This window comes from Emticicia sp. W12TSBA100-4 (assembly GCF_040253585.1).
Classification (GTDB): domain Bacteria; phylum Bacteroidota; class Bacteroidia; order Cytophagales; family Spirosomataceae; genus Emticicia.
Map to the genome: position 1 here is coordinate 115,343 of NZ_JBELAU010000002.1, position 115,343 is coordinate 230,685.

Sequence of the window (115,343 nt, forward strand, 5' to 3'; positions counted from 1 at the left end):
GTCAAATCTGCAAAAGGTAATTCGCTGATATACTGGCTGTTACGAGTTTTCAATTGTTCTTTCAAAAACCAATCAGTTCGGAAACTTTCTGGTAGATTTGGCTCGTGCAGAAACTCACCATTTGATACTGCAAGAGCATATTCCAAATATTTTTTTAGCAATTTCGGCCCTTCATTTTGGGCGTTTTCAACATTGAGTTGGACTGGCAAAATACTACACACTACATAGATTTTTTCTCTCGCACGAGTAACCGCCACATTGAGTCGATTTTCTCCCCCATTTTGATTCAAACTACCAAAATTCATCAATAATCGACCATTGGCATCGGAAGCATATCCCACCGAAAAAATCACAATATCAAATTCATCTCCTTGTATATTTTCAATGTTTTTTACAGAAATCTGAGCATTTGCATTCTTAATTCTTAATTCAAACGTTTCGGCGTACCGATTCTCAATCAATTCTGCTTGTTTATGATTGAAAGTCACAACGCCAATGCTTTTTTCGGGGGAAGTTCGTTGTAGTTCAGTCACCAACTCTACCACTTTTTGAGCTTCACGCTCGTTAGTATTTTTCTCCCAAATGCCTTCCACTTTTATATAATTTATGGCAGGTTGATTAAGGCTAATTTGCTCATAATGAGGCAATAAACGCAAAGAGTTTTTATAGAAAAACTGATTAGAAAAACCAATCAAATCAAGCGATTGACTGCGATAATGACCCATCAATGAAGCCTGTGGCAAATATTGAGCAGCGAAATCGAGCAGCGAATCTATCTCCAGAATCGGTTCTTCGTCAGTCAAATCTTCTTCGTAGCGAATCTGGTATAAATCATTGGGTTGAAGCTGCTTCGAATCGCCCGCTACCACAATCTGTTTTCCTCTATAAATGGCAGGAATACCGTACTCGGCAAAGCACTGAGAAGCCTCATCGAAAATCACCAAATCGAATAAGCCTTCTTTCATTTCAAACATCGCTGAAACCGATTCGGGCGAAGCCATCCAGCATGGAATGAGTTTAAAAAGCTCATCAGAATACGCCTCCAAAACTTTTCTAACCGACCATAATTTTCGTTTTTTAGTAGTTTGATGATGCAGCTCTCGGTAAGTAACTACGTTTTGTAAGCGATTGATTAGTAAGCCTTTATAAGTTTGTTCACGCAATTTAAGCAGCACAATTTCTTGACTCAAAGCCTGTTTTTGTAAAACACTTTCTTGCAATTCGTCCTCCATTTGCTGCATTTTGAGCGAACTCACACTTCGCAAAATCGGGTAAATTGTCTCAATGTGCTGAATCCAAGCCAAACGCAAAGAATTCTGAAAAACTTCGGTCGCATTATCGGGGTTTCCTATCAGTTTTTCGATAATCACCAGTTCGGTATGGCTGAAAGAGTTTTTAAGACTATCAGCTTCTTGCAGGTAGTCGAAGAGTTCGCTTAAACCATTCTCCGAGTAGTTTATGATGGTGTTTATCTGCCAATCACTCAGAAACACCTTCCATTGAGGCAGTTTTTGCTTTACTTCTTTGATGATTTGTTTTAAATCTGCGTAATATCTTAGAGAAAAGTCGTCGTTTTGAAGAAAATTATTGGCCGTATAAAGAGCAAAAGCATCATTGGCGAGAATATAACTTTTCAAAGTTTGTAAGATTGATTCGGCATCTTCTTTTGCATCAATATAAATCTCTTTTTTTGCCAGTTTATCTTTCAAGTTCTCGAAGGTAATTCTATTATTTATTTTATCGATAAGCAACTCTAAATCAGCACTTTGCAATGATAGCCGATTCTGAAAAAGCAGTTGTTCAACCTCTTTCTTATCTTTAGAAAATAACTTCCAAGTAAACCAACTTAAACCCGATTTACTGGCCGTCCATGCTTGCTCAACTTGGCTTTTTCTGTGTAAAAGAAGCTCCGTTGGCAAGGTAGTTTCTATCCAATTTTGGTTGGTCAGATGGTTTATTTCGGCACTGATTTTCTTTAGGTCAAATTGTCGGTTTACTAAATACTTTTTCTCATTTTTTATTGCTTTAAAAATCTCTGTAACTTCTTCGCTGACAAACAATTCGGAGAATTGTTGTACGATACTTTCATCAAGCTTATTTAGTTCGGTAATTGAAAAACGAGTAAAGTTTTTTGTCTGAAAATCGGCTACTTCGGCAATGACATTTTTGATTTTTGGGACATCGGCAAAAGTAAAATTAGCAAACAAAACTCGGTTTTTCCAAAACTCGTATCCATCGCTCGATTGTAGCTTTTGCTCATACTGAAAATAACGTTTCAATCGACTCTCAAAATCGGCTAAATCATTGAAAGTAAAAACTTTATACTTATCTCCAAGTTCAATGTATGGCTTTTCAATACTACTTGTCAGATACAATTCTTTGACTGAAATTCCACAAATTGATTCATCAAAAAGGGCATTTTTGAAGGCTTGCAACTCTTCCGAAAGTTTATCAATTCGGCGGCTGGTTTGTGTAAAATTTCTCTCCAGAAAAATCGCATCAAGGCTTTTATTTTTCTTTTGATATTCCTCCACTCGCTCAATCTGATTCGTAATTTTCTCAAAAAATGCCTTTCTATCATTCTTGAAATCATGAATCAACGCCACAAAATCGGTCATTTGGGCGTTTTCCAATCGCTGATAAACAGTATCGAGTGCTACACGTTTTTGACAAACGACCAAAACTTTCTTGCCTCTTGAAGTAAAATCTGCCACCAAATTGGCAATCAACTGAGATTTTCCAGTCCCTGGCGGGCCTTGTACAACCAACGAACCTCCTGACTTAACTTGCTGAATAGCAAGCTCTTGCGAAGCATCGATGAAAAAAGGGAGGAAGGAGTTTTCTTCACGCAAATTCCCTTTTAGTTTCCCCTCCTTTTGAAGGAGGGGAGGCAAAATTCTGACAACGTCGAATTTTGACGGGGTGGTTGGTTCCAACTGTTCATGCCTTAAAACATTTATAGACCCAGAACCACCCCGTCCGACTTCGTCAGGACACCCCTCCTTGAAAAAAGGAGGGGAAATGTTAGAACCTCTCGCTCCTCCCCCATCGGGGGCGGGGGGGGCTATAAGTTGCTCATAATCAGGCACCAAATAAGAACCCGCCTGCGGGAAAATACCCAAAACTGCTTGCGGAAAAAGTTTGAGTTCGCCGTTGCGTTCGAGTTGTTCTAAATCTGATTTTGTAAACTTCTGAAAATCAATGAGTTGTTCCGTAAAATTATCTTGATTAAAATTAATTTCAACGGGGCTATTTTTCAATAATTCATACAATTGAGTTCTGAAAACAAGGCTTTCTTTACTAAAATCATCAAATGAGGTTTCGAGCAAATCATCGTTGATTTTTATCTGATTAAAGTGTGAATAAGCCAGCAAAAAACTACGATTTAAGCTAATACTTTCTTCACGTCTTTCGAGTAACCATTTTTTACCATCGCCACTATTTTTGAGTGTTACAGGAAAAAACAACAGCGGACAACGCACCACCGTGCCATCTGAAAGCTTTCCTTTCACAAACGGATAACCCACATACAAATCTTCCGACCCACGTTCTTGCTCGATAAATGCTTCGGTTCGAGCTATTTTTCTAAGAATTTTACTCGCTTCGTTTACTTTTTCTAAACGACTATCCATCACATCACAAAGCGGAATTTGCGATTTTTGAGCAATAAGTTGGTTGATAACCTCAAACGAAGGCTTATTATCCAGAAAATCGAGTTGGTGTAAATCAAGAAATTGTTCTTGGGGTAAATTAAGCAACAATAACGAACGATTCCGTGAAGTAAGATTAGTAAGCCGACGAAGATATGTTTTGAAGAGTTTTTGCATGTAACAAAGTTATAAAAAAACTGTTTGGTCTGGGCGTGAACTATCCCTTTCTCTTTTCATCCATAGCGTCGGGTTTGCAAACCCGACGCTATGGATGAGGGACAATGTATTTCTATTTTGGATATACCCCTTTTATCCACCATAAACGCTTTTTAACATTTTTTATTTGTAATTGACCATTCTAACTATTTTCTTCGTTATATAATGCAGGTTAGTAGTTTTTTTACTCCTCGCCTATTATTTACACAATTAATCCAACAAAAAATTATGTTAAACTATTACCGAAACCTGAACCTCAAGCAGTTCATCATGATGATGCTTGTGGGTATTTTCTTGATTGGTGGCGATGCGTTCGCTCAAAAGAAAGAGAAAAAAAAGAGAAAAAAGAAACAAAAAACAGCACTTGTTGAAGAAAAAGCTCCAATTCCTGCACCTGTAAAAGTTACTTCGGTTGAGGGCATCACCGAATATTTGCTTGGCAATGGTCTTCGAGTTTTACTTTTTCCCGACCCATCGAAGCAAACGGCTACCGTAAACATCACGTATTTGGTTGGTTCTCGCCACGAAGGTTATGGCGAAACGGGTATGGCTCACTTGCTCGAACACATGGTGTTTAAAGGTACACCCAAACACCCGAATATTCCGCAAGAATTGACCGACCACGGTGCAAGACCAAACGGTACTACATGGCTCGACCGTACCAATTATTTCGAGACTTTTGCCTCAACTGAAGAAAATCTTCGTTGGGCCTTAGACCTCGAATCTGACCGCATGATAAATTCATTTATCAAGAAAGAAGACCTCGAAAAGGAGTTTTCGGTAGTAAGAAATGAATTTGAATCGGGTGAAAACGACCCCGAAAGTGTGTTAAGTGAAAGAGTAATTTCAACTGCATATCTGTGGCATAACTACGGAAACTCAACGATTGGTTCACGTGAAGACATCGAACGAGTGCCGATTGATAATTTGCAGGCTTTCTACAAAAAATATTATCAGCCAGACAACGCTATTTTGTTGGTTGCAGGAAAGTTTGATGAAGCCAAAGTGCTTAAAATGATCAATGAGGAATATTTTGGTGGAATTCCTCGCCCAACTCGCAAGCTACAACCAACTTACACAGTTGAGCCAGTGCAAGATGGCGAGCGTTCGGTTACGCTTCGTCGTGTGGGCGATGTGCAAGCCATTGGTGTTGCTTATCATATTTGTTCAAATAGCCACCCAGATTACCCAGCTTTAGATGTTTTGCAGGGGATTTTAACAAGCCAACCTGGTGGAAAACTCTACAAAGCATTAGTTGAAACCAAACTCGCTTCGAGCCTTTATGCCTATTCATTCACGAATAAAGACCCAACTTTCTTCTATTTCGGACTAAGTGTTTTGAAAGAAAAGAATTTAGATGAAACAAAAAAAGCATTGCTGACGATGCTCGATGGCGTAGGCTCAATGGAATTTACGAAAGAAGACGTTGAGCGTGCGAAAAACGAAGCCCTCAAAGGCTTAGAACTCACGCTTCGCAACAGTGAGCGTGTAGGATTACAAATGAGCGAGTATATGGGTGCGGGCGACTGGCGTTTGATTTTTATCTACCGTGATGCCCTCGAAAAAATTACGGTTGATGATGTAAAACGTGTGGCAAAATATTATTTCAAGCCATCGAACCGCACTATTGGGGTATTTATTCCAGAAGAAAACCCAGACCGTGTGAAAGTACCAGAGTCGCCAGATGTTGATGCTTTAGTGAAAAACTACAAAGGTCGTGCAGTTGTGGCACAAGGCGAAGCCTTTGACCCATCGCCAGCCAATATCGAAAGTCGCACGAAGCGTGGACAAGAGCCAAATGGTTTGGAATATGCTTTGTTACCAAAATCGACTCGTGGAAACTCAGTACGAGCAAATATCACGCTACGCATGGGCGATGAGCAAAGCCTCCAAAACAAAGCTACGATTTCACAATACACAGCCTCGATGTTGAACAAAGGCACCAAAACATTGAGCCGCCAACAATTGAAAGACACGCTCGATAAACTAAAATCACAAGTAAACATCGGTGGTGGTGGCAACAATGTTGGTATAAGCATTGAGTCAACAAAAGATAATTTGCCAAAAGTTTTGGCGATTGTTAATGACATTTTGAAAAATCCTGTTTTTGATGAGAAAGAATTTGAAACCATGAAACAAGAAATTTTGGCTCAAGTTGAATCTCAGAAAAGCGACCCACAGGCTTTGGCATTCACGGCGTTCCAACGCATGATGAATCCTTATCCGAAATCTGACGTACGTTATGTACCAACGATTGAAGAAAGCATCGAAAGCAACAAAAACGTAAAACTCGAAGACGTTAAGAAATTCTACACTGATTTCTACGGTGCTTCGGCCGCTACGATGTCGGTTGTTGGAGATTTTGATGAAGCAGCTGTGCGTAAAAGCATCAGCACCAACTTCGGAACTTGGAAATCACCAGCACCATTCAAACGCATTCAAGCGGTTTTCCAAGAGATTTCGCCATCGAATAGTGCCATCAAAACTCCTGATAAGGCCAATGCACTTTTCTTAGCTGGTCAGAATCTTCCATTACAAGAAACCGATGCCGATTATCCTGCCTTATTGTTGGGTAACTATATGCTCGGTGGTGGATTTTTGAGTTCACGTTTGGCCGTTAGAATACGTCAGAAAGAAGGTATTAGCTACGGTGTTGGTTCAAATCTTTCGGGAAGCCCGTTCGATAAATCAGGTAGCTTCATGACTTATGCTATCTATGCTCCAGAAAATGCCGAAAAACTCGAAAAAGCTTTCTACGAAGAAATCGAAAAAGTAGTAAATGAAGGTTTCACGGCCGATGAGTTAAAAGCCGCCAAGTCGGGTTGGTTGCAAAGCCGTAGCGTTTCTCGCTCGCAAGATAACGAACTTTCAAGTCGCTTAAACAACTACTTGTACTACGACCGTACGCTCGCATTCGATGCTGACTTTGAGAAAAAAGTCGAGGCTCTTACACCTGAGCAAGTAAACGGAGCTATCAAGAAATTTATTGACCCTAAGAAGATTTCAATCGTAAAAGCAGGCGATTTTGATAAAAAACCTGCTACGGGTACTCCTGCTGCTGGCGGGGTGAGTGGAAGCGGAAAGAATTAAAAGTTCTCTCCCATCACAATATTGTTGAATTAAAAGTTTGATTGAAGCGGACGTCGCACGGATTAAAGGTTGAGAATTGCTGATTTTTGATGGTTCGATGTAAAAGAACAATTCTACAATCATCAATTACTTAATTTTTAATCTTCAATTTTTCTCATATCAGCGATATTGTGATGGGATAAATTTATAGTTTCGTACCTTTGTGGTCTAAATTTTCAGTAAATGGACACTAAATTTTTACGTCATATTGCCATTTCGTTGGCCGTAACGGCTTTGGTAGTTTATATTATTTATCACAGCATTGGTTCAGGAGCATACTTGATGATGTCGGCATTGGCAATTTCAAGTTTTCTAATTGGCTATTTAGAGCCGCACCGTGGCTGGATATTGGCACTCACGCAAGTAGCAATCCTATTAAGTGTCTATTTCTTAAAACTTTTCACGCCTGTAAGTGCAGATATGGCCATGTTTGGCACATTTGCTGGCTGCGGAATCTCGTTGGTTTTTAGCTTTGTAGCTGGGCGTTTGGCGAGGTTATTTGAGAAGTAATTTTGTAGGACAACCGCATCGGCGAACCGATTTTCCAACTTGTTTCTTGTACAGCACATTCTTACCCAACTGACAACTTACAAAGCTGTCCTACAAAACAATTTAGAAAATCGTTCTACTTCTTGGCATTGAGTTTTCTCAGTTCGTCACGAATATCAATCAATAAATCATCGACTTGTGGTTTAGCTTCGGTACTTTGACCAAGGGCTTTCAGAAAAAAGTATAGAATCGTACCAACCACCACAAAATCAAAAGTTGATTGTAGGGCTTCTCCCCAACCAATCTTTACAGTCAAAATCTCGGTATATCTATCTTTCAAGTTTACTCCTCCAATCAGTACACCTACCAACGGCATAAAGATTTTATCAATCATTGCCGAAATGATTTTCTGAAAAGCCGTACCGATAACCACCCCCGTAGCAAGGTCGATGATATTGCTACGCATCAAAAATAATTTGATTTTTTTCACCATAATATCGTTTAATTTTTATTTTCTTTTGTCCATTCCTTAATCATATTTCCACCCGTCGGAATCCAATCGGAAACTTTTGAGATAACGGTCGGAGCTACTTTTTTCATGACTGGATAAGTCAAAGATTCTTTTGTGAGTTTTTCGGGAAGATTTATATCAATGCTCGACATCAACCACAAAAATGTACTGATTCCGAAAAGCCAAGTAAAAACTCCCACCAAAGCCCCTGCAAAGCCATCAATCGTACCCAAAATCGTAAAACGCAAAGCACGACGAAGCATCCAACCCATTTTGTTTATCAAAAAAATTGTCGGAAAAAAAATAACCGTAAAACTCAAATAAGGTAAAAAACGATTGGCCAAACTTTCACCAATAACGGGGGCAATGAGATTCATTCCATAACCCAAAAATTTAAAGCCAATCACAATCGCAACGATGAAGGCGGCAACCCCGATAATTTCAATAAAAAGCCCTTTTTGGTAGCCACGGTAAGCCCCATAAAGTAGTGGAAGGATAAAAATAAGGTCAAGCACGTTCATTTCTATAAATTTTGAACAAAGATAAAAGATTTAAAGGTGTCTTACAAAAGATTAAATATTCTTACACAATAAATTAATTTCATTATTTGTGAAAATAATTTGTTTTTAATAAAATTATTTTTATATTTGTGTACCCATTAATCAAATCATGAAAAAAATGAAAAACTTAGAAAAAAAACCAAAAATAAACCCCGCAAATATTTATAAGAAATGGGAAATTCCGAAAAGTATTATCTGACTATCATCAAACAATTATTGGGAACAGAATTAGACGTTAGAAGTCAGTTACTGAGTAACAAATTGTCGAAAGAAGATAGAAAAAAGTTGTTGGAAGTTTTAAAAAACATTGAAAAAGCCAAAGAGTCCATCGCTAAAGAAGAGGGAAAAAGTTATAAAGAACTAATGAAAAAATCGGGTGAAGTTGCCAGTTGGCTTTACAAGATTGTTAGAATGATGGAGTTCTTGGCATAAACCAAAAGTGTATCATGCACATCGGAAAAATAATCAAAGAAGCAAGACTTGAAAAAGGTTATAGCCAGTCAGAACTTGCTCAAAAAACAGGTATTTCTAATTCATATTTATCTCAAATTGAGTCCGAAAAACAAGACCCGAGTCTTGAAACGATGGAGCAATTGAGTGCGGCTTTAGATGTGCCTACTTATATTTTATTCTTCAAAGCAATGCAAGAAGAAAACATACAAAATCCTGACAATAAGCGTTTTGTACGTGAGATTAAAAGAGCTATGCAAGGAATTGTAGATGAACTCTACTCAGAAAAGGCATAAAAAAAGGCGATTTTGATGAATCGCCTCAAAACTCAATCGGAATACCTTCAAGAGCGGTTTCTTCGTCGGGTAAAATTTCGTTATTGTCCCAAATGCCAGTCAGTAACGTTTCAGAATATGAAAACGGCAAACCGTTTTCGAGCATGAGCTGATTTGCTTCAAAAGATTCGTATTCGTAATTGTGAAATTTATACGAAAACTGTCCATCGGCATCGTCTAAAATCAAATACCAAACTCTTGCTGTGCCATCGTTGGCGGGCATTCCGATAACGCCAGCATTGAGCCAATATTTTCCGTCTTGCACATCAGCGAAAGGCAGTCCGCAATGTCCTGCTAAAATAACGTCGGCATCTGTTTGGTCAAAATTATGTTTTTTTATTGCCCAATCACTTGATTTAAAGATAAATTCAGAGATATTATCGTAAGAACCATGAATAACATCAATTTTTTTATCGGCATATTCAAAACTAATTTTTTCAGGTAATTGCCCTAAAAAAGCCATATTTCGTTCGGTCATTCGCACCATTGCATACGGAAACCATTGTTTCGAGAAAATATCACAACGACTTCCTTCTTCAAAATTACAGCCGCAATCGTCTGTTCCATTAATAAGATTCTGCTCGACATTCCCTTGAATCCCGTGGATTTTCCAATCTTCTATAAAATCCAAACACTCGCTTGGGGCTGCACAATAACCCACTATATCGCCCGTAGAAATAATATTGCCGGGTTTTATTCCTTCGGCTTGGGCAATTCGATATAGTTCTTCCAAAGATTGGTAATTGGAATAAACTCCGCCAAAAACCAGAACTTTTCCGCTTAATCGACCAATATTTTTAGTTAGTTGACTCAATTTTTTTCTTGAATAAAATCGGTAGTAAAAAAACAACAAAACAAGCAATCGTACCAAAGAGATTGATGCTCAATAAATCAGCATATTTGCCTTCTGATAAAAGCATAAAGGTTGGTACTGGATAAAAAACTAACCAAAATCCAAACACCACGCCCAAAATTACTGAAGCGAAATAAGATATTTTTGGAGCATCCAAATTCCAAAATACAAATATAGGAGCTAAACCCATCACCATAGTGCCGCTGATGGTGGTAGCTGATAAAATTTCGGGATTAAAGAAAATCGGTATTGTACCAAAAACAGCAATCGCAATCATAGTGAGGCGGGCTTTTGAAACGCTGATACCTTTTTCGTTGAGTAAATCTATATGTACCAATTTGGCGGTTGAAGTAAACGTAGAATCAATAGTAGCTGCCGCCGATGTGAGCATGATAGTATTCATAACCAAGAGCAAAATCGTGCCGAAAAACTTGGCTACGCCAATGGTTGCAGGTGCATCTAAACCTCTCATTTTGGCAAAAATTCCTACAAAACTAAATAAGATAATACAACTCGCCCCGATAACCGTTGCCCAAAGATAGGATTTGAGCGTAGTTTTCGGACTCGAAATAAAACCTCGGTCGGTAAGAATGGGGTCGTGGAAAGGATAACTTAAAACTTGAATCAATGCCACCAAAAGTAGGTTAACTCCTTGAGCCATCGACCAGTCGCCACTTTGAACGAATGTCTTTACGCCTCCATCGGTTTCTGGAATAATAATACCCAAAATCATGACCATCAACAACACAAAAAATGCCATTTGTATAAGGTCAGTAATGATAGAAGTTCGCATTCCGCCTTTGAGCGTGTAGGCGAGTGTGAGTAAAGTAAAAACTGTGAGCGAAGCAAAATAAGGCACACTACCTTTTTCGCCAAAATAGCTTCCGACAATCATGGTATTCGACCAAATTTCGTTGAGTAATCGAAACCCAATCAATATCGTGAAAAGAATAATTGCCCCTTTTCCGTATTTGGTCTGTAAGAAATGATGAATGCTTTTGTATTGCCCTTTGGTTCGCATTCGGTAAATGATAACACCCGCCACCAAAAACGACAAATAATAACCAGCGTAGGCCACCCCGCCCACAATGCCAAACTGATAGCCTAAATCGGCGGCATTGGTAATGGATTTGGCAAATAACCAACAGATAACCAAGCTACTCGTGAGCAAAAAGGCACTCGGTGGCGTGTCGTTGTGGCTTCCTCTAAAAAAATCATTGACTTTATTCGACCACGGAGATACCCAAAACAGCACGACGTTGACCGCTATCAAGATTATCCATTGCCACGTAAGTGTACTCATAAAGTTTATATTTAACGGTGTGTTTTGAAATAGTGTACTTCGAAAAATACTTTCGCAAACTCATAGCACGCTGATGACACGGATGTTCCAACGCTGATTTACACTGATTTGTTCTAATTTTTCAATTATCCCACCAAACTGGAGAATTGATGCTGTTTTTGTTGGTTTTCTCGGCTGCTGCCTTGAAGTTTGCGTTGTTTAGGGCATCTTCGGTGGTTGGGTATGGCATACGAACAGGAATCAAGTTTTGATTCAAACTTGCTGAAATAGTTTTAAGTTTCGGGAAACCAGTGCGGCGGTATTCATTCCAGCCCTCGTATCCGTTAATAACATTGGCAATCCATTTTTGCGTAATTATCTGCTCAATTGGGTTGGCATTGGCTACTTTGTATGCCGCAGGGCCAGTTTTTAAGTAATTTTCTGGCAAAACCGAATACCAATAATCGAAGGCTTGTTTTACGCCTGTTTCGTAGAAAGTTTTGGCATCGGCACTGATGAAGCCTTTTTCGGCAGCTTCGGCCAGCAAGAAATTCATTTCAAAACTTGTCAAGAAATTGGCCTTCAAACGCCCTGCATCTTCTCTGAAAATTCTTCCTGAAAAAGAATAGTTTCCAACCGAGATAGAAAGTTTTGAAGCATCTGGCCCATTTAATAAGCCTTTATAAACATTGGCGTTATTAGCCGTTGGGCGGAATAAAACTTGCTTACGTGGGTCGTCGAGTTTGGTCAGAATTTCGTCCATTGTTTCTGACATGATGAACAAATTGAAGTCACCAATACGAGCTGTTGCCATTCTAAAATTATTGGGTTGCGAAGCCGTAAAGGCATAAACCGCATTTTGAGTAGCATCTTTGATATAGTCTCCGCCAGCAAAAATTTGTTTCAACTGCTCTGCCACATTTTCTTTGCCTGATGCACGCATCAAATATTTGAATTTCAACGAATTAGCAAATCTTCTCCATTTAGTCAAGTCACCGTTGAAGATGATATCTCCTTGCAAACGTGTTGCTCCTTTATAATTCGTAATAGCCGTAATTGCTGAATTTAGGTTATCAATGATTCCATCTTTTCCTAAATAAATGTCTCTTTGAGCATCGTATTTTGGCGTTACGTTTCCACTTTTTCCTTTCAAGGCTTCTGAGTAAGGCACATCGCCATAAAGGTCGGTCAACACTCCTGTCAAATACGCCTTATAAATTAAGGCTGGGCCTTCATAGACACCAAAAGCTGCATTTGCTCTTGATTTTGCCAACAAAATTTCATTATCACGCAGGTTTTCGTATAAAAACGGCCATGGATTTCCGCCGTATTGTGGTTCGGTCAAGCTGTGGCGGTCGAATAAATTAAAGTCGATAGCCGTAAATTGTTGCCCCAATAAATTTCCCGCCACAAAGCCTTCGTACGACATTTGGTCGGCGAAGTCGAACAGCACTTTGCGAAGCAAAAGCTCTGGCTGTACATCAACAGGAGCAGTTGGATTAATGTTGAGTTTCTCGAAATCTTGCGTACAGCTCAAACTGCTCACAAACAAGATAGCAATGATATATTTATTAAATTTCTTCATGTCTTTAATGATTTGAAAACCTTAGAATGTTATGCCCAATTTCACACCAAAACTACGAGTAGTTGGGTAGCTCATGTCTTCTACACCCGACATCAATTTTTGTCCTTGGAAACCAAACTGCTCAGGGTCGAAGTGCGGTATTTTGCTGAAAGCGTAAAGATTACGGCCAATCAACGAAACATTGATGGTCTCAATTCGGTTTTTGAACCAACCTTTTGGCAATTCGTAGCCAATCAGCACCTCACGGAGTTTCAAATATGAAGCATCGTAAGTGTTATTTTCTTCGTGGTTGCGGTCGTAGTACATTCTGTAATACGTTTCGGCACTTACAGCAGTAGTATTTGGTTGGTAATTAGGGTTTTCGGCCGTTCCCATGTTTACTACACCTTTGGCAATAATACCTGCTTCGGGGCGGTCTTCGGTTTCGATAAGTTGTCCACCAACTGCGGCCAATGCTAAAGTACGAGAAACAACCTTTCCGCCTTGACGCCAATCGAACAAGAAACTCATTTGGAAGTTTTTGTAGCTTAGAGTATTATTAAATCCTACCATAAAATCAGGCGTATAATTGCCCAACTTTCTGAGGTTATTATCAACAATGTATCGACCATCTTTTCCAATGATAAACTCACCTTTATCGTTTTTCAAATAGCCCGTTCCGTACATATCGCCCATGCGGCCACCTTCCTTTACTTGATACCAAACCGTTTGATTAACGTTATCATAAATTCTGTTGTAGGCCAAAGTGATAGTTTGCCCAGGAATCGGCAATTTCTCTACGATATTCTGATAAGTCGAGAAATTGAAAGTACTTCTCCAAGAAAAAACATTCGTGCGGATTGGCGTTAAATCAAGAACCACTTCAACACCCTTGCTTCTAACTGCTCCACCATTGATACTTTGCTGTCCATAACCCGAAGAAACGGCAATAGGCAATGAAATAATCTGATTTTTATTCAAAGCATTGAAATACGTTACGTCGAGTTTGATTTTATCATTCAAGAATCTCACATCGGCACCAAATTCGGTCGAACTAATGCTTTCGGGCTTCAAGTTGGCATTTGAAATTTGGTTTTGGTCGGTGAAAGTCGGTAAACCACCTACGGGCGTACGTGCCACGAATGTTCCGATGGTTTGGAATGGATTGGTGTCATTTCCGACTTGTGCATAACTCGCACGAAGTTTCAAGAAAGAAATAGCCGTTGGTAATTTAACCAAATTTGAAACCACTAAACCTGCCGAAACTGACGGATAAAAGAACGATGTATTGGCCGAAGAAGTGGCAGTAGCTAAAGCACTCGACCAGTCGTTACGGCCAGTAATATCTACAAACAAGAAATCTTTAAAGCCGAATTTAGCAATACCATATAAACTATTGATGCGTTTGGTACCAGCCGCTTGGAAATACTCCAAAGGTGAAGCTGCATTCGACAAAGCATAAACGCCAGGTTGTGCCAATGAAAGTGTTTGAACTTGTTCGTTAGCCACTCTTTGGTCCATTCTATTACCACCAGCCGAGACATCTACGCTCAAATTGCCCAAGTTTTTGGTGTAATTCAGCAAAAAGTCGGAATTGATTTCACGATAAAAAACGTTTTGCTCGGCATAAGCACCAGTTTTGAAACGGTTTGAACTGTATGCACGACGGAAAGTACGGTCTTCGTTTTGGTAGTCCATACCCGTACGAACCGAAAGCGATAATTCGGGCGTAAATTCATAACGAGCCGAGAGATTGCCAAAAACACGGTCACGATTGAAGGCGTTGCGGTTTTCGTAAAGCGTAAAATAAGGATTATCAAAAAATGTGTAGTTATATGAAAACTGTTGCACATTTTCTAAACCTGGCTGCCAGTAATCTTTCAGTGGCTCAATATTATTTGAGCGTCCAAACCAACCTACTAAAGCATAGTTGATATTTTCAGAACCATATTTTGTAGCAGGACGATTACTACTTCCCGAATTAATATAACTAATATTTGAGGTAATTTTTAGCTTAGAAATTGGCATAAAATTGAGAGCCGTAGAAACCGTGCGACGCTTCAAATCTACTCCTGGAATGTACGATTGGCTATTCAAATCGGTCATTGAAAGGCGGAAATTGCCTTTTTCGTTGCCTGCCGAAATGGCTAAATTATTGATTGAAGTGCGGCCAGTTCCGTAGAAATCTTTGAGGTTATTCGGGTAAGCCACAAAAGGCGTTGGCGTGATTGGCAAGCCTCCGTGAATGGCCACATCGCCCGCTCTTACAGTTTGTCCGTTTGGCAAAGTTACGGGGCTATCATATTGCGGAATCGAAAGTCCAGCGTTTAATTTTGGTCCAAAACTATAAGTGATATTATCGTTGATACCTCCACCGAGGCCGTCTTTGTAGGCATATTGCCCGCTATTTCCTAAACCATAAGAATTCTGAAAAACAGGTAATTGAAAAGGAGTTTCGAGATAATTTGAAGTATTAAATGATACTCCCAAACCTTTAGATTTTGCTCCTGATTTTGTCTTAATAATCAAAACTCCATTCGAGGCACGAGTTCCGTAAAGTGCTGCCGCCGATGGGCCTTTTAGTACCGTAACCGATTCAATATCATCGGGGTTTACTTCCATTGCACCATTCCCGAAATCAACTTCCATGAAACCGTTGGCATCATCGTTTACATTATTTACTACTGTATTATTATTAATAGGAATACCATCAACCACAAAAAGTGGATTGGCATTCGTGAAAGATGATTCGCCTCTTATGCTTATACGTGTGGTTGAGCCTACGCCCGTTGACCCGCCCGTAATGGTTACGCCCGCCACTCGACCAGCCAAATTATCCAAGAAATTAGTTGATTTTACTCGACTCACTTCCTTGGCATCAATCTGCTGCACGGCATAACCCAAGTTTTTTGACTGACGCTCCAAACCTAAGGCTGTGACTACGACTTCGTTTAAAACTTCACCGCTTTGCAAGGAAATCATCAGTTGTGTTTGGCCATTCAATGCTATCGTTTGGCTTTTATAACCAACCGATGAAATAGTAATTTGTTGCGTTTTTTCGGGAAGTGCTAATGAGAAATTACCTTTTTCGTCCGAAATAGTTCCGATAGTTTTTTTGCCATCGTTGGCACTGATGCTCGCTCCGATTACACCTTGATTGGTTTCGGCATCAAGGATTTGCCCCGTTATTTTTAGGGTTTGCTGTGCGAAAGTCGAAACCGAAAACATCAGTCCGATGAGCCATAGAAAGCCACACCCTTTCGTAAATATTTTTTTCATAAAATCTTATAAAAGTAGATTGATAAAATTTGAGCAAAACAATTCTTAGCCTTCTTAAATGAATGCCATTTGAAGGGTTTTATTAAGAATTATTCGATTTTGGATTACGTTTTAGGCAACTTCGCCTCCGCACGAACTACCCGCTCCTGCCGTGCAGCCATAACAATGCTGATTGACAATAATTGAACGGTTGCTTAGTTCGTCGTAATCAAACTCGCTGATGTGCTTTGCTTTTGCCGCTACTTTTAGTTCGAGCATTTGATTAAAATCACAGTCATAGAGATAGCCATCCCAGCCAATTGAAAGTGTATTTCGGCACATAACATTGCTGGCAGCCACTGGATTATAAGCCGCTACGAGTTTTTCCATATAAGCAGCGTAGTTACCACTTACCAACAAATAATCAAGATAACGACTAATTGGAATATTGGTAATAGCAAAAAGAGAATTGAATTCAATGTTGAATTTTGATTTTAAAACTCGTTTAAATTCTTTTTCCAAACCAGCCTGACCAGCAGGCAAAAATGCACCAGCAGGATTATAAACTAAATTGAGGTTTAGTCCTGTTCCTTCCATTCCGTAACCAACAGCATTGAGCATTTGAAGTGCCTTGATTGAATCTTCAAAAACACCATCGCCACGTTGCGAATCGGTACGAGAAGCACTCGTAGCAGGCAATGAAGAAACCACTTCAATATTATTTTTCTTGAAAAAATCTGGTAAATCGTGATATTTTGGATTGGCCAGAATAATGGTCAGATTACAACGTACAATTATCTTGATGTCGGTATCAACTTTACGGATTTCTTCAATAAACCATCTGAAATTGTTGTTCATTTCGGGAGCTCCGCCAGTCAAATCAAGGGTTGTGAACTTATATTTTGCAATGATGTCAACGCATTGTTGCATGGTTTCACGGGTCATTATTTCCTTGCGGTCAGGGCCTGCGTCAACGTGGCAATGCTTACACACTTGATTACACATTTTCCCTACGTTTATCTGAAAAATTTCGAGTTTGGTAGGTTTCAGTGGAAACAAGTTTATATCCTCTAATTTATCTCGAAACAAAGGTACGTTGCCGCCTAAAAGTTCTTTATCGTTAAGTACTTTTAGTTGGAAAGCTGATTCTCCTAATTGGCTTTTCTGAGCCTTTAAACTCTTGACTGGATTTGACATTTATTTATTCTAATGTTGAATGAGTGAATGAGAGAATGAATGAGTCTGATTTTTTATTCTATCATTCACTCATCCAATCACTCAAAATTATATTTTACATCATTAATTCTTTGGCTTTGTTTATCATCTGTACGCTGTGTACGAGTTTTACGCCCGCTGCCATTGCTGCTGATACGTGTACTGCTTCCATCATCTCATCTTCGGTACAGCCTTTTGCCAATGTATCGGCTGTGTAAGCATCAATACAATACGGGCATTGCATGGTGTGAGCCACTGCCAAGGCAATTAATGATTTTTCACGCTCGGTCAATGCTCCATCTTTGAAAGTTTCGCCGTAATAATCAAAGAATTTCTTGGCTAAATCTTGTCCACCAAATTCTCCGATTTTACCAAACTTTGAGAGGTCATCGGGGTTATAATATGTTTTCATATAGTATGTGTTTTGAAAAGAAAATACAGCGTTATATAGCGGACTTAAAAAGTTCGTTTATAACTAAATTTAAATAATAAATGAGTGTTTTCAGACGAATGGTGGGGCTCGTAGAGATAATGAGCGAATTGAGCGATTTTCTACAAAAAAGCAGTAAAAACTCTGAATCCTTGCAGTAATTTGCTCAATGAGGCGAATTAAAAAGGCAATAAAATACCTCGATATTGTGTAGGTTTGTAGTTCTTGGAAAGTATGAATATCTGATAAAGTTTCGAGCAGTAATACAACTTTGTTAGCGTATTGCCCTATAAAACTTTCCAGCATTTTTTCACTCTGCCAAGCAAGGTTTTCGAAAACTTCCGCTTTAAAACCTTTGCTGGAAATACCAATTAAATAAGCTCCTCCACGATTATCAGGACCAACAACTGTATCAACCGTTTGAAGTTTTTCTACCGCTGCTAAAATTCGATTTTCATTGAGTGCGGGGCAGTCATTACCAATACAAATTACCTTTTCAAATCCCCGCTCAAAAACTACTTGAATAGCTGCCGAAAGTTGTTTCCCAAAACTATTGTTGTTTGGCTTGGTTAATTGATTTGAATAAAAAACTCGTAGATTTTCGGCTTTAGAAGCAGCTGCCGTAGCCTTACGCTCGACGAAATGATTCAACTTGTCAAATACCAATCGGTTGACTCCTTGATTCTTCGAGGGAGTCAGCATTTTACGAGTAGCTTCTTTCGATGCTTCTTGCGTAAAAATCAATATGGCAGTAGATGTTGACAAGGTTTTTCTAATCTTTTCTTATAGTCATTTAAACTACATACGTGAATAATTGTTCGTTGGATTTCAGATATGTTCCAAAAAGTTACCGCAAGGATACAAAACATTCATTTATGTATCTTGCGGTATCAGAGTTTTGAAGTTTCAACAAGTTTTATTTACTATATTTAGCTATATGTTCTTTGATTTTGGCAATACGATTTTCAGGGCTTGGATGCGAACTCATGAATTCGTCACGTTGCTGACCTCCACTGGCTTCGGCCAGAATCTCCATGACTTCAATCATGGCGTTGGGGTTATAACCTGCTTTAATCAAATATTTTACGCCAAATTCATCCGATTGAAGTTCATCATTACGGCCAAATTTCATTTGTTGAATTTGGGCTACGTACTGAGCGATTTGTCCACCACCCATACCTGTTCCATCAGAAGTTGCGGTAGCGACTGCTCCAACCAAACCATTATAAAAATCAGATTTAGCCATTTGTTGTGCCGAATGGCGGTGAATCACGTGGCCAATTTCGTGACCCAATACACCTGCCAACTGATCTTCTGACTTTAATCTTTTCAGAAGTCCAACCGTAATAAACATTTGTCCGCCAGGTAGTGCAAAAGCATTAACGGTTTGGTCATCGGCCAGTACATGAAAATCGAATTGATAAGGTACTGTTGCTCCTTTACTTTTTACTTCATCTACAACTTGTTTGACGAGTTTATAACCAACCGACTTGATTTGTTGTTGTACTTCATTATCATTATATAGTCCGCCATATTCTTGAGCCATTTGTGAGGCCGACTGCAAACCCATTGCCACTTCTTGCTCGGGTGTAAGGTCAATATGTTGTTTTTCGCCAGTTATAGGGTTTACTTGATTTTTACTATAATAGCTTATCAAGGCCACAATTGCCATGACTATGCCTATGATAAATCTGAATTTTAAACCAGATGATTGCATGATTGATTGAATTTATGTGTTGCTTGATATTTTTCGGTTTAGACTACGCTTTGATTGTAAAGAAACAGTTTTCTGAGTAATAATTTTACAATATTTCCGTAGAAAGACAAAAGTTTACAATTATAGTATTTTTAATCGAAAAGTACTTAGAAGAGAGAGATTTCTCTTGAAGTCAATTTCATATGTTTGTAAATTAAATTCTTCAAATCATGACAAAAATATGAACTTTTTTTTCAAAAAAAATACTTAATTGACTATCAAGTCTTTAGAAAAAAAGTTGAAATTATCGAAAACATTCATTGCTAACAAACAATTATGTAAGTATATTTGGGTTATGATTCTGCTCTTATGCAGTCCCAAATTTGAAAATGTAAATACTTGGCGGAGTACCGCCTACCAATAAACTCCAAAAACTACAAACCAATGACCGACGCTGAACTATTACAAGTTGAACCCCTTCTTATTGAAGACAAAACTCGTTTTGTTCTTTTCCCCATCAAACATAACGATATTTGGGAATTTTATAAAAAACACGAAGCCTCTTTCTGGACTGCCGAAGAGATAGACCTCTCGCCAGATTTGCAAGATTGGGCAAAACTAAATGATGGCGAACGTCATTTTATTTCGCACGTATTGGCGTTCTTTGCTGCCTCTGATGGTATCGTGAATGAAAATTTGGCGGTAAACTTCATTTCTCGTATTCAGTTTGCCGAGGCAAAATGTTTCTACGGTTTCCAGATTATGATGGAAAACATTCACTCAGAAACTTACTCGTTGTTGATTGATACGTATATCAAAGATGCCGTTGAACGTGATAAAATGCTCAATGCCATTGACCACATTCCGTGCGTGAAGAAAAAAGCCGATTGGGCTTTGAAATGGATTGACAACGGTAATTTTATTGACCGCTTACTGGCATTTGCGGTGGTTGAAGGTATTTTCTTCTCAGGCTCGTTCTGCTCAATATTTTGGATGAAAAAACGTGGTTTGATGCCAGGTTTGACTTTCTCGAACGAGCTAATTTCTCGTGATGAAGGCTTGCACCGTGATTTTGCTTGTTTGCTTTACACGAAATACATTATAAATAAATATCCAGCCGAAAAAGTATATAATTTGGTGCGTGATGCCGTTGAAATTGAGAAAGAATTCGTAACCGATGCCTTGCCAGTTTCGTTGATTGGTATGAATGCCGAATTGATGTGCCAATACATCGAGTTCGTAGCCGACCACTTGCTCGAATCTCTTGGTTTGGCAAAAACTTACAACGCAACCAATCCATTCGACTTTATGGATATGATTTCGCTACAAGGAAAAACCAATTTCTTCGAGAAACGTGTGGGTGAATACCAAAAAGCAGGTGTGATGTCGCAAAAGACAGACATGGCGTTTTCGATGGATGAAGATTTCTGATTTCTCCTACATACCGAACGAACTTCCCAGTTCGTTCGACAAATACAAAAAGGGCTGCAAATCAAACTTGCAGCCCTTTTTTGTGGAGCGAATCTTCTGATTCGCATATATATTTTTTACTACTAACGAACTGGGAAGTTCGTTTCACGATTATTTCTCAAATTTCACTTTCTTATAAATTTCCTTCACCGCAATATCTTTGCCGTCAATTTGCATTACATCGGTTTCATTATAAAAGTCTTGATTGAGCCAAATATTTGGGTTTTCTGAACGTAAATAACTCATAACTCCAACTTTTTTCTGATTAATGAAAATGATTTGTTGCAGACTTCCCAAATGTTTGTATTCGTGTAGTTTGTCCGATAAGTCAAAAGTTTCGGTTGCTTTCGATAAAACTTCAATAACGATATATGGGTTTGTAATAATTGCCGTAGAGTTTGCTTTAAAAATAGGCTCTCCTTTCACTACCAGTACATCGGGCATATAGTAACCACCTTCAAACTTCGGAATCTGAACGCCTGAGTTACTACCCAAAACATAATGTTCGTCACTGTCTGAAAATAGATTTTTTAACATCCAAATCATATTTCCAATAATAGTTTCGTGCCAAAAAGATGCTAATCCCATAGTAATTATTTCGCTGTTGTGGTACTCTACTTTGAACGGTAATTTACTTGCTAAATCTAAGTAATCTGCCTCCGATGCAGGAATACAAACAATCTCTTTGGTTTTCAATTCCTCCAGAATAGTTTCTTTGATGCTCTTTGCGGCTACCATAATCGTTGTTTTTTTATCAAATATATAAAAAATTCATACCACAGACAACCCCTCGGCGTTTTTCTGCATATATACTTTTGAAAGCAATCCAACCAAGATTTCATGCTCGAAGCTCAACTAATCACAGAACTGAAAAAGCAAAATCCTTTCGTACAGAAGCGTGTCTATGATACGTTTGTGAAGCGGATGTTTCGGTTGTGCGTGCGTTATGTACGAGTAGAGGAAGATGCCCAAGAATTGCTGATGAATGGCTTTTTGAAATTCTTTCGGTCGATAGAAAAGATTGAGTATCGAGGCGAAAATTCGGTAGAACCGTATCTCAAGAAAATAATGGTTAATGAGTGCTTGATGGCAATTCGGCAAAAGCAATTCAGCACAATTTCGATAGATGAAATTGTTGATAATGAGCCGATTAAAGATTTTTCTACCTACGAAAATATTGACGAAGAAGAAATTTATGCCTTGATTTTGAAGCTACCTGATGGTTACCGAACGGTTTTCAATCTTTTTGCGATAGAAGGATTTAGTCACCCCGAAATTGCCGAAAAACTCAAAATCAGCGAAAACACTTCAAAAACGCAATTGCACAAAGCTCGACAGATTTTACAGGCTGAATTACAAAAACGAGGATACGATTATGGAGCAAAATATAGATGATTTTTTCAAGCGAAAAATCGAAAATATACAAGATACCTTGCCCGAAACTTCCACTTTCGATGAAGCGGCACTTTGGGGAAATATTCAGCAAGATTTACATCAACCAAAACGCTCAATTTGGTATTGGCTTGTACCTGTGGCGGCCTGTTTGGTCGCGGCTGTGAGTTGGTGGGTTTTACCCCTTGATAGAAAGGGTTTAGTTTCCTCTCCCGTTGCGATTATACATGAAAAAAAGGTAGAAAAACCAATGGTCATAAAAGAAACGATCAAATTAAAAAAGGATAAAAAAATACCCATTTTAAAGAAAAAGAAAGCAGCAATTTCAGAAAGGTTAGATTTTCAAATAGCGAGTATTTCGGTAAAAAATAGCGATTTTTCTAATAAAAACATCAATAATTTACCTGATTCGCTCAATTTTCAATCAAAGATTGTTTTTGAGAAAAAGCCTAAAGTAAATCTCAAAACTGTTCATATCAACGAAATTTCAAAACAGGGAGATATGCCTTTTCAGCAGCCAAGATTTAAAGTGCAATTTGCAGGAAAATTGTTTGAGAAGAACGAAAATAACTCAAAAGAAACCATACAAACACCTTCTATCAGAATACAATGATTAGTCGATAGTCCATTGACGACAGACGACAGTTGTTAAATCTTAAAACAAATACTTATGAAAAAACTATGTGTAATTTCGATGCTCGTTTTGAGCATTGTGGGTAATGCTTTTTGCCAAAAAACGAAAGCAAAATATGATACCATGACGGTTTTGGAGGGCATCCGACCTCCAATTATGGTCAATGATTTTGCTCGAAAATCGGATATTTATTTCAATGAGGAAGTAAAGAAAAATCTCAATAATTTGGTCATTGATTTTGGCGATAAGAATCGCTTATTGATTGATTATCAAGGAATTAGTAAGTTTAACCTAAAGCACAATGTAGATTCTTTATTACGTAATTTCTGGCAAGATTATTCGCTGATTCGTGATACTTTGAAACAAAATACGGTAAAGAAAATAACGTATTATGCTAAAAATAAAAATGTCAATCGAAAATCGGTGATTGATATTCAGTATTTTCCACAAAAAGAAGCTTTTCAGTTCGGAAAAGAAGTTGAACTCGTGCGTCTGCAACAAGATACTTTAGTGTTGATTAATTTTGATGATAAAGCCACGGCTGAACTGGTAAAAACTGCCAATCGGATTTTCAAAACTTACCAAAGCCAAAGTTTTTTGTTCAATCTCAATACCATTGATGACGTAGAAGACATTCTCGATAATAACATCAATCAAGCAATAATCGAAGCATCAGAAAGAGTTGAAAATGAGCGAAAAACCGTAAAACCGTGGAAAATACTTGGCGTAGTAAACGATTTAGCAAGCCAACGAATCAGAAGTAAAGTGAAAGGAAATGCGTTGTTTGATTTTATTAATTTTCATGCCGATTTGGGAATTGGAATGATTAAAGGGCAAGCTCAAGGCTCAACCACTCTCGCTTTTGACATCGCATCAAGTAGTTATCACAAAAAAGGAATTGCTTTGGGTATTCAAACTTCTTTTATGTTTATAGAAAAGACCGAAAGAACAAATAATTCTCTACTTTCATTAATTGTTCCTACATATTTTACAGGGATTACCTTTTACCAAAGAAAAAACAGCCAAACTCAATTTAAAGGAGGCGTATTTTTAGGATATAGTAGGTTCAGAGACCCCAAGAGTAATGCACCAACTGCCAATGTCAAAATTTTCGGGTGGTATCAATTAACTCCATTAATTAGAATTCAGCCTGAAATCGGATTATTTACCTATGATGTTATTGATAGAAAAATAAAGCCCGCCAGCAGCACTATTGGACTTCGGTTATCTTTTGGTTTTTAGAATCGGAACTCATATCTCCACCACAAACTGCTTACCGCTTTGTTGCGGAATAAAAGCCTCAACGCCTGCTTTTATTTCATCGGCAAGTACTTCGAGTAGCTTTGTTTTTACAAAATGGCGGTACGTAACCAAACTTATTTCACGCACAGGTACGGGAGCTTTAAATTCTCGTATCTGCTTTTTTTGTTTTTCGCTGAAATTAATCACCGCCAATTCTGGCACTACCGTGATTCCATTATTCATTTCTACGATTTTTAGTAGTGATTCTATACTTCCAGCTTCGTATTCGAGATTTCCGAAATCGGTATTTTTCTTACGTAATTCACACAAATTCATCATTTGCGAGCGAAGACAATGCCCTTCTTCCAACAACCAAAGGCGATTCACATCAATTTCTTCGGGCAAAATAAACTTTTTCTTGAGCGTAGTTTCTTTATCTGATACAAAAACCACGAGTTTTTCGTAGAAAAGAGGATATTCTTTCAAGCCCTCAACATTGATAGGCGTTGCCAAAATCCCGACATCAAGATGGTCTTTTTCGAGTTGTTCCACAATCTGGTCGGTGTTCAGTTCGCTAACTTTTACTTTTAGTTGTGGATTGTTTTTTAGCAGATTATACAAAAACAGCGGCAACAAATACGGTGCAAGTGTCGGAATAATTCCGATTCTGATTTGTCCTTTTACTTCGGCTTTCGTATCATTGGCGAGTTGTTTTAAGTGGGAAGTTTCTTTCAGAATAACCTTTGCTTGTGTGATAATTCCTTTACCTGTTTCAGTCGGAACAACGGGCTGTTTGCTTCTATCAAAAAGAATCACCTCCAATTCTTCTTCAAGTTTTTTTATCATCATACTCAGTGTTGCTTGCGTAACGCAACATTCGTCGGCCGCTCGCTGAAAATGACGGTGTTTATCAACCGCTACTATATATTCTAATTGTTGGATGTTCATTTCAAGCTTATTAGATTTTATCTATACAAAGATAAGAAACATAAGTTTTACTTAATAGGTTAATCTTTGAGCTTTATAAATGACTTAAAAATCAACTTCAAGAAAAAAAACTTTATTTTTACTGTAACCTTTCCTTTTTCACTCAGTTTCCACATTCAAATAACCAAAACTAAAAACTTTTTCAGCGTTTGGAAGCTCTGACCGACAATCATTTAATGCTCAAAGTAAAAGCGGGCGATTTAGACAAGATGGGATTGCTCTTTGAGCGTTATCATCGAGCATTGTTTGCTTTTCTTTATCATTCAACGGGGCAAGCGGCACACAGCGAAGATTTGGTTCAGACGGTTTTTTATCGAATGTTAAAATATCGCCACACCTTTACCGAAGTCGGCGAATACCGCACTTGGATGTATCATTTGGCAAGAAATGTGTTGATTGATGCCGCCAAGAAAAACCAACGGATGGTCTATCAGGCAGATGTAACGGCCATGAGCGAAAAAATAATTTCAGAGCCAGCAGCCGATATTCAGCTCGAAAAAAAACAAGAGTCCGAAAACCTCCATGCTGCTTTGGCAAAGTTGAGTCCTGAGTATCGAGAAGTATTAGTTTTGAGTCGTTTTCAAGAATTATCATACCAAGAAATTGCCGATATTCTCGGCACATCCGAAGGAAACATCAAGGTTCGAGTACACCGAGCCATGAAAGAATTAAAGAGTATTTATTTAAGTGATAGAGCGATATGAACGAAGAATTTGATGAAATAGAAAAGCAACTTTGGGAACAACTCGGCAAATTACCAACACCCGACCCAAGCCAAGCCATGAAACCTCGTTTTCATGCCATGCTTGATACTTACAAAGCCGAAGTCGAAGAGAAAAAAGCAAGTAGTTTGGGTCTGTTTTTTGCTAAAATAAAAGAAGTTTTCGTTTACAAACCTTCTTACAACTGGGCCTATGCAATGGTACTGATTCTGATGAGCGGAGCAATTGGATATTTTGCAGGAAAGCCTACTAATCAGGCAGTTGCCGACCAAAACGATGTAAAGCAGTTATCGTCTGAAGTGCAAGAAATGAAAGAAATGATGATGCTTTCAATGCTCGAAAACCCGACTGCCACCGAACGCCTTAAAGCCGTAAGTTATACACAAGAACTCAACAAAGTTGATGATAAAGTGATTGATGCTTTGCTCACAACCCTCAACTCCGACCCTAACGAGAACGTACGACTCGTTACGCTCGAAGCCTTAGTACAGCTTGGAAATTACCCAAAAGTGCGTGAAGGGTTGGTGCAGTCGCTCATGAAACAAGAATCGCCGTTGGTGCAAGTGGCCTTGGCCGACGCCATGGTGAAATTACAAGAAAAACGCTCCGTGAAAGAGTTTAAGCAATTACTTCAAAAAGAAAACCTCAACAAAGCCGTAAAAGGCAAAATTGAAAAAACGATTCAAGTACTTTCGTAGAACACAAAACAAACACAAAATTATGAAAAAACTAATTATTCCGATTTTGTCGGGAGTGGTATTGTCATGCACAAACGCTCCCGCACAAGACCTAAAATTTACCGAAACCATTAAAAAAGAGTTTGTGGTTTCACCCAGCAGCGTGTTGGCCGTTTATAACATTGATGGCTTTATAAAAGTCGAAGGTTATGATGGAAACAAGGTTTTAATTGAAGTCGAGAAAACTATTTCGGGCAAAAGCAACGAAATTGTAGAAGAAGGAAAACAAGAGTTTAAACTCGAATTTGAACAAAAAGCCGATAGTCTGATTGCTTACATTATCGAACCATTCGACTCTCGACCGAACCGAAATCGAGATAGATGGAATAAAAACGAATACCGCAAAATTCAGTATCGGTATAACCTAAATTATACGATAAAAGTACCCAAAAGTATGAATTTGGTGGTTTCAACAATAAATAACGGAGATATTTCAGTAGTTGATGTATCAGGCTTTATGAAAGTAAATAACATTAATGGCAAAATAACGGTAAAAAATGCCCATAAGGCCAATGAAATACGCACCATCAATGGCGATGTAAACATCAATTATACAACTGTGCCGCCAGATAATGCCCAGTATTATACACTCAACGGAAATTTAAACATTGTGTATCCAACAAATTTTTCGGCCGATTGTGAGTTTAAAACTTTTCAAGGAGATTTTTACACCGATTTTGAGGACGTAGAAAAACTACCCGCTCGTGTCACGAAAACCATCAGCGAAACCGACAAAGGCACCACCCACAAGCTTAGTAAAGGAAGCATTATAAGAATTGGTTCGGGTGGAAAAAACTTAAAATTCGAGACTTTCAACGGAAATATTTATATCAAAAAATCGTAAAGCAATTTTCTGAATTGCTCTGTTTAAAACAAAAGTTACATTAAAAAATCTAAAAAAATGAAATCGCAAAAGACAATATTCGTAGCATTGGTGCTTATTTTATTAGCATCGTTTTATGCCCAAAGTCAAGACCGTGAACAGCTCACCGTTCCAGTATCAGACCCCACAAAAGAGATAAAACTTAACGCCAATCTCATTTCTGGCTCAATCAAAGTCATCGGCTACGATGGAAAAGATATTATCATTGATGCTATTGCACCAGTTTCGGAGAAAAAGCAAAACCGTGAACGTGCCGACGGCATGAAGAAAATCTCGACCAACGATGGTTTTGAGATAGTGGCCCGTGAACAAAACAACACGGTTAATGTAAGCACCGACCGAGTGAATATGAAAGTAAACCTCAGCATAAAAGTGCCGCACAAAGCTTCGCTTAAACTAAAAACCATCAACGATGGTGATATTTATGTAGAAAATGTGAATGGAAACCACGAAATTTCAAACATCAATGGCGAAATCAAGATGAAAAATGTGGCTGGTTCGGTAGTGGCCAATACCATCAACGAAGACATCATCATCAACTTTACGAGTATCACACCTAATACTCCGATGGCCTTCACGACTCTCAACGGTAATGTTGATGTAACGTTTCCTGCCACTGTAAAAGCCAACGTAAAACTAAAATCGGACATGGGCGAAGTACTGACCGACTTTGATATTGATGTAGATAAAACAGCCGCCAAAATCAAACAAACTGCCGATAAAGAAAAAGGGCTGTATAAAATCCAAAAAGACGAATGGACTTACGGTAAAATCAACGGTGGTGGCCCAGAAATCATGATGAAAACCATGCACGGCGATGTGCTGATTCGTAAGATAAAGTAACAAAAAACACCCAGTCGAAATTCGGCTGGGTGCATACGTTTCAGTTTAGGGTAGGTATCAAAAATCTTTTTTGGGCTTAGGGCTGAACAATTTCGCTGTAATATTAAATTTTTTATTGAATAAATACAAATTTAAAGAAATGTAATTTATAAAACTACCTACATTTTCATTTAGATACTCTTTATTTTACGAGTAACAATTGGCCAGTAAAACCGTTATTATATTGAAAATATACTCGTTGTACAATGCCAAAGTCTTTACTAAAATATAAAAACTACGATGTCCACGCCATTACAACCGTGCATGAACGAAACCACAATGCCAATATTGCAACGTGGGTTATCCAAACGGCGATGGGTGGAAAAACAGTCTGTGTGGCTCTTTATAAAATTGATTACACTATCGAACTTGTGAGAGCATCTAAGGTACTAAATATCAATCTATTACACACAGGACAAACAAACCTGATTACTAAACTTGGGCGACGTAGCGGAAAAGATAGTGATAAATTTAAAAACTTAAAGCATGATTTTGATTCAAGAGGCTGCCCGTTTCTGACCGAAGCGATTGGGTATATTCAATGTAAAGTTTTACATTCAACTGATGCAGGCGACCACGAGCTTTTTGTTTGTGAAGTACTCAAACAAGTAGTTTTAAACCCCGAAAAAGAAGTAATGACAAATAATTTTCTTCGAGAAAATGGTTTAGTACGTGGATAAAAAAAGTGCCATTCGAGGAACCTCAAATGGCACTTTTTGATAATAAAAACTCTTATTTACAGTCATACAAGTAAGTAGCACTTCCTTCGTATCTATCAGTACCATCAACTTGAATATAAGTCTTCTTTGATGGAAGATTATCTTTGGTATATTCGTACTTATAAGTAGTAGTTGCAATTTCTGTACTAAAAGCTCCTAAGGTTTTATCTGACAACACATTGTTTGTATTCATAAAGTATGTTAGATTTTCACCAAAAAATGCTCCAAAAATTACTAACGGAATTTCTGTTTTCTTTAACCCAGCATTAGCAAAAGCATTTGATTTATCATCAAACGTTACGTTTTCCACCAATGTTGCTTTTTTACCGTCGGCACTTATTATTATTTTCTTTATGTTATCTTTTGCATCATATTCCAGCAAAAAATCTACATTTCCGTCCTCAGTAACCGCTTCAACCTTTGCGATCTGCCCATTCGAACTTGTAGTGATTTTATATTCAGTGATAAATATATTATATGGAGTATCTTTGGCCGTGTACTTTATCGTAGTGATGTTACCTTTTGAATCATAGCTATAACTATAGGTCTCGGTAGCAGCCCCATCTCTGATTATTTGTTTACTGACTCTCCCACTACCATCATACTCATAACTTGTAATAGCACCATCGTTATCCATTCTTTCAAGGATATTTTTGGTATTGTACGTGAGCTTAGTTGTATATTTTTCTCCGTCTTCCACTTCTACGACCTCCTTAAGATAGCACTTAGGCGTTGTAGTACCTGTATTTGAACCAGCTGAAGGGTTAGTGGTTGTACTCCCCGTATTATTACTTGCTCCAGTGATAAGATTTTCTTCTTCACAAGAGTTAAGCGAAAATAACAGGGCAGTTGAGATAATCAACAGTAGTAAAGGTTTCTTCATTTGTGTATTGGAGTTTTAGTTTTGTTATACAAAATTACAAAAAAACTATCAATTATCACATCCTTGTATTTTTGCAATAAAAACACTTCCCGCAACAATACTAAAACCTGGCAAAAACTCTACACTTTTTGCTGCTTGATAAATAACTTTTGATGAACCTGATACAACGTTTGTTGCTGTAATTGTATTTGCGGCCTTTAGTGTAAGATTGGCATCGTTATAATTTTCGCTTGTCGCCAAGTTTATTATTGATGCACACGGCGTATAAACCAAAACTATTGATTTACTTACAGCTCGATTATTAGCTTGGTCTTTGGCTTGAACGGTTATGGTGTAAGTTCCCTCTCTCAAAACTGGCAATAAATAGCTTAGGTTAGTTGTACTATCAATTATTTGCCCATCGACAACTATTTCATATTTAAGATTTGGGTCGATGGTATCCGTCAAAGCTCCCCACGATAGTTGGTAATTATTTGGAACAGGAGCTATAGCCACTAAATCGGCTGGTGTAGTTGGAAGAGTAATATAACTGTTAGTTTTTAACAATTGTAGTTTGGCATCAGCCCAATCTCCATGGTCGCAGTAGTTATTATCTCCTGCTTTATCAGTAACTAATTTTAGTTGACTTGTATTGCTTATATCAATATCTACGTCAATAGTGGCCGATGATGGATACATAATCGGACTGGTATATGCTAAACTATCATCTTTAAAAATCTTAAATATTACACTTCCACAATTTCCATCGGGAACTTCGTCATCAATACCAATCTTGGCCGTAAATTTATTATATTCGTTGGGTGTTAGGTTATAAATAATTTCAGCATCTGCGTGAGTTCCCAAACCTTTAGTAAAGGAAATACCATTGAGCGTAAGATTACTGCCATCTCCAATTGCCCCTTCTCCATTACTTTTATCAATCTCAACTGGTCCAAAACCATTTGTTGCAGAAACAGATAAAAGGTCTGAAAGATATGCCTGTACATGATTACCAGAACCCACTTTGGCAATAAAATTAAGTTTTGAACTTAAAGTAGTATTTCCTGATAAATCAATTGCTTTTATATAACACTGAAAAGGCTGATTAATAATACTTATTTGTGAAATATATTGATAAACAAGCGTTTGGGAGCTTAATACCCCTTTTGACACCCCATTTACGAATACTTCATACGAACCAACACCAACGTTATCAGACACACTATTCCATGACAAATAAAAACCATTGGCATTGAGATTATAAAGTTTTACCAGCGGTTCGTCAGGAGGAGTTGTATCTTGTTCACCACAACTTGGATAAATACCCTTTGTAAAAGTGGTAGAGAGGCCATAAGAATCTGTGACTCGCAATGTAATTCTGTAAAAATACAAATGTCCGTCACACGGAACTACTTCAAGATTCACCTGCGAAGTCTGTCTTGTTACATCTAATGCAGGGTGTGAATGTTCGTCATGATGTAGTCGTACTGTCCAACGATAAGTGAGTTGACTACTGACTTCTTCACTATCAGTAGTTTCGGCTGATAAGTAAATAATATCAGCCCCATTGTTATTGAAAATGTTAATATTGTCAATACTTGTAGAGGTAATTACGGGTGGTGTATTATTAAGCGAAATAATGGTCGAAGTAGTATCACTTAAACCTCCTTCATCAGTAACTGTTAGCTTTACCAAAAAGGCCTGCGGAGCTGATGAACCATTATCGAATGTGTGCGAAGGGTTTATACCGCTTCCAGTCTGCCCATCACCGAAATCCCAAGAATAAGTAAGAGAACTTGTATTTTCGTAATCGCTTGATGTTGACGCATCAAAAGTAATATTTAGGGGCGAAATTCCATTTTTAGTACTCGTTAAAAATCGTGCAGTAGGAGCTATATTTGTTCCGACAGCATAAGAAATTTTACGAACTTCAACGGGGTCACCTTCATTAAAACCCAATTTTATGTAGTAAATCGACTCGTCAACGGGGTTATAAGCCAACGAGACTGCTCCTAAAGCCGAGTTATGCAAATCTCGAAAAGAAGTCGGATTTTGAGAAGTATCAAATGAAAAACTCTTAATCCAACCAGGTGCGAAATCGGCAAATATATACGAATTCCTGTATTCTTCAGGAAAGGTTGTTCCGGTGTACCAAACTCCACCAATTGCACATGTTCCAGTGAAATTATTCCCAGGAAACTCCTCCGACCCTACTGTATGAGCTACTTCATGAATGATAACTCTGGCAGAGAGATCTTCTTGCCAACCATCGTGTATCCATTCAACAGTTGGTTTTTGATAGCTTGAAGGTATATAGGCTGGGTTAGTCCAAACAGTAGTTTTATCATTACCTTCGTAGATGGGCCAACCAAAATTTCGACCACTTGTTGTGATAATGTTTAGTTCTTCTCTATGGCTCCAACCTACATCGCCTACATAAACTGCACCAGGAAAGCCTGAATTGGGTCTAACAGAAAGTCTAAATGGATTTCGGAAACCCAATGCCCATACCCGTGAGCGAGCCGAACGAGGATCATTTGAATCAAAATATGGATTATCGGCAAAGCCATCGCCGTTAAGAGCATTGATTCTTATTACTTTTCCATTAAGCGAATTTATCATCTGACAACGATAAACCCTATCTTCCACACTTTCGGCTTCTGAAATAATTCCATCTGCCAATGCTTCACCATTATAATCTATTCCGAGCCCACCATCGCCAGTTCCGATCAATAACGAACCATCATTGCCAAAAGCCATACCTCCACCTGCATGATTAGTTCCTGTAATAGGCACACCTGTCGATTTTGTTTCTCCTAAAAGCACCAGTCTTGAACCATAATCAACCGTAGTTGGCGTTTGGGGAGTAGGTGTAGTATATCTTGTTACACGGGCAATAGTTGCCCCTTCAAGAGTTATTCCAGGGCTATAACTTTCAGTGCCATAGTTCAATAAATAATGTCTATCAACTATGTAGTATAGATAAACATGTCCATTATTGAGAAAATTAGGGTCTAATACAAAACCTAAAATGCCATAATCACCGTAATTTGCTACTTCCTCTGATATATCAAGAAATAAGGTTTTTACATTATTTTCAACGACATATACTTTTCCATCTTTTTCCCAGACATACATTTTCCCATTTGTATCAAATGTAAGCCCTGTCGGGTTTTGCCAATTATCCGAATGGACTTGGTCAACAAAACCATTTGGTAATTGAGCTTTAGTGATAAAAGTTATAAATGTGAATAAAGTAGTAATCAAACGTTTGGTTGTACTCATAAATACTAAATTCTTGTAAGCTTCGATTAGATAGCTATATGACGAAGGTTTAAAAAGATAAGTTGCTTTTAGCTCATTTTCCTTTAAATAAGGGCTTACGTTTTTGCAAAAAAGCCATTACTCCTTCAGCAAAATCATGTGTTTTGCCCAAACTATCTTGATTCTCTGCTTCTTGTTCCAGTATTTCCTCGACAGTGCTACTAAATGATTGACTCAAAACCCTTTTCATCAATCCGATTGACTTGGTGGGGGCAGTTTTATAATATTCTTTTAGTTCATTTACAGCTTCGTCAAGAACCTCATAAGGCACTATTTTTGTTACTAAACCTAAACTCAGTGCCTCTTCCATGTAAACTTTTCGCCCGGTGCTACATAATTCAAATGCTTTTTGCATCCCCACAATTCTCGGCAAAAAATACATCGAACCAGCATCAGGCATTAGGCCGATTCCTACAAAAAGTTCGCTCATATATGCATCTTTATTGGCAATAATCAAATCACAAGCCAAAGCCAACGACATTCCCGCTCCTGCGGCTATACCATTCATGCGGCAAATAACTGGCTTTTCGGCATTTCTGATTGCCCGAACCATTGGGTTGTAATTTTTGCGAAGCGAATCGCCCAGTGAAGTGAGGCCACTATCCATTCCAGCTTTCAAATCTGCACCCGAACAAAAGGCTTTATCACCCACTCCCGTAATGACGATCACACGTACCGAAGTGTCGGCGGAAGAAACTTCAACTGCTTGCGTTATTTCGTTGATGAGGGCCGTACTAAGAGCATTATACACTTGTGGACGGTTGAGTGTGATGGTAGAAACACCATCAGAGATTTCTAAGATTATGTTTTCGTACATAGTTGACTATCAATTATTTGGTTTTGTTGTAAATTGTAATTTTTGAAGTAATGCATGAAATGGCATTAAATAACTTTGCAAAGTTGGGAATGAAAGTGGCTTCACAAAACATTTTTATTTAAAATTTCTTTGAATTGCTCACGAAACTCTATATTTGCAAACTTTTTTTTACAAATAATCAATAATTGAAGTGAGTCAAATTGACAATGAGCATAGTAATAGCCATCACCATCTCGATAAAGTATCTGCTGCTGGACTACTAATTGCTCTCGGAATAGTTTTTGGGGATATTGGAACATCTCCACTCTATGTTTTAAAAGCAATTGCTGGAAATGAAATTATTAGTGAAGAAATTATTTTTGGAGCACTGTCATGTGTGTTTTGGACGCTAACTCTCCAAACTACTGCTAAATACGTAATCTTAATTTTAAGAGCAGATAATAGAGGCGAAGGGGGGATTTTTGCATTATATACTCTCGTAAGAAGACACGCCCGTTGGCTCACGATTCCTGCTATTATTGGAGGAAGTACAATGATTGCCGACAGTATTATTACTCCTCCTATTTCGGTTTCATCTGCAGTTGAAGGTCTTCTTATTTTATACCCAAATATTCAAGTAGTACCGATTGTTATTGCCATCATTTCTGGTTTATTTTTCGTACAAATCTTAGGCACAAATGCAGTAGGAAAAGCCTTTGGACCTATTATGACCGTTTGGTTTGTGATGCTCGGTACTTTCGGAGCAATACAGGTTTTTCAAGATTTTTCGGTCTTCAAGGCTCTCAATCCTTACTATGCTTACCGACTATTGACGCACCATCCAGGCGGATTCTTTTTATTAGGGTCGGTTTTTTTGTGTACTACTGGTGCTGAGGCTCTTTACTCTGATATGGGTCACGTTGGGCGTGGCAATATTCGTATCAGTTGGATTTTGGTTAAGGTTTGTTTGTTGCTCAATTATTTTGGGCAGGGGGTTTATGTAATGAATCTTAGTGGGCAGAAACTCGGCAGTCGTAGCCCGTTTTATGATATTATGCCCGAATGGTTTCTACCCATCGGCATTGTCATTGCAGCAATGGCCACTATCATTGCCAGCCAAGCCATGCTTACTGGGGTTTTTACGCTCGTTTCGGAAGCTATTCGTTTAAATTTTTGGCCGAAAATTAAAATCAATTTTCCTTCTGACCAAAAAGGACAAATTTATATTCCGAGTGTAAATATCATGCTCTATATCGGCTGTATTGGTGTTATTACTTATTTCAGTCGAGTAGCTGATGAAATGACGATTAAAGAAGGACATAAGGTATTAGTTTCGACCGCAATGGAGGCCGCTTACGGCTTGGCTATTGTCCTGACAATGCTCATGAACACTTTTTTGTTTAGCTATTACCTCTATGCAAAAAAATCAAGATTTGCATGGGTAGTTATTTATTTTTGTATTTTCTTTTTCATAGAATGTTGCTTCTTGATTGCTAACCTCCAAAAATTCATGCATGGTGGTTGGGTTTCGATGCTGATTGCCCTCGCAATGATTGGCGTCATGTATATTTGGTTGAGTGCCTCAAAAATCAAAGCAAGGTTGACCGAATATGAGAAACTAAGCAAATATACAGACTCATTGAAAGAATTAAGTTCCGACATTACCGTACCAAAATACGCCACTCACTTAGTATTTTTGAGTAATGCAGGGCGTGCTTCAGAAATTGAAAATAAGATTATCTACTCTATTTTTCAGAAACGACCCAAACGTGCCGATGTATATTGGTTTGTACATATCGATACCGTTGATGACCCTTATACAATGGAGTATAAAGTCATGACCGTAGCTGATGATGATGTTTATAAAGTAAATTTCCGTTTGGGTTTCCGAGTGCCAAACAAGATAAATCTTTATTTCAGAAGAGTTTTGGAAGATATGGTGAAAAATGGTGAAGTTGATATTCGTAGTCGTTATGAATCATTGAACCGCCATAATGTGATCGGAGATTTTAGATTTGTAGTTCTCGAAAAATTCTTGTCTTATGATAATCAACTTTCCTTCTACGAAAATCTTATCATGAAAGCCTACTTCTTTATCAAAGGTTTTACGCCTTCTGAAGATAAATGGTTTGGACTTGATAGTAGTGCAGTAAAAGTTGAAAAAGTGCCATTAGTAATTCGTCCAACCGAAAACATCAATCTAAAACGTATTCCGTGGACTGTGAACGGAAATTCTAATGGTGGGCATTGATTGAAGATTAAATTTAGTTAATCATAGAAAATTGTCCAATGAAAATACAATTTGATGAACGAAATAATCTTTCTCAAACCGAGGATAAAATAGTTAACTTGGAATTTTTGAAACAAAATTTCGATAATCAATTTCAAGAAAGCCAAACAAGGGAATTAATTTATGAAGGCTTAGTGAAGTTTTTAACTAACTTTTATAACTTTACTAAAACTTCTTTTGAAATTTGGATAGATGGCAGTTTTATTACAAAAAAAGTCAACCCCAATGATATTGATATTGTTTTGATTATAGATGCTCATATTCTAAAACAGAAAGGAGCGGAAATTGAGAATTTATTCAAGTCAAAGGAAGCAAAATTAAGTTATAAAGTTGATGCTTATACCATTGCTGAATATGATATTGATAGTCCACAATATCCACTTTTTCAAATAGAAAAAGCTTATTGGGCAAACTGGTTTGGCTACACTCGAAGAAATCGCCAAGGAAAACGTTTTCTAAAAGGTTTCATAAAACTAACTTTCAATGGATATGAATATTAATGATGATAAATTAGCTCGAATAACTGACCTTTTAGAGCAAATTCAAGAAACTGAGTCGATTATTCTATCTCATAAAAAACTCAATGGAATTCAAACTCAGATAGACCAATACGAAACTATTTGCGAAAATTTAGTGAATGAACTTTCTGAACTAATGAATGAATTTCACTTCAAAATACAGTATCAAAAAGAGGCTGCATAGTCTTATCAACCAATAAAATTTAAGAATTTTTCCCTTCAGGAAAATCAATCGTTTATGAAAATACTTATCACAGGCGGAGCAGGGTTTGTGGGTTCGGCCTTAGCTCTTTCGTTGAAAGCAAATTATCCATCTTACGAAATTTATTGTCTCGATAATCTTCGTCGTAAAGGTTCAGAATTAAACGTATCTCGCCTCGGAAAAGCAGGAATCACATTCGTACACGGAGATATTCGTAGCAAAGAAGATTTTGATGCTCTTCCGATTGTTGACACTGTAATTGAGGCTTCGGCCGAGCCTTCGGTTTTGGCAGGCATCAATGGTGGAACGCCCGATTATTTGATTAATACCAACCTTTTCGGAACGGTTAATTGCTTAAATTATGCCGTAAAATGCAACGCAAAGTTCATTTTCCTTTCTACGAGCCGAGTTTATCCAATCAAAACCATCGAAACCTTAGATTTTGAAGAAAAAGAAACTCGTTTTGTATTGACTGATAATCAACCAGTTAAAGGCGTTTCTGCCAAAGGTATTGCCGAAGATTTTCCTTTGGATGGTGTTCGTTCACTTTATGGAACAACCAAACTGGCTTCTGAATTAATCATTCAAGAATATAACGAATTTTATAAATTACCGACCGTTATCAACCGTTGTGGCGTGCTTACTGGCCCGTGGCAAATGGGTAAAGTTGACCAAGGCGTAATGGTGCTTTGGATTGCCAAACACTTCTTTGAGCAGCAACTTGCCTACATCGGTTATGGTGGCGAAGGAAAACAAACCCGTGATATTCTGCACGTGGCTGACCTTTATCGCTTGATTGATTGGCAATTACACAATTTTGATAAAGTAAACGGCGAAATTCTAAATGCAGGTGGTGGTGTTGATGTAAGTGTTTCATTGCAGGAATTGACCGAAATTTGCCAAAGAGTAACAGGCAAAACGATTCCGATTAATAAAATCAAAGAAAATCGCCCTGCGGATATTCGTTTGTACGTAACCGATAACTCAAAAGTAACTTCCCTAACGGGTTGGAAACCAGAAATTGGTGTAGAAGAAATCGTGAAAGATATTACGCAATGGTTATCAGATAATCGTGCCGATTTAGAGCCGATTTTGAAATAAAGAAAGTTTCCGTGGCACGCTATGCGTGTCACGGATAGTAGTTTCGACTCCTCTCAACCACCAAAAAAACAAACGTGGCACACCTTGTTATCAGCGATAAACAGGTGTGCCACATTTTTATGTCTTCGACTCCGCTCAGGCAGCATTGCATCGCCCGAGCGGAGTCGAGGGCTACTTCAACTTCTCCTCAAATAACTTCAAAATACGCTTATATTCATCCATCCAAGAAGTTGGCTCTACAAAACCGTGGTCTTCCATCGGATAGCTGGCCATTTCCCAGTTTTCTTTCTTGAGTTCAATAAGGCGTTGCACCAAACGATACGAATCTTGAATATGCACATTCACATCAACCATACCGTGGCAAATCAATAAATGCCCTTTCAAACCCGCTGCGTGGTAAATTGGCGAACTTTTACGATAAGCCAAACTATCGGTTTGTGGTTCGTTCAAAATATTAGCAGTATAACCATGATTATAAGCTGCCCAGTCGGTCACAGGGCGAAGTGCCGCACCTGCCGCAAAAACATCAGGCGTCGTAAACATGGCCATTAAAGTAATAAAACCACCATAAGAGCCACCATAAACACCTATTTTCTTAGGGTCAATGCCATATTTTGAAACCAACAATTTTGCTCCATCAACGTTATCTTCCAAATCTTTTCCGCCCATAAAGCGATAGATTCCTGTACGGTGGTCACGACCGTAGCCCGCACTCGCACGATAGTCAATATCCAAAACTGTATAACCTTTATCAACCAATAAATTATGAAACATATACTCTCTCGAATATTGGCTCCACCACTTATGAGCATTTTGTAAATAGCCTGCTCCGTGGACAAATACAACCGCTTTTTTGTTCTTTAATTTAGCTGTTGGCTCATAAATTCGGGCAAAAACCTCTACGCCATCACGAGCTGTAAACGAAATTACTTTGGCATCTTTCCAAGCATACGCCTTAAATTCATCAGTTAACGAATTTGTCAATTGCTCAGCTTTTGCATTGGGTTTATTTTCTTGCAAAAACAATTCCCATGGCTTATTAATGTATGAATAACGAATCGCCAAAGTTGATTCATCGGGCGAAAGCATTACATCATTTGCCCCAACCATATTTGTCAATTTTACTCTTTCGCCACCTTCAACCGACATTTTGTAGAAATGTTGTTCGCCTGGGTGCACTTCGTTGGTAGTCAAATAAAACGATTTTTTATCTCTTGAAAGTTGAGCTTGCTGTACCTCAAATTTGCCTTTCGTAAGTTGCTTTTTTTCGCCTGTTACTAAATTTATGGTGTAAAGATGCGAGTAACCGTCGGCTTCTGACTGAAAATACAGCGTTTGGGAATCGACCCAACCTAAACCTCCGCCACCGAAATTAAAGCCAATTCCTGGGCCAGCAACCCATGCTTCGTCGTGTTGGCGGTCGAGTAATTTTAGTTTGCCAGTAGCAGGGTCGAGTTGCATAATCCAACGGTCTTTATTATCAACCGAACGAATATTTACAACCGCATACGCACCACTTGGCGACCAAATCGGCCCTAAAACGATTACTTTGCGAGCCATTGGTTTCTTCTTAGTTGTATCTTTCTTGGCATAATCCTTCAAGAATTCTGGTTGGTCCATAATTCCTGGGATGTCTTTCGTAATTACCTGATAAACAGTATCCTTTTTTATATCGTAAACAAAATTCTCATACGTTGCCAAAGGTGAACCAACCTTTGTACGAGCGGCAATATCTTCCGTAAAACCCGACTCGGTTACATAACTTGGCACAATCGTGGTTTTGGCGTTTTTGGGTTGCACCGAAAGTCTATAAGTAATGTATCGTAAATCGGGGCTAATTTGTGGTTGTTCTAACGCTTTATCTTCTGTGTAAATTTCTTTTGGACGTTTGGCTTGGTCGAGTTTAGCCAATTTATCGGCTTCATCTTTCTTTTCTTTGCGTTCTTTCAGAACCTCAAACATGGCCAATTGGTCGGCTTTTAGCCATTTTTCTTCCTCATTGGCAGGTTTTGCTTCGGCTCTTTTGCTTCCTGTCAAGAAATTAGATAACTGCGTAACCGAACCATCTTCTAAGCTCATGCTAAATAAATTATTGCTTCTTCCGAAAATAATCTTGGTTTCGTCTCCACTAAAATACGGATTCGATTCACGCTCAATGGTGTTGGTTAATTGCTTGATTTTTAAGGTTTTTGTATAAAGTAAATAGAGTTCGCCTTGCTTTTCATAAACCTTCATTGAGCGGCTTGGACTGTAAGTACCCGACTGAGTAGGTAAAGCTCGACGTTCTTTGGGAGTAACTTTCACGGGTGTTCGGTCAGGTAAAACAAATTTATAGAGCGAATCACCTTTGTTTTTATCGGGATTCCACGAAAAGTAAAGCGTTTTGCCATCTTCTGACCAAAAAATATTACTTGGTGAGGTGCCAATCCACTTTGATTGGTCTTGCATGATTTTTTCGACCGTAAGGGCTTGGCCAAAAGCGATTTGAACAATAAATTGAATAACAATCAGTAGAGATAATTTTCTCATTTTTGATGAATTAGGGTTGATGAATGCCTTAGAAAGCAGTAAATATAATCAACCAATTCCAAAAATTCTTTGATTAATGAGGTGTTTTTCTACACTTACAAAGAAATCGGGTAAAAGAGCATAACAAGGCAAGAGTGGCGTAAGAAAAACGGGTGGGCGTCCGTCTTTAAAAATTAATTTTATATATCCTTGGGTGAATTTATTCGTAGAAATGTGATGTTCCAAAACTTGAATATCATCAAAAGAAAACGACGTAGAATACTCACCAACAATAGTAATTTCCTTACTGATTGGATCGAAAACATAATCTTTCTGGCGATTTTGCTGCCAATATTGATACTTGATTCGGAAATGTAAAAAAGGTACAAGCAAAGAAGCAATAGCTATGAAAATGACCAAAAGTTGAGCAATTGAGTCATTTTTAACACTGAAACTAATCAAAAAAATGGCAATCGCCATGAAAACCAAAGACAACATAAGAATGTCAGTCAATGAAAAAAACTTAGCACGATAAGTTTGAGGAGTTTTCAGTATAGAACCTTCACCATTCCAATCAAGCGAACGTCGATGTAGTGAAAAAATGCTTGTAAAGAGATACAGAAACAAAATTCCAAACAATAAAAGAACGGCAAGCATTTTCCTAAAAATTCAAAGGGTCGAGTTCTTTAAAGTGGCCATTCATGGCGATTCTCTCTTTGGTTCGTTCGACTTCAGTCACCACAGGAATAATTCTTTCGAGGTGATCAATCAGAATTTCTTGTCTAATTTTTTCGCTGGAAGTTGTCAAAATCTCGTATTCTTCTTGCATCGAAATGCCAATTTTATGAGCAATTCGATAGCTAAAAGGCATATATTCTGGCTTTTCGTAGTCAACTTTTACTTTCAAAAGTCGATACAGTTTTTCGACCAAACTTAATAAATATGGGTTAATAACTTCGCTCAAATCTTCATTCTCTACAAAAACCACATCGCCTCCAGCGTATAATTTATCTTTGGCTGGATTCTGAAAATCGACGATTCTGAAAATACGTAAGCCCTTGGTTTTAATGTCCATTCGGCCATCGCCGTAGCGTTTAGAGAGTTGTTTGACTTCTACTTCTGTGCCATAACCAAGTAATTTACTATTCACAAACGAAGGTATTCCGAAAGTTTTTTTTTCGTCGAGACACTCGTTAATTAACTGACGATAACGAGGTTCGAATATATGTAGATTGAGGTCTTCATGCGGAAAGACCACTAAATTTAGCGGGAAAAGAGGTATAAAAGGCATAAAATTCAGAGTTCTTAGTTTTTGACAGGCTTTCCTGTTAGATGCTGAGTTATCTGGTTTAAAACTTATAACTCAGGTTTAAAACTTCAAACTTCAAATAATAGATTATTGTTTTGGCGGTAATGGTTTTTCAACGCTTACACCAACCGACATCACGTACGGGAGCGGGTCTTGACGCATATATTGCTTCAATTTTATCGTATATTTCCCTTTCTTGGGAAACATGTAATTACGAGTTGAAAGCACTTTATGGTCCCAGATATCGCCCAATCCTTCACCTAATGGCTTTCCAGTTTTCGGGTCAAAAAGCGTCACTTCTTCGAGGCGATTGCTAATTTGTTTGCCATCTGGCCCGTAGATGTAGCGAGTTACATAAAGGTTATTGTAAGGATATTGAGAAGCATTACGAATCAAGAGATAGATATTGTAAGGCACGGTTTCGTCTTTGACTTCAAACGTAAACGAAGGAATGTTTTTTACGTACCAATTGGTATCTTTCAAATCTTCGTAAGATTTAAAAATTGCATTACTATCGCACGATAAAACCCACACCGAAAGCACGAGCATGGAGCTAATAGTCAATGATTTTTTAAAGAATTTCACCAATTTTTGTTTATTATTCATCTATCTAATCTTATTTTTCGACTGTACCTATTTTGAAACGGACGTGATACCCATTTTATGTTTATCACGTCCGTTTTTATTTAATTATTGTTGCTCAGTGTTTGGCTTATTGGGCGGAGTTGGATTTGGTTTTTCGCCACCTTGCTTATTCTGAGGGTTATTGTTTGGCCCACTACCTTTTTTGTGCTGAGGATGCTGCGGTTTCCCTTGGCTTCCTCCTTGGTTATTCGGGCGATTCTGATTCTGTTGCGGGTTTGGTTTTCCGCCTTGCTGCGAAGGCTGAGGAGTATTTGGTTGTTTTGCTCCTTGTCCTTGCGGAGATCCACCCTGCGGTTGCCCTTGCTTGTTAGGGTTTTGTCCGCCCTGTTGCTGTGGCCTTGGTTGTTGACTCGCCTGTTTTTGCTGGTTATTTGGTTGTCCTCCCTGCTGATTCGGATTTCCGCCTTGTTTATTCGGGTTTGGTTGGTTTTTCCCTTGATTTTGCTGAGAACCCCCTTGCGGAGAGCCGCCCTGTTGTGGTTTTTGTCCACCCTGCGGAGGATTATTTGCTTGAACCGCATTATTACGATTCTGGTTATTTGCCCCTTGCTGATTATTTTTTTGAGGATTATTCCCTTGCTTTTGTGGAGAGCTGCCCTGCTGATTACCTTGTGGTTTTCCACCTTGCGGAGAGCCGCCCTGCGGAGAGCCACCCTGCGGTTGTCCGCCTTTGTTCTGTGGTTGATTATTGTTTTTCGGAGCAATGACTTCTTGTTTAGCCACATCTGGATTATTATTTCCACGATTTTGTTGCGGCTGATTTGGGCGATTTTGTTGGTTTTTATTGCCTGAATTTTGCTGTGGCTTTTTGCCTTTATCAGTATATTTTTTATCCAGACGGTCTAAATCTGAGTTTCTTGGAGCGTTTTTATCAACTACTACCGAATCAATCAGATTTAGGTCTTCCAACGAATTTGGCAAAATACCTTTTTCATTCATCTTCATGATTTCTACCACTTGATGAATCGGTAATGAATGCCAATTAATGTCGTTGTTGTAGCTAAACCACATGATACGACGGAAAATGTCAGTTTTCTGCAAAACAGCAATTCCTTTTTCAGTTTTCAGAGGTTTTTCTACCGTCGGAATATCGCTTAGAGCATCGAGATAGGTCTCTAATTCGTAGTTTAAACAACATTTCAAACGCCCGCACTGACCCGAAAGTTTGGCAGGATTGAGCGAAAGATTTTGATAACGAGCTGCCGAAGTCGGAATCGCACGGAAATCAGTGAGCCATGTTGAGCAACATAATTCACGACCACACGAGCCAATTCCTCCCACACGAGCTGCTTCTTGACGCAAACTGATTTGTTTCATTTCGACCCTGATTTTAAATTCAGAAGCCAAAAGTTTAATCATTTCACGAAAATCAACACGGTCATCGGCTGAATAATAGAATGTAGCTTTGGTATTATCAGACTGAAATTCTACGTCCGACATCTTCATTTGTAGCTTTAATTCCTTCGAGATTTCACGCACACGATACATCGTTGGCATATCACGAGCAATGGCCTGCTGGTGCTTTTCGAGGTCTCGCTCGGTGCTTACTCGTAGAATTTTTCGGAGTTCGTCGTTGTCTTTGAGGCCTTTTTTAATCATTTGCAGACGAACCAATTCGCCTTGCAAAGAAACACTACCGATATGATAGCCCGAAGCCATTTCGCAAACCACGAAATCGCCTGTGTAAAGGTCCAGATTATTGGCATTACGGAAATATTCTTTTCGTCCGCCTTTAAATTTTACTTCGACTACATCATAACGCATCGAGCGTGGTACGTCCATGTTAGACAACCAGTCGTAAGCGTTCATTTTATTGCATCCACCCGTCGAGCAGCCTCCAGAAGAGCATCCTGCTACGGTTTTATGATTCGATTTTTCGGTTTGGCCTATTGCTTTAACTGCTCCACAACCTCCCGATGAACATTGTCCACAGCCCATTTTTGTATGTATATATATAGTTCAACCCACGAATGGGTTTAATGAAAACTTAGGCTTAAAGCCTAATAATTGTTTGTTATTTTGATTAAAAATAACAAATCGGTATTAAATATTCCGTTAGGAATTAAATATTGGTAAAATATATAGAAGAACATTATTTTCATGCCATAGGTATGAAACTTCAATCATCTGTTAAATTTCAATACTACGTCTGAACGTGAGAATGAAATTATTTTACCGTAGCGACAAACGCCGATTCATAATCCCAAATGGGATTTGATTTTTTAATATTTCGGAGAAATATTAGTCACTTATTCTGACAGGTTTTACGCCCATCTTACGATTCGAGATACTTCAATAAATCTTTCCCGATGTCGTTTCGGAAATATTTTCCGTCAAATATAATCTTTTTTGCCATTGTCTGCGACTTTTTACGTGCAGAATTTAGCGTGCGTGCCATTCCAGTCGTTACAATTACTCGCCCCCCGTTGGTTTGTACTGAACCATCAGTAGCGATTTTTGTGCCAGCATGGAAAATAATCGTATCTTTTTCGGCTTCTGGAATCGTCATTACATCGCCTTTGCGATAATCTTCGGGATAACCCTTTGCTACCGAAACTGTTGCGATAGCTGCTTTTGGGTTAACCGTAAGTTTGATTTTATCCAGTTTACCGTCGGCCGTTGCTTTCATCAATTTTACCATGTCGGTCTTGATTCTTGGCAAAACTACTTCCGTTTCGGGGTCGCCCATACGAGCATTGTACTCAATTACGTAAGGTTCTCCATCGACATTCATTAGTCCAACGAAAATAAAACCTACATATTTGATCCCTTCAGCTTGCAAACCTTCGAGCGTTGGTTTTACGACTCTTTCTTCAACTTTTCCCAAGAACTCAGCATCGGCAAATGGCACTGGCGACACAGCCCCCATTCCACCTGTATTTAAGCCTTTATCATTTACGCCGATACGCTTATAATCTTTGGCTTCGGGTAAAATTTTGTAGTTTTTACCATCGGTTAAGACAAATACAGAAAGTTCAATACCCGAAAGGTATTGCTCAATGAGTACTTTGCTGCTCGCATCACCAAATTTGGCTTCGGCAAGCATTTCGTGCAAGGTTTGACGGGCTTCGGCTTTAGTTTCGGCAATGATTACTCCTTTTCCTGCGGCTAAACCATCTGCTTTCAGTACGATTGGTAAAGATTGAGTTTCGAGATAAGCTAAACCTTCTTGTAAAGTGTCTTTTGTGAACGTTTGTGAAGCCCCCGCAGGAATGTTATACTTCTGCATGAAGCCTTTCGAGAAGTCTTTGCTTCCTTCGAGTCTTGCCCCAGAAGCATCTGGCCCAACGATTTTTATTTTCTTGAGAGCTTTGTCTTTCTTGAAAAAATCGACAATTCCACGCACCAAAGGCTCTTCGGGGCCTACGATTACCATTTCGATTTTATTTTCCTTTACGGCATTGCCAATGGCTTCAAAATCATTTACACCGATTGGCAAATTAGTTGCAATTTGTGCTGTTCCTGCATTACCAGGAGCCACGAAAAGATTTGTACAGTTTTTTGATTGTGCAATTTTCCAAGCAAAAGTATGCTCACGTCCACCCGAACCAAGTATTAGAATATTCATTGAAATTAGAATCTTTGTATTTTGAACTCGTAAAGTTCGTCAAGTTTTTTGTAAAATAATAGAATTGAGGGGTAATGGTTAATGATTAATGGTGAATGATTAACGTAAAGTATTGATAATCAAAAGTATGCAGCAATTCAACTTTACTATTTTGTATAATTATACTATGGTATTTTTTGAAGAAAATGAGAGTTCTACATAAACTAAACCGAGTATTATCAAGATTTCTCCTATAAAATATATTATTCCTAAAATGGTAAGTTGTTGATAAAGAACTATTACGAGGATTGCTGTAAGAAGGCAATACATCAAATTAGCTATCGCAATTATTTTTAAGTATGTTGACCAATTTTTACCTACAAAAAAATAACAATTCATTGAATAAACTGCGAAAATACAGGCCAAAATTGATAAAACACAAAGGTGTTTTTGCGGCATACCGAAAGCATCTTCAAACTTTCTTAGTATTACACCCGTAAGAAATGCCGTAAGCAATGCACCTAAACCATCAATTAGGAAAAGGCTTTTAGGATTGAGGGTGAGCCTATCAAGTATTTTCATTTTTTGTTTGTATGTGACTGATAATCAACACCTTTAAAAATTAAAACTCAAATTTTCCGTCCTTTTCAGTTTTGTTGATGATTCTGAAAATTTCTTTTTTGCCTTTCAAAGAAATCTTGCGAGAAACTTCAACGGCCGAAGTAAAATAAGCAATTTTGGTAAAAAGTTCGCCTTGCCCGAAAAAGTCTTTTTGGGTGTTTAGTTCATTCAGCGGAATCGGAACTGGGCTTAGATAATTCAATTCGGTTCGGTAATCTATGTAGCGTTGGATAGAATCTTGGCTACTCACGAAACGATAATCGAGCATCAGAGCTAAGCCTTCATCAAACCATGCAGGAATCTCTTTTTTTGTTTTCCACCAGCCCAGTTTGGTCATGAGTTCGTCGTGACACATTTCGTGGGCAATCACATCAACGTTTAGACCATCTTGATTCAAAATTATCCACGACCCGAGCGGTGTTCCGATACTAAAACCCGCTCCTTCGGTGGTTTTGGCGTATTTTTGGTAAGTTGTTGAATTTTTACAAAAAATAATTTTTGCTTGCCCGTTTTTACTTCCCCAAAAACCATTTAGGCGTTTTTCGGCACTTTCAACATACTTTATCAATGAATCTTGCTGCTTTTGCGATGTTTTTTTTTCTACGAAAATGTTTGGTTTAATTTCTTGAAAATTATCGTATTCTACAAAAAAGCACCGCAAAAATTGCGGGAAAAGCCATGCGAATAGCAAGGATAAAGTAATTAATGTATAAGAAAAGTATTTCAGAAACTTCATTTGATTGTTTTTAATATTTCGGCGAACTTCCAGTTCACCCCACAGATGTAACAAAACCTGTATCTGCGAAGTTATGTTATTAAATGATTATGGCGTAACTTCGCACAAAATTTTAATAATCTTACTTACAAAATTCATAAATTATGTATTCAGTCATTCTAACAATTCACTCATATTTGGCTTTTGTGGCACTTGCATTATTGGCAGCCGCCACTATTAACGGAATTATTGGCTCAACAAGCGAGAAAAGTTTTGAAGCGAATCACCTCAAAATCAACAAGTTTGCTTTGATAGCTACACACACGATGTTTTTGTTAGGTCTGATTTTATTATTCGTTTCGCCAAATGCTCAGGCTGCTTTTGCCGATATGAAAACAACAATGTCAAATTCTGCCAGCAGAAGTGCCTACATCGAACACCCGACTATTAACCTCATCGCGGTAGTTTTGGTTACAATCGGTAATGCTCGTGTGAAACGTGCCGTTGGTAATGGTCGCAAATTTAAGCAATCAGCTATTTTCTTTGGCTTGGCTTTGGTTCTAATTCTTAGTCGTATTCCTTGGTCAACTTGGTTAGGTTGATACTTTTTTAGTCCACGGCTTACAGTTGACAGTCCACAGTGGGGACTTCAGAGTTTTGGCTGTTTGCTATCTTCAATACAAACTAAACATAATTATTTTGGGGGTAAAAACTGCTTCAGTTTTTATGCCTCATACAATATTTATCATGTTAAGACCATACGTTGGGAATATCGGACATATTTCCGTAATTATATCTTTTGTGGCTGCCGTTGTCTCGACTTATGCCTATTGGCAAGCCACTCGTCCGCAAATTTTGAGTAGTAAACAAATAACTGAACAATGGCTTAAATTTGCTCGTGGAGCGTTTTATGTGCACACTTTGGCTATTTTTACTATTTGTGCTTCATTATTAAGTATTATTTTCAACCATTATTTTGAATATCACTACGCTTGGGATAATTCTTCGTGGAGTTTGCCTTTTGGTTATGCCATTTCTTGTTTTTGGCAAGACCAAGAAGGAAGTTTCTTGCTTTGGATGTTCTGGAATGTTGTTTTGGGTGTTTTATTAATCAACACTACGCTTCGCAAAACCCGCAATGCAAGCATCGAAGCTCCAACAATGACAATTTTTGCGTTGGTGCAAGTTTTCTTGGCTTCGATGATTTTGGGTGTGGTGCTTTGGGGAGATTTTAAAGTTGGAAGTTCGCCATTTTTGACTCTGAAAGAATCAATGCCGAATATTCCAATTTGGAAAACGAATCCAGACTTTGTGCCAAAAGATGGTAACGGATTGAATCCATTATTACAAAATTATTGGATGGTGATTCACCCTCCTACCCTATTTTTAGGTTTTGCGATGACGCTCGTTCCGTTTGCCTTTTGTATGGCTGGACTTTGGAAAAGACAATATACGGAGTGGATAAAACCTGCATTACCTTGGACTTTAACTGCGGCGGTTGTTCTCGGAACAGGAATTATGATGGGTGGAATTTGGGCTTACGAAACCCTCAATTTTGGCGGTTATTGGAACTGGGACCCCGTTGAAAATGCCGTTTATGTGCCGTGGTTGGTTTTGGTGGGAAGTTTCCACACAATGCTCATGGCTCGTAAAAATAGTACAGCTCTGAAATACACCATTATTTTGGTTCTTGCTCAATTTATCTTGATAGTTTATTCAACGTTTTTGGCACGCAGTGGTATTCTTGGAAATGCTTCGGTTCACTCATTTACTGACTTGGGGCTTTCTGGGCAATTATTGATTTACTTGCTGACTTTCATCGTTGTTTCGGTTGTACTTTCAAGTATTCGATGGAAACATTTACCACAAGATGAAGCAGAAATCTCAACATTTTCTCGTGAATTTTGGGTATTTTCGGGTGTTTTAATGCTTTGCTTGGCAGGTTTTCAAGTAATCGTTACGACTTCGATTCCTGTTTATAATAAAGTAGGAGAAATTTTTGGGGCAAAACTCAACATGGCTTTGCCAACTAATCAGGTCGAACACTTTACGCAGTTTCAGATGTGGTTCTTTGTTTTGATTACTGCTCTTTCGGGCGTTGCTCAGTTTTTTTGGTGGAAACGTATCCAAAAAGAAAGTCTTAACAAGCTAATCAATCCGCTCGTAATCAGCCTTTTAGCTTCGGCATTAATTATCACTTTTGCTAAAGTAAATAACTGGAAATATATTATTTTACTAACAGCGGCTATGTTTAGCATTGTGGCCAATGGCAGTATTTTGTTGGATATTCTGAAAGGAAAATTCAAAGTTGCTGGTGGAGCAATTACGCACATTGGTTTAGCAGTAATGCTCATTGGAATCATGTTTTCGTCGGGCTACTCGAAAGTAGTTTCTTTGAATTTTTCGGGGGCAAAAATCTTTACCAACGAAAGCGATAATAAAGAAAATGCTTTATTGTGGCTCAATCGTCCAACTGAATTGAGTGAATTTTCATTTACTTACAAGGGGCAGTTTGTTGATGTAAGAAATGCACCTGGGTATATTGAGAAAAAATACGTTTGGCCTGTTCCTGGCAGTAATTATAAAGGAATTGCCCGTGCTGATGTTGTGGATGGCGATAAAACGTATTTTAAACGTGGCGATACGCTCGAATACGAAGCAGAAAACACCTACTTCCAGATTGAGTATTCGGACAAAGACGGCAAGAAGTTTAATCTTTATCCACGTGTGCAAGACAATGAGAAAATGGGAACGGTGCTTTCACCAGATATTAAGAAATTTTGGAATAAAGATATTTATGCTTTCGTTTCAGGCCCACCAGTGGCCGAAGATGAGCGTGACTGGAGTCGCCCCGAAGAATTTGCGGTAGCCGTTGGTGATACATTCTTTATCAATGACTACGTGGCGATTCTTGAAAATGTGGAAGGAATTAGAGAAGTGGATGGCATGCAATTAGCCGAAGGTGATGCAGCGGCTCGTGCAACTGTGAAAGTTTTGGACAGAAACGTTGCCGTTACGATGCGACCAGTTTTTGCAATTCGTGACCGTGAAGTCTGGAGTAAACCTGAAGTGAATAATGAAATGGGACTTCGCTTACAGTTATCTAAAATCGACCCAGTTTCGGGCAAATTTGCCTTTACTGTGAGTCGAGGTCAGCGAGAATTTCTCGTGCTAAAAGCCACCGAAAAACCGCATATTAACCTTCTTTGGATAGGTTTTTTCATGATTATTGTTGGTATTACGTTGGCAGCTATCCGTCGTTTTCAGATTGTGGCAGCCGAAGGATAAATTGGTTATTGCAATCCCTTACTGGAAAATTGGACATAAATGACCTTTCATTTCCCCCACAAAAAGTCTCTTTTTGCTCTATGTAGAAAGGGACTTTTTTATTGATATTTTTCAAAAAAACAACATTACAATATTCAAATTTGTTCTTTTCTACAATTCGATTATATTTTTATTTTAAATCAAATTAAATTCTCTGCACTCGACATTATGGCATGCTTTTTGGAAAAGGCTATACAGAAAATGATTAAGCGGAGACATTTATGAATCTTTACATCAAAACACATAACATCCTAATTCTACCTAACGCCATAAAAAGATTAGTTTTATTGGCTTTCCTATGCCTTACCTCACAAGTATTTGCTCAAGGAGAGCGAGGAGTCAATTTTATACGAGGAACTTTTGAAAATGCTCAAAAACTTGCCAAGCAACATGGCAAGCTGGTTTTTATATCTTATGAAAACTACGGTGGTAATAGCCGTTGGATGAATCAAAACGTATTTCCGACTTCTGAAGTAGGTAGTTTTTTCAATGAAAACTTTATAAGTTTGAAAATCAACTCTGAATCGCTCAGAGATAAATCTGCCAATAGTGAGTTTAAATATTATGGGGCATCTTCGGCATATTTTTTCTTTACTGCCGATGGCGAACTTATCTATAAATCACATTTTGCATCGAACCCAAAAGAATTATTGGCAGATGCCAACCGTGCAATTAAGGTAAACGAAAACTTTTTATCATTGGAATATCTTGATAAAATGTTCAGTAAAGGCGAGCAAAGCCCCGAAATGTTTTACTTATACTCGCTTAGACGTTTGCAAGCTGCTCACACTGGTAGCAATAAAGAGCGTGAGAAAAGCATCAAAGAACTCGATAAAGCAATCAGAGGCTATGCTCTGGGATTGGATAAGAAAAGTTTAGGTTCTGAGCAAAATATGTTGCTTTTGTGCGAATATCTTTATCAAACTAATAAAACATCGGATGATGAATTATTCAAGATTTTGATAAGTAATTCCGAAAATCTAAAAGGGTTCAATGAAGAAAATGCTAATGGGATTCGCCAACGAGTGAGCCGCATAATTGATAGATCTTTTAATCAAGCGATGCTCAATAAAAACGAAGATTTGATGAACTCGGCAGTTGCAGCCATTTCGCCTTTTTGGTACGAGAAAAGTACGCCGCTTTACAACAAAGAAATGCTAATGATGAGTTATCGAATTGAGTTTTACGAAATTACCAAGAACTGGGAAAATTATAGCCAAAGTATTAAATCATACCTCAATTATATTGATGCCATTGATGCCGAAGTTCTTACAAATCAATCAGTAGCAGAATTTAAAAAGTACGAAGATAAATCGAAGTTCACTTCCGAAGAATGGACATTACTTCGTGATGATATTTTGAGCGGTTATAACGAAGAAGTTGCTTACCAATTACGCCTTTATGGCTGGAGATTTGCCCAAAATATTACGGACAAAGAACAGCTAAAATTGCCTTTGAAATGGTTGGGTAAATCACTCAGAATTTCAGAAAACCCAATTGCAATGAAAACTTATTCTCAGTTATTATACAAAGTTGGCCGAGAAGAAGAAGCCAAAAAATATGCCGAAGATGCCATTAAAGTGGCTAAAGGGCAAGTAATAGCAAGAGATTTTAGAGAGGAGGACTCGAAGAGTCAGTAAAAATTTCTACAAGAGTGGTATTTTTTTAACCAATATGACCACTCTTGTATTTCATACATATTCTTAATTATTATTTTGTATTTTCCCTTCGTAAAAAACATTAATGCTTGGCAAAATCAAAGTACCTGTTTCTAAGAAAATAGCCTTTTTTGCAATGTCTATGGTACTTACAGTAGGCGTTAATTGACGATATACATAATGTTTTAAACCATCCACAGCAAATAGATTACCTCCTGCGATTGGAGAAATCCCTTTAAAATAATAACGCCCATTATAGATAGTTGCCCAACGATTATTAAGGTTTTCGTTTGGTGGTTCTGGAGAAATTACACCATTGGCAGTACCTGGGTTTAAATCTTGAACCATCATGGTTCCAGCTTCTGTACCATTGCTTTTCCAAATCTCACGACCGTTATCATCAGTCACTGCACTGAAATAACAAATTCCATCAATTACGCCCAAACCTTGAGGTCTTGAGTCGGCTGGGCCAGCATTAATATCTTTTACCATAAATGTGCCTGCAGCTGTGCCATCGCTCCTCCATAATTCAATTCCATTTGTAGGGTCTGTGGCCGTGAAGAAGAAAATGTTATCGTAATTTTGTTTAGGATAACTGTTGTAATCATTGGCACGAATAGGCATATACGGTGTAGTTCCTGCGGAAAAAGATATTACTTTAACCGTTCCACCGACAGTCCCATCACTTTTCCATAATTCATAAAGTCCAGACCCTGAGGCATTTGCTTCTCCAAAAAAATAAATTCCTGAAGATGTAGGGTACATAGAGTTAGGAGTTCCTCCAACATTATTAAATCCATCACAGACAGTACAAGTCCCTCCACAATCAAGATGGCAACCAGTTGCACCTAAAGTAATTGCCGCATTGCCAACAATTTTTCTCAATGAATAACCATGAGGTTGGTTATAAATAAAAAAAACATTTCCATTCCATTCGGTTAAGCTACTTGGTGCAACAGATTCTAATATTCCGCCATTATTTATCACCGCAAAGTTTAATTTTACAGTTCCAGCCGCTGTACCATCGGATTTCCATATATCAGCATGGTCTGAAATATAAGCGTAAGTTCCATCAGATACAATTTTATTTACTGGCATATCTTTGATTTTATAAGTACCTACTTCTGTACCGTCACTTCGCCAAAGATTTGTTCCATTTTCTGAGAAAAGAGCGATTCCGTTTAAATCATTAATATAGGTTGGAATCGAGCTAAGATTATCTTTAATCATCTGAACTTGGTTTGTTTCTCCATTAATTACCCATAAGCTATTGGACTGTCCAAAATAAATGTATTTTCCAGAGACTCCTCGTCTATCTGGATAAGGGTCAAAACCCATCCAATTTGTATTTGGTAGTAAAGTACCCAGAGAGTCTCCATTTGTTTTATAAATTCCATCAGGTCTATTAGAGCATCCTGCATTGCTGAAGAATAGATATCCTTTGTAGCTTATAAAATTTAAAGTCTGGTTAAGTGTGCCATCGCATCCTTGCCCAATTAGTGAGATTTGGGCTATACTTTGAAAAGAGCAAAGTAAGATTAGTAAGAAGTAAGTTATTTTTTTCATTCGATTTTTATATTATATTTTCAATTACACCCACCAATTTCGGCTTTGAAGACAGCTCCTATTTTTGCTTCAAAACTCGAATTAAGCGAAATACTATTACCAGCACGATAAGTAGTATTAATTCCTGTATTTATCATTTGAGTTGATATAATTGTTTGGTCTGCTCTTATATCACTACTAACAGCAACACCTGAAAGATTTTGTGTCGTAGGATTCGCTACTATTACCACTTGACTACTTGGAGAACTTGTACCACAAATCGTTGTACAAGTTGCCGAATAAGTACCTATTTGCGTGATATTCAGTGAGGTACCCGTACTACTATTACTCCAATTCACGCTTCCTTCACAACCACTTGCGGTCAAATTAATTGAGGTATTAGGACAAAGCGTTTGGTTTCCAGAGAGATTCAAAGTTGGTGATGACGGAATATTATTATTAACTACAATTGTATTAGAAAGACATACTTTATTGGAGTATTTCATTATAAAGGCTCGATTAAATGAAGGATTATGACCTACAACCCAACCACTATTACCATCGGGTAGCATAAAAATATCTCTGCTGATAGATACCGAAGATGCCTGAGAGGCATTACTGATATACTCGCGAGTAAATGATAAGCCACCATCTCGGGTCGAGTAAATAGAATTACCCATCGAATTATTAGAAGCAATGAACCATCCTCGATTTGCATCCAGAAAATACACTCCTCTGATTCCGTCAACTAAACTCTGTCCTGAAAAAGAAATATTTGTCCAATTACTGCCACCATCCGTTGTTTTTTGGGCATACGGTGCTGACCCTGCAATAATCCCTCCTATCCATCCGATATTAGCATTTATGAACGATAATCCGTAAATAAACGAATTATTAATTTGCGAAAATGATGTACTCCAAGTTGTTCCGCCATCAATTGTTTTTTTCACGATACCTTCTGAAAAATCAGATTTCCCACCCGAAACATAACCGACATTGGCATCTATAAATTGAACCTCAGAATAATAATCAGATGCTGTTACAGAATTATCAAGAGTTGCAACTGTCCAAGAAGCCCCCCCATTGGTTGTTTTCAAGACTATATATTGACCACCCACAGCCCAACCATTATTGGTGTCAGAGAAATATACATCATAAAGAGTGTTAATTGTACCACTTGCAACAGCCGACCAAGTAACTCCAGCATTGGTTGTTCTGAGAATTGTACCATTTTGCCCAACTATTAACCCATCAGTTTTATTAGTAAAGAATACTGAATGAAGCGATGATGTAGTACCACTTAGTTGTTGTGTCCAAGTTGTTCCACCATCCACAGTTTTGTAAATATTTCCACTACTACCAACAATCCACCCTTGAGCAGCATCAACAAAAAAAACACTATTCATAACAAAATTTACCGAAAAAGGCAAAACCGTCCAAGAGCCTTTTTCTGAGGTAGTTACTACTTGATATGTTCCTGCTTGATTTGGAGTAAAATTGACATTTGTAGCTCCTGTAACCTCTATTCCATCTCGAAGCCACTGAAGTGGAGCATTACCAAAACCCGTTGCTACGAGTTGTGAACCAACGCAACTATTTCCAGAAATTGTTGGTGTTGAATGAAAAGAAATCGGTAAACTATTACTCTGCGGACTGTTACATCCATTTTGATTACAAGTTGCTGTAAAAACACCATCAGTAGTTGTTGAAATTTGGAGTCCAGTGGCACCATTACTCCACAAGACTGTCCCCCCACAAGAAGATGCTGTAAGTATGGCGGTTGCTCCCGAGCAATAGCTTGTATTGTTTGAATTGATAACAAGTGCATTCGGTGTATTATTGACAGAGATTGTAGTCGAACTACTACATACGCCTACTGTACTACAAGAAGCAGTATAAGTAGTGGTCGTGGTTGGTGAAACCAAAAGATTTGTGCCTGTACTACCATTATTCCATGTGACCGTGCCGCTACAACCTGTTGCAGTAAGCATAGTTGAAGTACCCGAACAAAGAGTTGAAGGGCCATTCACAACCATTGAATTTGTACAATTTGCGGAGCAACTCTCTCCAGTAATTGTTCCGCCGAAAGCAGAACCACATGGAGGGTCACTCGTGTCACCAGCTACCGAACTCAATATATTTTCTTCAAAAGTAGATGGCCCAGATTGATTTCTTTGTACTAAATCCCAAGTTATATTTGTAGAGTTCCAGCGGATAATAAATTGACATCCTACTCCGTATTGTCCACTAAATGAATAAATGTACCGATTCTTACCATCATGACTACCCGAAAGGCTATAAGTTTGGTTGACCGAACCCGATGAACAGTAACTCAAAGAAGATATTGAACTGCCAGAAAGACTAACTTGTGCTTTAATGAGTAAAGGGAAAAACAAAAAGAATAAAAACTTTTTCATTTTATATAATTTTATGAATTTAACATCATTTTAATCAGAACTCTTACAAACCATCCACCACCCCTCTCCTCCGCCTACTCACCACAATACGCTCACCGTTTTTAAGTTGGACTTCTTTTTTATTACCGACTACATTCACTTTTTCGATGTAAATTGGGTTTATCAGATACGACTTATTGATACGCAGAAAACCTTCTACACGATTTTCGTGACGAGTAAGTGTATAACTACTGATGATTTTCCGACCATCGGTCAAGTGAAATTCAGTGTAGTTTACCGAAGCTCGCAAAAAAGCAATATCTTGTACTGGCGGAAGATTTAGGCGAGTCATAATTATCTTTGGCTTAAAATACTTTTACAAAATTCGAGACGAACTAATAGCCTTACAATACCCCTTTCGGGGGATTTTATCTACTGTCTGAACAGTATATTTTTGTTGATTGAATTTTACGCTCTCATTAGAAAGATACCAGTATGAAGTTTTTGTTTAAGGTTTCTATCCTCACATTCATTTATTTAGCTAAGGCAATACCCAGCTATTCGCAGCATATTGTTTTTCTACCGAAAGCTGAGAGAACTAAAATGATAGAACGTTTGAAGAAAGAAATTTCTATTTTGCAACAGCAGCCAACAAGTTTTAAAAATGACACTCTAATTTTCAGAAAATCAGATACATTATTTGTCCAAGAAAGTCTATTAAATCCAGAAACGCAATCTAACAACCTTAGGTTATTCAAAACAACTGAACAATTAAGAACTTCTTTTAAAAATTATAATTGGACACAAGGGGAATATGTACTAACGGTCTATCAATCTCAGATTCCAATTGTTAAAGGCAAAATTGATTCTTCTTATTATATACTAAAAGACCTTGATTCTAAAAAAGGACATATCTTAGCCCCATACGAGCAATGTTGGCTTAATATCAACTTAGCTGAAAAGCTGCTTTACTACAAAATAAAAAACAACAACCAAAATGCCTTTGACTACCTAAACAAAGCCTTAAAAATTGCTAAAGAACACGAAATTTGGGAGGTAATCCATAAAGTAAATGCCTTAAAAGGTGATTATTACATTCTGATAGGTAATTACAAAAAAGCACTTCCGTACTTTGAAACACAGTCAGTTTTATTTGAAAAACATGGAAATAGAAATTTGGGATATTATAGCGAAGGAGCAAATTGGGCACATTTAACAATTTGTTATTTGCATCTCAATATGAAGCGTAAGTTCCAGCATAGTTTAAAATTATTCAAACAAAACAATAATCCTGCGTATGGTGGGTACGCAAACTATCTCGAACATAAGATTTATTCTGAAATTAGCTCTTATAATATTCAGCAAAAACGATTTTTAGAAGCTCTCGAATCAGAAAAGCAATATCAAAATATTTTACTTAGTCGCTCCATACACGACCATTACAATCATTATTATAGACTTTATCAGATTTATAAAGGTTTGGGACAACTCAGCAAAGCCATTCAAGCATTCGAGAAATCTTCTGAGCTAAAAGAAAAAATTAATACCCAAGAGCTTAGCAAAAGTTTTAAGGACATTGAAGAAAAATACAATCTCGAAAAAAAAGAATCTGAAATAAATGAACTAAAAACCATTGCCCTCATCAAAGAGAATGAAAAACAAAGATACCAAAGAAATATCCTAATCTTTATAGTGATACTTGGTGTAGTTTTGGTATTTTTTATATTCCGAACCCTGAGTATTAATCGCAAAGCGACTGAATTAAAACTTTCCTTATCAAATTCGCAGAACCAGTTAGTCAAGCAAGTAATCCAAACTCAAGAAACCGAACGCCAACGTCTCGCTAAAGACCTTCATGACGATTTAGGTGGAACCCTTTCGGCTATTAAAGGCAAAATAGCCAACGAAAAAGCCAGTCAAGAAGCCATAAATTTAGTGGAAAAAGCTATTGATGATTTGAGATATATTTCCCGCAACCTCTCTCCTCCCGAACTCGAAAATGATGGACTCATAATTTCAATCAAAAATACCATTGATAGAATTCAACATGTGTCAAATATAAATTTCACTTTTATCACTTTCGGAGAAAAACAACGCTTACATCAAGATATTAAACTAAATATTTATCGAATAATTACCGAATTAATCAATAATATACTCAAACATTCAAAAGCCCAAAATGCTATCATTCAGTTAATCTATTATCAAGAAACTCTACAAATTTTGGTTGAAGATGATGGAATCGGAATAAAATCAGACAAAAATAATTGGGGAAGTGGACTAAAGAATATAAATTCGAGAGTTGAATTTCTGGGTGCAAAACTTAACATTGATTCAAGCCCCAAAGGAACAACAGTAACGATTGAAGTCCCAAAAAAGTAGCCAATAATGAAACCTAAACTGCTCATAGCAGATGACCATACACTGTTTAATGAAGGTGTAAAACAACTTATCTCTGACCACTATAACATCGTCGGCCAAGTATTTGATGGAAAAGATGTATTGATGATGGTTATGGTCACAAGGCCCGATGTAATTTTACTGGACATTAATTTACCATCAATCAATGGTTTTGATTTGACAACAGAACTAAGAAAAGCATTCGAGACTATCAAGATTGTTTTTGTTTCTATGTACACCGAGCCACGATTTATTGAGCAGTCGAAACAATTAAAAGTAGATGGCTATTTACTAAAAAACTCAACCAAAGAGGAATTAATTCTTGGTATTGATAGTGTACTGAATGGTGTAAATTACTACGACCCAAAACTAAATCAGCTCCGACAAAACCTACATCACGATGATTTTTTTGTAAAACAATTTTCGTTGACTCCACGAGAAATCGAGATAATAAGGATGATTAAAGACGGTATGAATACTACCGAAATTGCCGAGAAACTATTTCTGGGTCTCGAAACCGTCAAAACGCATCGAAAAAATATCTATTACAAACTTTCGATTACCAAATCGACTGAACTTATCAAGTTTGCTTTAGAAAACAGTATCTAATTTTGGTATTTTGAAAGGGTATTCGCCACAAAAAAGCCACACTACTCTTTCGAGCAACGTGGCAGATAGTTTTGGTATTTAGTTTAGTTAGATGGTGTTTCTGAAACAAAATAAAAGCTGGTGGACTTAGCTTATCTATTCAACCTTAAATTAACTTGACACTTTTGAGAGTTTCAGGAATGTTTTTGATTTTTTGAGCATGTGAGGAGCAAGTCCTAAACCCGTGAAAATCAAACCTGTAACTAATAAGGTACTCGTTTGAGCAAAAAACTGACCTGATGCTAAAATACCCATTACTAAAATCGTAGAGAGTGGCAACGAAAAAGCCAAAATCAGTACCGCTAAGTTCATATCAAAAGTTTTTCTTTCTTTTAAATAGTTTTTGTCCTCTTCTTTGAGATTGATCGCCGAAATATGAGCAAAAGGCCAAAAACTACACGAACTCAACGGTACTACGACTGCAAGTAAAATTAGGTTAGGAGTAGTGATGTTAAAGATATTGATAATCAGAACGCTGAAAAGTATCGTGATACCCGCTCTGAATAATAAAATCGAACTTACAAGTTTGATTTTTCCTTCTTTGAATTGCACGGCCAAACCGATATAAATCAACACCAAAGGAGTCATAAGACTACTGGCACGGTTAAATAATTCGGAAATTGCCGATGGTAATGACTTCATATTGATTCCTACCGAAAGAAAAATAATAGCCAAAAGCATAATAATATTGATTGGCTCCTTTACTAAACTTAGCAATAAACTTTTTACTTTTCCTTTTTCTTCTACCTCCTCAGTTTGGTTATTTTTGAGGTACATTTTCATAGCTACAAAGTAGAGAAAGTTTAAAGCAAAAAACTTATTTCCCACATCACCCATGGCGGCCAATGCCAAAGATTCATCGCCGAGAAACTCATTGATAAACGGAAAACTCGAAAGCCCTGGTGCGAGTGAAGGCAACAACATTGTGAGCGTACGCCCAGCCGAACTATCTTTTTCGATGCCAAAAATTGGCAAAAAATAAGGAGCTGTTAAGTAAATAAAGAAATTAAAAGCAAGTACAAGCACAGGGTAGATAAGTAAGGACGCACTAATTTTGATACCCATCAATGCAATGAAAACCGTTGAAGGTAATGCGATTGACAAGATAATTTCTTTGATACCATTTATTTCGGTTTTGTTTTTTATTTTACTCCTCAGAGCCAATCCCAGTCCAATAAGTAGGAGGAGGATAAGTGTTTTTTGTACAGCCTCAACCATAATTTTAATTAATAATGAAAAATGTAGAACGGTTCGCCGTAGCGATTAAGAATTACTTACTTCACAGTGTCACCTTTTCAATTAAACCACTGATTATTAACAACTTGTAAAGTATAAAATTTGGAGGAGTCATTAACTCCCCCAAATCACTCTAACCTATGACAAAAAAACTAAGATAATTCGCCCAGTGCTTTTACAAAAGACTTCATTTCGTCCATCGTTCCCATACTCACACGGCACCACGGCTTGTTCTGAATATCAAACGCACGCACCATTATTCCTTTTGCAGCCATCTTTCCTAAAAAATCCTTACCATTCATGTTGATTGGAAAAATTACAAAGTTGGTATAAGATGGAATGTATTTGTAGCCCATTTTTGTAAGGTTTTCATACAAATATTCTTTACATTCGGTGTTTAATTTTTTGGTCATTGCTTGGAAGCCAGTGTCTTCAAAACTTGCAATTGCACCTAAAACTGAAGTATGAGATATACCCATTCCACCTCTTGTGATTTTCTGGATTTTATCCAAGAATTCTGGTTGAGCTACTGCATAACCAACACGAAGCCCAGCCATACCCATGATTTTTGAGAATGTACGAGCAATGATTACGTTTTTCTTTTGAGCCAACAAAGAAACCATACTTTCTGTGCCTGTTCCTTCGGCCAATTCGAGGTATGCTTCATCAACAAAAACTGGTACTTTTTCAGATACTCTTGAACAGAAATCTAATAAATCTTTTCCTGCTGTAATGCTACCAACTGGATTGTTAGGATTACAGATATAAACCATTTTAGTATCCTTATCAATAGCTGCTTCCATCGCTTTCAAGTCATGCGACCAGTCTGATTTACACGGAATCGCTTTCCAAGTTGCACCAACCGACTCAGCTACACGAATCAATGACATATAAGTTGGGTCAGCCGAAACAACGTTTCCACCATTCATGAACAATACCAAAGCTACTTTTTCGAGCAAATCTGACGAACCTGGCCCCATCATGATGTGCTTGTCGGTTACGCCTTCTTTCTTAGCCAATTTGTCAACCAAAGTTGCCAATTCTTTCCATGAATAACGATTTCCGCCCGAAACTGACTCGGCAACTGCTTTTCTTGTGCTTTCTGGTGGCCCGTAAGGGTTTTCGTTAGCATTCAAGCGAGCCATCATTGCCGTTACGTCTGGTCTTTCATCTAAAAAATGCTCTCTCAAAAGCGGGCTATAATAAAGTCTGCTTTTTTCATCGAGACTGAAATTTGCACCCGAAAATGCACCCATTGAGATGTGCGGAGCAAGTGCCATTCCGCCGATTGTCATTAAACCTGTCTTTAATAAACTACGTCTGTTAATCATGTTGCTCATTGTATTCTTAGTTTTTTTGTTATTTGAATAGAGACTTTTTTTGAATTAAGAATGAATAATTGATAATGTAAAATGAATATTCAATGGACAAATAAGAACTTTATAAACTATTGATAATCAAAACATTTTCAATTATCCATTTTACATTATTCATTAATTTACTTTGTTGCTGTTAATCTAAAATATTTTGTAAACGATACTTCTTTGTACGTTGCCGAACAAGCTAACTGAACCGAAGAACCTACCGCTGGCGTAGCAATACCAAGCGATTTCCAAGAAATTTTCAATGTTGAGCGACCAGTACCATCAGTTGTCACATCCGAAATTTTTGTACCGTTTCTGAGTTTAAATGTTACTGGAACAGCCGTAGCAGGAATGCTATCAATACCTACTTTGAAATCAAGTAAACCATCTTTGTTTAATTCTAACAAACGCACAGTGATTGAAGCGTCGGCCGAAGCAGATGAAACAATGGCTGGTTCGGTAGTTAGGCCATTGGTTTTACCAGTTGGATCTTCAAAAATTACCAAAACTGGTGCTACAACTCTGTCAACAAATGGGTCGTCAACTTTACATGAGGTTGCTACAAATCCTAAAAGTATAGTGCTAAAAAATAGTATTTTCTTCATGTTGAAATTCGTTTATGTTTTTGAATACGGGGCGTATGCGATACGCCCCTACGAAAATATTGTTTGAATTTACTCCGTCCACCAAAGTTTGGTTTTCATGTTATCAGCTCCATTGATTTTGATACCTTCGTCAAGTTTTGCTTTATTCAACGAATATTCAGTAGTTGGATACGGCAAACGAGTTGGCACAACACCATCGTTTTCAAATACCGCTCTGGCATCACGTGGAGAAAACTTAGGAAAACCTGTGCGACGGAACTCTGTCCAAGCCTCAACACCTTGTCCGAAAAGAGCAATCCATTTTTGTTCGATGATTTTTTCTTTAGAAATCGCTCCAACTGTTGTCAAATAAGTAGCTGGAGTTGTGATGCCAAACTGCGTAAATGAAGCATCAATTCCTTTTTTGAAATAATCATCTGCTTTGCCTACTGTAATATCACCATCGAATGCTGCTTCGGCCAAAATGAAATTCAATTCACTGAAAGTCATAATGATACTTGGAGCATTTGCTTTCGTGAAATAATCTGTCAATACTGAAGCCGAACTCAAATATGTAGTAGCGATTGCATCAGGCAAACCATTCGGAATACCTTCGTAGCCACCTGCCTTATTTTTTGTTGCAAAAACGCCCAAACGAGTATCACCCAAAGCCGTTAGTTTATCAACAACCGTTTTACTGATACTCCAGTCAGTACGACTACCAACAATCATTACTTCGTTCCATTCATTATTACTTGGGCGAGAAGCCGTATTTGCTAAAAGTGCATTATCGGCATTGCTTGTAAAAATCGGATATTTGGTAGCATCTGAAAGGATTTCGTTCATAATTGCCTTAGATTCAGCCGATTTTTTAGCTGCTTGACGATTCGCCAAACGCAAACGAAGCGAGTTAGCAAATTTCTTCCATTTCAAAATGTCACCATTGTAGATAATATCTCCCGAAATAGCTGGCCCACCAACTGTCAATTTCTCATTTGCAAGTTTCAAATCAGCCAAGATTCCTGCATAAACTTTATCCATTGGGTCATAAGCAGGTGTGTAAATTGGCGTTTCAGCCGTTCCTTTAATAGATTCTGTGTAAGGAATTGCACCGTACAAATCTGTTAAAAGTGAAAATGTCCACGAACGCATTACGAGAGCAGCACCTTCGTAGTTTTTGTTCGGACTTTTGCCAGTTTCACTCGTTTCAGTAATGATTCTTTGAAAATTCAACAAGCCATCATTATAAAGTGACTTCCAAGTATTGTTATAGAACGTTGGCGTAATACCGTAATTATCGCCTTCGTTTGAGTAAATATTACGTGCTAAATATTGCACCCAAAGCATTGCTCCATCAAGGTTCAAACGCTCAAAACGAACATTCCCCCCCCAATATCTATCAACTGCTTTTTCGGTAGCATAAGGAAACAAATATTGAGCTCCGATAGCCGTTGGGTTATTTGGGTCGGTATTCATTTCATCGAAATCTTCCGTACAAGAACTAACCGATGAAAGCAAACCAACAAATGCGAATGAATATATAATTTTATTGAGTTTCATATTTGTCAAAATTTTAGGTAGATAATAAAGCTGTTGGCGATTAGCTTTTAGCATTTAGCTTAATTATTTCTTTTAAAAAGCTAAAGACTAATGGCTAAAAGCTAATCGCTTTTCACTTAAAAACTAATCGAAAGGTTTGCACCTACACTTCTTGAATTTGGTAATTCGCCATAAGCAAAACCTTGTTGGTTAGCTCCGAAACGGTCAACTTCTGGGTCGATGTGTGGCGTATTTTTGAATAAAATAGCCAAGTTTCTACCTACAATCGAAAGTTTAGCGTTCTGTAAGTGTAGCTTTGATAAAACCGATTTAGGAATAGTATATCCAAATGAAACTTCACGTAATTTGACATAAGAAGCATCGAAGATTGCTGCTTCGTGATAACGACGAGGGTTGTTATAGCCAATCAATTGGTTGGTTGCTACAATCACGTCGTTTGGTACATACTGAGGATTTTCGGTAGTTCCAATATTCATTACGCCTTTTCCGATAATACCTTCTTCACGACCAACGGCTGTTTCAGCATATTGACCAGTCCAACGAGCGGTACCTGTACCTTCGTCGAAAATATCTCCGCCGATTTTTGCATCAATCAAAGCTGTTAATGTAAATTTCTTGTAAGTGAAAGTATTTGAGATACCTCCCATCCAATCAGGTTGGATATTACCCAAGATTCTTGGTGTAGTTTCCACTACTGGTAAGCCATTGGCATAAACAATTTGACCATCAGGAGCATGTTTGAAACCAATACCAAACAACGCACCGTAAGGCATTCCTACTTGGGCAATTGAAGTCAAACCTCTACGCTCTTGGAGTGTATAGGTTGTTAGACCTTCGGCCAACGCGATTACTTTATTGCGGTTACGAGAATAATTCACGGCTATATCCCACTTGAATGAATTTGCTTCAAGCACTTTTCCTGAGAGCATAATCTCGATGCCTTGATTAGTGATTTGACCTGCGTTTAAGATACGTTTGTCATAGCCACTGGCCTTCGAGATTTCTACTCCGAGAATTTGGTTTTTAGTTGACTGATTATAGTAAGTGAAGTCTAATCCGATACGGTTTTTCAAGAATTTCAAATCTAAACCTAACTCTATACCCGTTGTAATTTCAGGTTTCAAAGTGGCATTTGAGATTGTCAAATTTTCATAATAGGCTGGTAATGAGCTATTCCACGAACCACCCGCACGGAAAGTTTGTGCCAGTTGATACGGGTCAGCATCGTTACCTACTTGAGCCCAGCTTGCTCTTACTTTTCCATAAGAAAGAATATCTTTAGGATAATTAATAAGGTCAGTAATCACACCACTCAACGAAACTGATGGGTAGAAATACGAACGAGCATTTGATGGAAGCGTACTCGACCAGTCGTTACGAGCAGTTGCATCTAAGAATAAAGCATTCAAATAGCCCAATTGTAATGAACCATAAACACTTTGTACTTCGGCTTTTTCGATACGACTATCAATTGTATTTTGGCTTGGGTTTGAGTTGGCTAAGTTATAAACACCATCAACAACTAATTCATTAACGTTGGCAAAATTACGTTTGTAATAATTGCTTCTCTGAGCTGCACCAGCCGAAGCCACCAAATGAAAATCTTTTGTGAGTGATTTTTCATAAGATAATAAGGCATCGTGGTTGGTTTCTTGGCGGCGTAAAACTTCCTCCGAATAACGACCAGGTGTACGGTTTCCGTTACGAACTCTATCAAAGTTAATAATATTGATACGGGTATCAGACCACATATCTGTACCGCTTCTGAGCATTAATTTCAATTCTGGTGAGATGGCAAAGTTTAAGGCAATGTTTCCGACTAAACGGTCTTTATCATTCGTAAAAGGCAATTTTTCGCTTGTATAAAACGGATTCGTGAAGAATGTATGCTGCCAGTTTGCAGGGTCATTGTCAGGTAATCTTCCTGCCACAGCTCTTTGAATATGCACATCGGCATAATCCGCATAATTTGCCAGTTGATCCCAAGAAACGTGGCGGTGCGACCAGATAAATTGGTCACCACTTTGATAAGTACGATTACCACCCGATTTCACATATTCACCAGATACAACAGCAGTTATGAATTTAGAAACCTTATAATTTGAATTGATCTTAAAGTTATTTCTATAGAAATCATTAAAAGCCATCAAACCTTTTTGGTCAAGACGACCAATACTTAATCTGAAGCTACCTTTATCATTTCCACCCGAAAGAGCTAAATTATTCGATAAAGTAGTACCAGTTTGCCAGTATTCGTCCCAGTTATTTGGTTGTGGCGTAAGCGGAGCAACATCCTTTCCCGTAAACCATTGTCTAACCAAACGGCCATCAAGTGGAGCTCCCCAGCTTTCGTCAGTACCGTCAGTACCCGTTGTTGAGCCAGGTCTTACTGTTCCGTAAGCAGCTTTGTATTGGTCATAGGCATCAGGGGCAATCACACCACTCCAACCATCTGAATACCAAGTTACATAACCCGAACCACCACCGTAGCTATTTTGAAAATTTGGTTTAACCAACGGACGCTCAGCCGTAAAGTTTGAGTTATACTCGATACCAAGTCCTTTTGTACCAGCACCATCTTTGGTTGTAATCAAAATTACGCCGTTAGCGGCACGTGAGCCATAAAGAGCAGCAGCATTTGGTCCTTTTAAAACCGAAATATCTTTGATATTATCGGGGCTAACTTCTGAAATACCACCACCAAATTGTTTGTCGAATTGTTGTTGAATCGGCACACCGTCAACAACGATAAGTGGTTGATTATTACCAGAAACCGAAGAAGCACCACGAATTTGAATAGTTGAACCACTTCCCGGGCCACCATTAGCGGCAATTCTTACACCAGCCATTTTACCAGCAAGCCCGTTGGCAATGTTATTTGAGCGAGCTTCAACCAAGCTTTCGCCTTTGAGTTCTTGCTGTGAATAACCGAGTGATTTTTTCTCTCTCGAAATACCAAGAGCCGTTACAACAACCTCATTTAAGGTTTTTGTATCGGGCTGTAACGTTATATCAAATGTAGTTTTATTATCAATTTTAATGTCAGTAGTGACATACCCAATAGCACTAAAAGTAAGAAAAGCACCACCTGCTGGCACTTTCAACGAAAATTTACCATTAGCGTCCGTAACAGTTCCAAAAGAAGTTCCTTTTACAGTAACCGAAGTTCCAGGCAAAACGCCCTCGCTTTCAGAGCCAACGACTCCCGAAATAACCTTATCCTGTGCTATTATCGCTGACGATAATAGCAAGCAAACTAATAGGTAGAAATTCTTCATCATAAATGTTTGGTTTAAGTTAGTTTGTTGTTCCCTTTTCAGCCGAATTATTACGAGACTCCGACCGCTCGGTTTCGTAACAATCGGCCTAAAGGGAAATTATTATAGGGGCCAGTTTGGATAAAGTGTATCTTTTGAGTCGAAAATTCTGCGTGTAGAAAATTCAACTTTATATAATCTTAGTTTTCTTGGCTCGATGGTTTCCTGCCATCAGTTTTAATTATGAAATGCTTTTGTTGCACTCCAAATTCCGCATTTTAAGCGTAGTATTTTTAGGCTTCAAGCAACTTCCCTATTGCGGTCGGAAAAGAAGAGCTTGATGAAGAGTTGTTGTACTTATCAAAGAATCAATGACTAAAAGTATCAAGTGTAAATCGAATAAAAAAATTTTTATCAAAAAAAAATGAGTTTTTATTAAAAATAATTAATTATTTATCATATTTAATTTGAAAAATACAATTATTAGATAAATATCAATAAAATATCATAAATACACTTAACGAAAACATAATTTCACACATGTTTCATTTTTTGATATTTCTATTACAAAAATTCATTTTTTACATAAAATAGGTTCAAAAATTTAATATATTTTTGAAAATATTACAAAAAATAACAAAAATAGGTTTTCAACAATTATTTAAAACAACCATATATAATTGCAATATTCTAATTTTAAGTATTTTTACTTATCTGCGTATATATCATAAAAAAACACTCAAGCACTAATGCTTGAGTGTTTTTTTATGATTATCTATTAAAAGAATAAATCCTATCGAATTAGTCTATTATTTTTGTATTTAAGAAGTCTCTAATAGCTCTATTTGTGATTGTGGCTTCATTAGATTTGCCGCTTGAAATAATTAACGATGTACTCGAAAGATTTGCCAAATTAATAACAGTGAAATATTTCGAGGTGCTGTTTCCTTCAAATAATTGAAAACTAATAAATAAATACTTTTGATGGTCAATTCCTACCACTTCAGATTTTTTATCAACTTTTACTTCTCCCGAAGATTGGAACAACATTCCTGTTCGGGTTTCGTGCCAGCCTGAAGTTTCGGGTTTGTAAGTCAACTCAATAATTCCCAACTGAGGTGTTTTTATTTTATCGAAACGGGTATTCTTAAAAACCTCATCGTCGAAATTATTTAGACAATACATTTTATCTCTCAACTTATATATATGTATGGGCGAGTTTTTGGTTTCATCATATTGTAATTGAGTGAATTTTTCATAAAAATCACTTTCCTTGTTTGTCTCAAATTGTTTGGCTGATGCCATTGCTCGTTTTATCCAATAATCAGCCTCTTGAGCTTCGGTTTTGTCTTCAAATTTGCGTTTTGACTTCAATTTTTGGTAGAAAACAATTTTGTTTCCCTCAAAACAAACAATGTGCTTACCTTGTGGAGTTGAGATGAGCGGAGTCTCCGATTCTTCGGTAGTGCTTCTGTTATAAGTAAATTTTTCAGATTTTACGCCAATCAAATTGGCCGTTGAATCGAAATAAAATTGGTCAACGTTCATATAAGTCTCACCAAAACTTTCTCTTTTTATCTTAGTGAGTTGATAATTTTCATCATAAAAAGCATATTCCATACCACCTTCGAGCGACTCTTCACTTTCAAATTCATTGAGCAGCGAATCGCCAAAAATTAACTGACTATCAATCTCTTGCATCAATTTTTGCGGAGTTTTCTTGGGTATTTCTATGGCGGTTTTGAGCGAATCGGTGCTTTGCTGCTGTTCTTGGTTTTTCTGACAAGAACTGAATATTGTGCTGATAATCAATAACTTAAAAATCGTCTTCATTGAATGGCTTTTTTATGAGTTGATATTTCGATAAACTACTCGGTGCGAGTGTATAATAATTGAGTGGTTTAGGCAGAAAATCATCATTACATTCATAAATCATCGAGCGGATTTTGATCTCTTTACCTTTTTGGGGCAAAATCCAATACGCAATATTTTTATGATTCTCGAATTTCTTGATTTCATGGGCAAATTTTGGGTCAAATTCAAAGCTTTTGAGCGTAAGTTTAGGCATGAAAGTCTTACTTACATCTTGAAATTGACCGTTTTTATAAGTCAAAAAAGTAATTTCCGTGGTAATATCGGCACACATTCCACTATTTTGAGTTACAATGGCAATCAGAAAGCCGTCAGAAAATTTCCAGTAGGTCATCACGAAAGCCAATGATTCTGAATCGGTGTCGGTGATAAAATTGAGGTAGCCGTTTTTTGCATCATATAAATTCAACACAAAACCATCTGCTTTTTGAGTTGAAAGCAATTTTTGCTTGACTGTATTGGTTACTGACTTGTTTGTGAGCGTATTTTTGAAATACTGACTCGGTACTTTCATGAAAAGCTCACCAATATTTTGAGCAAAAGAATTGGTGCTGATAAAGAAAATAAATGCAAATAGTTGGATTTTCATGGCTAAAGATAGTTGGCTTAAATTGTCAGTGAGGACACTGACAATGGCAATTTATATTTTTTTTCGAGGCACGCCCGATGAATACGTTTTCTTTCCAAAAGATTTTTTCTCGGAAGCAAGATTCGATGGCATCGAAACGTATCTTAACCAAGAACCTTTTATATCATCTCGATATAATCTGACATTGAAAGTTTGCTCAATTACTTCTGTCTCAGTATTACTAAGCATGGTTTCATATTTTGCTTTCATCTTAAACTCGACAGATGTTGGCTTGTGCCAACGCCAATCGGGAGTATCAGAAATATGCGGTTTTTCGAGCAAATCAACCATTCTATAATACCTTCCTCCAAAAAACTGAGTCGGATTAGCATTTATCAAGGTCATAATTTCGGTTTCGGTTGGGTTCGGAATCCCTTCATATTTATTCGATAATGTTCGGAATTTCCAGTAAGAATAACCGCCACCGCCAGTATATTGATAAACGGCATCGCCCGCTACGATTAGTTTGATTCCTGCAAAATCGGAGTTTCTGACAACTTCTACACCTCTTACGTACTCCCAATTTTTGGTGTCTTCATTCCATTGTTTCGTACCCGTAGATTTTGTAAACCTAAATGAAATGACACCCGCATTACCCACATCTTTCTTGATTTGGGCTTCAGAAGGCTGTGCAAAAACACTTGTAGAAAAAAGTATTGCTATGATAAAAAAGAAAGTTTTCATGGCTAAAAAAGAATTTAAAAATTGTCAGTGAAACACTAACGGAATAAAAAACAGCAGTTTGTTTAATTTCTATTTCGACGATTTGATTTCTTACGAGCAATTTGTCGGCTGGCTTCGTTTTGCTCGTGATTAATGGCTTTACGTTCGGCTTTAGTAACTTTACCGTCTGAGCGAGCCGCATTTTCCATGGCTTGCACTTCGTTTTGTTTGTGCTGAATTTGAGCTGCTTCTTTGGCTGTTATTTCACCACTTGCTCGACCTTGATTCACTCGTGCGTTTTGTTTGGCTTGGCGTTTATTTACTTGTGCCATTGACACATTCACAATTGATAATAATGCAATTACGAGCGATAATTTGATTAAATTCTTTTTCATGGTAATAGATTAGTTTGGTTTTAATTATTCAATCTTGCTTCAATGTTATCAAGGCGTTTTAAAAGTTTTTCGTTATGTGATTTTAGTTGAAGATTTTCGTTTTGAAGATTTTCGATTTTCTGATTCAAGGCTTTGATTGATTCAATAATCATGGGGTCAAAATCTCCATAACTACTTGATAAATAACCTTTTGAATCTCGCTGAACTTTTGTCGGAAACACTTCTTCTATATTCTGAGCAATAAAACCGTGCATTGTTCCTTTGGGGCGTTGTTCGCTTGTGATATTATCATTCCACTCGTAAGTAACGCCTTGCAAATGAATGATTTTATTGAGCATTTCCTGACTATCAAGTGCTTGAATGTTTGTCTTTAAGCGGCGGTCAGATGTAAAATTCCAATTGCCACTTCCATCATTTTTATAAGCTGAACCATTTACTTGAAAAGTCTCCGTGCGGTTCAGAATTGCTCCTGCTGCTCGGTTGATTCCGACACGATTGACTGCAAAATTTCCTGAAATAAGCACCTGAGAAGAATCAGAATTTTCGATAAGTAAATAATCATTTCCCGAAAAACCATAACCAGCTTTATAACCTAAAACTACGTTTCTACTGCCATTTGTATTGGCATACATAGCATAATTGCCGATGGCAGTATTGTGGTTTCCATCAATATTTGCATACGAATTATTGGTGCCGATACTGATATTTTCGTAACCACCAGCCGATTTATAAAGAGAATTTTTGCCAATAGCTACATTATCATTCGTGAAAGTATTGTAGAGTGCATTTTCGCCTAAAGCAATATTATTTGTGGCATAAACTGTGTTTCGCATGGCATTTTTGCCAATTGCCACATTTCTATTTCCCGAAGTATTATCATATAAAGCCGAATCGCCGATGGCTATATTATGATAAGAGCTTGTTGCAAAAGCATTGGCTAAACGTCCGATGGCAATATTATTATAGCCCGTTGAGTTGAAGAACATGGCAGAGTCGCCGATTGAAATATTTTTATCGGAAGTGGTATTGCTGTAAAGTGAAAACGCTCCAATAGCCACATTATATGAACCAGTAGTATTGGTATAATTGGCTGACCGCCCAAGCGAAACATTACCCAAACCTGTCGTATTATTATTAAGTGAACGATGCCCTACGGCAGTATTTGATAAACCTGTAGTATTTGAACCTAACGCATTCCTACCGACGGAAGTATTATAGGAGGATGTATTGGCATTTAGTGCAAAATATCCAATAGCAGTGTTATCGACTCCAAAAGCATTTTTGGCAAGAGAATTTCCACCCACGGCTACATTAAAACTGCCTGTTAGATTAGCCGTGAGAGCCGAATAACCAACCGCAACATTATTAGTAGCGGTTGTACTCTTATTGAGTGCCATTGAGCCGATGCCAACATTATTGAACCCAATAGAGCTTACTTCTAATACTTTTGCACCTACAGCTACATTATCATTGCCAGTTGTATTAGCTAAAAGAGCATTGTAGCCAAATGCTGCATTATTTTCGCTATCACCTATGCTCGGAGCATTTATCGAATTATTTTTCAGAGCATTTGCCCCAAAAGCAGTATTATATTTTTTGCCAACATTAAATTTCAGAGCATCCGCTCCAGCAGAGGTATTGGTAGAATCATAGCCAGCCGTATATGTTGTTCGTACTCCATTTGGTGTGAGAATAATACTCGAAGTATTGTTTTGAATAACTGATTGTGCAAATGTTGTAAAGGAAAGTAAAAAAAGAATTAGAACTTGTTTCATGGCGATAAGATTGAGTTTTGATATGACAAATTTCAATCTTAAAACCAGTCTATTTTTCACCTATTCGGGTGATTTTTCAGGAAAACCCTCTCAATTTTGCCAATAAACTCGACCTCGAATTGGCTTCCATTTTCAAGTAAATACTATTGATTTGGGTTTTGATGGTATTGATAGAAACAAACAAACTATCGGCCATTTGTTGGTTGCTTTTTCCTTCGTAAATCTGTTGTAAAACCGCAAATTCACGCTCAGTGAGTGGAGATAAAATTCGAGCGTTTATTTTATCTAAATTTAGGGCAGGTTGTGTATTTTTTTGCTTTTGTGAGAAATTGTAAAGGGCTATTTCAAGCGTGGCGATTAGGTTTCGTTCATCAAACGGCTTTACTACATAGCCAAGTGGCTCGGTGCGTTTGGCACGTTCGAGGGTTTCTTTATCGGCATACGAAGTAAGAAAAATAAATGGCAAACCGTATTTTTCGTTGATGACTTCGGCAATATCAACGCCTGTTTTGCCAGCACCCAAATTAATATCCAGCACCACGGCATCGGGTGCGTTGAACTTCAATTCGTAAACGGCATCTTCGTAATCATAGGCAATGGCCGAAATCTCAAAATCGTTGATTCTGAGTTGGTTGGCAATGTCATCGGCAATGAGTGGTTCGTCTTCCACCACCAAAATTCTAACTCCTGTCATAGCTTTGTTAATTATTCAAAATCTTTTTCCATGATTCGGTTCAATGGAATTTTCATCACGAAATTTGTTCCTTCATTATTATAAATATTCAATTCTGCTTTCATTTTTGCTGAAAACGAACGAATAATCTGATAACCGAACGATTTGAGTTTGCTTAAATCAAAATCTTCGGGAACACCCACGCCATTGTCTTTTACTTGTAAAACCAAATAATTTTGCTCTTTATTGACATTCACAATTAAACTTCCCGAACGATTTCCTGGGAAAGCATATTTCAGCGAATTTGTCACTAACTCATTGATTATCAAACCTAAAGAAGTTACGGTATCAACATCTAAAACCATTTTATTGATATTGGTTTGAAGCAAAATTCGGTCTGGTTCGATATTATACGATTGAAATAAACTTTGAGCAAGTTTAGTAATATATTCGTTGATTTCGAGGTAAAGTTGGCGGTCTTCTTCATATAAATTCTGATGAATCAAGGCCATTGATTTTACTCTATCACGGCTCTCTTTGATTGACTTTATGGCTTCAGGGTCTTTCAAATGTTGCGATTGCAGGCTCAATAAACTCGAAATTACTTGCAAATTATTCTTTACTCGATGATGTATTTCTTTCATCAAAAACTCTTTTTCGCCGAGAGTTTTGGTAATGACTTCGTTCTTTTGGGCCAGTTCTAAATTCGATTTCTGACGAACTTTATACAGATACAATCCTAATCCAATAATACCCAAAAGACCAATCAAACCAATGATAAAGAGTTGTTGTTTTTGCTTAGAATCATTGATTTCGAGGTCTTTTAGTCGGTTTTGGTTGTTGAGTAGCTTGATTTGCTGCTCTTTTTGGTCGAGTTCATATTTCTTGATGATGCTTGCCAATTTTTCGTCTTTTTCTTGGTTATAAAGCGAATCGTTGACGGTCTGAAATTTCTTTAAATACAAATATGCTTTATCGGGCTTTCCCCATTGAGCATAAAGTTCGTGTATATTCTTGAGTGTATTGTGTATGTGCGTAAGCGATTGTAGTTCTTCTTGAATATTTAAAGATTGAAGTAAATGTTTCTCGGCTTGGTCGTAATGCTTCAATTTTAGTTGCACTAACCCAATATTCGTGTTATTGATAGAGAAAAGCAAGGCATCTTCTTTTAAGCTCACCAATCGGTTCGACTGATTGAACATTTCAAGGGCTTTGGCATATTTTTCTAAGGATAAATATGCAGCTCCAGCCGTAGAAAGTGCTGTTGCTTCGGCAGCTTTATCGCTTGTTTTTTGGAATATTTTTATGGCATATTCGGCAGTTTTAATGGCCTTTTCGTGCTGATTTTGTTTCGTATATTGGGTTGCCAAATTATTAGAAACATTGCCAATCCACTGTTCATTTTTTATTTTTTTGAAGATTTCTAAGGCATTTTCAAAATACAAAATCGTTTCTTTGGCTTCGTCTCTTGCCTGATGAGCCGCCGCAATATTATTCATTTCGATGCCAATGTAGAGCGAATCTTTCAAAACTTGATAGCGTTTCAAGGCTTCTAAATAATACGGAATCGCCTTATCGGCATTACCAAGTGTGGCTTGGCTCATGCCAATAAAATTAAATCCACGAGCTATCTCGGCCTTTTGATTGGTTTTTTGGGCAGTTTTTAAATATTTTTCGGCATAACCCAAAGCTTCATTCGGATTCACGAAAAGTGTTTGGCGAAAAACTTGATTCAGAATTTTTAGTTTACTCGAATCGGCTTTGGCAATGCTCAACTGCTTCAAAAGGCTATCTTTTGGTGTTTGGGCAAAAGTTGAGTTTATAATTAATAATATGAGTAAAACTTGTTTCACACACGATGATTTTAAGTTGTAAAATAACTCCTAAAAAAAAGATTATTTTTCACCCCAAAAGGTGATTTTTCTGGCCTAAACCAAAAAGCTACTAAATTTCTCAAAAATAAGAAATTTAGTAGCTTTCGTGCGGATAAACTCATATAATTCACAATTTTCAGAAGACAACCTAAGAACGAATTACAAATTGTATGACCATGGTCTTGTGGACTGTTGACTATTTATATTACATTCGCATCAAAAACACCCGTCAGGATTTTGCCATCACGCTTTACTTGCAGCCAAACACGATAATGCCCAGCCTTCGGAAAGACATAAGGAAATGTAACCTGTCCACCATGATGCCCATCAACTTCGTGCTTCATATCACCCATCAATAATTTATCTCGTTCGGCTTCAGTCATTGATTGTAGTTTTGCCAATACATTATCCACGCTATCTCTGAATTTCTTTGCGTTATTGAGTCTTGGGCGTTTATTATTTGTCTCGTCGATACGTTTTTGCAAAACCTGCACAGCCGTTGACGAATATGTACCATTAGGGTGCAAATGAATATATACACTTGCATCATCTTTGATAACAGCAGCATGGCCCATCATACCCAAGTACGTTTGTAATTCGGCAGGTTTACCATCAGGTGTAAGCACTGAAAACTTCAAATCATAGACTTTGCCAGCCATAAGATTTTGGTTTGGTTTTTCTTCCCAAACAATGCTTGAACCATCTTGCAGCTTGGTTTTCACACCTGGACTTCCACAAATCGTGATGCTTTCATCAACCACCGAATTAGCACTTTTATTAATTGCATTCGTCACAACAAAAGTATCGTCCGAGTCGCCTGTGAGCTTTGGCATTACATTTACTTTTGGCGTTTGTGGAATTTCTACTGTGTCAGTAATCGTATTTTGCAAGCTATGATAACGCAACACATCGGCAAAAATTAAATATTTTCCTGCGGGCATATTGGGTAGCGGAGCTTCAAAGGTAAGTGTATCTTTTCGAGAAGGATGCAAATGAGCAAATACTTCCATCGAGCCTTCTTTTACCAAGAACATGTGCATTAGTTTCCCATGGTCAGGAATGATAAAACTCGTCGAACGGCCATTAATAGAAGCCGAATCTATCTTAAAATTCAAAATTCTCTGCCCGCCTCTCAAACTCACACTTGATGTAGCCGTATAGGGTCGATAGATATTTCGTTGATAATCAGCCGTTTCGGCATTCCACCACATATTTCCACCAAACAAAAGCAATCCACAAAACGAAGCTCCAATCGTTGAGCCTACAATGCGGCGTTTCTTAGTTGAATTATTTTCACGCTCTCCTACTTTCAGTAAACTATCACCTGTGCTTGCTCCTATAATCGTAGTCATGATTCCGACCAAAAGCAGAGCCAAACCTGCCAAAATCCAACCCAACGAACTTGGCAGTTGGCGTTGAGCCGTAGAAAGTGCCGCAATCGGAATCAATACTTCACCTTTCCCCCTTGCTCCTTCAATGACTACTTTTACGCTGGCTGCACCATTTTCCATGAGCCAAATTTTGCCTTCGTATTTGCCTGCTTCGGTCATAATTCCCTCATCAGAACGAGGCGAGCCTTCATCGCCAGTCCAATAATAAATCGGACTCATTTTTACACTTTTTATATCGTTTCCGTCAACCATGACAGAAACTTTGGCCGTTCCTGGAATTACATCAGGTGGCTCAACATATACTTGCACGCTGTAATTTCCAGCTTTACCTTCATGCACAACGCCAGCACTGCCGATGTGCCCCCTAACCCCTAAAGGGGAAGAAAAGATGAATAAAAAAATATATTTAAAAAAACTATTTCTTGATTTTAAGAATACCATTTCTCTGAAATTTAAGTTTGACTTTTTGGAATATTTTAGCGTGTAATATTGAGTGTTTAGTTCTAAAATTTTCTATTCACTCATTCTTACATTCACTCATTCGCTCATTCTTTTTACCTCTGCACTTGTTTCATCCAATTTCCCCAAGCAAGACCGATGCGTGTCGATAAAAAGCTAAAAACAAATGAAAGACTAATGCCTATTATCCATTCAGACAATGGTTTATTACTCCACGGACCAAACTTAAAGCGGTATTCCCAATCGGCATCATTCTGAAATGACCAAGATTCGCTACCCCAAAACCAATTTCGGGCCAATGGCGATTCGTGTAAAAATGTCCCAAACGGGTAGTGTGTGAGAAGTAAAATAATTGTGTACGCCCCTCCTAAAATGAGTGCTAAAATCCAATCGTTTTTGGTCGAAAACTTATCTCGTAGCCAATCACTGACAAATGCTGGAATAAACAAAAGCAACGGAAAACCGAGTGTTTGATAGGTAGTGATTTTATTATGAATCGGCCCCAAAAGAGGTTCGGCAGGCAAAAGCCTTAGCGTAGCATTCACAGCCCAATGGAAAATCAAGAATATGATACATATATAGGTAGCTCCCCATTTTTTGTTTGAAGCTCGACCCGCTGCAAACAAAATAAATGGAAATGCAGCACTGGCAACTTCATAAAACGAAGGCTCGTGCATTGCCCAACGCCCCAAAGATTCAGAAAGGAATGTAAAAATAGAAGTGATTAGAAAAGCCGCCGTGAAAATAAACATCCACTGCAAACGATTTGTGCGTTTAGCATTTTCTTCGGTTGAAAGTGAGCTTATTTTTTCACTTCGATTCAAAAATGCCAAAACAGCTATCATCGCTCCCATCTGTACGCTCATCAGCCCCAACAACAAAACTGCGTGTGGAGGAGAAAGAATCTGCACATCAAGGCCATAAGTATTGTGCCACCAATCATCAAATGGTGCCGATGTAAGCGAAGCAATTCCGCCCCAAATACAGAAAAGTCCACCCAAAGAACTGTAAAAAATGCCCCAAAACTTTACCATTTTTCCTTTTTCGAGTTGATTTCCCCAAAACGAAGTTTTCAAAACCTGATAACCCGAGAAAATACCTGCGGCAGCCGCTCCGATGTACGTCACTACATGCGGAGCCGAAAAAAGGCCATCACGACCGATGCTCATGTGCCAAGCAATGTCCCACAAGATGCCGAGAATCACGCACATTGATGCAATTACGCTCACATATACATAGAGCGGAATGGCCAGTAAGAGTTTTGAAGAGGATGAAAATTCTTTTTCGGTTGTAATAGACTGATTAATAGCCGTTTCCATAGATTATTGATTAGTTTGTGTAATGACATTTCGATTGTTTGTTACCCCTATTGAAGGACTAAAATAAACCCAATTGTGCCTGATTGGGCAAACTTCCTTCATGCCGAAGCAACCATTCTTTTCGCCAAAGGTCGCCACCGTAGCCGACCAAACTACCATCCGAACCGATGACTCGGTGGCAAGGCAAAATTATCGTCAGCGGATTATTGCCATTGGCCGTACCTACTGCCCGAATGGCTTTTTCATTGCCAATTCTTCTTGAAAATTCAAGATACGAAATCGTTTTACCGTAAGGAATGGTTTTTAGATATTCCCACACATTCCGCTGAAAATCAGTTCCTTGTGTCTGTAAAGGCAAATCAAAATCTCTAAGTTTTTTGTCGAAATAAGCCTCAAACTGCCTAATACATTCATCAATGATTGGCGAATTTTCGAGTGTTTCCTCCAACTGTCTGCTTGGCTTCTTTTGGGCTTCTCGAAACAGTACGTGAGTCAAGAAATCATCGTTTGCGATAATCTCCAAAACGCCAATCGGAGAGGAATAATGCTTGATATATTGCATAAATTGTGTTCTTCTTCATTCGATTTCAAATATACAAAAAGTATCTCTCAAAAACTTTTCTGATAATCAATCAGTTATCAATTAGTAGTTTTGTAATTTTGTAAACTTATTTTTAACATACACAAGCGATTTTGTTGAATCGCTCTACGATAATGGTAGTACCTTACAAAGAAAAAGACAGCAGCAAGCGTGAGCAAATTGCCGAAATGTTTGATAATGTTTCGCCTAAATATGATTTCTTGAACCATTTGCTCAGTGGTGGAATTGATTTTTGGTGGAGAAAAAAGGCTATTTCGATGTTGCGTGCCGAAAAACCACAATTGATTTTGGATATTGCAACGGGTACTGGCGATTTGGCCGTTGAAGCCGTTAAGCAACTTAAACCCGAAAAAATAATTGGCGTTGATATTTCGGAAGGAATGTTATCGTTTGGGCGTGAGAAAATGAAGAAGCTGGGTTTAGAAAGCAAAATCGAACTTCAAATGGGCGATTCGGAGAAATTGCAGTTTGAAAGCAATACTTTCGATGCCGTTATCGTTTCTTTTGGAGTACGTAACTTTGAAAATCTTGAAAAAGGTCTAACCGATATGTGCCGAGTAACCAAATCGGGTGGAACGTGCATGGTCATGGAATTTTCGAATCCTAAAGCTCCCGTTATTAAGCAATTATACAATTTTTACAACGCAACAATCCTGCCTTTCATTGGCCGATTAATATCAAACGATAGTTCGGCTTACAGCTATTTGCCCGAATCAGTAAAGGCATTTCCAGAAGGAGAAAACTTCTTGAAGGTATTTGAAAAAGCAGGATTTCGTCAGACAAAATGTATTCCGCTTACGTTTGGCGTTTGCTCAATTTACATTGGCAAAAAGCCTTGATGAGTTTTAGTCTTTAATTTATTTATGAAAAAAATCCCTTTTCTTAGATTTACGATTAGTCTTTTTTTAGTAGCCATCCTTTCAAAAAATGTGTTTGCACAACAAACTCGTCGCCATTTTCAGGCCGATTATGATGCAAAAACATTGAGATTTGGTTATTTTTTGGGTCTAACAAATACTTATTTTAATGTAAAGTTTAATAACTATTTTGTCAATAAAGATAATTATTATAGCATTACCTCTCCCCCCGTTCTGGGTCTAAAAATGGGAGGTTTAGCCAATTTCAGACTCAACGATTATTTCGACTTTAGGGTTTTGCCTACGGTAGCAATTTATGGCAGAAGGTTAGAGTATAAGTACATTGATATGGCTCTCCCCGACAGCGACCCTAATAAGTTTAAAGAAAATACTGAACTTAGAGAAACAGCTTGGTTTGAACTTCCGATGATGTTTAAGTATAAATCTGAAAGACGCGGAAATGTGAGAATGTATGTATTTGGAGGATTACGCTATGCCGTGGAAACCAACGCCGTGAATAGAAGAAGAAGACAGCAGTTTGTTACAAAAACTAACGATTTTAGTGTCGAATATGGCACAGGAATTGAATTTTTCAGAGAATATTTCAAGTTTTCGCCCGAAATTCATTTTTCACATGGACTCAACAACCTCGTTGACCCTGTAAACAATAGAAATACGCCCCTTCAAGGCGTTGACCGCTTGACAACACACACGGTTACGCTCTATATATTATTTGAATAAAGTAGATATAAGATTTGAGATACGGGATAGGAGATTTATTAAAAATATCTAATCTCGCTTCTCAATTCTCGCATCTAAAATCTTAAAATGAAATACATCGCCATTTTTCTTGTAAGACTCTATCAAGCAGGCATTTCTCCTTGGTTTCCGCCATCGTGTCGCTACACGCCTACTTGTTCTCAGTATTCTGTCGAAGCATTTCAGAAACATGGCTTTTTCAAAGGATCTTGGCTAACTATCAAACGCATTGCTCGTTGCGGCCCTTGGAGCCATTCTCATGGCTATGACCCTGTTCCTTGATTGGTTAATGGTTAATCATAACAATTCCTCCAATACGCAGTTCCATGATAGCGAGTAAATAATAAAAATTTACCAAGCAAGATTTCATTCATAGCCAATAACTAATTTCCCAATAACAAGTCTACCAATAACCAGTCCACCAATTTCTCTGTAATCAACCTCCCCCAATAACTAATCACAAATAACTAATTTTCACAAAATATTCTACTGTTTTTAGGACTATTTAAAGAACTTTCTTCACTATTTATTTATTTCTATAAAATCAATAGTCTTTCTAACTTGTTGTTCTAAAATAGTCCGTAAATTTGAATTTACAACAAAACCTTTTTCGTCAATGACCTCGGCAATGACACTCGAACAACGACAGTATCCTATCGGAAAGTGGACACCTAAAAAAAACTATTCGGTCAAAGAAATCGAACGTAATATTGCTATCATTGAGAAGTATCCTGCTAAGTATAAACGACTTACCAAGAAACTTTCCGACGAAGATTTGGCCAAAGCTTACCGTGAAGGAGCGTGGAATGTGCGTCAATTATTGACCCACATTTCTGATATGCACATTATGCACTATGCCCGTTTTAAACAAGCTCTTACTGACGAAAATCCAGTGGGCTACATGGCCAACATCAATGCTTGGAACGCTACCGCCGAAATATCCAGTACGCCACCAGCCGATGCTTTATTATTGCTGGAAGCTACACATAAAAGATGGGTATTTTTGATGAAAAACATGTCAGAAAACGATTTCGATAAAACTTTCTTTCATGCACTACGTCAGTTAAATCTCACGTTAGCACAGGCACTAAGCATGGCTGCTTGGCACACTAAACATCATTTTGAGCATATCAAAATAGCATTACAATAAATAAAACTCTCATTTAAAATAAATTCCCCAAGATAATCATGCATTGCTGTTAGGGGTTTAATTCATATGAACAATACCTATTATATTATAGATTTTGATAGCACTTTTACGAAAGTAGAAGGCCTTGATGAACTCGCCAATATTGCTTTGGCAGGAAGTGCCAATCAGGAAAAAGTTGTATCTCAAATCAGAAGCCTGACCGAGCAAGGCATGAATGGCGAAATCACTTTTTCGGAAGCACTCAGTCGCCGAATCGAATTGTTAAAAGCCAATCGTTCGCACATTAATCAATTAGTTGATTTTCTTCATACACAAGTGTCGGAATCATTCCAACGCAACGAAAAATTCTTGCGTGAATTTTCTGACCATATCTTAATCGTTTCGGGCGGTTTCAAAGAATTTATTGTGCCAATCGTTACGTCGATGGGTTTGAAAGAAGAAAACGTATATGCCAATACTTTCGTTTTTGATGCCGAAGATAATATCACCGGGGTTGACCAAGAGAATGTTTTGGCTCACGAAAAAGGCAAAGTAAAATTACTAAGCTCATTGAAACTCGATGGCGATGTGTATGCCATTGGTGATGGCTATACCGACTACGAACTCCGTGCTTCGGGGCTGGCCAATCGTTTCTATGCTTTTACGGAAAACGTTAAGCGTGAGAAAGTTACGGCCAACGCCGACCACATTGTGCCATCGCTCGATGAGTTTTTGTATTTGAATAAATTACCTCGCAGTCAATCTTATCCGAAAAGCCGCATTAAAGTTTTATTGCTCGAAAACGTTCACTCAGTTGCTATCGAAGCATTCAAACGTGAAGGTTTTGATGTAGAAACGCACAAAGGGGCAATGGACGAGGAGGAGCTATCAGAGAAAATTAAAGGAGTTTCTATTTTAGGACTTCGTTCAAAAACTAATTTGACAAAAAAAGTTCTCGAAAATGCCGATAAACTCATCACAGTTGGTGCATTTTGTATCGGAACAAACCAAATCGACCTTAAAACTTGTACCGAAAAAGGCATCGCAGTTTTCAATGCACCATATAGTAATACTCGCTCAGTAGTAGAATTAGCCATCGGCGAAATGATTTTGTTGATTCGTAATGTGTTTACGAAAAGCAATCAAATGCACGCTGGCAAGTGGGACAAATCGGCCAATAATAGCTTCGAGGTTCGTGGTAAAAAATTAGGTTTGATTGGTTACGGACACATCGGAACACAACTTTCAGTTATCGGTGAAGCTCTCGGTATGGAAGTTTACTTCTACGATATTGTAGATAAAATGCCCATAGGAAACGCTAAGAAATGCCGCTCTTTAGAAGAAGTTTTACGAGTTTCGGATGTGGTAAGTATGCACATTGATGGCCGTAAAGAAAATACCAATGTTTTTGGCAAACGTGAGTTTGAAATGATGAAAGATGGCGTGATTTTCATGAATCTTGCTCGTGGCCACGTAGTCGAAGTGCCTGCTTTGGTTGAAGCCATCAAATCGGGAAAAGTTGCTGGTGCTGGTGTTGACGTTTTCCCTTACGAACCAAAAACTAACAGCGAGCCATTTGAGAACGAATTGCGTGGTTTACCAAATGTAATCCTTACGCCACACATCGGCGGAAGCACCGAAGAAGCTCAAGAAGGCATCGGACTTTATGTACCTGAGCGTTTGCTCGAATACATGAATAACGGTAGCACAACGGGCAGCGTAAACTTCCCAGAAGTACAATTGCCATTGCTTCGTGATTCGCACCGTTTATTGCATATTCATCAAAATGTACCAGGTATTTTGGCCAAAATCAATAATATTTTTGCGAAACACCATATCAATATCATTGGTCAGTATCTGAAAACCAACGAAACGATTGGCTACGTAATTATGGATATTAGCAAAGGTTACACCAACGAGTTTATTCAAGAAATCAAAGACATCGACGAGACGATTCGTTTCAGAATGTTGTATTGATATAGTTGTAGCACAATTTTCCAAAATGTTACGATAAAGAAACAATTTAGAAAATTGTGCTACCTTTCTCACCAAAACTTCACTCCCGATAATCTACCGATTTCAAGTTTGGCCAAAAGGGCCTGATAATCGTATTGCAATAAATTAAATTTTGCCTCTTCTAAACCTGTCTCGGCAGATTGTATTTCGAATGGTGTACTTACTCCGTTTTCTAATCGCTTTTTGGCCAGTTTCAAGCTATATTCTGCCTGATAAATATTACTTGCCGCCAATTCTTTTTTCTGACTCGCTACTTTTATATCGTTATAGGCATTTTCGAGGTCACGACTAATCTGTATTTTCTGAGATTCGGTCACTTGCTTTGCTGCATCAAGATTTATTTTAGCAATTTGAGTATTGTATGCTCCACGTTTTCCTGTATAAATCGGAATTGAAAGCTTTACCCCTACCAACGAATTGGGTCTTAAAATAGAAATATCAGGTAAATAACCATTACGCACACCCACCGACGCATTGGCCGCCAAAGTAGGCAAACTACTCATACCCGAAATTTTCACTTCTTGAGCTAAAACACTTTCTTTTGTAAGTAAACCTTTCAAATCAACGTTATTCTGAATCGCCTCATTATAAGCACTTTGCAAATCTGTTTTACCATAAGCAAATTGTAGTTCAGCATTCGCTGGAATTAATTTTCTTGCATCAGAACCAATCAAAGAACTCAAGAAAATATATTGTCTTTCGAGTTGGCCTTGTAGGTCTATCACTCGCATTTCAGCATTTTTGTAGCGTACTTGTACCTGCACAGCATCATAATCAAGTGCATCACCACTTTTTATGCGGTCGGCAATGATTTTGCCATTTTCCTGCACCAATTTTACTTGGTCTTGCTGCACAACAATGGCTTTTTGCAAGTAAATAATGCTATAATATAATTGCGAAACTTGGTAAGCCAACGTATGTTTCAGTGTCTCGATTCCGCCCGTTTGTTGCTGAATTTCGAGAACCGTTTTCTTTACCCCTTCCTTAAATCTTCCCCAATCATAAATCACATACGATGCACTTACCCCAACATTATAATTATTATGTGGTTGGAATTGTATTTCACGTGGTTCGCCATTAACGGGCAATGTTGCTTTTGCAATTGGGTCAACTCTTGAGTAGCTTACATCGCCACTAACTTGTGGTTTAAGACCCGTTTCTTGAACTTTGATTCGGTAGTCGCCCGTGCTAAGTAACTGCTGTTGCTCTTTTACTCTTGGCGAATATTCGAGGGCTTGATTAATAAGTTTAGAAAGTACTTGCTCGCTACTCTGAGCAAGCACTTCGTTACCTAAAAACAAGCAAACAATGATTAATAATTTATTGATTTTCATTTTTTTAGTTTCGATATTTAAGACAAAGACCTGAGGTAAAACACTCATAATCAATGCCTAAAATTGATAATTGTATTAGTGTGATTCGGCGGCTGCTTTGGCGGCTGCGGCAATTTCTTCGGGCGATTTTTTCTTGGTTTTCAATAGCACCACTAATGGCAACACACACAAGAAAAATACGGCCACAATTCTGAAAGTATCTAAATATGCCAAATAGTACGATTGTCGGTCGAGCATCAACTCCAACTGTCGATACGCTTGGGTTGAGGCCTGTGCGATATCGCCCGAGCGAGACATGAAACCCATTTTTATCGCATTGAATTTTTCGAGAAACAATGGATTATTGGGCGTGTAATTTGCCACTAAATCAGAGCGATGTTGAGCGTATTGAATAGCCACATAGTTATTGGCCAATGCAATACCAAATGCTCCACCAAGCTGACGAATCATGTTGGTCAATGAAATACCCGAGCCAAATTCGTTTGGTTTTAAACCTGCAACTGAGGCATTGATGAGCGGTAATTGTAACATAACCGTACCTAAACCACGCAAAACCTGTATCGGATAAAAATCCCAACGTCCCATATCGGCGGTGGCAGTTCCGCTATAAAAACCGAAGAAAGCAAAAATCAAGATTCCCGCAATGACAAAAGGAATAGGCGATGCACCTGCCGACATTCTTTTACCCAAAATCGGAAAAAGTGGCAAAATCGTGAGCGTCGGGAAGAACAAAGATAAACCTGTTTCGTAAGGCGTAAAACCATTGATACGCTGCACCATTACTGGATAAACAAAAACCGATGTAAACAAACCAACTCCCGAAACAAGAACAAAAATCGAAGAGAACGCAAAGTTTCGATTAGCAAACACTCGTAGATTTACTACGGGGTGGTCGGTGTTTAATTCTCGACTGATAAAGCCAACGATTCCGAGTGCGGCAATCAAGGCCATAACCGAAATCTCTCTCGACTGAAACCAGTCTTTCGATTCTCCTTTTTCGAGAATATATTGCAGCGAACCTATTCCGATAATCAACAAGATGATTCCGAAGTAATCAATCTTGATATTGGCTTTATTTTTCCCTTCTCCTTCCTTTCGTGGGATATATAAAATAGTCAAGAGAGTTGCAACGATACAAATCGGAACGTTAATAAAGAAAATATCGCCCCAAGTATAATTATCTACTATATAACCACCCAAACTTGGCCCGAGTGTAGGCCCCAACACGATTCCCATTCCGAAAAGCCCCGAAGCCATGCCTCGTTCTTTTCCTGGGAAAGCATCAAACAAAATAGCTTGTGAAGTTGAGAGCAACGCCCCTCCGCCAATTCCTTGAATAAATCTCCAAAAAACCAATTCCCACAATGAATCTGAGTTTCCGCACAAATAAGATGCAATTCCAAACAAAATCATTGAAACCAAATAATAGTTTTTTCGACCAAAATATTCAGCCAAAAAGCCCGTCATCGGAATCACGATTACGTTGGCAATGGCATACGATGTAATCACCCAAGCTATATCTTCAATTGTTGCCCCCAACGAACCCGCAATCTGATTAAGAGCCACATTGACAATCGTTGTGTCGAGTAACTCCATCACGGCGGCCGTCACGGTTGTCAGTACAATAATAAATCGTGCTGCACCAATGGGCTTTTTTGTATTTTCTGTATTTTCCATAAATATCAAGCCTGCAATTTCCCGCAGCTAAGGGTTTATCTTAGAAACCCTTACATTATTTAAGTTTTACTTCAACCTCTAAACTCATACCTGCACGGAGCTTGTCACGTAATTTTTCAACGCCATCAATCGCAATCTTTACTGGAATTTTCTGCGTCACTTTCACGAAGTTTCCGCTTGCATTATCGGGTGGAAGAAGAGCATATTTTGCACCTGTGGCATCCGAGAAGTCAGCGATTTTTCCTTTCAATTCCATATCAGGGAAAGCATCTAATTTAAGATTTACTTCTTGTCCAACTGCCAGACGGCTGATTTGTGTTTCTTTGAAATTGGCTACCACCCAATAAAGCGAATCTTGCACGATTGTAGCCAATGTTTGCCCTGGTTGAATAAACTGCCCTGGCTCAACACTCTTACGGCCAATTTTGCCACTTTCTGAAGCATACACTTTCGAGTAGGTAAGTTTTAATTTCTGTTGTTCGATTTTTGCTCGTTGCACCGCCAAAGCCGCTTCGGCTTTGTGTAAATTCGATGTAAGCACATCAACACGAGATTTTGAGGCCGTCCAATCTTGTTTTTGGCTATCGTATTGAGCATTCAACACTTCCAAATTAGATTTACTATCATCAACCTGACGCTTCGTAATGGCATTATCGGCAAATAATTTGGCATCACGCTCAGCATCTTTTTGAGCTTTTTCTTTGCGTAAAGCCGTTGTTTTAAGACCAGATTCAGCCGCATTGATTGTCATATTAGCATTTTTGATGCTTGCTTTGGCACTTTCTACGTCTGTGAGCATTTGTTGATACATGGCTTCCATTTCGACCAGTGCTAAGCGTTGTTCGCTATCATCAATATCAACCAATAATTGCCCTTTCTTTACTTGCTCAAAATCTTTCATGTTTACGGCATTTACATAGCCGCCCACTCGTGGCACAACTGGCACCGTGTAGGTTTCGATTTGGGCATTATCAGTGGTTTCGTAGCTTTGGTTGTATTTGTATTTTTGATAAGCATAAGTGGCTGCTCCAATCACAATCAATAAAAGTATGATGCGTGGAATGTAGTTTTTAAACGATTTTTTAGAAGTATTTTCCATTTTAGTGTCCAGTTTCTTGCGTTTGCTTTAGTTTTTCTTTGGTTTGCTATTTTTAATTTAACGGCACAAAGTAAACTAAGTTTACTAAATTAGTCAAGTAAGTTGACAGTTATTTTTTTTGTAGTACCTTTGTCGTATATTTATCTTTTAATCAGAATTTAATTAGAGAGTTAGACCTACCTAATTCATCTCACAATTAGCAATGAACGAAGAATTACTGGCAGAAGTAGCCAAAATGAAAGCCAATAAAGCAAGATTGATGGGTAAACTTCTCAACCGAACCTACCGCTACATGAGCGATTTGGCGGGCGATTACCTGAAAGGCATCGGCTACGACAACTTTCGAGTGGGGCATATTGTGGCTTTAGTACACATCGAAGTAGAAGGCACGAGCATCAATACGTTGGCGGCTGCGGCGGGCATGACCAAACAAGGAATGAGTAAACTCATAAAAGAATTGCAGGAAGAAGGTTTCGTAAAGGGCGAAAAAGACCCAACTGATGCCCGTGCTTTGATAGTAAAATATACCGAAAAGGGTCTGCAAGCCATGATTGACTGGCGAAACTGCACTAATTATATTAATCAGAAGTTTGGAGAAGTGCTTGGCGAAAACAAACTCGAAACGCTCAAAGACCTTTTGGGCGAGTTGGTGCATGAATATGAAAACAATTATGTGAGTAGCTCAAAGAATCCGTTGAATCATCCAATGATGCAAGCCAATTGGATGACGGTCAAATAATTATTGACTTGTGATGGGTGCATCGCCAAAAATTGATAAATTCGCATTGTTTTAAAAACGATGCCTCTATGTCTGTTACCGAAATCATTGTTTTAGTAATAGTTTTGTATGTCATTATTTGTATAGTGGCCTACAAAGTGCAGGAATACTTTATTTTTAAGCCTGAAAAGTTATCGCAAGATTTTGAGTTTCGATACGACGATCATTTTGAAGAACTTTTCTTTGATATGCCCGACGGAGCCAGAATCAACGGACTGCTTTTTTATGATGTAGGCGAAGAAACCCGTGGACTCGTTATTTATTTTCATGGAAACACTCGCAGCATTAAAGGCTGGGCAAAATATGCCAAAGATTTCATTTCGCATGATTATGATGTGTTGATGATAGATTACCGAGGCTTCGGAAAAAGTACGGGTAAACGGCACGAAGAACGAATGTACGAAGACTCACAAGTGGTTTATCATAAGATGCTCGCTAAAGGTTACGACGAAAAAAACATTGTGATTTACGGACGCTCGTTGGGTTCGGGTTTTGCTTGTAAACTGGCCTCAAAAAATCACCCAAAAACTTTAATTCTCGATGCTCCGTATTATAGTTTTTCACAATTAACGAATCGTTTTTTGCCATTTTTGCCTGTTTCGATGCTTTTGCGGTTTTCAATTAGAACCGATAAATATATCAAGTTTGTGAAATGTCCGATTTACATCATTCATGGCACAAAAGATTTTTTGATACCGTTTCGTTCGAGTGTGAAGTTGGCAAAACTTGCCCCGCAGAAAACCCGTTTAGTACCCATTTACGGTGGTGGACATAATAATTTACCATCGTTTCCCGAATATCATAAACATCTCGAAGAAATCTTACTTGATAGATTCGACTTGATATTTGATAAACACCTTTTTTGATTGACGAATTACGAATAAAAAAATCTGCAAACTATTCGTCAATCGTAATTCGTAAATCGTAATTTTTTCACTATTATCCATTAAATTCAACCCGTGTTCAAATTAAAATACCTTCAAATTGCCCTTACGCTTTACGTTGTTCTGATTGCAGGATTAGTGCTTTTTCAGCGATTTATTATTCTACACCCTAAAAAACTGGCAAAAGATTACCTCTATGAATTCCCGAAAGCCGAAGAGTTTTATGTAGTAGTAGCCCCCGAAGTAAAACTCAATGCCCTTAGATTTCCTTCTGAAGATAGTATATCAAAAGGAGTAGTGCTCTATTATCACGGCAATGCCGACAATTTGGCTCGTTGGGGCGAATATGCTTCCGAATTTACGAAACGTGGCTACGATGTTGTGATGTATGACTACCGAGGTTTTGGCAAAAGCAACGGTCGCTTAGACGAACAAAATTTCTTATTCGATGCCCAATACGTTTTCGATGATTTAAGCCGCCGATATAATCCTGACAAAATCGTACTTTACGGCCGTTCGTTGGGATGCGGTGCTGCTATCAAAGTTGCCTCAACAAATGCTGTCAAGAAACTAATTCTCGAAACCCCTTATTATAGTCTGCCAGATGTAGCTTTTAGTCGTTTCCCGATTTTTCCGTTTAAATATGTTTCCGAATTTAAGCTGAATGCCTACGAATGGCTCACGAATGTTCGTAGCGAAATGCACGTTTTTCATGGCACTGACGACGAAATTATACCTTATAAACAAAGTATCAAACTTTTGGCTACTACAAACAGAAACCTTGACAAAACCCTCACTACATTGCAGGGAGGGCATCATCAAGGTCTTGATAAATTTAAGGAGTATCAGACTAAATTGGATGAATTACTGGCTAATTAAGTCTGAAAAGTTGGTAGTAAATTTAGTTCATATAATAGGAAAAATACTTAAAACACACATCCATTATAAACTCTTTCTACGAATCGTGTAGAAAGGGTTTTTTATCTTTATTTGCTTTTTATCAAGCAAAAGAGCAGCGGCGGTTCGGCCCATCGTTTCGAAATCAGTCGTAATTACCGTGATTTCTAATAACTCTTTTAATGTGGTTTCGTTGAACGAAATGATACCAATATCTTCACCCAGTTTTAAGTCTGACTGACGGGTTTTCTTTACCAATTCGGCCAAATCGGTTTCCTCTACAACCAAGTAAGCCGTTCCTGTATGTAATACTTCGTCGAGTGCATTTTCTTTAATCTGAAATTCACGTCCGAAATTTACACAAAACTGACGAAAACCCCGCACAATATCACTCGGATAATTTCCATCGCTCGGAAAAACCAGCACCATTCGGCTATACTTTTCGAGTAAATCATGTAGTTCGTCGAGGGCATCAAAAATATCTTTCTCAAAATCTTGATAAACACTCAAACATGGTTTTGTATATTCGGGTAAATCTTTATCAAGCAAAATGAGTTCTTCCGAAGGAATTTTTTCCAGCGTTTTTAAGGCCAGAGACTTGTCATTTTCTGGAAAAAAATGTGGCATAACTACGTAATAATTATACTTTCCGAGATTATTAGCTATGATTTCGGCAAAAATTCGAGCATCATAATGATGAATCTGCAAATCAACATTAGCTTTATTACCCAAAACTTTCAAGAAAGCATAATAAATCAGCTTTTTATAAGAACTTAACTTATTGAAAACCAACAAGATACGCATCTTATTATTGTCGGTTCGGTTTACATAAAAACCCTTTCCTTGCACCGATGATATAAAACCACGCTCTTTTAGTTCACGATATGCCTTCTCAACAGTATCACGGGCTAAGTAGTACTCTTCACTTAATTCACTAATAGATGGTAGCTGTTCATCTTTTTTCAAAACCGCCCGCTCAATATCAGCAACTATTGACTGTACAATTTGCTTATATTTGGGTGTCTTGTCGTTGGGGTTGAATTGTAGTTTATACATTTTTTTAATGTAGTTATTGGGGAAACCTTCGTAATATTTTGATGCAAACTTGTCTCCATCAAGTATTTCCAAAAGCCTATCGTTTTCGAATAATCGTTAGGTAAATGTACTAATTATTCATCTCACAAACTCATTTGGGTTAAATATAAAAATGAGTGAATTAAGCAATTCACTCATTCTGCTCTCACCTATGTCGGCTAAATTTCTCCGACCCACTTAACCTTTCTTTTATCTTACAAATGCCACTGCCACACCACCATCAACGTTCAGAATATTTCCAGTTGATTTTGATAAACTTCCATCAACAAATACCTTTACGGCTTTGGCAATATCTTCGGTCAGAATTTCTTCGTTCAGAAGCGTACGTGACGCATACATTTTTGGTAAATCTTCTACTTTTATACCGTAAGCTTTTGCTCGGCCTTCGGCCCATTCACCTTCCCAAATCTTACTTCCACGCAAAACAGCATCTGGATTTACAGTATTTACTCTGATTTTATCTTTACCCAATTCGGCAGCCATGAGGCGAGTCATGTGAGCTTGAGCAGCTTTAGCTGTGCCATAGCCAACATTATTTGGCCCCGCAAAAAGGGCATTTTTGCTTGCAATATTCACAATATCGCCACCTGTTGCCTGCTGACGCATAATTCTGACTGCCTCCTGCGACACCAAAAACTGCCCTTTTACCAATACATCCTGCAATAAATCCCAGTCGGCAATTGTATGGTCTTCGAGTGGTTTTGAAATCGAAAGACCAGCACAGTTTACGATAATGTCAACACCTCCAAACTGCAAAACAGCATTTCGCAATGACTCAGCAATACCCTCCGAACTCGTTACATCAATATTGGTCGTAATAGCCGAATCTTTACCAAATTTCTGACGCAACTCAGCTTGTGTTTCGCTCAACAAATTACGGTCAGCGGCTACAACACATGCACCCTCTTTCAATAATTCTTCGCAAATTGCTTTACCAATACCGCCAGTTCCACCCGTAACGAAAGCCACTTTACCCGATAATGGCTTTGGTTTTGGCATCCGCTGCAATTTTGCTTCTTCCAGTAACCAATATTCGATATTAAAAGCTTCTTGTTCATCTAAGCCTACATATTCTGAAACTGCCTCAGCACCTTTCATTACATTAATGGCATTTGTGTAAAATTCGGCCGCCACACGAGCAGTTTGTTTGTCTTTGGCAAAAGTAAACATGCCCACTTGCGGATATAGAATCACGACTGGGTTAGAATCACGAATGGCAGGGCTGTTATTATGTTTACAACGCTCATAATAAGCCGTATAATCGGCACGGTAAGCCTCGAACTGAGCTTCGATTGATTCTTTTGAAGTGCCAGTCAGCACCATCGGGCGAATTTTTGTACGCAAGAAGTGGTCAGGACAACTCGTACCTTTTTGTGCCAAACGCTCTAAATCATTTGAGTTGACATATTCTAACACACGAGCATCGTCAGTAAAATGACCCACCATCAGGCGATAACTCGAAGCCAAACCACGCAACGTAGGCATGATTACGGCAGCGGCCAATTTACGCTCTTCGGCTGGCTTTGATTCTACTTTTGCTCCACCAAAAACTGGGCTTTTTTTCCCATAATTAGCCTCCAAATATTCAGAAGCCATTTCGATAACTTCGAGTGTATTCATATAAGAATCATACGAAGTATCGCCCCAAGTAAACAATCCGTGTCCACCCAAGATTACCCCACGAAGATTCGGATTTTCTTCAACAGTTTTTGATAATTGAAGTCCCAAATCGAAACCTGGTTTTTGCCACGGCAGCCACGCCATCGTATCGCCCCAGATTTCTTTCATAATAGCTTCGCCATCTTTGCTTGCGGCAATCGCAATGAGTGCATCAGGATGAAGGTGGTCGATGTGTTTGAAAGGAAGAAGCCCGTGAAGTGGCGTGTCAATCGAAGGTGCAGCACATTTAGGATCGAACAAACAGTGGTCGAAAAGAGCCACCATTTCGTCTTCAAATGCCAAACCTCGATATCTTTTCTTTAAAGCGTGAAGTTTATTAACATAGAGGTTTGCACAACCTTTTTTAGTTAAGGTTCCAATATCACCGCCTGAGCCTTTTACCCACATTACTTCGGCAGATTCGCCCGTAATGGGGTCAGTTTCAGTAATTTTACACGAAGTATTTCCTCCAGCATAATTTGTAAGGCGTAAATCAGCACCAAGCAGATTTGAGCGATAAATAAATAAATCTACTTCGTTTTGAGCTAATTCAGCGGCTTTTGTCTCATCCCACAAATAGCTAACATGATTGAATGTTAGTGTTTTTTCCATAATAATCTTTATAATGTTTGCTTTTTATATCTAATAATAGTGGTACAAAACTGCGGGCATTTATGGCACGAATCTTCATGTACTCACCTGTAAAAGATATTTTAGCGTAAATAAAGAATCTGAAACAACACTGGACAGAATGTCAAAAGAGAAAAAATGCAGAAAATCGGTCAGGCCTTTGGTACAGGCCCTCTGTAAAACAAAATAAAGTGCCAGATTAAACCAGCACTTTATTCCTCGTAACCCAAAAAGTAAAAATTAACCACGAGTACTATTAAGAAACTCGGATCGTAGTCTTCAATTTAATCGTAGAAGAAACGTTTTGTCCTGTGTTACGTAGAAATCTACGATAACTACGACGGAAATCAGCCGCTTTTCTGCGAGAAATAAATATCTTTTGATCATGAATCAACACTTCACCGCCTCTGCAATTAAAATACAAATCATCTACATATTCGAGATTGATAATGTAAGAGCGGTGAGGTCTTACGAAATTAGAGATTTCAAGAAGCTCTTCTTCAAAAATCCTAAGCGTTTTTGAACTGATAATTTCTCTACCATCTTTTAATTTAAAGATAGTGTAGTTTTTTGCACTTTTCAGATACAAAATGTCACCAAGTTGAATCATGTTGCGTTTGCCCGCAACTCTCATCGCCAAGTTTGTTCCAGTGGGTTGGCTAACCACATTTTGAACTACCGTAAAACCTTCCAGGCTCATCGGAGTTGAGTAAAGCAGTTTATTCATACGATTTATAAAGGAAAGCTTAAATATGCTATTGAAATAATGAGAGCAATTTATGTTCCATAATTGAACGGTACAACTACAAATCGGTAAGTGGCGGCTAAAAATCGGTAAGTGGCGGTTTTATTTTTAAACGGTAGCTTTTTTGATAGGGAATTCCAAATTTGGCACAATTTTTATATTTTTTTTAACTTTTTCATGAACATTTACTAAAATGATTAAACGGTCACATTTTTATTTCATCAAAAACTTATCAAAAATTATTGAGCCATTCTAAAAACTCTTGTTTACGTCGGCGAGAAACTGGAAGCTCATTACCTTGTTCGGTGAGGATGGTTCCTCCCTCTCCTTTTACATATTTCTTTATGTAATCTCGATTAACTAAAAATGAATGGTGAATTCGGAAGAAATCATAATTAGCCAAAATATCTTCAAATTCCTTAATATTTTTAGATACGGTAAGTTTTTGGCTATCGGTTAGGTGAATGTAGGTATAATCATCATCGGCTTCGCAATATACTATTGTATTGACCGGCACAAATTGAAATCCATTGACTACTGAAATCGGAATTTTATTGGTTTTATCTCTTGGGTGGCGTAAGTTATTGATTAGATGTTCAAGGTTATTTTGCGTGTGCTTTCCTTCAATACGTTTTTTGGCTTTCGATACCGCTTCTTTTACCTCTTCTATATTGATAGGTTTCAATAAATAATCTAATGCACTAAATTTAATAGCTGTTACGGCATAGCGGTCAAAGCCTGTTGTGAAGATTACTTCAAAATTAGGTTTGGGTATTCTCTCCAGTAGGTCGAACCCACTGCCATGTGGCATCTCTACATCAAGAAAAACAATATCAGGTGAAACCGCATGAATAAGTGTATATGCTTCTTGAATCGAATTAGCAGTACCTACTATCTCGACTTCATTTGAACAAAACTGTTGAAGAATTATCTTCAAGGTTTCGACACTACGATTTTCGTCATCAACTATTATAGCCTTATACATTATGCAAATCTTGATTTTAACCAATCTGACTTTTAAAAAACGTATTTTAAAACACCAAGCTAAGAAAAATATCTTCTTACATCAGAATAGCTCTATTTCTAATTTGACATAAGTTACTACTAATCAACTATTTAATGCTTCAATTTGTTTTGTCGGGTTTTGTTGAGTAAAAGTTTAATAGCAAAAGTAAGATGTGAGATAAGGTTATGTTTTGCAAAAGAATAAAATCATTGGGTATTAACCAAATTTTGGGAATTTTATTTCGATTAAAGTGCCAACGTCAATATTTGCATCATTTGTTGAAGTAATTCGGTCGGCTATAGAGAAACGAATATCAGAATCAGCAATCATATTAAATGTTCGGAGACGCTCTTCGGTTATCTTTAAGCCCTGTGATTGATACCCTTTTCGAGATTTAGCTTGTATCTGTTTAGCTCGCTCCCGTCCCACACCATCATCTTCTATTCTACAAACTAAAAATTTGCCTTGATTATAAAAATTTATGTATAAATTCCCCTTTGTTTCTTTATATCGAAGACCATGGTTGATTGCATTTTCGATGAAAGGCTGTAAAATCATCGTCGGAATATCAACAAATTGATTGACATCGGGCGAAATATCAAAATGGTAATCAAATTTATTATCAAATCTGAGTTTCTCCATTTCAACGTATAGGCTCAGCAATTTTATCTCGTCCGAAAGTGTAATGTATTTGCTTCTTGATGAGTCTAAGAACAAGCGTATGAGATTAGCAAATTTTGATAGATAGTTATTAGCTGAAATACTATCACGGGTCAGGATAAAACTCTGTACGGCGTTCAGTGCATTGAATACAAAGTGTGGGTTCATTTGCAATTGCAAAGTCCTTAGTTCAAGCTCGGTTACTTGCTTATAATGGCGTTGCTCTTCATCAGCCCAAAACTTCAAGAAACGCTCACGACCATAAAACAAGCCAAAGAGTGTCACAAAACAAGCTCCCCAAAACCACCACGAACGCCACCACGGATACTCAATCTTGAATTCTACGAATATTGGCTTACTTGATTGATGATTAATGGTAGATGTTGCGATGATTTCAAATCTGTATATGGCAGGACTTAGCGAATCTACTCTAATTTCATTGCTTTTTGTAGTTATCCAAGGATATGTTTTGTCTCCCTCAAAACTATTTTCTACGATTCTATATCTATACGATACATCTGAAACCTGTGGCTGTGTAGTCAACCTCACTTCTATGGCATTATCTTCGTAACCAATGCTATACGTGTTTGAAATTGGCTTGATTCTTCCTGCTATCTCAACTTCACTAATGATAGTTTTAAGAGTAGTATTAAAAAATGTGGAATCTTGACTGTAAATCTCAGGACTTGCTAAAACGCATAATAAAGCAATTATGAAGCAAAATCTTGACATTTATGGCGGTATTGACAAATTGGATTAAACAGTGGGTAAAAATACATCTTTAAATGTGAATGAAAAAGGAGTTGCACCATTTTTATTGATACTCTCTAATCTTTCTTTAGCATCTTTGGGTGTTGGCATATAGCTTTCTGGAATCCACCACAAAGCAAGCATTGCTTCGGAGGGTTTAGCAAACCATTTATTACGCCCTCGCATTACTTGAGCATGAGCCGTTTTAAACGCAAATTCTTTTAGGTCTTCGATACTTTCCCAAACTGACATATTGATGATAATCATATCATCTTCAAAAACTCTAAGGGCTGTTGCGTTTTCGTTTTCTCCTTTGAGCCGCCATACGAAACCTTTGCTTTGTTCGGCAAGTGCATTTATCTCGTCGAGCTGTGCAACGAAATCAGCCAATAACGGACTATCAATCGGCTCCAGTAATTTTGAGATATTTACTTGGGCGAGGTGAAACTTTTGCATTTGATTAAATAGAAAAAAACCTGTAAGTTTTTCTTCCTTACAGGTCTTATTATTTTTTAATATCAGTTTAAATTTAACTCTACTTGAATAGACTTCACTTTTTCTTTTAGGGTCTCTAAAGTAGCATCAAACTCGTCTTTTTTCTTCAATTTGGCTCTTACTCCCACATAAAACTTAATTTTTGGTTCAGTTCCTGATGGGCGACAGGTAAATTTAGTACCATCTGCCGTAAAGAATTGAAGTACGTTTGATGATTCGATACCCAATTCGCCTGCTGGTATAGTTTTTTCTTCACCTGTTTTTAAATCTTTTGTGATAAGCGATTTGTAATCATCCATACGGATAACTTTCGAACCTGCCAATGATTTTGGTGGTTTTGCTCTAAAATCAAGCATCATTTGTTGGATTTCTTCAGCTCCAGTTTTGCCTTTTTTAGTTAAAGAAATAAGTCCTTCGTAGTAGAAACCATTCTTTTGGTACATTTCAGCTAAGAAGTCAAACAATGAAAGGCCTTCATTTTTGGCAAACGCTGTTAGTTCGGCAATCATGGCACAACTTGCAATTGCATCTTTATCACGCACTTTATCGCCAATCAAATAACCGTAGCTTTCTTCTCCACCGCCAATAAAGGTTTGTTTACCTTCCATTTCTCTAATTACTTGAGCAATATATTTGAAACCTGTAAGTGTATTATAACAATTTACACCCGCTTTGGCTGCCATTTCGTCAATCAAATCGGTTGTTACGATTGTTTTCGCTACAAATTCGTTACCAGTTAATTTTTTGGCTTTTTTCCATGCTTTCAACAAATAGTAGATAATCAAACTTGCTGCTTGATTTCCATTTAATAATTGCCACTCGCCTTTCGGATCTTTAACGGCCATGCCTACACGATCGGCATCAGGGTCAGTTGCTATTACTAAATCAGCATTGATTTCTTTGGCTTTTTTCAATGCCAAACTCATAGCTTCTTGCTCTTCTGGATTTGGATAAACCACCGTCGGGAAGTTTCCATCAGGTGTAGCTTGCTCTTCTACGATGTTTACATTCGTGAAACCCAGTTGAGCTAAAGCTTTTGGAACCATAGTGATACCCGTTCCGTGAATTGATGAAAATACAATATTAAGGTCTGATTGTTTTTTAATCATTCTCGGATTTACGCAGATACTTTTTACAGCTTTCAAATAGGCCTTATCAAGCACTTCGCCAATCATCTTGATGCGTTTTTTTACACCTCTAAACTTAATGTCCTTAACATTAGTAATGGCGTTTACTTCAGCTACTATATTTTTATCGTGCGGAGCAACTACCTGCGAGCCATCTACCCAATAAACTTTATAGCCGTTATATTCACGTGGGTTGTGCGATGCCGTAATAACAATACCACTTTGGCAACCCAGCTGACGCACAGTAAACGAAAGCTGTGGTGTAGGACGAAGCTCTTTGTACAAATAAACAGTAATGCCATTGGCCGAAAGAATATCAGCCGCAACACGAGCAAATTCGGGTGAAAAATTACGGCTATCGTGAGCAATTGCTACTTTAATTTCTTGTCCAGCAAAAGTCTTATTCAGATAATTTGCCAAACCTTGTGTGGCTGCACCAACCGTATATTTATTCATACGATTAGACCCAACACCTATCTCGCCACGCATACCCCCAGTACCGAATTCTAAATTTTTATAAAAAGAATCGGTTAGCTGAGTGGCATTCTCATCATCAATGAGTTGTTGAATACTTGCTTTGGTTTCGGCATCGTATTTGCCTTTGAGCCAAGTCTTGATGTTTTTTTCTGCTGTTGTATCTAATTTAAGTGCTTTTAGCATGACTACGTTCTTATGGTTGAATTTTACAAATAAAGAATTTAAACAAATTAAATGAAGTTTTTGATGTTTTTCAAGAATGTCTAATATTTTACACGCACTTTATTAAAAAATTCCCCAAAAATACCCATTCTGAGGGCTGGCATAATATTTCTTCCACTTTTCTTTAAAATTTTTACGTATATATTGTTAACTACTTTTATAGAAAGTCTAAAAATACTCAAAAACTGCTTACGTCATGTTTAATATTGAAATCGTCGATAAATTATAAGAATCTTTTTTTAAAATATTTTATTTTATCAATTTTACAGTAGAAATTTGTCTTTTAATTACAGCTCAAACCAAATTATAAATAATATTCAAACATGAAAATGTCATTAAAACCAGTACTCGTTTTATTTGTAGGATTATCTCTGACATCGTGCGTTGCGAAAAAAAAGCTTACTGCTTTACAATCTCAGTACGATAAGGCCCAGGCTGATTTAGTCAAATGCGGAGATTCAGTACAAGATTACAAAGATAAACTTGAGCGTATGAGCAAATTACAGCAAGAAAGCGAAGCTCAGAAAAACGCAACTCTTGCAACAGTTCAACAGCGTGACCAGCAAATCAACGACTTGAAAGACCAAGTTGCTGATTTAAGAAAATTGCGTGATAAACAAGTGGAGCAAGTTGGTAACTTAACCGTGTTATCGAAAGCTGCCAATGATAATATCGACAAAACTTTATCACAACTGGCTACTAAAGACAAATATATCAATTTAATTCAGGCGGCTCGTACAAAAACAGATTCTATCAATTTAGCTTTGGCGGTTAATTTGAAAAGCGTATTGAATCAAGGGCTTGACGACCAAGATGTAGAAGTAAAAGTTGATAAAACTGTGGTGATGATTAATATCTCAGATAAAATGTTGTTTAGCACAGGAAGCTCAAAAATTTCACCAAATGCCAATGCGGTGTTGAACAAAATTGCTCAAATCGTAAAATCAAGACCAGATTTAGAGGTGATGGTTGAAGGTTATACTGATAATGTAGCTATCAAAACCGACTGCCTTGACGACAACTGGGATTTGAGCGTGAAACGTGCTACATCAGTGGTGCGTACATTACAACAAAACTTCGGCATTGACCCTAATAAGTTGATTGCAGCAGGTAGAGGTGAATTTAATGCCCTTACTACTAACGATACTTCTGAAAACCGTGCAAAAAATCGTCGTACTCGCATTATATTAATGCCAAAAATTGACCAATTCTACGATTTATTGAATCCTGATAAAGTTAAGTAAGTACTGAATCACAATGAATAATGGATAATTGAGAATGGATAATGCTGATTATCAGCGAATTAAACCAATTCATTTAACCTTTAAATCAACAATAGTTTTGTAAAACAAAAACGGTGAATATTTCAGAAATATTCACCGTTTTTATTTTGTATGAGATAAAATAAGTTTTTGTATTGCAGCATTATCCATTCTCAATTCTCCATTAAATTAGTCTTCACGCATACGTTCACGAGAAACGTCTCGCTCTTTAATGCTATCTCGCTTATCGTACAGTTTTTTACCTTTTGCTAATGCAATATCCAACTTTGCCAAACCACCATCATTGATAAAAAGTCTTGTCGGAATTATCGTTAAACCTTTATCTGTCAATTTATTAGCCAATTTCTTTAATTCTTTTTTCTTCAACAAAAGTTTTCTATCACGGAGTGGTTCGTGGTTGTAGTGTGTTCCTTGTTCATATTTTGATATATTGAGGTTTTTGACGTAAAGTTCATTATTGATAAAAAAACAATAGGCATCGACCATACTAAATTTATTCAATCGAATAGATTTTATTTCCGTACCAGTCAAAACCATTCCCGCCGAATATTTCTCCAAAAAGAAAAATTCAAAACTTGCTTTTTTATTCGTTACATCTACTTTTTTTGCTGCTTTTTCTGCCATTTTTTCTAAAGCTTTTAGCTATTAGCAATTAGCTCTTAGCTTTTCTAATACTATTCTAAATACTGTTTTAATCTTTCTGAATCGAAAGCCAATAGCTAAACGCTAACAGCTAATTTCTGACAAAGTTACAAATAAAAAAAATCCCTACCTCAAAAATAGTGGCAGGGATTCCGACTTACGTGCTTTCCTAATAATCCATGTATAAGCTCTATAATTGGATTCGACTTCAAAATGAGAACTTTCTTGAAAATTCTCGGCTTGGAATTCCCATTTCGGGTAACTTCCCAAAGCAAAGTTAAATATTTTTAGAATAAAAAAAATATTGTTTTACTTTTCTTATCTAAAATAGGTATCTAAGATGCCTCCTTTTAACTTTCCTTTGTCAGAAAATTTGCTTTATTTGCTTCATTAAATCACAAATATTTTCTGTTTTTGGACTTTAAAATTCCGATTTCTTTATGGGTTATAAGTCTTTATGACCGTTCAATAGCATTTTTGCGGTAATACTTTTTTATAAACTAAAAACGTGCCAAACTTTTCTTAAAAACTGATTAAACGGTACATATATTCCACAAACAACTTATAATCAACAAATTAAACTCAAAAAAAGTTTTTTATCACTATACCGCTCAATAATTTTTTTTGACCAAACTCAAAATAGAAAGCTCTTATTTGTCAGAAATTTGGATCTCTCAATAATTTTTATTATATTTAGTGATATGGTAATCAGACAGAAGAAACTTTTGGTTGCCAAATACAGTTATTTTAAGGTAATAAATTTTTTAGTCAATTGTTCAAATCACCCGTTTTTTCTACAGCAAAGCAGCAAGAAACTGCAATTTTGGTTGGTCTCATTACGCAAAAGCAAAATGCCGAACGAACCAAAGAATATCTCGATGAATTAGATTTTTTAGCAACCACGGCTGGCGTAATCACCAAACGAGTTTTTACGCAACGCCTCGAACGTGCTGATTCCAAGACCTTTGTGGGGAAAGGTAAATTAGAAGAAATAAAAATTTGGTTGATTGAAAATCCAGTCGATAGCATCATCTTCGACGATGATCTCACGGCTCCGCAAGTAAGAAATCTTGAATCAACATTTCCTGAAATCAAAATTCTTGACCGCAGTTTGTTGATTCTGAATATATTTTCGCAGCGAGCCCAAACCGACCAAGCAAAACGCCAAGTCGAATTGGCACAGTACCAATATATGTTGCCTCGCCTTACCCGTATGTGGTCGCACCTTAGCCGCCAAAAGGGTGGTATCGGTATGCGTGGGCCTGGTGAAAAGGAATTGGAAACTGATAAACGTATCGTAAAAGACCGCATTGCGTTTTTGAAAGATAAACTCGAAAAGATTGATAAACAGAGTTTTACACGCAGAAAAGAACGTAATCAGCTCGTGCGTGTGGCATTAGTAGGCTATACGAACGTTGGGAAATCGACTTTGATGCGTCGATTGGCAAAAACCGATGTCTTTGCTGAAAATAAACTCTTCGCCACCATCGACTCGACCGTAAGAAAGGTTGTTTTAGGAAATATTCCATTTTTACTGACTGATACCGTTGGTTTTATCCGAAAACTCCCAACGCAATTGATCGAATCATTTAAATCAACTTTGGACGAAATCCGTGAAGCAGATATTTTGGTTCATGTGGTCGATATTTCGCATTCATCGTTTGAAGAGCAGATTGAAGTGGTAAATGTGACTTTATCCGAAATCGGGGCATCAGAAAAATCAATGGTGCTGGTTTTCAATAAACTCGACCTCTTTAAACCTGAATCGGAAGAAAACCTCGATGAACATCTCGAAACCATCACCGAAGATGATTTACAGAGAAACCTTGACAAACTAAAAAGTAGCTATCTCAAGAAAAACACCGAAAATGTTGTGTTTATTTCGGCCGAACACAAAGAAAACTTAGGCGAATTACGAAAGGTTTTGATGAATAAAATTCAAGAAAAACACTTCTTGATTTATCCGAATTGGGACCCCACTCAAAACCCAATGTATGATTGGCAGGGGGAAATTGATGTGGAGCAGACTGAGCTACCTTAGATAAATAAATTGAAATCAAACAGAGGAATACTTTGAAAGTATTCCTCTGTTTGATTTTGTACCCCCTTCTTTCAACTCCTATCCCAAAACATTGGAGGTTCAATTCCCAGAGCACGTAAATAGACTGTTCCTTGAGCTCGGTGATGGATTTCGTTATCTATAAAATATAGAATTGTATCAATATTTTTGTTTTCATAAGCTCCAAAAGCAACATTTATTTCCTGAAAATGCTCTTCTGGAATTTGTTTCCAATATTCGTTCAAAACCTCAGTTACGTCATCCCATTTTGTTAAAAAATTGGCTTTTGTGGTAGGGATTAAAGCTGGATTGTTTCCATGATGCGGAAGCTCGTTTACATTGGGATAAATTCCAGTTGCAAGACCTTTAATACCGTGTTCGGTAAGGTCTATGATTTCCATCGCAAGAAATGCAAACGGACGCATTCCACCAACAGAAAAGTCGAAAAGTTCTTTTTCAGGAAAGGATTCAATTACTTTTCTTGTCAATCGGCGGTGTCCTTGCCAATGTTCTAAAAGTGCTTCTGAGGTAGTTACTACTGCTAATTCTTGTACATTCTCCATGATTAAAAAAGTTTAGATTTAAAAGAATGATACAAAGGTCGGAGTGGTCTATGACAGCCCTATGTCAGAGGTTGATTTGTGGTTGAACAAATTTTTCATAATATTCATCAAGGGTCATCGGATGAGGCTGAAACTTCTCATTTAGCACCTCAAGTTGGAGTATTTTATCAATTCTAAAACTCCTAAAATCTTTACGCAGTCGACACCATGCAAGCAACAACCAGTTGTCTTTTCCAAGGCAATACGTGGCAAAAGGTTCAACAATTCGTTGCGTTGTTTCTTCATTATTCACAGTCTGATAGGTAATCTTGACCAAATTGAAGTGCGTAAGAGCAAGTTGCAGCGTAGCGAGGTGCTGACTTTTGGCTTGTTCGGTCGGACTTTGCCAGACATACACCCGATTCGAAAGTAATTCTACTTTGTCTTTGGTATCGTATCGCAGAATGGCTTTAATTTTGGCAACGGCACTCGAATAATTTTCAATAAAAGACTTATCATGATTGTTTAAAACCAAATGTTCGGCCGTTATCAAGGCGTTAGCTTCGCTTTCAGAAAAAGAAATGGGCGGTAAACGGTAGCCTTCCACGAGCGAATAACCTTTGCCTTCTTCGGTAAAAATCGGAACGCCCGAAGCCTCCAAAGCTCGAATATCTCGGTAAATTGTACGAACGCTCACCCCAAATTTTCGTGATAACTCAGTTGCTGTTATCAAACGTTTGGTTTGTAGAGTCGTCAGAATGGCAGTTAGCCGAGAGAGCCTTTGAAGGTTATTATCTTCCATCAGATTCCTGTAAATATTTCTAAATCATCATTTTATCGCCATCAACGCCCGCAATTCTCATGGCTTCGTATTCAACTTCTACAATAAATTCGGTTTGGTCTTGGTCATAAAATTCGTTATCCCACGCATTGAAATAGAGTTGCGTTTGGGTTTGTAAATTACTTACATTGGCTTTGAGTTGGGAAATCAGGAAATTAGTAAACTTTATTACTTCCAATCGCATCAGCTCAACTATTTCGGGAATTGGCATTTCTACTTCTCGGTCTTCCCAATCATCTAAGGTAAATCTTTCCTTGAGTTTGTAGGCTTCTAACTGCTCGATACGTTCTTCTTTCGACATTTCTTTTAATTTAATCTGTAAATTTGCCATTTCAAAGGTAAGCAACAGTTTTAGATTTAAAAAATATGATAGTTCCCGAAGGCTTAAAACGCACGGCTGTAATTTGTGTACTAAAAAATGGCAATAATTTTTTGTTGCTCAAACGACTAAAAGAGCCCAATAAAGATACATATACACCCGTAGGAGGAAAACTTGACCCGTATGAAAGTCCATACAAAGCGGCTTTGCGAGAAACTTACGAAGAAACGGGTATAAAAGTAGAGAAAATGAAGTTTTGCGGAATGCTCACCGAAAGTTCTCCCACTAAATATAATTGGACAAGCTACGTCTATCTGGCCGAAATTGATTTTATTCCGCCACCACCGTGCAACGAGGGTGATTTAGAATGGATTGCGTTCGAGCAAGTACTTGATGTGCCAACTCCTAAAACCGACTGGTTTATTTATCAATACTTACTCCAAAACAAAACCTTTGCTTTTAGTGCTGATTACGATGCTGACCTAAATTTGCTTATCATGCACGAAGAAATTGAAGATATTTTGGTTTTTTGAGAACTGACTCAAAATCGTTGCCTTCGACCCTGCTCAGGAAACGACTTTGAATATTTCAGTTGGTGAACGCTGTCGAACCCCACCGCAAAGAAAAGCTAAAACATTTTCCATCAAAGCTTTGCATATTTAAACACAAACTTCTACCTTTGCACTCCGATTTTCGATAGATGTGCAAACATCCGTTGTTTTCGGTCGAAATTCTGCTATTAGTCTTGACGTCATTCGTGCCGTCGCTTCCCCTGACTAATAGCGAATTTTTTAAATGGTCGATACGCAAGAGAATGTTACCTTTTTCGTTGAAGCCAGATTCTTATTTAACAACATTCCTTTATTAAATCTGAAAGACAATGGCGAAAGACATCGCAGGTTATGTGAAACTTCAGGTAAAAGGCGGTCAAGCAAACCCAGCTCCACCAATTGGTCCGGCGTTAGGTTCAAAAGGCTTGAACATCATGGAATTTTGTAAGCAATTCAACGCTCGTACTCAAGACAAAATGGGTATGGTTGTGCCAGTAGTAATCACTTACTTTACTGACAAATCGTTTGAATTTGCTCTCAAAACTCCTCCCGCTGCTATCATGTTGTTGGAAGCATCTAAAGTAAAGACAGGCTCTGCTGAACCAAACCGTAAGAAAGTTGGAACAGTTACATGGGACCAAGTGAAAACTATCGCTGAAACCAAAATGCCTGACTTAAATTGCTTTACTGTTGATTCAGCAATGAAGATGATTGCCGGTACTGCTCAAAACATGGGTATCACCATCACAGGCAACGCACCTTTCTAATTAAGAATTGAGAATTAAGAATGTTTATCATTCTAATCTAAAATTCATTTTCAGAAAGTCTCGCTTCGGCGAATGTCGCTTCTGCGACAACTATTTATTCACTGGGAGTTAGAAATAAATCTTTTTCGATTAGATTCTAACGCTAAAACCAAATTAAGCCAATGGCAAAATTAACAAAAAAAAGAAAAGAGGCGAATGCTAAGTTTGACGCTGACAAAGCCTACTCGCTTACAGAAGCGGCTGGTGTTTTGAAAGAAGTTTCTTACACAAAATTCGACTCATCGGTGGACTTACACGTTCGTCTCGGTGTTGACCCTCGTAAAGCTGACCAAATGGTTCGTGGTGTGGTTGCATTACCTCACGGAACAGGTAAAACTGTTCGTGTTTTGGTACTTTGTACTCCAGACAAAGAAGCAGATGCGAAAGCAGCAGGTGCTGACCACGTAGGTTTGGACGAATACATCCAAAAAATCGAGCAAGGTTGGACTGACATTGATGTAATCATCACAATGCCAACTGTAATGGCGAAATTAGGTAAATTGGGTAAAATCCTCGGACCTCGTGGATTGATGCCAAACCCTAAGTCAGGTACAGTTACTTTGGATGTTGCAACTGCGGTAAAAGAAGTGAAAGCTGGTAAAATCGACTTCAAAGTTGACAAAACTGGTATCATTCACGCTTCTATCGGTAAAGTTTCATTCTCGCCTGAGAAATTGGCAGAAAATGCCACCGAATTGATTCAAACTTTGTTGAAATTGAAACCTTCGTCTGCAAAAGGTACGTACGTGAAAACTATTTCACTTGCAAGCACAATGGGCCCTGGTATCCAAATCGACAAAACAACCATTAATGGATTGTAATCATGACAAAAGAAGAAAAAGGAGCAATAATCGAAGAGCTTTCAGAGAAGTTTGCGAATACACCTTACTTCTATATCACCGATGCAAGTGGCTTGAACGTTGCTAAAACCAACGAACTACGTCGTCTTTGTTTTGAGCGTGGTATCGAGTACCGTGTAATCAAAAATACTTTGATTAGAAAAGCTCTCGAAAGTACAAATACTGACTATTCATCATTTGATGCGGAAGTATTGACAGGTTTCTCAGGCGTAATGTTCCACCAAGAGTCGGGCAAAGTAGCGGCGAAACTAATTAAGGATTTCCTTAAAGCAAACAAAAATAGCATCAAACTTAAAGGTGCATCAGTTGATTCAAGCATTTTCATCGGACACGACCAATTGGATACGTTGTTAACGTTGAAATCAAAGCAAGAATTGGTTGGCGAAATCATCGGTTTGTTGCAGTCACCTGCCAAAAATGTTATTTCTGGCTTACAAAGCGGTGGCAACAAATTGGCTGGTATTCTCAAAACTCTTTCAGAGAAAGAAGCAGCCTAAGCAATTTTCCGTTAATAGCCATCAACTGGCAGTTTTCGGTTAATCATTAAAAATTTATTATTATCTATTTTTTGTAAAAAACTTTTTAAAATCTATAAAAATGGCAGATTTAAAAGCATTCGCAGAACAGTTAGTTAACTTAACTGTAAAAGAAGTAAACGAATTAGCAACAATTTTGAAAGACGAGTATGGTATCGAGCCTGCTGCTGCTGCTCCTGTAATGGTAGCTGGTGGTGCTGCTGCTGGTGATGCTGCTGAAGCTCCTGCTGAGAAAACATCATTCGATGTAATCTTGAAAGGTGCTGGTCCAAACAAATTGCAAGTTGTTAAATTAGTAAAAGACTTAACTGGTCTTGGCTTGAAAGAAGCTAAAGATTTAGTTGATGGTGCTCCAAAAGCATTGAAAGAAGGTGTAGCTAAAGACGAAGCTGAAGGTTTGAAAAAATCTTTAGAAGAAGCTGGTGCTGAAGTTGAAATCAAATAAGTTTGATATTCTTCGGGAAACCGATTCTTTATATAAAAGCCCTGTTTGTTTATTCAAACAGGGCTTTTTGTTTGTATATTATAATCCCATCGGGATTTAAGATTGGTAGAAATATAACATACGTTATTAAATGTTTCATGCCGTAGGTATGAAACGAATATTTGTGCAATACCTACGGTACACGTTTTTTCAAGATTCTTTTTTTACCGATGCCATCAAGGCTCTTTCCGAAGTTTCTTAAATTTCTTTCTCAGTTTATTCATAAAATCATCACCAGGGTCAGATTTTACTGTTTGGTAATTTGGGTCAGTTTCTTTCCAGATTTTTGAACCTTTAAACTTTGTGTATTCGTGATGCCCAATGAGGTATTCTATTTTATATTTCTTCTGTAATTGTTTAATTAGTAGGTAGTTGGCTCGGAATTGCTCTTCTGTCAACGGGTTTTTACTGCCATCTCCTACGTTTTCTATACCGATTGCACAGTAGTTAAGTCCGATTACGTGGCGAGCCAAAAGCGTATCGGGCATTAGATGATAAACAGTTCCGTCTCTATCAATCAGGTAATGTGCCGAAACATTGAGTTGACTGGCGTTTTGTAATTCCTTGCGGGCATTTGGTAAGGTTGGAGAATTGAAAGCAAAGAACGATTTCTCGAAGGTCGGAATGGCCGTCCAATGTACCACAACCATTTTAGGGCGAATAGTTGGTTGAGTTTGCTCAATTCCGTGGCGTTGTTTGAGATATTCCACCGATAACGCAATGCGAGTAGAATCCCAGATGATTGGCTTTTCAACAATCTTTAACTTTTGCCCGAATGACTGCAATGTTGCGAGCAGTAATAAAGCTATCAACGATTTTCTCACGGCTGTTTTTTAGCAATTTTGTTATGAATAGCAGGAATCTGTAACATCGCCGCCGAACCATACCACGGGTGTAATTCCATCATCAATGAGCCAGCCTTAATTGCGGGGTCGGTTTCGCAGAGTTTTTGGGCCTCTTCAATCGTTTTTACATCAAAAACATAGATTCCTTTCAAGTCAGTATTATCAGTAAATGGCCCAGCAACTACCAGTTTCCCTTCATCTGCCAAGCGTGTGATGTTCGCCATGTGTGCTTTTTGGAGGTTTGTGGCTGTAACGGAATCAATCATCCAGCGGCGTGGACCTCGTTTCAGTAGGGCCATCACGTAGTTTTTCATGCCATATTCATCAGCACCCAGTTGAACAGCCAAAACACTATCAATGCCCGAACCAGCTTCGGTTGTATCAACTTGTGCTACTCGCTTTTTTTCAGGCACTAAACAACTATATGACGCCGAGGCAATAGCAACGAACAAGAATATTTTGATGAAGGTTTGACGATTTATCATTATTATGAAAGTTTTGACTAAAAATCTACTTTTCAAAGATAGGAATAAAATGTAGTATGCGTAAAAAGAATGAAGGCTTAAAAACAAAAAACTTCTTCTGTGTAAAATCCGAGAAGAAGTTTTTGTGGTTATTGTATTTTCGCTGTTATTATCTTAGTTTCAAAGTTACCAAACAAGCAACCGCCAACACGATACCGATAATCCAGAAACGAGTAACGATTTTAGCTTCGTGGTAGCCTTTTTTCTGGTAGTGATGGTGCAAAGGCGACATCAAAAGTAGTCGATTTTGTTGTGCATATTCAAGCCCCCTTCTACGCTTTTGATATTTAAAAAAGGATACCTGTGCCATGACAGACACTAATTCTATCAAGAAAATACCACACATTACTGGTATTAATAACTCTTTTCGGAGTGCCAAGGCCAATACTGCAATAATACTTCCGAGCATCAAACTACCTGTGTCACCCATGAAAACTTGTGCAGGATAGGCATTGTACCACAGAAAGCCAATACAAGCCCCGACAAAGGCGGCACAGAAGATTACGACCTCGCCCGAGTTCGGAATCATCATGATATTGAGGTATTGTGCAAAAACTTTATTGCCCGATAAATAAGCAAAAACCGCCAGCGTGATACCGATAATTGCCGACGTTCCTGCGGCTAAACCATCAATTCCATCAGTGATATTTGCACCATTTGAAACTGCTGTGATGATAAAAATTACTACCAAAACATAAGGTAACCAAGCCAAACTTTCGGGCAAGAAACTACCAAACATCTGATAATCAATCTCATTATTCTTGAAAAATGGTACTGTTGTAGTCAATGAATGAACATCAGTATATTTCTGAATCTCGCCAATTGAGCTGGCAATTTTGCCTTTTTCGTAAACTCTGATTTTTACGTAGTCATTAAAATAGAGTGTCAAACCCACAATTAAACCCAAGCCAACTTGTCCAATAATTTTGAATCGGCCTTTTAAGCCTTCTTTATCTTTCTTAAAAACCTTGATATAATCATCGGCAAAGCCAATACCACAAGTCCAGATAGTAGCGATTATCAACAAGACAATATATACGTTATCGAGTTTAGCAAAAAGCAATACGGGAATCATCAAAGATGCCAAAATAATGAAGCCACCCATGGTTGGAGTTCCTTTTTTTTGCATTTGTCCTTGTAAGCCAAGGTCACGGATAGTTTCTCCGATTTGGAGTTTTTGCAGTAAAAGAATGATACGTTTTCCGAAAATTGAGGCAATCAGTAACGAGAAAACGATAGCTCCCATCGCACGGAAAGTAATGTACTGAAACACACCCGCTCCTGGGAAATCGAAGGCTTTGTCAAGGTAAGTAAATAAGTAATAAAGCATAGGACATTAGAATTTATAGGAAAGTACCGGCAAAGATACTTTTTTTTGAAAACCTAAGAAATAAATGGTTAAAAAAAGTAAAAAATGAGCGTGATATTTACGTTTTTTGTCTCAATTTTAAAATCGGCAGTCAATTGACCACAAGTCCACAGTTATAAACTTGTGATTTATACCGAGTGCTAAAAGAACTATGGACTGTGGACTATCGACCGTGGACTAAGATAACTATTCAACAAAACAAAAACTATAATGAAAGCTCTTCTTTGTAAAGAATTTGGTATGCCCGACACTCTCGTTTTAGAGGATTTGCCCGCTCTAAATGCCGAAGCTGGTAAAGTCGTGATAAGCATCAAGGCGTGTAGCGTCAATTTTCCAGATACGCTTATTATCAGAAATTTATATCAGTTTAAACCTGCTTTGCCTTTTTCGCCTGGGGGTGAGGTCTCGGGTATTGTAAAAGAAGTAGGCGAGGGTGTAAAACACTTAAAAGTTGGTGATAAGGTTTTTGCCATGACTGGCTGGGGTGGAATGGCTGAAGAAGTGCTGGTCGATGCTCGCAGGGTGTTTCCGATGTTGCCCAAAATGGATTTCGTAACGGCAGCTTCGGTGATGTATAATTATGGTACATCGTATCACGCTTTAAAAGACCGTGCCGAACTGAAAGCAGGAGAAACCCTTCTGGTACTCGGTGCAGCGGGTGGTGTAGGTTTGGCGGCCGTCGAATTAGGAAAATTGATGGGAGCAACTGTAATTGCAGCAGCTTCAAGCGATGAAAAACTGACTATTTGCCAAGAAAAAGGAGCAGATTTTACGATAAATTATACAAACGAAGATTTACGAGAAAAAATAAAAAGCATTACCGAAAGTAGAGGTGTTGATGTAATTTATGATGCCGTGGGCGATAAATATACTGAGCCTGCTCTCCGTTCGATTGCTTGGAAAGGACGATACTTGGTAGTTGGTTTTGCAGCGGGCGAAATTCCAAAAATTGCTTTGAATTTGGCCTTATTGAAAGGCTGTGCGATTGTGGGTGTTTTTTGGGGACAGTTTGCTGAAAAAGAACCCGCTCAGAATTTCAAGAATATTCAAGAGTTGGCGGGATATTTTATGAAAGGGGGTTTGCGTCCGCATATTCATAAACTTTACTCGCTCGCCGAAGCCGCCGATTCATTGAATGATTTGATGAATAGAAAAGTGGTCGGGAAAGCAGTAGTGGTGATGTCGGATGATGTGCAAATGCCAAGCTATGAAGTTACTCAAACTCCGCAACAAGAAATAAAACCAGTTGCTCAAGCAAGCAAAGAAGGCGAGACGTTGATTTTTAAAGATTTAGCAGCCCTAAAAAATCATATTGGCAACCCACTCGGCATATCAGATTGGCAGACGCTTACACAGGATAAAATCAATGCTTTTGCCGCCGCAACACTCGATGATCAATGGATCCATGTGGATGAAGAGAAAGCTAAACTTTCGCCATTTGGGAAGACGATTGCTCATGGATTTTTATCGCTTTCGTTTTCTCCGAAGTTCATGTACGAAATGTTTAAGGTAGAATCTGCCAAAATGGGACTGAATTATGGCACAAACAAAGTACGTTTCATTTCGCCCGTGCCTGTGGGTAGTCGTGTACGCATGAAAGCAACTTTGAAAGATGTGGAAGATATACAACCTAATGGAGCGAAATTGATTATTGATGCCGTTTTTGAATTAGAAGGTTCAGAGAAACCCGCTTGTGTGGCGGAGTTGTTGAGTGTGGTTTATGAGTAATATGTTTTTGTAGATTATATTTTTAACAAATGAGAAATCGTTATCTGTATTTTATTTGTTTTGCGGTTTGTACACTCTCCGTTTTTTCGTGTAATACCAATAAAACCGAGGATAATAAAGTTAAAGAAGAACCGACAGTTCCTTCGCTGAAATTTCAGATTATTGATACACTTTCGCACGATATGGGAGCTTTTACCGAGGGCTTAGAATTTGTAAACAACAAGCTTTATGAAAGCACAGGTAGTCCTGATGATAGTACTAAATCCATTATCGGAATAGTACAAAAATCAGGTACTTTAGACCAAAAAGTGCTATTAGACCAAAAATATTTTGGTGAAGGTATGACAATCTTGAAAGGTAAAGTTTATCAACTTACTTACAAAGACCAATTAGGATTCGTTTATGAGTATCCTTCTTTCAAGAAAATAACTGAATTCAAGTATAATAGTCTTGAAGGTTGGGGGTTGACCAATGACGGCACTTACTTGATAATGAGCGATGGGACACCTACCCTAACATTTATCAATCCAAATGGATTTGGGGCAGAAAAAACTATCAATGTGAAGTCTAATGGTTATGGGCAGACGAATGTGAATGAGTTAGAGTATGTGAATGGCTTTATTTATGCTAATATTTGGCAAACGAATAAAATCATTAAGATAGATGCTAAAAGTGGAGAGATTGTGGCATCAGCAGATCTATCAGCCTTGAAAAACTATGTGAATAGTATTTACCCAAAATCAATGGAAATGAATGGTATTGCCTACGATTCTACCTCTAAAGATTTTTATATTACGGGTAAAATGTGGCCTAAATTGTTTAAATTGAGATTTGAGTGATAATATATTTATCCACAGGTCTGGCTTTTAAATTGGTCAGACCTGCGGTGCAGACCTTATTTACCTCCCAATCGCTACACGTTTCAGTACATTATCAATCACTTCGTGCGTGGTGAGGCCGTCAGCTTCGGCTTCGTAGTTTAGTATAATTCGGTGGTTGAAAACATCGTGCACGAGAGCCTTGATGTCTTCGGGTAAAACGTAGTCACGCTCATCAAAATAAGCAAGGGCTTTGGCAGCATTATAAAGCGAAATACCCGCACGTGGTGAAACCCCAAATTGTATGTAACGAGCTTCGTCTTTCAGACCATACTCAGCTGGGCGACGAGTAGCAAAAACCAACTCAATTATATAACGTTCGAGCATTTCTGAGATTGTAATTCTATTGATTTCCTGCCCGATTGCTGCAATTTCTTCTTTATCAAGGATAGGTTTCGGTACGTAGTTTTCGTTCAGATTAGCTATTTTTCTTACCATTTCCAACTCATCGTTTTTATTGAGATAATCAACAAAAACTTTCATCATAAAACGGTCAACTTGTGCTTCGGGTAGCGGATACGTTCCTTCTTGCTCAACAGGGTTTTGGGTAGCCATTACCATAAATGGACGGTCGAGTTTATGAGACTCGTCGCCAATAGTTACTTGTTTTTCGGCCATTGACTCCAAGAGTGCAGATTGTACTTTTGCGGGAGCTCTATTCACCTCATCGGCCAAAATCAAATTCGCAAAAATTGGCCCTTTTTTTACCTCAAAATCGCCTGATTTCTGGTTATAAATCATCGTACCCACGAGGTCAGCAGGTAGTAAATCAGGCGTGAACTGAATACGATTAAAACCTAAATCTAAAACTTTTGCTAAAGTGTTGATAGTCTTGGTTTTAGCCAGTCCTGGGACACCTTCGAGCAGAATGTGGCCACCCGTAAATAGTCCAATCAATAAGCGATTAATCAGTTTTTCTTGACCAATTACCACTTTTCCAGTTTCAGCAAAAACGTCTCTTATTTTTTTATGTAAAATTCTTGAGGTTTCCATATATTTTGTAGCACAATTTTCAAAATTGTGGAGTTTTTAAAACGTGAAGTTAGCAAAAAGCATTAAAAAGCCGCCATCATTCCCCATCTTTTTTATGAAGTACGGCACTCACGAACCTATCTTTTTGATGAATATCCTTAATGATTTCAACTTCAGAAAATCCTTTTCTTCTAAATACCTCGGCCGTTTCTTCACCCAAAGCTTCATTGATTTCTACCGCCACTAAACCATTGTCAGTAAGGTTATTAAAGGCAAAATTGGCGATTGCTTCGTAGAAAATTAGTGGTTCGGAATCTTCCACAAAAAGTGCTAAATGTGGTTCAAAATCCAGTACGTTTTTTTGCATTCGGTCAATTTCCTGCTTCGTTACATAAGGGGGATTGCTGACTATAATTGATAATGGATAATGAATATTTGA

Annotated in this window: 100 protein-coding genes (2 of these 100 running past the window's edge); 39 read left to right on the top strand and 61 right to left on the bottom strand. The window is 37.9% G+C overall.

Features of this window, described 5'->3' with window-relative positions:
• On the bottom strand, positions 1 to 3,827 hold the 5' portion of the coding sequence (locus ABR854_RS02715; RefSeq protein WP_350263811.1) for an AAA domain-containing protein. 157 nt of this gene lie to the left of the window's left edge; 3,827 of the gene's 3,984 nt are visible here — the first part of the coding sequence; its start codon is at positions 3,825 to 3,827; its stop codon lies off the left edge, out of view.
• A 267-nt stretch (positions 3,828 to 4,094) separates the two neighbouring features.
• On the opposite strand from ABR854_RS02715, the gene ABR854_RS02720 reads away from it, so the two are divergent.
• Together ABR854_RS02720 and ABR854_RS02725 are read left to right on the top strand one after the other, a co-directional pair.
• Positions 4,095 to 6,956, top strand: a complete 2,862-nt coding sequence (locus ABR854_RS02720) for a M16 family metallopeptidase (protein WP_350263812.1) — start codon at positions 4,095 to 4,097, stop codon at positions 6,954 to 6,956.
• Positions 6,957 to 7,178: 222 nt separating this feature from the next.
• Positions 7,179 to 7,505, top strand: a complete 327-nt coding sequence (locus tag ABR854_RS02725) for a hypothetical protein (RefSeq protein ID WP_350263813.1) — start codon at positions 7,179 to 7,181, stop codon at positions 7,503 to 7,505.
• A gap of 115 nt (positions 7,506 to 7,620) precedes the next feature.
• On the opposite strand, the gene mscL is transcribed toward ABR854_RS02725, so the two are convergent.
• A complete protein-coding gene (mscL, locus tag ABR854_RS02730; protein WP_350263814.1) occupies positions 7,621 to 7,977 on the bottom strand; it encodes a large conductance mechanosensitive channel protein MscL in 357 nt (118 codons plus the stop codon).
• Between the two features lie 8 nt (positions 7,978 to 7,985).
• Positions 7,986 to 8,516 (bottom strand): CvpA family protein, encoded by a 531-nt coding sequence (locus ABR854_RS02735; RefSeq protein ID WP_350263815.1) that lies wholly within the window; start codon positions 8,514 to 8,516, stop codon positions 7,986 to 7,988.
• A gap of 210 nt (positions 8,517 to 8,726) precedes the next feature.
• Between ABR854_RS02735 and ABR854_RS02740 the strand changes: the two genes are divergently transcribed.
• Positions 8,727 to 8,987: a hypothetical protein gene (locus tag ABR854_RS02740; protein ID WP_350263816.1), complete on the top strand. Its 261-nt coding sequence runs from the start codon at positions 8,727 to 8,729 to the stop codon at positions 8,985 to 8,987.
• Between the two features lie 14 nt (positions 8,988 to 9,001).
• Complete coding sequence (locus tag ABR854_RS02745; RefSeq protein ID WP_350263817.1) at positions 9,002 to 9,301, top strand: helix-turn-helix domain-containing protein; 300 nt, start codon at positions 9,002 to 9,004, stop codon at positions 9,299 to 9,301.
• Between the two features lie 25 nt (positions 9,302 to 9,326).
• Here ABR854_RS02745 and ABR854_RS02750 read toward each other — a convergent pair whose 3' ends face one another.
• The 8 genes from ABR854_RS02750 to ABR854_RS02785 form a co-directional block, all read right to left on the bottom strand.
• The gene (locus tag ABR854_RS02750) at positions 9,327 to 10,154 is read right to left on the bottom strand and encodes a metallophosphoesterase family protein (RefSeq protein WP_350263818.1); all 828 of its coding nucleotides are present in this window, start codon (positions 10,152 to 10,154) and stop codon (positions 9,327 to 9,329) included.
• Positions 10,138 to 11,496, bottom strand: coding sequence for a sodium:solute symporter (locus ABR854_RS02755; protein WP_350263819.1), 1,359 nt, complete (start codon positions 11,494 to 11,496; stop codon positions 10,138 to 10,140). The genes ABR854_RS02750 and ABR854_RS02755 overlap by 17 nt, the downstream gene beginning before the upstream one ends.
• A 121-nt stretch (positions 11,497 to 11,617) precedes the next feature.
• Positions 11,618 to 13,060: a SusD/RagB family nutrient-binding outer membrane lipoprotein gene (locus ABR854_RS02760; protein WP_350263820.1), complete on the bottom strand. Its 1,443-nt coding sequence runs from the start codon at positions 13,058 to 13,060 to the stop codon at positions 11,618 to 11,620.
• Positions 13,061 to 13,081: 21 nt separating this feature from the next.
• Positions 13,082 to 16,318: a SusC/RagA family TonB-linked outer membrane protein gene (locus tag ABR854_RS02765; RefSeq protein ID WP_350263821.1), complete on the bottom strand. Its 3,237-nt coding sequence runs from the start codon at positions 16,316 to 16,318 to the stop codon at positions 13,082 to 13,084.
• Between the two features lie 111 nt (positions 16,319 to 16,429).
• Complete coding sequence (gene arsS / locus ABR854_RS02770) at positions 16,430 to 17,494, bottom strand: arsenosugar biosynthesis radical SAM (seleno)protein ArsS (RefSeq protein ID WP_350263822.1); 1,065 nt, start codon at positions 17,492 to 17,494, stop codon at positions 16,430 to 16,432.
• 94 nt (positions 17,495 to 17,588) lie between these two features.
• Positions 17,589 to 17,924, bottom strand: a complete 336-nt coding sequence (locus tag ABR854_RS02775; RefSeq protein ID WP_350263823.1) for an arsenosugar biosynthesis-associated peroxidase-like protein — start codon at positions 17,922 to 17,924, stop codon at positions 17,589 to 17,591.
• A gap of 90 nt (positions 17,925 to 18,014) precedes the next feature.
• Positions 18,015 to 18,707: a DUF2064 domain-containing protein gene (locus ABR854_RS02780; RefSeq protein ID WP_350263824.1), complete on the bottom strand. Its 693-nt coding sequence runs from the start codon at positions 18,705 to 18,707 to the stop codon at positions 18,015 to 18,017.
• 151 nt (positions 18,708 to 18,858) lie between these two features.
• On the bottom strand, positions 18,859 to 19,659 hold the full coding sequence (locus ABR854_RS02785) for a M48 family metalloprotease (RefSeq protein ID WP_350263825.1): 801 nt from the start codon (positions 19,657 to 19,659) through the stop codon (positions 18,859 to 18,861).
• A gap of 423 nt (positions 19,660 to 20,082) precedes the next feature.
• Between ABR854_RS02785 and ABR854_RS02790 the strand changes: the two genes are divergently transcribed.
• The gene (locus ABR854_RS02790) at positions 20,083 to 21,069 is read left to right on the top strand and encodes a ribonucleotide-diphosphate reductase subunit beta (RefSeq protein WP_350263826.1); all 987 of its coding nucleotides are present in this window, start codon (positions 20,083 to 20,085) and stop codon (positions 21,067 to 21,069) included.
• A gap of 150 nt (positions 21,070 to 21,219) precedes the next feature.
• On the opposite strand, the gene ABR854_RS02795 is transcribed toward ABR854_RS02790, so the two are convergent.
• A complete protein-coding gene (locus ABR854_RS02795) occupies positions 21,220 to 21,846 on the bottom strand; it encodes a Uma2 family endonuclease (protein ID WP_350263827.1) in 627 nt (208 codons plus the stop codon).
• 102 nt (positions 21,847 to 21,948) lie between these two features.
• Between ABR854_RS02795 and ABR854_RS02800 the strand changes: the two genes are divergently transcribed.
• The 3 genes from ABR854_RS02800 to ABR854_RS02810 are packed head-to-tail and all read left to right on the top strand — an operon-like array spanning position 21,949 to position 24,376.
• A complete protein-coding gene (locus ABR854_RS02800; RefSeq protein WP_350263828.1) occupies positions 21,949 to 22,503 on the top strand; it encodes an RNA polymerase sigma factor in 555 nt (184 codons plus the stop codon).
• Positions 22,484 to 23,113 carry a hypothetical protein gene (locus ABR854_RS02805; RefSeq protein ID WP_350263829.1) on the top strand — a complete coding sequence of 210 codons (630 nt, stop codon included), beginning with the start codon at positions 22,484 to 22,486 and terminating at the stop codon, positions 23,111 to 23,113. Before ABR854_RS02800 ends, ABR854_RS02805 begins: the two co-directional genes overlap by 20 nt.
• Positions 23,114 to 23,170: 57 nt before the next feature.
• Positions 23,171 to 24,376 carry a hypothetical protein gene (locus ABR854_RS02810; protein WP_350263830.1) on the top strand — a complete coding sequence of 402 codons (1,206 nt, stop codon included), beginning with the start codon at positions 23,171 to 23,173 and terminating at the stop codon, positions 24,374 to 24,376.
• Between the two features lie 9 nt (positions 24,377 to 24,385).
• Here ABR854_RS02810 and ABR854_RS02815 read toward each other — a convergent pair whose 3' ends face one another.
• Positions 24,386 to 25,324 carry a LysR substrate-binding domain-containing protein gene (locus tag ABR854_RS02815; RefSeq protein ID WP_350263831.1) on the bottom strand — a complete coding sequence of 313 codons (939 nt, stop codon included), beginning with the start codon at positions 25,322 to 25,324 and terminating at the stop codon, positions 24,386 to 24,388.
• A gap of 215 nt (positions 25,325 to 25,539) precedes the next feature.
• Here ABR854_RS02815 and ABR854_RS02820 point away from each other — a divergent pair, with 215 nt between their 5' ends.
• The 5 genes from ABR854_RS02820 to ABR854_RS02840 all read left to right on the top strand — a co-directional run bounded on the left by ABR854_RS02820 (position 25,540) and on the right by ABR854_RS02840 (position 29,267).
• The gene (locus ABR854_RS02820; protein WP_350263832.1) at positions 25,540 to 26,067 is read left to right on the top strand and encodes an RNA polymerase sigma factor; all 528 of its coding nucleotides are present in this window, start codon (positions 25,540 to 25,542) and stop codon (positions 26,065 to 26,067) included.
• Positions 26,064 to 26,783: a HEAT repeat domain-containing protein gene (locus ABR854_RS02825; RefSeq protein ID WP_350263833.1), complete on the top strand. Its 720-nt coding sequence runs from the start codon at positions 26,064 to 26,066 to the stop codon at positions 26,781 to 26,783. The genes ABR854_RS02820 and ABR854_RS02825 overlap by 4 nt, the downstream gene beginning before the upstream one ends.
• Before the next feature lie 22 nt (positions 26,784 to 26,805).
• Positions 26,806 to 27,666: a DUF4097 family beta strand repeat-containing protein gene (locus tag ABR854_RS02830; RefSeq protein WP_350263834.1), complete on the top strand. Its 861-nt coding sequence runs from the start codon at positions 26,806 to 26,808 to the stop codon at positions 27,664 to 27,666.
• Between the two features lie 57 nt (positions 27,667 to 27,723).
• The gene (locus tag ABR854_RS02835) at positions 27,724 to 28,548 is read left to right on the top strand and encodes a DUF4097 family beta strand repeat-containing protein (protein ID WP_350263835.1); all 825 of its coding nucleotides are present in this window, start codon (positions 27,724 to 27,726) and stop codon (positions 28,546 to 28,548) included.
• 245 nt (positions 28,549 to 28,793) lie between these two features.
• Positions 28,794 to 29,267 (top strand): flavin reductase family protein, encoded by a 474-nt coding sequence (locus ABR854_RS02840; protein ID WP_350263836.1) that lies wholly within the window; start codon positions 28,794 to 28,796, stop codon positions 29,265 to 29,267.
• 52 nt (positions 29,268 to 29,319) lie between these two features.
• Here the strand turns inward: ABR854_RS02840 and ABR854_RS02845 are convergent, their stop codons facing one another.
• The 3 genes from ABR854_RS02845 to ABR854_RS02855 form a co-directional block, all read right to left on the bottom strand.
• Positions 29,320 to 30,189 (bottom strand): hypothetical protein, encoded by an 870-nt coding sequence (locus ABR854_RS02845; RefSeq protein ID WP_350263837.1) that lies wholly within the window; start codon positions 30,187 to 30,189, stop codon positions 29,320 to 29,322.
• Positions 30,190 to 30,237: 48 nt separating this feature from the next.
• Positions 30,238 to 33,453, bottom strand: coding sequence for an NPCBM/NEW2 domain-containing protein (locus ABR854_RS02850; RefSeq protein ID WP_350263838.1), 3,216 nt, complete (start codon positions 33,451 to 33,453; stop codon positions 30,238 to 30,240).
• Positions 33,454 to 33,526: 73 nt separating this feature from the next.
• On the bottom strand, positions 33,527 to 34,309 hold the full coding sequence (locus ABR854_RS02855; protein ID WP_350263839.1) for an enoyl-CoA hydratase/isomerase family protein: 783 nt from the start codon (positions 34,307 to 34,309) through the stop codon (positions 33,527 to 33,529).
• Positions 34,310 to 34,499: 190 nt separating this feature from the next.
• Between ABR854_RS02855 and ABR854_RS02860 the strand changes: the two genes are divergently transcribed.
• Genes ABR854_RS02860 through ABR854_RS02875 form a run of 4 tightly spaced genes read left to right on the top strand, consistent with a single transcriptional unit; the run spans position 34,500 to position 38,399 of the window.
• Complete coding sequence (locus ABR854_RS02860) at positions 34,500 to 36,539, top strand: KUP/HAK/KT family potassium transporter (protein WP_350263840.1); 2,040 nt, start codon at positions 34,500 to 34,502, stop codon at positions 36,537 to 36,539.
• Positions 36,540 to 36,577: 38 nt separating this feature from the next.
• Positions 36,578 to 37,078, top strand: a complete 501-nt coding sequence (locus ABR854_RS02865; RefSeq protein WP_350263841.1) for a DUF6932 family protein — start codon at positions 36,578 to 36,580, stop codon at positions 37,076 to 37,078.
• Positions 37,062 to 37,280 carry a hypothetical protein gene (locus ABR854_RS02870; protein WP_350263842.1) on the top strand — a complete coding sequence of 73 codons (219 nt, stop codon included), beginning with the start codon at positions 37,062 to 37,064 and terminating at the stop codon, positions 37,278 to 37,280. Before ABR854_RS02865 ends, ABR854_RS02870 begins: the two co-directional genes overlap by 17 nt.
• Before the next feature lie 54 nt (positions 37,281 to 37,334).
• A complete protein-coding gene (locus ABR854_RS02875) occupies positions 37,335 to 38,399 on the top strand; it encodes an NAD-dependent epimerase/dehydratase family protein (protein WP_350263843.1) in 1,065 nt (354 codons plus the stop codon).
• 171 nt (positions 38,400 to 38,570) lie between these two features.
• Here ABR854_RS02875 and ABR854_RS02880 read toward each other — a convergent pair whose 3' ends face one another.
• The 8 genes from ABR854_RS02880 to ABR854_RS02915 form a co-directional block, all read right to left on the bottom strand.
• A complete protein-coding gene (locus ABR854_RS02880) occupies positions 38,571 to 40,928 on the bottom strand; it encodes a prolyl oligopeptidase family serine peptidase (protein WP_350263844.1) in 2,358 nt (785 codons plus the stop codon).
• A 48-nt stretch (positions 40,929 to 40,976) separates the two neighbouring features.
• The gene (locus tag ABR854_RS02885; protein ID WP_350263845.1) at positions 40,977 to 41,564 is read right to left on the bottom strand and encodes a PH domain-containing protein; all 588 of its coding nucleotides are present in this window, start codon (positions 41,562 to 41,564) and stop codon (positions 40,977 to 40,979) included.
• 4 nt (positions 41,565 to 41,568) lie between these two features.
• Positions 41,569 to 42,198 carry an LON peptidase substrate-binding domain-containing protein gene (locus tag ABR854_RS02890; protein ID WP_350263846.1) on the bottom strand — a complete coding sequence of 210 codons (630 nt, stop codon included), beginning with the start codon at positions 42,196 to 42,198 and terminating at the stop codon, positions 41,569 to 41,571.
• Positions 42,199 to 42,303: 105 nt separating this feature from the next.
• On the bottom strand, positions 42,304 to 42,822 hold the full coding sequence (locus ABR854_RS02895; RefSeq protein ID WP_350263847.1) for a gliding motility lipoprotein GldH: 519 nt from the start codon (positions 42,820 to 42,822) through the stop codon (positions 42,304 to 42,306).
• Positions 42,823 to 42,906: 84 nt separating this feature from the next.
• The gene (locus ABR854_RS02900; protein WP_350263848.1) at positions 42,907 to 44,799 is read right to left on the bottom strand and encodes a PSP1 domain-containing protein; all 1,893 of its coding nucleotides are present in this window, start codon (positions 44,797 to 44,799) and stop codon (positions 42,907 to 42,909) included.
• A 337-nt stretch (positions 44,800 to 45,136) separates the two neighbouring features.
• Entirely contained in the window at positions 45,137 to 46,429 is a 1,293-nt protein-coding gene (gene purD / locus ABR854_RS02905) for a phosphoribosylamine--glycine ligase (RefSeq protein ID WP_350263849.1), read from the bottom strand.
• Positions 46,430 to 46,588: 159 nt separating this feature from the next.
• Positions 46,589 to 46,990 (bottom strand): hypothetical protein, encoded by a 402-nt coding sequence (locus tag ABR854_RS02910; protein WP_350263850.1) that lies wholly within the window; start codon positions 46,988 to 46,990, stop codon positions 46,589 to 46,591.
• A gap of 40 nt (positions 46,991 to 47,030) precedes the next feature.
• The gene (locus ABR854_RS02915; protein WP_350263851.1) at positions 47,031 to 47,765 is read right to left on the bottom strand and encodes a hypothetical protein; all 735 of its coding nucleotides are present in this window, start codon (positions 47,763 to 47,765) and stop codon (positions 47,031 to 47,033) included.
• Positions 47,766 to 47,908: 143 nt separating this feature from the next.
• On the opposite strand from ABR854_RS02915, the gene ABR854_RS02920 reads away from it, so the two are divergent.
• From ABR854_RS02920 to ABR854_RS02930, 3 genes are all read left to right on the top strand, one after another.
• Positions 47,909 to 48,346 carry a hypothetical protein gene (locus ABR854_RS02920; RefSeq protein ID WP_350263852.1) on the top strand — a complete coding sequence of 146 codons (438 nt, stop codon included), beginning with the start codon at positions 47,909 to 47,911 and terminating at the stop codon, positions 48,344 to 48,346.
• A gap of 145 nt (positions 48,347 to 48,491) precedes the next feature.
• Positions 48,492 to 51,032, top strand: coding sequence for a cytochrome c biogenesis protein CcsA (ccsA, locus tag ABR854_RS02925; RefSeq protein WP_350263853.1), 2,541 nt, complete (start codon positions 48,492 to 48,494; stop codon positions 51,030 to 51,032).
• Positions 51,033 to 51,292: 260 nt separating this feature from the next.
• Positions 51,293 to 52,711 (top strand): hypothetical protein, encoded by a 1,419-nt coding sequence (locus ABR854_RS02930; protein ID WP_350263854.1) that lies wholly within the window; start codon positions 51,293 to 51,295, stop codon positions 52,709 to 52,711.
• Positions 52,712 to 52,774: 63 nt separating this feature from the next.
• On the opposite strand, the gene ABR854_RS02935 is transcribed toward ABR854_RS02930, so the two are convergent.
• The 3 genes from ABR854_RS02935 to ABR854_RS02945 are packed head-to-tail and all read right to left on the bottom strand — an operon-like array spanning position 52,775 to position 57,022.
• On the bottom strand, positions 52,775 to 54,295 hold the full coding sequence (locus tag ABR854_RS02935) for an ELWxxDGT repeat protein (RefSeq protein ID WP_350263855.1): 1,521 nt from the start codon (positions 54,293 to 54,295) through the stop codon (positions 52,775 to 52,777).
• A gap of 20 nt (positions 54,296 to 54,315) precedes the next feature.
• Positions 54,316 to 56,691: a YCF48-related protein gene (locus tag ABR854_RS02940; protein WP_350263856.1), complete on the bottom strand. Its 2,376-nt coding sequence runs from the start codon at positions 56,689 to 56,691 to the stop codon at positions 54,316 to 54,318.
• A 43-nt stretch (positions 56,692 to 56,734) separates the two neighbouring features.
• Positions 56,735 to 57,022, bottom strand: coding sequence for a LytTR family transcriptional regulator DNA-binding domain-containing protein (locus ABR854_RS02945; protein WP_350263857.1), 288 nt, complete (start codon positions 57,020 to 57,022; stop codon positions 56,735 to 56,737).
• A 251-nt stretch (positions 57,023 to 57,273) separates the two neighbouring features.
• On the opposite strand from ABR854_RS02945, the gene ABR854_RS02950 reads away from it, so the two are divergent.
• Together ABR854_RS02950 and ABR854_RS02955 are read left to right on the top strand one after the other, a co-directional pair.
• Positions 57,274 to 59,052, top strand: a complete 1,779-nt coding sequence (locus ABR854_RS02950; protein ID WP_350263858.1) for a sensor histidine kinase — start codon at positions 57,274 to 57,276, stop codon at positions 59,050 to 59,052.
• A 6-nt stretch (positions 59,053 to 59,058) separates the two neighbouring features.
• A complete protein-coding gene (locus tag ABR854_RS02955) occupies positions 59,059 to 59,679 on the top strand; it encodes a response regulator (protein ID WP_350263859.1) in 621 nt (206 codons plus the stop codon).
• A gap of 150 nt (positions 59,680 to 59,829) precedes the next feature.
• Here the strand turns inward: ABR854_RS02955 and ABR854_RS02960 are convergent, their stop codons facing one another.
• From ABR854_RS02960 to ABR854_RS03030, 15 genes are all read right to left on the bottom strand, one after another.
• On the bottom strand, positions 59,830 to 60,936 hold the full coding sequence (locus tag ABR854_RS02960; protein ID WP_350263860.1) for an AEC family transporter: 1,107 nt from the start codon (positions 60,934 to 60,936) through the stop codon (positions 59,830 to 59,832).
• 170 nt (positions 60,937 to 61,106) lie between these two features.
• A complete protein-coding gene (locus ABR854_RS02965; RefSeq protein ID WP_350263861.1) occupies positions 61,107 to 62,294 on the bottom strand; it encodes a pyridoxal phosphate-dependent aminotransferase in 1,188 nt (395 codons plus the stop codon).
• A 158-nt stretch (positions 62,295 to 62,452) separates the two neighbouring features.
• Positions 62,453 to 62,923, bottom strand: a complete 471-nt coding sequence (locus ABR854_RS02970; protein WP_350263862.1) for a hypothetical protein — start codon at positions 62,921 to 62,923, stop codon at positions 62,453 to 62,455.
• Between the two features lie 69 nt (positions 62,924 to 62,992).
• Positions 62,993 to 64,462 carry a SusD/RagB family nutrient-binding outer membrane lipoprotein gene (locus tag ABR854_RS02975; protein WP_350263863.1) on the bottom strand — a complete coding sequence of 490 codons (1,470 nt, stop codon included), beginning with the start codon at positions 64,460 to 64,462 and terminating at the stop codon, positions 62,993 to 62,995.
• Between the two features lie 116 nt (positions 64,463 to 64,578).
• Entirely contained in the window at positions 64,579 to 67,743 is a 3,165-nt protein-coding gene (locus tag ABR854_RS02980) for a SusC/RagA family TonB-linked outer membrane protein (protein ID WP_350263864.1), read from the bottom strand.
• Between the two features lie 777 nt (positions 67,744 to 68,520).
• The gene (locus ABR854_RS02985; RefSeq protein WP_350263865.1) at positions 68,521 to 69,552 is read right to left on the bottom strand and encodes a hypothetical protein; all 1,032 of its coding nucleotides are present in this window, start codon (positions 69,550 to 69,552) and stop codon (positions 68,521 to 68,523) included.
• Positions 69,536 to 70,180 (bottom strand): hypothetical protein, encoded by a 645-nt coding sequence (locus ABR854_RS02990; protein WP_350263866.1) that lies wholly within the window; start codon positions 70,178 to 70,180, stop codon positions 69,536 to 69,538. Before ABR854_RS02990 ends, ABR854_RS02985 begins: the two co-directional genes overlap by 17 nt.
• A 51-nt stretch (positions 70,181 to 70,231) precedes the next feature.
• Positions 70,232 to 70,903, bottom strand: a complete 672-nt coding sequence (locus ABR854_RS02995) for a hypothetical protein (protein WP_350263867.1) — start codon at positions 70,901 to 70,903, stop codon at positions 70,232 to 70,234.
• Positions 70,904 to 70,965: 62 nt separating this feature from the next.
• Positions 70,966 to 71,277, bottom strand: a complete 312-nt coding sequence (locus tag ABR854_RS03000) for a hypothetical protein (protein WP_350263868.1) — start codon at positions 71,275 to 71,277, stop codon at positions 70,966 to 70,968.
• 20 nt (positions 71,278 to 71,297) lie between these two features.
• Positions 71,298 to 73,052, bottom strand: coding sequence for a tail fiber domain-containing protein (locus ABR854_RS03005; RefSeq protein WP_350263869.1), 1,755 nt, complete (start codon positions 73,050 to 73,052; stop codon positions 71,298 to 71,300).
• Between the two features lie 76 nt (positions 73,053 to 73,128).
• A complete protein-coding gene (locus tag ABR854_RS03010; RefSeq protein WP_350263870.1) occupies positions 73,129 to 73,746 on the bottom strand; it encodes a response regulator transcription factor in 618 nt (205 codons plus the stop codon).
• Between the two features lie 11 nt (positions 73,747 to 73,757).
• Positions 73,758 to 75,578 carry a tetratricopeptide repeat-containing sensor histidine kinase gene (locus ABR854_RS03015; protein WP_350263871.1) on the bottom strand — a complete coding sequence of 607 codons (1,821 nt, stop codon included), beginning with the start codon at positions 75,576 to 75,578 and terminating at the stop codon, positions 73,758 to 73,760.
• A gap of 221 nt (positions 75,579 to 75,799) precedes the next feature.
• Positions 75,800 to 77,431: a DUF8832 domain-containing protein gene (locus ABR854_RS03020; protein ID WP_350263872.1), complete on the bottom strand. Its 1,632-nt coding sequence runs from the start codon at positions 77,429 to 77,431 to the stop codon at positions 75,800 to 75,802.
• Positions 77,432 to 77,544: 113 nt separating this feature from the next.
• Positions 77,545 to 78,768: a hypothetical protein gene (locus ABR854_RS03025; protein ID WP_350263873.1), complete on the bottom strand. Its 1,224-nt coding sequence runs from the start codon at positions 78,766 to 78,768 to the stop codon at positions 77,545 to 77,547.
• A 58-nt stretch (positions 78,769 to 78,826) separates the two neighbouring features.
• Positions 78,827 to 79,330, bottom strand: a complete 504-nt coding sequence (locus ABR854_RS03030) for a methylated-DNA--[protein]-cysteine S-methyltransferase (protein ID WP_350263874.1) — start codon at positions 79,328 to 79,330, stop codon at positions 78,827 to 78,829.
• Positions 79,331 to 79,479: 149 nt separating this feature from the next.
• On the opposite strand from ABR854_RS03030, the gene ubiE reads away from it, so the two are divergent.
• The 5 genes from ubiE to serA all read left to right on the top strand — a co-directional run bounded on the left by ubiE (position 79,480) and on the right by serA (position 84,091).
• Positions 79,480 to 80,208 carry a bifunctional demethylmenaquinone methyltransferase/2-methoxy-6-polyprenyl-1,4-benzoquinol methylase UbiE gene (gene ubiE / locus ABR854_RS03035; protein WP_350264083.1) on the top strand — a complete coding sequence of 243 codons (729 nt, stop codon included), beginning with the start codon at positions 79,480 to 79,482 and terminating at the stop codon, positions 80,206 to 80,208.
• Positions 80,209 to 80,232: 24 nt separating this feature from the next.
• Positions 80,233 to 80,967: a type IX secretion/gliding motility protein PorT/SprT gene (gene porT / locus ABR854_RS03040; protein WP_350263875.1), complete on the top strand. Its 735-nt coding sequence runs from the start codon at positions 80,233 to 80,235 to the stop codon at positions 80,965 to 80,967.
• Between the two features lie 87 nt (positions 80,968 to 81,054).
• Positions 81,055 to 81,267 (top strand): membrane protein insertion efficiency factor YidD, encoded by a 213-nt coding sequence (gene yidD, locus ABR854_RS03045; protein ID WP_350263876.1) that lies wholly within the window; start codon positions 81,055 to 81,057, stop codon positions 81,265 to 81,267.
• A gap of 334 nt (positions 81,268 to 81,601) precedes the next feature.
• Positions 81,602 to 82,135, top strand: coding sequence for a YfiT family bacillithiol transferase (locus tag ABR854_RS03050; protein WP_350263877.1), 534 nt, complete (start codon positions 81,602 to 81,604; stop codon positions 82,133 to 82,135).
• Positions 82,136 to 82,201: 66 nt separating this feature from the next.
• The gene (gene serA / locus ABR854_RS03055) at positions 82,202 to 84,091 is read left to right on the top strand and encodes a phosphoglycerate dehydrogenase (RefSeq protein WP_350263878.1); all 1,890 of its coding nucleotides are present in this window, start codon (positions 82,202 to 82,204) and stop codon (positions 84,089 to 84,091) included.
• 68 nt (positions 84,092 to 84,159) lie between these two features.
• On the opposite strand, the gene ABR854_RS03060 is transcribed toward serA, so the two are convergent.
• The 3 genes from ABR854_RS03060 to ABR854_RS03070 form a co-directional block, all read right to left on the bottom strand.
• On the bottom strand, positions 84,160 to 85,464 hold the full coding sequence (locus tag ABR854_RS03060) for a TolC family protein (protein ID WP_350263879.1): 1,305 nt from the start codon (positions 85,462 to 85,464) through the stop codon (positions 84,160 to 84,162).
• 75 nt (positions 85,465 to 85,539) lie between these two features.
• Entirely contained in the window at positions 85,540 to 87,141 is a 1,602-nt protein-coding gene (locus tag ABR854_RS03065) for a DHA2 family efflux MFS transporter permease subunit (RefSeq protein ID WP_350263880.1), read from the bottom strand.
• Between the two features lie 55 nt (positions 87,142 to 87,196).
• Positions 87,197 to 88,240 (bottom strand): HlyD family secretion protein, encoded by a 1,044-nt coding sequence (locus ABR854_RS03070; protein ID WP_350263881.1) that lies wholly within the window; start codon positions 88,238 to 88,240, stop codon positions 87,197 to 87,199.
• Positions 88,241 to 88,442: 202 nt separating this feature from the next.
• Here ABR854_RS03070 and ABR854_RS03075 point away from each other — a divergent pair, with 202 nt between their 5' ends.
• From ABR854_RS03075 to ABR854_RS03085, 3 genes are all read left to right on the top strand, one after another.
• Positions 88,443 to 88,979, top strand: a complete 537-nt coding sequence (locus ABR854_RS03075) for a MarR family winged helix-turn-helix transcriptional regulator (RefSeq protein ID WP_350263882.1) — start codon at positions 88,443 to 88,445, stop codon at positions 88,977 to 88,979.
• Between the two features lie 68 nt (positions 88,980 to 89,047).
• On the top strand, positions 89,048 to 89,884 hold the full coding sequence (locus ABR854_RS03080; protein ID WP_350263883.1) for an alpha/beta hydrolase: 837 nt from the start codon (positions 89,048 to 89,050) through the stop codon (positions 89,882 to 89,884).
• Positions 89,885 to 89,977: 93 nt separating this feature from the next.
• The gene (locus tag ABR854_RS03085; protein ID WP_350263884.1) at positions 89,978 to 90,781 is read left to right on the top strand and encodes an alpha/beta hydrolase; all 804 of its coding nucleotides are present in this window, start codon (positions 89,978 to 89,980) and stop codon (positions 90,779 to 90,781) included.
• A 63-nt stretch (positions 90,782 to 90,844) separates the two neighbouring features.
• Here ABR854_RS03085 and ABR854_RS03090 read toward each other — a convergent pair whose 3' ends face one another.
• From ABR854_RS03090 to ABR854_RS03120, 7 genes are all read right to left on the bottom strand, one after another.
• Positions 90,845 to 91,855, bottom strand: a complete 1,011-nt coding sequence (locus ABR854_RS03090; RefSeq protein ID WP_350263885.1) for a GntR family transcriptional regulator — start codon at positions 91,853 to 91,855, stop codon at positions 90,845 to 90,847.
• A gap of 228 nt (positions 91,856 to 92,083) precedes the next feature.
• Positions 92,084 to 94,165, bottom strand: coding sequence for a bifunctional aldolase/short-chain dehydrogenase (locus tag ABR854_RS03095; RefSeq protein ID WP_350263886.1), 2,082 nt, complete (start codon positions 94,163 to 94,165; stop codon positions 92,084 to 92,086).
• Positions 94,166 to 94,439: 274 nt separating this feature from the next.
• Positions 94,440 to 94,910: a LytR/AlgR family response regulator transcription factor gene (locus tag ABR854_RS03100; protein WP_350263887.1), complete on the bottom strand. Its 471-nt coding sequence runs from the start codon at positions 94,908 to 94,910 to the stop codon at positions 94,440 to 94,442.
• A gap of 250 nt (positions 94,911 to 95,160) precedes the next feature.
• The gene (locus ABR854_RS03105; protein ID WP_350263888.1) at positions 95,161 to 95,913 is read right to left on the bottom strand and encodes a LytR/AlgR family response regulator transcription factor; all 753 of its coding nucleotides are present in this window, start codon (positions 95,911 to 95,913) and stop codon (positions 95,161 to 95,163) included.
• Positions 95,914 to 96,150: 237 nt separating this feature from the next.
• On the bottom strand, positions 96,151 to 97,326 hold the full coding sequence (locus ABR854_RS03110; protein WP_350263889.1) for a sensor histidine kinase: 1,176 nt from the start codon (positions 97,324 to 97,326) through the stop codon (positions 96,151 to 96,153).
• A gap of 24 nt (positions 97,327 to 97,350) precedes the next feature.
• On the bottom strand, positions 97,351 to 97,800 hold the full coding sequence (locus ABR854_RS03115; protein WP_350263890.1) for a DUF3291 domain-containing protein: 450 nt from the start codon (positions 97,798 to 97,800) through the stop codon (positions 97,351 to 97,353).
• 62 nt (positions 97,801 to 97,862) lie between these two features.
• The gene (locus ABR854_RS03120) at positions 97,863 to 99,626 is read right to left on the bottom strand and encodes a phospho-sugar mutase (RefSeq protein WP_350263891.1); all 1,764 of its coding nucleotides are present in this window, start codon (positions 99,624 to 99,626) and stop codon (positions 97,863 to 97,865) included.
• A 362-nt stretch (positions 99,627 to 99,988) separates the two neighbouring features.
• Between ABR854_RS03120 and ABR854_RS03125 the strand changes: the two genes are divergently transcribed.
• Positions 99,989 to 100,909: an OmpA family protein gene (locus ABR854_RS03125; RefSeq protein ID WP_350263892.1), complete on the top strand. Its 921-nt coding sequence runs from the start codon at positions 99,989 to 99,991 to the stop codon at positions 100,907 to 100,909.
• A gap of 207 nt (positions 100,910 to 101,116) precedes the next feature.
• Here ABR854_RS03125 and smpB read toward each other — a convergent pair whose 3' ends face one another.
• On the bottom strand, positions 101,117 to 101,572 hold the full coding sequence (smpB, locus tag ABR854_RS03130; RefSeq protein ID WP_350263893.1) for an SsrA-binding protein SmpB: 456 nt from the start codon (positions 101,570 to 101,572) through the stop codon (positions 101,117 to 101,119).
• Positions 101,573 to 102,362: 790 nt separating this feature from the next.
• Between smpB and hflX the strand changes: the two genes are divergently transcribed.
• A complete protein-coding gene (gene hflX / locus ABR854_RS03135) occupies positions 102,363 to 103,631 on the top strand; it encodes a GTPase HflX (protein WP_350263894.1) in 1,269 nt (422 codons plus the stop codon).
• Positions 103,632 to 103,702: 71 nt separating this feature from the next.
• Here the strand turns inward: hflX and ABR854_RS03140 are convergent, their stop codons facing one another.
• The 3 genes from ABR854_RS03140 to ABR854_RS03150 all read right to left on the bottom strand — a co-directional run bounded on the left by ABR854_RS03140 (position 103,703) and on the right by ABR854_RS03150 (position 105,363).
• Positions 103,703 to 104,212, bottom strand: coding sequence for a DinB family protein (locus ABR854_RS03140; protein WP_350263895.1), 510 nt, complete (start codon positions 104,210 to 104,212; stop codon positions 103,703 to 103,705).
• Positions 104,213 to 104,276: 64 nt separating this feature from the next.
• Complete coding sequence (locus tag ABR854_RS03145; RefSeq protein WP_350263896.1) at positions 104,277 to 104,993, bottom strand: helix-turn-helix transcriptional regulator; 717 nt, start codon at positions 104,991 to 104,993, stop codon at positions 104,277 to 104,279.
• A 19-nt stretch (positions 104,994 to 105,012) separates the two neighbouring features.
• The gene (locus ABR854_RS03150) at positions 105,013 to 105,363 is read right to left on the bottom strand and encodes a hypothetical protein (protein WP_350263897.1); all 351 of its coding nucleotides are present in this window, start codon (positions 105,361 to 105,363) and stop codon (positions 105,013 to 105,015) included.
• A gap of 35 nt (positions 105,364 to 105,398) precedes the next feature.
• Here ABR854_RS03150 and ABR854_RS03155 point away from each other — a divergent pair, with 35 nt between their 5' ends.
• From ABR854_RS03155 to rplL, 5 genes are all read left to right on the top strand, one after another.
• Positions 105,399 to 105,884: an NUDIX hydrolase gene (locus tag ABR854_RS03155; protein ID WP_350263898.1), complete on the top strand. Its 486-nt coding sequence runs from the start codon at positions 105,399 to 105,401 to the stop codon at positions 105,882 to 105,884.
• Positions 105,885 to 106,231: 347 nt separating this feature from the next.
• Positions 106,232 to 106,669, top strand: coding sequence for a 50S ribosomal protein L11 (gene rplK, locus ABR854_RS03160; protein ID WP_350263899.1), 438 nt, complete (start codon positions 106,232 to 106,234; stop codon positions 106,667 to 106,669).
• A 161-nt stretch (positions 106,670 to 106,830) separates the two neighbouring features.
• Entirely contained in the window at positions 106,831 to 107,529 is a 699-nt protein-coding gene (gene rplA / locus ABR854_RS03165; protein ID WP_350263900.1) for a 50S ribosomal protein L1, read from the top strand.
• A gap of 2 nt (positions 107,530 to 107,531) precedes the next feature.
• Positions 107,532 to 108,065, top strand: coding sequence for a 50S ribosomal protein L10 (gene rplJ, locus ABR854_RS03170; protein WP_350263901.1), 534 nt, complete (start codon positions 107,532 to 107,534; stop codon positions 108,063 to 108,065).
• A gap of 100 nt (positions 108,066 to 108,165) precedes the next feature.
• Positions 108,166 to 108,549, top strand: coding sequence for a 50S ribosomal protein L7/L12 (gene rplL, locus ABR854_RS03175; RefSeq protein ID WP_350263902.1), 384 nt, complete (start codon positions 108,166 to 108,168; stop codon positions 108,547 to 108,549).
• A 215-nt stretch (positions 108,550 to 108,764) separates the two neighbouring features.
• On the opposite strand, the gene ABR854_RS03180 is transcribed toward rplL, so the two are convergent.
• The 3 genes from ABR854_RS03180 to mraY all read right to left on the bottom strand — a co-directional run bounded on the left by ABR854_RS03180 (position 108,765) and on the right by mraY (position 111,287).
• On the bottom strand, positions 108,765 to 109,400 hold the full coding sequence (locus ABR854_RS03180) for a peptidoglycan recognition protein family protein (protein ID WP_350263903.1): 636 nt from the start codon (positions 109,398 to 109,400) through the stop codon (positions 108,765 to 108,767).
• A gap of 8 nt (positions 109,401 to 109,408) precedes the next feature.
• Entirely contained in the window at positions 109,409 to 109,918 is a 510-nt protein-coding gene (locus tag ABR854_RS03185) for a YciI family protein (RefSeq protein ID WP_350263904.1), read from the bottom strand.
• A gap of 148 nt (positions 109,919 to 110,066) precedes the next feature.
• Positions 110,067 to 111,287 (bottom strand): phospho-N-acetylmuramoyl-pentapeptide-transferase, encoded by a 1,221-nt coding sequence (gene mraY / locus ABR854_RS03190; protein ID WP_350263905.1) that lies wholly within the window; start codon positions 111,285 to 111,287, stop codon positions 110,067 to 110,069.
• A gap of 249 nt (positions 111,288 to 111,536) precedes the next feature.
• On the opposite strand from mraY, the gene ABR854_RS03195 reads away from it, so the two are divergent.
• Together ABR854_RS03195 and ABR854_RS03200 are read left to right on the top strand one after the other, a co-directional pair.
• Complete coding sequence (locus tag ABR854_RS03195; RefSeq protein ID WP_350263906.1) at positions 111,537 to 113,054, top strand: zinc-binding dehydrogenase; 1,518 nt, start codon at positions 111,537 to 111,539, stop codon at positions 113,052 to 113,054.
• A gap of 29 nt (positions 113,055 to 113,083) precedes the next feature.
• Entirely contained in the window at positions 113,084 to 113,893 is an 810-nt protein-coding gene (locus ABR854_RS03200; protein ID WP_350263907.1) for a glutaminyl-peptide cyclotransferase, read from the top strand.
• 60 nt (positions 113,894 to 113,953) lie between these two features.
• On the opposite strand, the gene ABR854_RS03205 is transcribed toward ABR854_RS03200, so the two are convergent.
• On the bottom strand, positions 113,954 to 114,925 hold the full coding sequence (locus tag ABR854_RS03205; RefSeq protein WP_188766699.1) for an AAA family ATPase: 972 nt from the start codon (positions 114,923 to 114,925) through the stop codon (positions 113,954 to 113,956).
• 76 nt (positions 114,926 to 115,001) lie between these two features.
• Positions 115,002 to 115,343, bottom strand: partial view of a peptide chain release factor N(5)-glutamine methyltransferase gene (prmC, locus tag ABR854_RS03210; RefSeq protein ID WP_350263908.1) — the final stretch only. It continues 531 nt past the right edge of the window; only the last 342 of its 873 coding nucleotides appear in the window; its start codon lies off the right edge, out of view; its stop codon occupies positions 115,002 to 115,004.

Coding starts and splice junctions, on each gene's coding strand:
- ABR854_RS02720 (WP_350263812.1), top strand. CDS start 4,095: ATGTTAAACTATTACCGAAACCTGAACCTCAAGCAGTTCATCATGATG.
- ABR854_RS02725 (WP_350263813.1), top strand. CDS start 7,179: ATGGACACTAAATTTTTACGTCATATTGCCATTTCGTTGGCCGTAACG.
- mscL (WP_350263814.1), bottom strand. CDS start 7,977: ATGGTGAAAAAAATCAAATTATTTTTGATGCGTAGCAATATCATCGAC.
- ABR854_RS02735 (WP_350263815.1), bottom strand. CDS start 8,516: ATGAACGTGCTTGACCTTATTTTTATCCTTCCACTACTTTATGGGGCT.
- ABR854_RS02740 (WP_350263816.1), top strand. CDS start 8,727: ATGGGAAATTCCGAAAAGTATTATCTGACTATCATCAAACAATTATTG.
- ABR854_RS02745 (WP_350263817.1), top strand. CDS start 9,002: ATGCACATCGGAAAAATAATCAAAGAAGCAAGACTTGAAAAAGGTTAT.
- ABR854_RS02755 (WP_350263819.1), bottom strand. CDS start 11,496: ATGAGTACACTTACGTGGCAATGGATAATCTTGATAGCGGTCAACGTC.
- ABR854_RS02760 (WP_350263820.1), bottom strand. CDS start 13,060: ATGAAGAAATTTAATAAATATATCATTGCTATCTTGTTTGTGAGCAGT.
- ABR854_RS02765 (WP_350263821.1), bottom strand. CDS start 16,318: ATGAAAAAAATATTTACGAAAGGGTGTGGCTTTCTATGGCTCATCGGA.
- arsS (WP_350263822.1), bottom strand. CDS start 17,494: ATGTCAAATCCAGTCAAGAGTTTAAAGGCTCAGAAAAGCCAATTAGGA.
- ABR854_RS02775 (WP_350263823.1), bottom strand. CDS start 17,924: ATGAAAACATATTATAACCCCGATGACCTCTCAAAGTTTGGTAAAATC.
- ABR854_RS02785 (WP_350263825.1), bottom strand. CDS start 19,659: ATGCAATCATCTGGTTTAAAATTCAGATTTATCATAGGCATAGTCATG.
- ABR854_RS02790 (WP_350263826.1), top strand. CDS start 20,083: ATGACCGACGCTGAACTATTACAAGTTGAACCCCTTCTTATTGAAGAC.
- ABR854_RS02795 (WP_350263827.1), bottom strand. CDS start 21,846: ATGGTAGCCGCAAAGAGCATCAAAGAAACTATTCTGGAGGAATTGAAA.
- ABR854_RS02800 (WP_350263828.1), top strand. CDS start 21,949: ATGCTCGAAGCTCAACTAATCACAGAACTGAAAAAGCAAAATCCTTTC.
- ABR854_RS02805 (WP_350263829.1), top strand. CDS start 22,484: ATGGAGCAAAATATAGATGATTTTTTCAAGCGAAAAATCGAAAATATA.
- ABR854_RS02810 (WP_350263830.1), top strand. CDS start 23,171: ATGAAAAAACTATGTGTAATTTCGATGCTCGTTTTGAGCATTGTGGGT.
- ABR854_RS02815 (WP_350263831.1), bottom strand. CDS start 25,324: ATGAACATCCAACAATTAGAATATATAGTAGCGGTTGATAAACACCGT.
- ABR854_RS02820 (WP_350263832.1), top strand. CDS start 25,540: ATGCTCAAAGTAAAAGCGGGCGATTTAGACAAGATGGGATTGCTCTTT.
- ABR854_RS02825 (WP_350263833.1), top strand. CDS start 26,064: ATGAACGAAGAATTTGATGAAATAGAAAAGCAACTTTGGGAACAACTC.
- ABR854_RS02830 (WP_350263834.1), top strand. CDS start 26,806: ATGAAAAAACTAATTATTCCGATTTTGTCGGGAGTGGTATTGTCATGC.
- ABR854_RS02835 (WP_350263835.1), top strand. CDS start 27,724: ATGAAATCGCAAAAGACAATATTCGTAGCATTGGTGCTTATTTTATTA.
- ABR854_RS02840 (WP_350263836.1), top strand. CDS start 28,794: ATGCCAAAGTCTTTACTAAAATATAAAAACTACGATGTCCACGCCATT.
- ABR854_RS02845 (WP_350263837.1), bottom strand. CDS start 30,189: ATGAAGAAACCTTTACTACTGTTGATTATCTCAACTGCCCTGTTATTT.
- ABR854_RS02850 (WP_350263838.1), bottom strand. CDS start 33,453: ATGAGTACAACCAAACGTTTGATTACTACTTTATTCACATTTATAACT.
- ABR854_RS02855 (WP_350263839.1), bottom strand. CDS start 34,309: ATGTACGAAAACATAATCTTAGAAATCTCTGATGGTGTTTCTACCATC.
- ABR854_RS02865 (WP_350263841.1), top strand. CDS start 36,578: ATGAAAATACAATTTGATGAACGAAATAATCTTTCTCAAACCGAGGAT.
- ABR854_RS02870 (WP_350263842.1), top strand. CDS start 37,062: ATGGATATGAATATTAATGATGATAAATTAGCTCGAATAACTGACCTT.
- ABR854_RS02875 (WP_350263843.1), top strand. CDS start 37,335: ATGAAAATACTTATCACAGGCGGAGCAGGGTTTGTGGGTTCGGCCTTA.
- ABR854_RS02880 (WP_350263844.1), bottom strand. CDS start 40,928: ATGAGAAAATTATCTCTACTGATTGTTATTCAATTTATTGTTCAAATC.
- ABR854_RS02885 (WP_350263845.1), bottom strand. CDS start 41,564: ATGCTTGCCGTTCTTTTATTGTTTGGAATTTTGTTTCTGTATCTCTTT.
- ABR854_RS02890 (WP_350263846.1), bottom strand. CDS start 42,198: ATGCCTTTTATACCTCTTTTCCCGCTAAATTTAGTGGTCTTTCCGCAT.
- ABR854_RS02895 (WP_350263847.1), bottom strand. CDS start 42,822: ATGAATAATAAACAAAAATTGGTGAAATTCTTTAAAAAATCATTGACT.
- ABR854_RS02900 (WP_350263848.1), bottom strand. CDS start 44,799: ATGGGCTGTGGACAATGTTCATCGGGAGGTTGTGGAGCAGTTAAAGCA.
- purD (WP_350263849.1), bottom strand. CDS start 46,429: ATGAATATTCTAATACTTGGTTCGGGTGGACGTGAGCATACTTTTGCT.
- ABR854_RS02910 (WP_350263850.1), bottom strand. CDS start 46,990: ATGAAAATACTTGATAGGCTCACCCTCAATCCTAAAAGCCTTTTCCTA.
- ABR854_RS02915 (WP_350263851.1), bottom strand. CDS start 47,765: ATGAAGTTTCTGAAATACTTTTCTTATACATTAATTACTTTATCCTTG.
- ABR854_RS02920 (WP_350263852.1), top strand. CDS start 47,909: ATGTATTCAGTCATTCTAACAATTCACTCATATTTGGCTTTTGTGGCA.
- ccsA (WP_350263853.1), top strand. CDS start 48,492: ATGTTAAGACCATACGTTGGGAATATCGGACATATTTCCGTAATTATA.
- ABR854_RS02930 (WP_350263854.1), top strand. CDS start 51,293: ATGAATCTTTACATCAAAACACATAACATCCTAATTCTACCTAACGCC.
- ABR854_RS02935 (WP_350263855.1), bottom strand. CDS start 54,295: ATGAAAAAAATAACTTACTTCTTACTAATCTTACTTTGCTCTTTTCAA.
- ABR854_RS02940 (WP_350263856.1), bottom strand. CDS start 56,691: ATGAAAAAGTTTTTATTCTTTTTGTTTTTCCCTTTACTCATTAAAGCA.
- ABR854_RS02945 (WP_350263857.1), bottom strand. CDS start 57,022: ATGACTCGCCTAAATCTTCCGCCAGTACAAGATATTGCTTTTTTGCGA.
- ABR854_RS02950 (WP_350263858.1), top strand. CDS start 57,274: ATGATAGAACGTTTGAAGAAAGAAATTTCTATTTTGCAACAGCAGCCA.
- ABR854_RS02955 (WP_350263859.1), top strand. CDS start 59,059: ATGAAACCTAAACTGCTCATAGCAGATGACCATACACTGTTTAATGAA.
- ABR854_RS02960 (WP_350263860.1), bottom strand. CDS start 60,936: ATGGTTGAGGCTGTACAAAAAACACTTATCCTCCTCCTACTTATTGGA.
- ABR854_RS02965 (WP_350263861.1), bottom strand. CDS start 62,294: ATGAGCAACATGATTAACAGACGTAGTTTATTAAAGACAGGTTTAATG.
- ABR854_RS02970 (WP_350263862.1), bottom strand. CDS start 62,923: ATGAAGAAAATACTATTTTTTAGCACTATACTTTTAGGATTTGTAGCA.
- ABR854_RS02975 (WP_350263863.1), bottom strand. CDS start 64,462: ATGAAACTCAATAAAATTATATATTCATTCGCATTTGTTGGTTTGCTT.
- ABR854_RS02980 (WP_350263864.1), bottom strand. CDS start 67,743: ATGATGAAGAATTTCTACCTATTAGTTTGCTTGCTATTATCGTCAGCG.
- ABR854_RS02985 (WP_350263865.1), bottom strand. CDS start 69,552: ATGAAGACGATTTTTAAGTTATTGATTATCAGCACAATATTCAGTTCT.
- ABR854_RS02990 (WP_350263866.1), bottom strand. CDS start 70,180: ATGAAAATCCAACTATTTGCATTTATTTTCTTTATCAGCACCAATTCT.
- ABR854_RS02995 (WP_350263867.1), bottom strand. CDS start 70,903: ATGAAAACTTTCTTTTTTATCATAGCAATACTTTTTTCTACAAGTGTT.
- ABR854_RS03000 (WP_350263868.1), bottom strand. CDS start 71,277: ATGAAAAAGAATTTAATCAAATTATCGCTCGTAATTGCATTATTATCA.
- ABR854_RS03005 (WP_350263869.1), bottom strand. CDS start 73,052: ATGAAACAAGTTCTAATTCTTTTTTTACTTTCCTTTACAACATTTGCA.
- ABR854_RS03010 (WP_350263870.1), bottom strand. CDS start 73,746: ATGACAGGAGTTAGAATTTTGGTGGTGGAAGACGAACCACTCATTGCC.
- ABR854_RS03020 (WP_350263872.1), bottom strand. CDS start 77,431: ATGGTATTCTTAAAATCAAGAAATAGTTTTTTTAAATATATTTTTTTA.
- ABR854_RS03025 (WP_350263873.1), bottom strand. CDS start 78,768: ATGGAAACGGCTATTAATCAGTCTATTACAACCGAAAAAGAATTTTCA.
- ABR854_RS03030 (WP_350263874.1), bottom strand. CDS start 79,330: ATGCAATATATCAAGCATTATTCCTCTCCGATTGGCGTTTTGGAGATT.
- porT (WP_350263875.1), top strand. CDS start 80,233: ATGAAAAAAATCCCTTTTCTTAGATTTACGATTAGTCTTTTTTTAGTA.
- yidD (WP_350263876.1), top strand. CDS start 81,055: ATGAAATACATCGCCATTTTTCTTGTAAGACTCTATCAAGCAGGCATT.
- ABR854_RS03050 (WP_350263877.1), top strand. CDS start 81,602: ATGACCTCGGCAATGACACTCGAACAACGACAGTATCCTATCGGAAAG.
- serA (WP_350263878.1), top strand. CDS start 82,202: ATGAACAATACCTATTATATTATAGATTTTGATAGCACTTTTACGAAA.
- ABR854_RS03060 (WP_350263879.1), bottom strand. CDS start 85,464: ATGAAAATCAATAAATTATTAATCATTGTTTGCTTGTTTTTAGGTAAC.
- ABR854_RS03065 (WP_350263880.1), bottom strand. CDS start 87,141: ATGGAAAATACAGAAAATACAAAAAAGCCCATTGGTGCAGCACGATTT.
- ABR854_RS03070 (WP_350263881.1), bottom strand. CDS start 88,240: ATGGAAAATACTTCTAAAAAATCGTTTAAAAACTACATTCCACGCATC.
- ABR854_RS03075 (WP_350263882.1), top strand. CDS start 88,443: ATGAACGAAGAATTACTGGCAGAAGTAGCCAAAATGAAAGCCAATAAA.
- ABR854_RS03080 (WP_350263883.1), top strand. CDS start 89,048: ATGTCTGTTACCGAAATCATTGTTTTAGTAATAGTTTTGTATGTCATT.
- ABR854_RS03090 (WP_350263885.1), bottom strand. CDS start 91,855: ATGTATAAACTACAATTCAACCCCAACGACAAGACACCCAAATATAAG.
- ABR854_RS03095 (WP_350263886.1), bottom strand. CDS start 94,165: ATGGAAAAAACACTAACATTCAATCATGTTAGCTATTTGTGGGATGAG.
- ABR854_RS03100 (WP_350263887.1), bottom strand. CDS start 94,910: ATGAATAAACTGCTTTACTCAACTCCGATGAGCCTGGAAGGTTTTACG.
- ABR854_RS03105 (WP_350263888.1), bottom strand. CDS start 95,913: ATGTATAAGGCTATAATAGTTGATGACGAAAATCGTAGTGTCGAAACC.
- ABR854_RS03110 (WP_350263889.1), bottom strand. CDS start 97,326: ATGTCAAGATTTTGCTTCATAATTGCTTTATTATGCGTTTTAGCAAGT.
- ABR854_RS03115 (WP_350263890.1), bottom strand. CDS start 97,800: ATGCAAAAGTTTCACCTCGCCCAAGTAAATATCTCAAAATTACTGGAG.
- ABR854_RS03120 (WP_350263891.1), bottom strand. CDS start 99,626: ATGCTAAAAGCACTTAAATTAGATACAACAGCAGAAAAAAACATCAAG.
- ABR854_RS03125 (WP_350263892.1), top strand. CDS start 99,989: ATGAAAATGTCATTAAAACCAGTACTCGTTTTATTTGTAGGATTATCT.
- smpB (WP_350263893.1), bottom strand. CDS start 101,572: ATGGCAGAAAAAGCAGCAAAAAAAGTAGATGTAACGAATAAAAAAGCA.
- ABR854_RS03140 (WP_350263895.1), bottom strand. CDS start 104,212: ATGGAGAATGTACAAGAATTAGCAGTAGTAACTACCTCAGAAGCACTT.
- ABR854_RS03145 (WP_350263896.1), bottom strand. CDS start 104,993: ATGGAAGATAATAACCTTCAAAGGCTCTCTCGGCTAACTGCCATTCTG.
- ABR854_RS03150 (WP_350263897.1), bottom strand. CDS start 105,363: ATGGCAAATTTACAGATTAAATTAAAAGAAATGTCGAAAGAAGAACGT.
- ABR854_RS03155 (WP_350263898.1), top strand. CDS start 105,399: ATGATAGTTCCCGAAGGCTTAAAACGCACGGCTGTAATTTGTGTACTA.
- rplK (WP_350263899.1), top strand. CDS start 106,232: ATGGCGAAAGACATCGCAGGTTATGTGAAACTTCAGGTAAAAGGCGGT.
- rplA (WP_350263900.1), top strand. CDS start 106,831: ATGGCAAAATTAACAAAAAAAAGAAAAGAGGCGAATGCTAAGTTTGAC.
- rplJ (WP_350263901.1), top strand. CDS start 107,532: ATGACAAAAGAAGAAAAAGGAGCAATAATCGAAGAGCTTTCAGAGAAG.
- rplL (WP_350263902.1), top strand. CDS start 108,166: ATGGCAGATTTAAAAGCATTCGCAGAACAGTTAGTTAACTTAACTGTA.
- ABR854_RS03185 (WP_350263904.1), bottom strand. CDS start 109,918: ATGATAAATCGTCAAACCTTCATCAAAATATTCTTGTTCGTTGCTATT.
- mraY (WP_350263905.1), bottom strand. CDS start 111,287: ATGCTTTATTACTTATTTACTTACCTTGACAAAGCCTTCGATTTCCCA.
- ABR854_RS03195 (WP_350263906.1), top strand. CDS start 111,537: ATGAAAGCTCTTCTTTGTAAAGAATTTGGTATGCCCGACACTCTCGTT.
- ABR854_RS03200 (WP_350263907.1), top strand. CDS start 113,084: ATGAGAAATCGTTATCTGTATTTTATTTGTTTTGCGGTTTGTACACTC.
- ABR854_RS03205 (WP_188766699.1), bottom strand. CDS start 114,925: ATGGAAACCTCAAGAATTTTACATAAAAAAATAAGAGACGTTTTTGCT.